Here is a 115,343-nt window from a genome sequence, read left to right as displayed (position 1 = left end):
GAAATTACGAAATTCATATTCGTAAAAGGTGAACTGAAAAATATTGAGAATATTAAAAGAAAACTTGAAGAGTTTGAAGATAATGAAAGAGTTACTTTCGTTTCAACATATAGAGTTTATTCAGATTTTCATAAAGCCCTAGAAAAAGAGAACATAAATTTTATTTCGATTTACTCTCTATCCACAGAATACTTAAATAACAATAATAGTATAATTCTTCATTGGTATATTCAGAATGAATTAAAACATTTTAAAATCAACAAATCTGATTCTAAAATTAAATCTGAATCATTAATTGAGAAATTAAGAAATTGTAAATTAGGCATAAAAGGTTGGGCTGAATATGAATCTATTTGTGAAGAAATTTTGAAATTTTTACTCGAGGATTATTTTAGAAAGTATACATCAAAATCACAATCATATAGCGAAAATGGAATATTTAGAAGAGATTTAATCATCAACAATAATTACAAAGACATTAATTCGTTTTGGGGAGATATTAAAAATGATTTTAATTCTAATATTGTATTAATCGACTTTAAAAATTATGCTGAAGAGTTGGAACAAAATGAATTGTTAATCCCAACTAAATATATGAATAATACTATAGGAAATGTTGTGATTGTTATTTCTCGTAAAGGTGTTAATAAAAATGCCGTAACTCTTCAAAAGAAATTTTTAAGAGAGGGTAAATTAATAATTTCTTTATCAGACGAAGATTTAATTGAAATGCTTAGAGAAAAAGGTATGAATAATGATGTGTTATATATGCTTGATAATAAGAAATTTTTACTTTACGAAAATGAATAAAAACTACCGCTAACATCGTATTGGCGAAATGGCGGGATAAGGCTAAAATTTGAAGTTTCGGCTTTCTATTCCGCAAAAAGCCAATTATATTGACTTTTTTCTTAAATTTATTCAATTAATTGGCTTTTCGCTTCAATTTCCGCCACTGACGCTAAGCCCCGAAACGTCATGCGTCATACAATTACAAAATAACCACAAATGCAAACTTTATACGGAAATCAACTTTCATCAGAATTGAAAAAACTATGTGAAAATTCAAAAAAAAGAATTTGGATTTGTTGTCCTTTTATTGGAAGTGAAAAATTTATTCTACAATTAATAGGACACAAGTTTATAGATGAAAAAATTGATTTAAGATTAATTACCGATATAGATGAACTGTCAAAAATTAATTATTCTTTCATTAGCAATTTTTTAGAAAATTCTAAATTGAAATCTCTTCCAGGAGTTCATGCGAAAATATATATTATTGATAATAATTGTTTAATCACTTCAGCAAATTTAACTGAAACAGCTTTCACAAAAAGACATGAAATTGGTGTATTTCTGTATGATAATGAAGCAAACGAAACAATCGAAATATTTGAAAATTGGTGGCGAAAATCTGAAACTATTAATGAAATTAAATTAGATGATATTCCAATCAAAAAACATAATAATGATGAAAAATTCGGATTCAATCTTCCAAGAATTTGGAATAAACCATCTACAATAAGTCAAAACAGATATTGGTTAAAACCAATTGGAGTTACAGAAAATCCAATTACTGAAAAGAACACTTTTGAAGAACAATTCTTCGATCTTCATTTTGCTGTCTACCCTAGTTCAATTAAAGAGAATGATATTTTCATTGCCTATGGGATTGGTGCAAAACGTATTTTAGGGGTTTACAAAGGCATGTCTAAAGTTCTAAAAATAGATGAGAATGAAAAAAATAAAGAAGATTGGAAAAAAAGATGGCCATATTATGTAAAAAGCGAAAATTTGACTCCTGAATTTGGAAGAATTTGGATGCAAAAAAATCTATATGCAAATAAGTTAGTTGTGGACTTTCTAAAAATTAATGCCAATAAAAATATTACACATGTTGGAGGAAAAACACTTGGTGCATTAAATTTTAAAAAAGATAAAATTTTACTATCCAATGAATTTGCAGAGTTTATTATATCTAAAATAACAAATGAAATGTAAACATGTACGAACGCATAACACGTTTTATGTTAAGTAGATAATTCTTTATTAGAAATTGCTGATATTTTGATATTAATTTACAATTAATATAATATTTTATATTTTTGTTTAAATTATATACTTATGAAAATAAAAATACTATTTCTATTATTAATCTCTATTAATCCTTTTGTTTTTTCCCAAAAAATTAAAGTTAAAAAAGAAGAAATATCTGTTGATGGAAAATTAATAGCTAAAATAAAAAAAGGAAAAGGGAACTATATAATTAGTAATCTTGAAGGGGAAGAATTATTTACGGCTTCTATAAATAATAAAACACCTAAAGGAAATATTGTTTATAATAACTGGTTAGAATTAACTAGTGTAAAAAATGGTAACATAAAGGAAGTTGAATTATTACCTGATAATTCATTTACATTTAGTTCTGAGAAATTAATATTAAAAAATTTATTACTTAATGATAAAAAACTTTTAACAGATACAGGTATTAATAAAGTTATTGTTGATGATTTTTTCAAAAATGAAGATAGGACAATTTCTACTAATGAAGATAATGTAGCTGAATATGATAAAAAAATTAATGCAATAGAAGATTCTATTGCAATAGCTAACAAATTAGATTATGATAAGTATGGTAATATATTTGTGAATGACAAAAAAATTGGATTCTTAGTGAGAAAAGAAATTGATCATGGACCAGCATTTTCGAATGAAATTGTATATTCTATTTTTGATCTTGATAAAACAGAAATTGCTAAAATTACTTTTTCAAGTAATAGTGATTTTAATTTGAATAAAGCTCTAATGTTAAATACATATGATGGTAAATCTTTTCAAATAAAAGGAGCAAATTATTCTTCTAATCTTATCAAAAATGATAGTCTAGCACCTAGAGTTATAAAAAAGCTTTATGCTAATGGATATACTTTAGGAGGGGTATCTATTGAGAAAGAACAATACAGAAACTATTTTAATGATAAATAAATTTAAATATATCAACTAAGTTAAAATTTATAGTAATAATATAATACCTTTTACGTTAAATAAAAACTGAAGTTTAATACAATATAAAATCCATGATCTAAGATCATGGATTTTGTATTTACAAGTTATAAAGCAATATTTATAAAAGAATCAAAAAAGGGATTGAAACTTTATTTTTTTAATTCTATGGTTAATTTATTATAACAACATTATCAAGATATTTTTTCTACTGTTTAATCTTTTTTTAGCCGATAAACAATCCGTATTTTTGTAAAACTTGAAATAAAGATTATGTCAGATATAAAAGTAACTATTATAGATAGAGACGGAGTTTCTCATGAAGTGGACGCTCCAACAGACATGAATATGAATATTATGGAATTAGTTCGTGCATACGAATTAGCTCCAGAAGGAACAATTGGTGTTTGTGGAGGAATGGCAATGTGTGCTTCTTGTCAGTGTTATATTTTAACTCCAGAAACTCCATTACCAGAAATGTTACCAGATGAAGATGCAATGCTTGCAGAAGCTTTCAACGTAAAAGAAAATTCTCGTTTGGGTTGTCAATTACATATTTCTGAAGAAATGGATGGATTGAAATTAGAACTAGCTCCGGAATATTAATATATAGTTTAACGTAGTAAGCTTTACGTTCTACGTTTATCAATTAAAAATTACGTTTAGCGTAAAATGTAATACTTTAAACTTACAAAATGAATCAATCAGAAGATAAAAGACTTTTTTTATTAGATGCATATGCATTAATTTTTAGAGGATATTATGCATTTATAAAAAATCCGAGAATCAATTCTAAAGGTTTTAATACATCTGCAATCATGGGATTTTCTAACTCACTTTTTGATGTGATTAGAAGAGAAAAACCAACTCATTTAGCAGTTGTTTTTGACGTTGGTCAAGCAACAGTGCGTACAGTAGATTTTCCTGAATACAAAGCAAACAGAGATGAAACACCAGAAGCAATTCGTCAAGGAGTTCCATTTATTCAAGATATATTAAGAGCTTTAAAAATTCCAGTACTTTTTGCAGAAGGTTACGAAGCCGATGATGTGATTGGAACGCTTGCAAAGAAAGCAGAGAAAGAAGGCTATACAACTTACATGGTTACTCCTGATAAGGATTTTGCACAATTGGTAACCGATAAAATAAAAATGTATCGTCCTGCAGCGAATGGTAAAGGTGTAGAAATTTGGGGAATTGAAGAGGTAAAAGAAAAGTTTGATATTGATGATCCTATTCAAGTTATAGATTATCTTGGAATGATGGGAGATGCTGTGGACAATATACCTGGATTACCAGGAGTTGGAGCAAAAACAGCAAGTAAATATTTGAAAGAATTTGGTTCGTTAGAAGGTTTATTAGAGAATACAGATAAACTAAAAGGTAAAGCAAAAGAAAAGATTGAAGAAAATAAAGAATTAGGTATTTTATCTAAAAAATTAGCTACAATTATTACTGATGCTCCTGTTGAATTTGATGAAGAAGATTTAACAGTTTGTCAACCAGATATACCAAAAGTAACTGAATTATTTACTGAATTAGAGTTTCGAAGAATGTTAGAAACTGTCTACAAAATATATGGTTTAGATACAACAGAAATTATAAAAGAAGCTCAAGAAGAAATATCTGCTGCAAGTCAAGCAACCAATTCTCAAACAGCTCAACAAAGTTTATTTGACTTTACTTCTGATGAAGAAATTGTTCCTCAGAATAGTGTATTTACAGATATTTCTACAACAGATCATTTTTATCAATTGATTGATACAAAAAAAGGAAGAGAAATAGTATTAAAAAATATTTTAAAACAAAAAGAAGTAACCTTTGATACAGAAACAACATCTTTAGATACTTTAGAAGCAGAATTGGTTGGTATTTCGTTTTCATGGGAAAAAGGAAAAGGATATTATATTCCATTTCCTGTAGATTTTTCTGAAGCGAAAGAAATCATAAGTGAATTTAAACCTTTTTTTGGAGATGAATCTATTACGAAAATAGGACAAAATTTAAAGTATGATATTAAAGTTTTAGCAAAATATGATATTGTATTAAAAGGAGAAAATTTTGATACAATGATTGCTCATTATTTGATTAATCCAGATATGCGTCATAATATGGATGTTTTATCTGAAACGTATTTGAATTATCAACCTGTTTCAATTGAAACTTTGATTGGTAAAAAAGGGAAAAACCAGAAAAACTTCCGAGATGTTCCTTTATTGGAGCAAACAGAATATGGTGTTGAAGATTCTGATATTACAAATCAATTAAAGAATCTTTTTGAACCAGAGTTAAAGAATGCTAATACCTATAAATTATTTGCAGATTTAGAAATGCCATTGATGCAAGTCTTAGCGGATATGGAATTAGAAGGTGTTCGACTTGATGTTGATTTCTTGAAAGAACTTTCTGTAAAACACGAAGCTAAATTAAAAGAGCTTGAGTTAAAAATTTATCAAGATGCAGGAGAAGAATTCAATTTGAATTCTCCAAAACAATTGGGTGATATTTTATTTGATAAATTGCAGTTAGATCCGAAAGCCAAAAAGACAAAAACTGGTCAATATGCTACAGGAGAAGAAATATTATCGAAATTAAAAGATAAACATCCAATAATTACAGATATTTTAGAATACAGACAATTACAAAAATTAAAATCTACCTATATTGATGCTCTTCCTAATTTGATTAATCCAAAAACAGGTCGAGTACATACAACTTATGCACAAACAGTTGCTGCTACAGGACGTTTATCTTCTGTGAATCCTAATTTACAGAATATTCCTATTCGTTCTGAGGCTGGGCAACAAATACGTAAAGCTTTTGTAGCAAGAGATGAAGATCATGTATTGATTTCTGCCGATTATTCTCAAATAGAGTTACGATTGATTGCACAAATGTCTAAAGACCCAGCAATGGTTGAGGCATTTAAGAAAGGAGAGGATATTCATGCTGCAACTGCTGCCAAAGTTTTTAATGTTGCTTTGGATGAGGTAACAAGAGAACAACGTAGTCAAGCAAAAACAGTAAACTTTGGAATTATTTATGGTGTTTCTGCATTTGGTTTAGCCGATCAAGCAAATATTTCTCGAAAAGAAGCAAAAATATTAATTGATGCTTATTACGAAACTTATCCAACATTGAAAGCCTATATAGAAAAACAAGTAGAGATTGCTAGAGAACAAGGTTTTGTGGAAACATTATTGGGACGTCGTCGTTATTTAAAAGATATTAATTCTCGTAATAATGTTGTTCGTTCTCATGCAGAAAGAAATGCAGTAAATGCACCAATACAAGGTACAGCTGCAGATATTGTAAAAATTGCAATGATTCAGATTCAAAAAGAATTGAAGAAGAATTACGAAACAAAAATGATTTTACAAGTGCATGATGAGTTAATTTTTGATTCACCTAAAAATGAGGTCGAAAAAGTATCTGAGTTAATAAAAACAACAATGGAAGCTGCAATGCAAATGGATGTTCCTTTGATAGCTGAAGTTGGAGTAGGAGATAATTGGTTAGAAGCTCATTAATTTTTTATGATTGATTGCAAAAACGATTGAAGTGGAAATCCTTTTATAAGTAAAGGCTGAAGTTTACGAAGTTTTTATTTATAAAAGATTGGGAACGTGAAAGCGTGGCCCGAAGGGTTTGCCTTAAAATAAAAAATATCATAGTTAAAATTAGCTATGATATTTTTTTATGATTTTGTGAATATTATTTTTTGTTAGGAGGAAATTTGTAAAATAATTTCATAACTCCTTTTTGTACAATAGCTTCTTTGGCTTCAGGAGAAGAATTTACTGACATTTGAATTTTTAATGTTCCTTGCCATACTAAATGTCCTTGATTTAGCATTGATACAGTATAATTTTGATTTAATTTTTCTGAAGTAATTGGAATTCCTACGGACATTCCTCCTCCAATTCGTCCAAATCCTCCAGTTCCCATTCCAAGTCCAACACTAGAATTTTGTTGTTTAGAAATATATTCTTCAGGATAAACAGAAATAACAAGGTTACTAGAATTATTTTTTTGAAACCCTTTGTAAAGTAGACCTTTTTCAATAGAATTAAATAATCTAGCAGAATCTAAATCGTTTAATTTTAAATGATCTGATTGTGAGAATGTATATGTTCTATTGGAATTGAAATCAAAGTCTCTGTCATAATCTACAGCAACTTTTTGTTGTGTACTACATGAAATGAAAGTAAAAAAAGCAATACTTAATAAAATTATTTTTTTCATTTTTTTATGAATTTAGATGAGATTTATAAATATTATTGTTGAGTTTTTATGTAGTTTTCAACAACACTTCTCAACGAATCAAAACCAATTTCGTCTAGTTTAATGTCTGATATTTTAATCCATTTTACATCAGCTATTTCTTCTTTTTCAATGATTATATCTTCGTTAGGAAAATCAGCAATATAGGCTAAATCACATGTTTTATATGGAATTCCTTTGTATTCGTAATTATTGGGTTTAGATATAAAGTACTTGAATTGATTTGTAGGAATTTTAATTCCAAGTTCTTCTTGTATTTCTCTTTGACAAGTTTCTTCTGCACTTTCATCTGGATCAGTAAAACCACCAGCCAAATCTAGCATTCCTTTTTTTGGATCTTTATTACGAACTGTGAATAGAATTTTATCATCTTTTTTTAGAATTACCGCAACTGCAGTAGCTACGTTTTGATAGTAAACTAAATCGCAATTTGAACAAGACATTCTTCTAAAATCAAATGTATCGATTGAGTGACCACAATTTGGGCAAAATTTGAATGATTTTATCATAGTATTTATTTTAGGTTTCTAAATTCTACTTATTTCTTGGATGAAATTTTATGATAGCATCTCTAATGAAAGCTTGATCTACATGCGTATAAATTTCCGTTGTTGTTATACTTTCATGTCCTAACATTAATTGAATTGCACGTAAATCGGCTCCATTTTTTAGTAAATGCGTTGCAAAAGAATGACGAAATGTATGAGGACTAATTGTTTTTTTTATTCCTGCAATGATTGATAACTCTTTTACAATTGTAAAAATCATAACACGCGTTAGATTTTTACCTCTTCTATTTAAAAAAACAAAATCTTCAAACCCTTCTTTAATAGGAATATGTGTACGTATGTTTTCTTTGTACAAGTTAATATATTTTATTGTATAATCACTAATAGGAACTAATCTTTGTTTGTTTCCTTTACCAATAACACGAATAAAACCATCGTTAAAAAATAAATCAGAAATTTTTAGGTTAATTAATTCAGAAACACGTAATCCACAACCATAAAGTGTTTCAATAATTGCTCTGTTTCTTTCGCCTTCTGGTTTAGATAAATCAATAACCTCTATCATTTTATCAATATCTTTTTCAGATAAAACGTCAGGTAATTTCATTCCTATTTTTGGAGTTTCTAATAAAGATGTAGGATTATCTTCTCTAAAATCTTCTAATTGTAAATAACCAAAAAAGCTTTTTAAGCCAGAAATAACTCGTGCTTGTGAACGAACGCTATATTCACTAGATGCAAAATTGTGAATAAATTCTTTGATGTCATCTTGTGAATAATCTAACGGTTTTTTATCTGAATAATCAATTAATTTCTGAATATCACGTAAGTAACCTTCAATTGTATTTACTGAAACTCTTTTTTCTAATTTCAGATACATTTGATAATCGTACAAAGCGTCTTTCCACTGCATTTATTTAGTATTTTTTTCTAGTTCAAAAATACGTTTTATCATTTCATCTTCTGGTATCCAAACTTGATAAAATGCTCTTGAACCATATAAATCTTCAGCTATACTAGCTTTTATATAGTTATCTATTGTCGATGAGTATTCTGGGTTAAATTCATTAGGTTTGATTCCTAAAACACCTAAAAATTCATTTCTATAAATTCCAGCTCCAAAATATTTTAAATAAATACTTTGATTATGGAACATAAAAAAGTCATGAATTGAATAAATTTTTTTGAATAAAAAACTATTGAAATAATTAGCATCTTGATTGTAATACAACCAATTTGCTAGAGAACTTGTATCAAGTGCGACAAATTCATCAGGAATAATTCCACCTCCGCCGTAAACTTTTTTACCAGAAGGAGCAGTGTACTCTAAATCTTTATTTATTTTTATTGAATCTTTACTGTATAATTCTCCAGATTTTAATCTTTGGTATAAATCGTCACTGTATTTAGCTGTTTTTTTGTCGAAAGGTTTTTGAATAGATCTACCAGAAGGAGTAAAGTAGTTGGCAACAGTTAATCTAACTTTTGTGTTATCTCCTAAATTAATTTCTCTTTGTACTAAACCTTTTCCGAAAGAACGGCGACCAACAATTATTCCTCGACCATAATCTTGTATTGCTCCTGTCACAATTTCACTTGAAGATGCAGAATTTTCATCAATTAAGACATATATTTTTCCCTTCTCAAATAAGCCTTTATTTGTTGCGTATATGTATTTTTTTCTTTTTTGCTTATCTTGTGTATAAACAATAAGCTCATTTTTAGATAAAAATTCATCAGCTATTTCTTCAGCAATATGCATTAAGCCTCCAGGATTACCTCTTAGATCAAAAACAAGAGTTTTCATTCCTTTGTCTAATAAATTTTCTAATGCTTGATGTACTTCTATAGCAGAATTCTCTGAAAAACGAACTAATTTAATATAGCCTATATCTTTTGTAAGCATATGCTCTCCTGTAACAGATTCTATTGGGACAATAGATCTTTCTACATTTATGGAAATAGGTTTTTGATCTCTAATGACAGATAAATTTACTTCAGAGCCTTTTTTACCTTTTAATAATTTTTCTATTTTAGCATTATCTGCTCCAATTAAAGATTCATTATTAGCAGCAATTAACTGATCGCCAAATTCTAATTTTCCATAATTTGGTGTACCAGGAATTGTTCTTTCAACAATAATGGTATCATTAAGTACTCTGAATTTTATTCCTATCCCAACAAATTCACCTTTTAATTGTTCATCAGCTTGTTGAATAGAAGATTTATCGATGTATTTGCTATGTGGGTCTAGCTTTCCTACCATATAATTTATGGCATCATCAACTAAACTATCTGAATTAACATCATTTACATATTCGTTATCTATTAAAGATACTAATCGTCTAATTTTTTGTTCATTATTAGAATATTGTAAACCTACAATATCTTTATTTTCGTCGAATGCAAAATCATATTTTTTACCGACTAAGAATCCTATTAAAAAAATGATAATAATTAATAGAATAACATTAATAATTTTGAACAAGTTTTTCATTTATTTATATAGCTCTTCTTCTGTTATTTGTTGAACATCAATTCCAGATTTCTCTAAAAACTCTAATCCAGATGTATCTTTATATTGTTTTATATAAACAATTCTTTTAATTCCTGCTTGTAGAATTAGTTTACTACAATCTTTACACGGAGAAAGAGTTATATAAAGAGTTGCACCTTCTGCTGATTGAGTAGAAGTTGCACATTTTAATATTGCATTAGCTTCAGCATGTAAAACATACCATTGAGTATTTCCTTCATCATCTTCACAGCTATTATCAAAACCACTTGGAGTACCATTATATCCATCAGAAATAATCATTCTGTTTTTAACGATAATTGCACCAACTTTTTTTCTTTGACAATATGAAAGGTTAGCCCATTCATAAGCCATTCGTAAATATGCTTTATCGTAACGTAGTTGTTTATCTTGTTTATTATTTTTCATTTAAACTATGTTCTTCTTCTTGAACTTTTTTTGTTAATAATGGTGGTAAGAAAAATGGAATTGGGTTTCTAAAAAAGGCTTTGACAGTGTGATAAATCATTGTAAATATTTTGTATAACGGAATATTATTAGATCTCATTGCCATTAATAAAGATAAAATAAAACTTACAAAAAAGTTACACCAACCAACTAAGAAAATAGAAATAAAAGCAATGACCATAGGAACTAGGTCAAAATGATATCCTAATCGACCTACACCAATGGCAAAATTTCCGGATACAAATGTAATGTGTCTTATATCAAATGGTAAACCGATAAAATCTCCGATAAGGAAAGCACTTCCCATCATAAAACCAAACGCAATATTACCAACAACACCACCCATGTTTTTTTCGAACCAATTAGAAATTTTTTTCCTTCTTTTTTCCGAGAAAAACTTTTTTAATACAGGATGATTATAAATACGATCTGGGATATTATGAAAACGTTGACTGTTAATAGTCATTCCAGATATTAAACCTGATAAAAATAAAAATATACCAGCAATTGCACCAAAATAGAAAATATGCCAATCCATCACTACAACTTCTTCCCAGTAATGATGGGCTTTTATTTCACTAAGAACTTCAATATTTAGAATATCACTCAATAGATAAAATATACCTAAAGAAACAGCAAAACCAGCTACAACATTACCAATAAATGCAATAATTTGACTACGGAATAATTGAGCAAATAAGTTTGTAAAATCATTTATTCTTAATTCTGTACCAGATGTTGGTACTAATGATTGTGCTAATCTAGCAGCCGTCATAGAAGGCTGTTTTGTAGCAAGTGTCATATGTGTTAAATAAATAACACTAAATCCTACAGCATAATTGATACTATAGAAAAAAGCTTTGAATAGGGGAGAAGTATCATGAATATTTCCAATTCCTGTTTTTATGAAACAAAGAAAAGAAACTATAAATCCACCACCACAAGCTGTCCAAAACATCTTATTGTATTCTTTTGCAGTTTGAGTAATGTATTTTTCTCCTGTTTTTCCATTATGATAGGTTACTAAAAATGTAATTAAATAAACTGTTGATTTTAATTGATTGCTCATAAAGTTTTTAGGAGCATAAAAATCTATCCATTTTTTAGTTGAAAACGATAAAAAAGGTATTAATCCATTAGTTTTTAATTCATTGTAACTTGTTAATATGTTTTGTAATCTCCTTAGCTGTTGCTGTAGCCTATTAATTTTAGCAGCAACTTTAAATGAGATACCTTTATAATCTTTCTGAGTAAGAATATCATTTAGTAAATTTCTACATACAGAAATACTTTCTCTTATTTTTAATAAGTCAAATCCTACTTGCGGATTTTCTATAATATTGCTAATCTGCATAGCAAGTTTAGAAAAAGGATTATCTAAATAATTTACTTCGTTACTGTAGCGGATCATTTCTTTATCAGAAAAGCCTCCAGTAATTCTAACTGTTAATATAGAAATAGCTTGAAGTATTTGACTTTGAATGTTGTTTGTATATTTTTTTGAATCTTCATCTGTTAAATCTTGATATAAAGTTTCATAAAGTTTTCTCCATCTATCTAAAGGGATAATTCTAATAGCTTCAAGATTTTTAGAATTATAAAATAATTCATTAATTATAGAAGTTAATTCATTATTATTTTCAATATCAGGTAATATAGAATCAATAATTTTTTTTCTAAATAAAGAAAACAAACTATCTTCTAGATGGATTCCACTATCAACTAAATAACCAACAATATTTGTATTACCAAAGTTACTTCTTAATTCTTCTTTGAATATTTCGCGGTAATTTGTATTATTTTGAAGTTTTGATATCAAATCATCTATGAAAGAAATTGAATCTGTATAATCTTTTCTTGCTGATTCGATTAAACGGATAAAGAAACTTTTTTCATATTTTTTGTTTTGGTAAAATATAGAATCTAATGACATATTATTATATATTCATTTTTAGTTATACAAAAGTATAAAACTTAAGTAATGTTATAATATAGTTTTTAATAAAATAAAAAGTGATTCTTGTTATTAGAATCACTTTTTATTTTATTAAAATTTGAAATTTTTCTTATCAATTGCGGGGTTTGTTTTCACTTCATTGAATTTGATAATATATTCTCCACCTTCTTTTGGTTTTCCAATGATTTTTGTAGCAAAAGACAATCCATTAAATCTTTTAAAGTTAGAGAAGTACAATGTTTCATTTTCATTCTTCTCCATAACTATTTCATAGGAATCTTTGTCGAAACAATATATTGTACTATTTGTATTTTTTTTAAGTTCTACTTTATAGCATTTATTGTTGTCTTGATTATATGTTTCAATTCCTAAATATGAAACTTTAAATCCTTTTTGATTATATTTTAATACGTCAGAATCAAATGAATCTGGTTTATAATCTGGTACAATAATATTTTTTTTGGTAGCTTCATTATATGTCCATCCATTTTTACCATCGTATCCTTCATTTAAAATTTCTTTTCCATTAATTAGAAAAGCTACTTTTTTATTGTAAGGTCTTTGATGATAAATAATAATAGGGTATGAAGTTCCTAAATTAATTATTGCATCACCTTTTAAAATAACACTATTCAAATTATTCCAACCTACTTCTCCTCCTGTTTTATTTATATGAGTTTCAATTATACTTTCTGCATTTTGTGCATAAGTATTAAAACAGAATAATAATGTAAAAATAATAATACTGAACTTTAATTTTAACATGTGAACTTTTTAAGTTATAAATTGAAAGAACAAGATATAAAAACTTAATTAAAGTTCAATAATTAAAATAGATATTAATCTTTTTTCACCTCAATGTGTGACCAGTTTTCACCTCTTAATATACGGTAAACTTGTCCTTGAGATATATTGAATTGTTTTGCTAAAGTAGCAATTTTAACTTTTCTATTAGGATCTAATAATTTCTTTTTTAATCGCATAACTTGTGATTCATTTAGTTTACTGTTTGGAATACTATCTAAACGAGAACGACCTTTCATCATTCGGAATAAATCTTTATTGTGCTCTTTCCATTCATCCAGAGTAGCCCATTCTAAATTACTTATTGTATTATTTAATTTATTATGATCTAAGTGAACTACGTATTCTTTATTTTCAGGATTTGGTAAAAATGTTTCAGCAATCATTTTATGAACATATTTAGCTGTTCTTTTACCATCAGCTTTTGTTACCCAAATTGCACGATAACCATTATTTATTGCTCCTTCTAAAATTTTATATTTATCTTGTCCTGTATATAATTTTTTAACAAGACCATCTTTTGACACTAAAAAAGATCTTTTTTCTATCAATCCTTTTGCTTCGTATTCTTTCCAAGATTCGCTCATAGTCATCATTTTACTTATTTTCATTGTACTAATAACAATATCCATACCGAAAAGGAATTTTTCGGTAAAAAAATATTATACTAACCTAATATTGAGGTTTTAAAAAATGTCAATTTTGATTAAGAAGGGGTACAAATATATAATAAATAATTATTACGCAATACTACTTAAGTAAATTTTTGCTTTTTCTAAATCTTCAGGTGTATCAATCCCAATCCCAATAGATTCCGTTTCGATTACTTTTATTTTCATTCCATATTCTAAATACCTTAATTGTTCTAGTTTTTCAGCAGTTTCATTTTGACGCATGCTTAATTTTGAAAAACGTAATAAAGCATCTTTTCTAAAAGCATATATACCAATATGACGAAAATATTTTGGGCTAAAATTAATTTCTCGAGAGAATGGAATAGGGGAACGAGAAAAATATAAAGCAAAATCATTATAATCTGTTACAACTTTTACAAAGTTAGAATTGTTAATATCTTCGTCTTTAATAATAGATTCTTTTAAGGTTGCAACATCTACAGTTTTTCCGATTTCACCATCAAATGAAGAAAGAATATCAGATAAAGCTTTATAGTTTACAAATGGTTCGTCTCCTTGTACATTCAAAATAATATCACAGTCAATATTTTCTATTGCTTCAGCAATTCTATCACTACCAGTTTCATGATTTTTAATACTCATAATTGCTTTTCCATTATTTGATACTATTTCGTTATAAATAATATCCGAATCAGTAACAACAAAAACATCATCAAATAGATTTGTAGCAACTACATTATCATAAGTCATTCGAATAACAGTTTTATCTCCTAATTGTTGCATTAACTTACCAGGGAATCGAGTAGCAGAATATCTTGCAGGAATAACAGCTATTTTTTTCACGTCTTTTTTATTTTCAAATTTCGGTAAAAATAGAATACATTGAACTTAAATGTGTTTTTAATCCATAAAATAAATGTATTATCTTTACCGAAATAAATTTTCTATATGAAGATTGCTTATAAATTTTTATTACTTTTGATATCATTAGGATTGATTTATATATTAATCAGTGAGTTAAAAATTCAAGGATAAAATACATGTATGTCTAAAACAACCATTAGTTCGTTAGCAATTTTATTATCGCATGACAAGCTTAGTTATATAACAAAGAAAACCGATGGAGAAAAAATCTCCTATTCGGATGTATTTGATTATTCGGTTGATTTTACAAACTTGAATAAAACGGAAGTTGAGATTGAGCATGAATTACGATCTAATTTAACCTTGTTACAAGAATATGATTTCGTACATTTTTGTTTTTTATCTACAGCAATAAATGTTGTACCAAATCAATTTTTTCATCATCCATTAGAAGATTTACTTTCAATGTCGATGTATCATCCTGTTCAACTTGCTATAGATTGTCCATTGCAAAGTATTGAAGCTTCAATAGTATATAATATTCATTACCCTTTGAAAGATGTTTTATTATCTTTAAAAAATTTGCAAAATGCTCGTTTATATCATTCAGGTAAATTTTTGATTGATTATGCTAAAATAAATTCAAAAGATGATGAAATATATGTGAATTTAGTTCATCAAAAATTAGAGATTTGTGTTTTAAGTAATGGAGAATTTATTTTTTATAATTTATTTGAAATTAAAACGAAAGAAGATTTTCTGTTTTATATTTTATACACATTAAATCAATTAAATATTAATCCAAATGCTGTATCATTATTTATTTTTGGAGATGTATTAGATATAGAGTTTAACGACTATATTGATATGTTAAAAAAATATATTAAAAATATTGAGTTCAATAAAGATGATAAGCAGCTTGGTAAATATTTCACATTATATAAATTATTCGAATGCGAATTATTTCAGGAACATTAAAAGGAAAAAGAATTACAGCACCTAACAATTTACCGGTGCGACCTACAACAGATTTTGCTAAAGAAGCATTATTTAATATTTTGAATAACGAATGGTATTTTGATGAAATTTCTGTACTAGATTTATTTTCAGGTATTGGAAGTATATCATTAGAATTTGCTTCACGTGGAGCAAAAAAAGTTACATCAGTTGATAATTTTTATGGTTGTGTAAGGTTTCTAGATGAAACATCTAAAGAATTAAAATTAGACAATGTTATTACAACTATAAAAAATGATGTATTAAAATATTTAGATAAAACACCAATTAGTAAATTTGATCTTATTTTTGCAGATCCACCTTATGATTTGGAAGTAGAATCTTATAATAAAATAGTAGATAGTGTTTTTGCAAATAATTGGTTAGAAGAAGGTGGGAATTTTGTTTTAGAACACTCAGCATCAATTTCGTTTGTAGATCATCCAAATTTTATTCAACATAAAAAATATGGAAATGTTCATTTTACCTTTTTTGAATAATTTGATGAATTCTATCTAAAATATATAAAAAAAAATCCAGCTAATTAGCTGGATTTTTTTATGGATAAAATTTAATTCATTATTCTGAGATAATTAAAGTTGTAGGTACATTAGAAATCCAAATACTTTTGCTTTCAATTAGGTTTTTCCAACTCTGTATACTTACAATCATTAAATCCATTTCATCTAAAAATTCTTTATCTAATTGTTGTTTATATGATAAACTAATATGATTAGGAGCTATGTTTTCTATACTTCGTATAATTTCTTTAACTTCAGAATGTCGTTTAGTGTAACCATTAATATCAACAATAATTATTTGAGCTTCATTATTAGAGATTAATCGTTGAGCATATTTCAATAAATCAGCATCATCATTACCAAATAGAGGTAAAAATATTTTATCAATTTTATCTAGATTTTTTTCTAAAACAATTCCGACAGGAATAGATGATTTATTTAATAATTGTTTTGTTCTTTCATCAAAAATGGAATGATCAAACATATTTTCTTTTCCTTTTACTTGTTCTATAAGAATATCCGGATCTATAATTTTTGTAGTAAAACCTAATATGTTACCAAGTAATGATCCTGAATAGATTGAGTTTCTAACACCCATCAACATTAAATCATAATCTCCTTTTTGTGCAACATCTACTGTCTCTTGGATAATATCTGTAGAAACTTTAAACATTGTAGTTACGTCTTGTTGTAAATTTTCAGCTTCTTCAATTAATGGTTCAAAAAATTCATCTTCTCTATCATTGAAAGAATGATGTTCAACTTCATTACTTTTTACAATATGCATTCCTGTAATTAGAGAATTTTCATTGTCCTTTTTTACAAATGCATTAGCTATTTTTAATAAACTTTTTCCTTTTTCTGGAATACTAAAGTTGATTAATATTTTATATTTTGATTGATCACTAATTTCAATAATATCATCTTCTTTTTTATGTTTAAAAATTCTTTCTACAATATCAAGTATAGGACCAGTCATAAAAGTTGTAACTAATGCCATAATTACCATCATAGCAAATATTTCTGCATCTAATACTCCAAGATCATATCCTATGTTAAGGACTATAAGTTCCATAAGTCCTCTAGTGTTCATCAATGCACCAATAATAGCACTATTTCTCCAACTTTGTCCAACAAATTTTGCAGCAAGAGCACTACCAACAAATTTACCTACAACAGCAACTAAAATAATTAATCCTGTTATTTTCCATAAATATGGATCGTTTAATAATCCTATTTCTGTTCGTAAACCAGTGTAAACAAAGAATAAAGGTAATAATACGACAACAGCAACATCTTCAACTTTTTCAATGAACACATTTCTGAATTTCATATTTTCAGGCATGATTGCTCCTGCCATAAATGCTCCAAACAAAGCATGAATACCAATCACTTCTGTTGCATAAGAAGATAGAATAAGTACTAGAAAGAATATTGCAATTATTGGTCTAGTTAATGTAGATTTAGTAGGATATATTGTTGAAATTCTAAATAAAAATGGACGAACTATTTTTATCATGAATAGAACATATAATACAGCTAAACCAATTACAAATAATGCACTACCAAAGTCACCAGCTTTTACAATTGCAATAACAACAGCAAGTATACACCAAGCAGTAATGTCATCTGCAGCTGCACAAGTAATAACAATAGTACCTAATTTTGTTTTATGTATTCCTCGTTCTTGTACAATTCTTGCTAATACTGGAAAAGCTGTTATACTCATAGCTATACCAATAAAAAGACCAAATGATAAAAATGGAGCTCCAACAGGCGCAAATTCACGATAAATAAAGTATGCTAGTCCCATTCCTAGAGCAAATGGAAGTATTATACTTGCATGACTTATAACGACAGCATCATGTGCTTTATTTTTTAAAATTTTTAAATCAAGTTCCATTCCAATAGTATACATAAACAATATTAGACCAATTTGACTTAAAAATTGAATGTTACCTAAAGATTCTACAGGAAATAGAGAGGCAGATATTTCAGGAAAATACATGCCAAGTAAGGATGGACCTAATACAATACCAGCTATCATTTCTCCAATAACTGCAGGTTGCCCAATTTTATTAGAAACCCAACCAAAAAGTCTAGCAGCTAATATAATAGTAACAATTTGAGCAAGAAGAATAGCTAGTGGATGTTTTAGATTATAAATCATAGAATTTAAAAATTCTACCCATCTACTGTTATTTGAAGTAGCGTGATGGACATCACGACCAATCTCTAGATTGACACCATGTTTAGCAATTAAGTAAATTAAAGCTGTAAAAAAACCAATTACTACAACATAAAATATGGAATTCTTATACTTCTTCATGTTTTTTAATTTTATGATACAAATTTTAAAAAAAATGAAATAAGAAAATAATCTCAAAAACAATAATGTAATGAACGGGTTTTATTTTGTAATCAAATAGAAATTTTTGAAATAAAATTGGGTTTATATACTTCACTTAATGTTAAAATTATTTCTTTTTCTTCTTTTGAATTGATATTAAGTGTAATATTTTCTGATTGATAATATTGTATATAATTTATATTTACAATTTCTCTTTTATTAATTCGTACAAAATATTTTTCTGGAAGTAAATCTCTTAAATTATCTAGGGTTATATTTTTTAAAGTTATTTCTGATAAATCTTTCATTAAAATAACTTTATCTCTACTTTCTAATGATGAGGTAGTGATATAAACAATTTGATCAAACTGTAGTATAATTTTTCCTTTATCAGAATTTAATTGAACAGTTTTATCTGCGAAAGTATTTTGTTGTAAATAATTTTTTATTTTATTAATAGCTTGTTGTAACCTTTCGATTTTAATAGGTTTTTGTATATAATCTATTGCGTCTAAATCAAAGGCATTTGTAGCATATTCTTTATAAGCTGTAGCGAATATAAAAGGTTTATTTTTTAAATATTCAGCAATTTGTAACCCATTTATTTTAGGCATTTCAATATCAAGAATACAAAAATCAAAATCAACTTTATTACTTTTTAAATCTTCAAGAAATAACTCTGGATCAACATAAGCTTTCTCTATTTCAATTCCTTCAATTCCTTCACAAAGTAATTTTAGATATTTTAAACCAAGAATTTCATCATCTATTAGGATGCATTTTAGTATAGAATTCATTTAAATTAATTTTTAATTTTGCAACAAAAATATTTTGTTCTGTAGTTTTAGTTAAAGAAAAATGATTTCCATAAATCATTTTTAAGCGATGTTCTAATGATTGATTACCATGTCCACCGGATTCTTTTTGTAAACTATTTTTTTTGAGATATTTTATTAGTTACTTGAATATAAAAAAAATTAGTATTCAATTCGATAGTTATTTTTATAAAAGAATTATCTTTCTGAAAATCTGTATGCTTAAAAGCGTTTTCTATTAGATCAATAGAAATTAATGGTGCAATTATTTTTTCATTATATAGGAAAGATTGTTCGTCAATTTTTGTTTTAATCTGTAAATCAAACAAAGGAGATACTTTTACTTTATTAATTTCTATATAATTTTTTATAAAATCTATTTCATCTTTTATTGTTACAAAGTTAGATTTACTTTCATATAAAATATAATCTAATACATTCGCTAATTTATCAATAGTATAGTAAGTTTGGTAAGCATTAGATTGTATAGAATTTAAAATATTTTTGAATAAATGTGGATTTAATTTTGCCTCATAGGTTTCTAATTTCAATTCATCTACCTTTATAGATAAGTTATCAAGTTGTTTTTTTTGTGATAAATTAATTTTTTTTTCTGATTTTAGAGCATAAACCAAATATGTAATCATTATAAATAAGAAGATAATGAAAAAAAATATTAAGTAAATTAATAGTGATGGAATTGAAATCATACAAGTGTAATCTATCTCAAAAGTAATATTTTTTGGTAACTGAATAACCTAATTTTTACATCTTTTATAATGTTTTTAAAAAAATATAAGGATATTACTATTGTTACAATCGTATAGATAGATTATATAAAATATTTTTATAATAAGTTTATTTATAGTAATTAACAAAACAGCCGTAAGATTAATCTTACGGCTGTTTTGTTACTATATTATTAAAAAAAGAATTAAGCATAATATTTAGCTTTTAATTCTTTTACTTTAGCATCATCTAAGAATTCGTCATAAGTCATGTAACGATCAATGATTCCATTAGGAGTCAATTCAATGATTCTATTACAAGTAGTATTGATCAATTCGTGGTCATGAGAAGCCATTAAAATAGTTCCTTTAAAATTAACTAACGAATTATTTAAAGCTGTAATAGATTCTAAATCTAAGTGTCCAGTAGGTTCATCTAATAATAATACGTTGGCACGTAATAACATCATACGAGAGAACATACAACGCATTTTTTCACCTCCAGAAAGTACAGATGACTTCTTAAGAGCTTCATCACCAGAGAATAACATTTTACCTAAGAATCCTCTCATAAATTCTTCATGACGTTCCTCATCAGAATCAGTGTATTGACGTAACCAATCTACTAAATTAATATCTTCTTTAAAGAAATCATTATTATCTAAAGGCAAATAAGCTTGTGTAGTAGTAATACCCCAATTATAATCACCAGTATCAGGCTCAGCTTTACCAGATAAAATTTCTAAGAATTGAGTAACTGCTTTAGAGTTTCTAGAGAAAATACCAATTTTATCACCTTTTTTAAGGTTTATATTAGCATCTTTAAATAAGATTTCTCCATCAACTGAAGCAGATAAATTATTAACTTCTAATATTTGATCACCAGCTTCACGAGATTGTTCCCAAATAATAGCTGGGTAACGGCGAGAAGAAGGTTTTATATCTTCAATATTTAACTTATCAATCATTTTTTTACGAGCTGTAGCTTGTTTTGCTTTAGCTACGTTAGATGAAAAACGAGCAATAAATTCTTGTAGTTCTTTTTTCTTTTCTTCTGCTTTTTTATTTTGTTGAGCTCTTTGTTTAGAAGCTAATTGAGAAGACTCGTACCAAAATGTATAATTACCAGAATAAAGATTTAATTTAGAGAAATCTAAATCACAAATATGTGTACATACAGAATCTAAAAAGTGACGATCGTGAGATACAACAATTACAGTATTTTCAAAGTTCGCTAAGAAATCTTCTAACCATGTAATAGTATTAACATCTAACTCATTGGTAGGCTCATCTAATATTAATACGTCAGGATTACCAAATAAAGCTTGTGCAATCAAAATACGAACTTTAGCTTTATTATCTAAATCCCCCATTAAAGTATAATGCATATCAGCATCTATACCAACGTTAGACAATAATGTACCAGCATCAGATTCAGCATTCCATCCATTCATTTCTTCGTATTCAACACCTAATTCACCAGCTTTAATACCATCTTCTTCAGAAAAATCTGGTTTAGCATAAAGAGCATCCATACGTTCTTTGATGTCATATAGGACTTTATTTCCTCGTAAAACTGTATCTAGAACTGTATATTCGTCATATTTGAAGTGATTTTGCTCTAAAACAGACATACGTTTCCCTTTTTCTAAGCTAACTTGTCCTGAAGTAGGATCAATTTCGCCAGATAAAATTTTTAAGAAAGTAGATTTTCCTGCTCCGTTTGCACCAATTATTCCATAACAGTTGCCATTTGTAAATTTTATATTAACTTCGTCGAAAAGTACACGCTTTCCAAATTGAAGCGATAAATTAGAAACATTTAACATAATTTTTGGTATGATGTTTGTTTGACCTTCCGGCAAAGTTACAAATTTTAATTGGAATAAAATAAAGTGCAGAAAGAAGTTACGATTAAGAATAAACGTGCAAGGTTTGAGTATGAATTATTAGATTCTTACGAAGCCGGCATCCAATTATTTGGGACTGAAATAAAATCTATCCGAATGGGAAAAGCTTCGATTACTGAAAGTTTTTGTCAAATGAAGGATGGAGAACTCTATATTGTTAATATGTTTATTGACGAATATGATTGGGGAACATACTTTAATCATAAAACGAGACGAGACAGAAAACTTTTATTACAAAAATCTGAGTTGCGAAAATTAGAACGCAAAACAAAAGAGACAGGATTGACAATTGTAGCAACCACGCTGTTTATAAACAACAGAGGGTTGGCAAAATTGAAGATATATTTGGCAAAAGGAAAGAAACTTTTTGACAAAAGAAATACAATAAAAGGAAAAGATTTGAAAAGAGATTTGGATAGAATGATAAAGAATTCTTAAATTTGTCTTATAATTGTATAAAAATAAATATATTTAAAACGCTAAATATTTGATAATGAAAAAGTTTAATCTATTATTATCTGCAGTCGTATTATTCTTAGCGGGTAATTCATTTGTAGATGCTCAGAATTCTAAGAATCCTTGGGCAATTTCGGTTGGTGCTCACGCAGTTGACTACAATTCAGTTACTGGTCCATTTAACCAGTATTTTAAAACAGATAATTGGGACATCGTTCCTCCTTTATCTAAACTTTCTGTTATTCGTAACTTAAATAGATCTTTTGATGTTGATTTAACAGCTTCTGTTGGTGAAATAGACAATAAAAGATTAAATATTAAAGATGAATTATTCATTAATGCAGGTTTAGGTTTACGTTATAAATTTGCTAACGGATACTTATTAAATGAAGATTCTTGGTTTGATCCATATATCCGTGGGGGTGCTAGCTACCACAGATATGATTACACTAATTTAACAAATCCTTTAACTGCTTACGATAACAATGGTAATGCATACCAATTCCAAAAAGAAGAGGATTTAGAAAAAAATCACTTAGCTTTAAATTTAGGAGTAGGTATTAACTTTTGGTTAACTAAAAACTTCGGTTTAAATGTAGCTTCTGATTATAACTGGTTACCAACTTATGGTGGAAAAGATTATTTTAACTTCTTCCAACATACAGTAGGAGTTACTTTCCGTTTCGGAAGACCAGATAGAGATAAAGATGGTATTCCAGATGACGTAGATGCTTGTCCAGATGTACCAGGTTTAGCTGAATTCAACGGATGTCCAGATACAGACGGTGATGGTATTCCTGATCCAGATGATGCTTGTCCAACTGTACCAGGTTTAGCTGAATTCCAAGGTTGTCCAGACACAGATGGTGATGGTATTCCAGATAATTTAGACGAATGTCCAGAAGTTGCAGGACCAGTAGAAAATAATGGTTGTCCTTGGCCAGATAGAGATGGTGATGGTATTCCAGATAAAGATGATGCTTGTCCAGATGTACCAGGTTTACCTCAATTCCAAGGTTGTCCAGATACAGATGGTGATGGTATTCCAGATCCAGATGATGCTTGTCCAACTGTACCAGGACCAAAAGAAAATAACGGATGTCCATGGACTGAAGTAGAAGTTTCTAAACGTTTATCAAACATTTTATTTGAGTATAACTCAGACAAAATCGTTCCAGCTTCTTACGAAGATGTACGTGTAGCAGCTCAAATTTTAAATTCAGATGATTTAAAAACTAATTCGTACTACATCGATGGTCATACAGATCAAAGAGGTTCTGCGGCTTACAATAAAAAATTATCTTTAAAACGTGCTCAAGCTGTAGTTAATATCTTAGCTGAAAGAGGAGGTGTTGATAAAGCTCGTTTAACTGCTCGTGGATTAGGAAAATCTAACTTGTTATGTACTGAAAACACAGAAGAGTGTTACCAAAGAAACAGACGTGTTGAGGTTTTACCAAAAAACGCTGCAATTACAGAAACTAAAGTTGTTAAACCAACTTCTAGAAAGAAATAATTAATTCTTTATAGTTATAAAGGTCACCCAAAGGGTGACCTTTTTTTATATATACTATTAATAATTATAAAAAAACTAGAAGACATTGTCTCCTAGCTTTTCAATTAAATTATTATAATAAATATTTTAATATGCTTTTGCATATAGTACTTTATACTTGGCTGGTTTTCCAGAAAATATATCTACACCTTCAGTAGGTAATTCAAAAGATTGAGGAATACAACGTATAGTTGCTTTTGTAGCATCTTTTATAGCGTTTTCAGTTTCTTCAGTTCCATCCCATAAAGCAGAAATAAAACCACCTTTATTTTCCAAAATAGTTTTAAATTCTTCGAAATTAGAAACTTCAGTAATATGTTCATTTCTAAAATTTAGAGCTTTAGTGAATAAATTTTGTTGAATATCTTCTAGTAATTTTTCAATTTCAGTTGTAACGGAATCTAAAGAAATGAATTGTTTTTCTAATGTGTCACGTCTAGCGACTTCAACTTGCCCTTTTTCTAAATCTTTAGGGCCAATAGCAACTCGAACAGGAACACCTTTTAATTCGTATTCTGCAAATTTCCATCCTGGTTTAGATTTTTCATCATCGTCAAATTTAATTGAAACACCTTTAGCTTTTAATTCATTTGAAAATTTATCAACAACTTGTCGAATTTCCTCTAATTGTTCAGCTGTTTTATAAATAGGAACAACAACTACTTGTATCGGAGCTAACTTTGGAGGTAAAACTAATCCTAAGTCATCAGAGTGTGTCATGATTAAAGCTCCCATTAAACGGGTTGAAACCCCCCATGATGTAGCCCAAACGTATTCTTGTTTACCTTCTTTGTTAGTAAATTTAACATCAAAAGCTTTAGCAAAATTTTGTCCAAGGAAATGAGATGTACCAGCTTGTAATGCTTTTCCATCTTGCATAAGTGCTTCTATTGTATATGTTTCATCTGCTCCGGCAAAACGTTCAGATTCTGTTTTATATCCTTTTACAACAGGTATTGCCATAAAATTTTCAACAACATCAGCATAAACATTTTGCATTTGTTGAGCCTCTTTTAAAGCTTCATCTTTTGTTTCATGAGCAGTGTGTCCTTCTTGCCATAAGAATTCTGCAGTTCTTAAAAATAAACGAGTTCGCATTTCCCAACGAACAACATTAGCCCATTGATTAATTAGAATTGGTAAATCACGATAAGATTGAATCCAATTTTTGTATGTACTCCAAATAATTGCTTCAGATGTAGGTCGAACTATTAATTCTTCTTCTAATTTTGCATCAGGATCAACAATTAATTTTCCTTTATTGTCAGGATCATTTTTTAATCTGTAGTGAGTTACAACTGCACATTCTTTAGCAAATCCTTCAGCATTTTTTTCCTCAGCTTCAAATAAACTTTTAGGCACAAATAAGGGGAAATAAGCATTTTGATGACCTGTTTCTTTAAATCTTTTGTCTAGCTCAGCTTGTAGTTTTTCCCAAATAGCATATCCGTATGGTTTTATAACCATACTACCTCTAACTTTCGAGTTTTCAGCTAGATTTGCTTTTACAACAAGCTCGTTGTACCATTTTGAGTAATCCTCAGTACGAGTTGTTAATTTTGCCATAATCTTATATATTTGTTGATAAGTTTCGTATCTTTACTTGGCATAAAAATTGCCTTAATATTTATGCAAATTTAAAGATTACAAACGACGTAAATTTACAATTATGAACAAAGTTTATCAAATTTCTAATAAAATTTCTGCAACTACACTAATTCTTGTAGCTGCATTAGGGATTTCTTCTTGTTCGACTTATCAGCCAAGCGGTTACGAAAGCGACGGTGTTTATTATAATCCTAAGACAGATAAAACTTATGATGAAGCTCGTCAACAATATAATCAAACTGAAGATAATCCAGGTGAAATAAAAATTGGTAGCCCATATTTTGATGCGGATGGTAATGGAGCTGAACAATTTTATTATCAAGATGACGCTGATAACTCTAATACTCAAGATAGTTCTTCAAATAATAATTCTACAACTGTTAAAGTTAATAGTTATGGGTTAGGAGGTTATAATTATTTTGGTAATAATAATTATACATTATCTTATAGTAACGATGCTCCTAGTTGGGGTAGAAATGATGGAGTAGAAGTTAATATATGGAATAATTATTCCCCTTTCTATTCTCCTTGGGGTTGGAATTCTTTCTATAGTCCTTGGTATGGTGGAGGTTTTGGCCTTTCTATGGGTTGGGGCTGGAATAATTGGTATGGCTCTGGATTCTATGGAGGTTGGAATAATTGGTATGGATATCCTGGATATTATGGTGGTTATGGTTGGAATAGACCAAGAGGAACTTACGCTCAACCTGGAAATAGATATGGAAATAATTTAAATTCTTCTATCAATTCTAATAGACCAGTTGCTGGAGGATTTAATGGTAGAAATAATCAAATTTCTAATGGAATTAGACCAACTAGAGGTGGTAATGGAATTATTAATAATAATTCAAGACCATCAGTGAATCAAGGTCAAATTAATAATAATATACGTCCAACACGTGAAGCGAGACCATCAGTAAATCAAGGTCAAATTAATAATAATATACGTCCAACACGTGAAGCGAGACCATCAGTAAATCAAGGTCAATTTAATAATAATACACGTCCAACGCGTGAAGTTAGACCATCAGTAAATCAAGGTCAATTTAACAACAATACACGCCCTGCACGTGAATCTAATTCAGGTTACAATACACGCCCAACTAGAGGTTTTCAACAAGGTCAACCAAGTAATTATAATAATAGTATGCCTAGTTCACGCCCTTCTTATTCTTCTCCATCTCCAAGTAGAGGAAGTAGTATGGGAACAGGAAGTTTTGGAAGTGGATCTCGTGGAGGAAGCATGGGAGGAGGAGCTATTCGTGGAGGTAGAAGGTAAATTTAGATTTTTTTAGAATAAACTATGAAAAAAATAATAACAGGAATATGTGCTTTAGCAGGAACATTATCTTTTGCACAGAATAAATATGATTATCAATATCCATCTAATGCAATAAATTTATATTCTCAGGATATAAATAGTGGTAATGCTAAATATATAGGTGTAGGAGGTGCTGTAGGAGCACTAGGTAGCGATATTAATGCTGTAGAACAAAACCCTGCAGGTTTGGGTGTTGCTATTACTTCTGATGTTCAGATTACCGCAGGAGTTTCTAGTTATAATAATAAATCGTCTTTTGGTACAAATTTTAAAGAATCAGATAGTAAATTTAATTTTCAACAGTTTGGAGGAAATTTTGTTTTTGAAAATCCCGGATCTGATTGGAATCGATTTTCAATCGGTGTAGCTTACTATAACCAAAGAATAGACAATACATCAACTATAGGAGATAATCGTAATATAAGTTCTGTTTCTCAACAATATGATGGAACATTTGCAGGTTATTATAAAAATATAGATGGTTATAAATCTAAATTTTCATTAAATTTTGGTTCTAGTTATGATGATAGATTATACTTAGGATTAGGATTAAATTTTCATGAGACTAACTATTCTTCTTATGAACAATATTATGAAAGAGATAGTAATGATGGTAATAATTATGGTTATAATTTAGATGGTTTTCCTTTTAATGAAAATGGACAAGGATTTTCATTCTCTTTAGGAGCTTTATATAAAATCGATCAGACTGTACGTTTAGGAGCTGCTTATCATTCACCTGTATGGTATAATATGAGTACAGAATATTTTGGAGCTAATAATTCATTTAATAATAATGGTACTGTGGGTTCTTATAATTTATACTATTCTGACTATGATATGACAAGAGGAGGTAGATTTGTAGGGAGTTTAGGGTTTGTTTTAGCAAAAAGCTTGTCTTTAGGAATTGATTATACTTATCATATGAACAATGACACTAAATTGAAACCAAATAGTTTATTTACACCATCTAATAATTTCATAAATGATTTTGTAAAAAATTCTAGTGAAGTAAGAGTAGGAGCTGAATATCGTATAGAAAAGTTTAAAGTAAGAGCAGGTTATAATTATGTAGCTTCTCCATTTAAAGATTTTTCAATTGATTTAGCAAATACAAATAATGTAGTTTCTACTTCTAATTTATCAAAAGCTTTTGTTGGAGATGTTAATAGAGCTAGTATTGGTGTAGGTTATGATTTTGGAGGTTTTTATTTAGACGCAGCTTACCAATATCAAACACAAAAATACAAACAGTTAATAGGTGGGGGTAATTATATAGATTCTAATAACTCTTATGTACAGTTACCAAATACTTATGCGGTAAATACAAAATTAAATAGTAATTTATTTTTATTGACATTAGGTTGGCAATTTTAATAGATAACTAATAATATAAAAAAAAAGTAAGAGAAATTTCTCTTACTTTTTTTTATGATTAAAATTATTTACTAATCTTTTTTATAGATGACATTCCAGAAACATCAACTTTTGTTTGTAAACCTTCTTCATCAATATACTTTATAGAACTAGCTCCAGAACTATCTGCAATTAACTTATTTACAGCCCACACTGTTATAGAGCTTGCACCAGAACAATCTACAGTTGCAGTTGCAGCTTTTAAATCTTTTGCAATAAGTGATGATGCACCTGAAACTGAAATAGCTAAATCTTGTACATTTCCAGAAATCTTCATACTTGATGCACCAGAATTATCTACTGCAATAGAATTAGAAATAACATCTAATTTTAGATTGCTAGCTCCTGATAAATCAATAGCTATTTTTTCGACTTTTTGTGTTGGAATTACATTTACATTTGATGCACCAGAAATTGAATAAGATCTTAGCTTTTTATGAGGAAATGTAACTTTTATAGATGAATTTTTTAAATTTATAGATCCTTTTATTTTTACATGTAAAATTCCTCCAGAAACTTCAGTAACAACTCTATCCATGATATTATCAGGTGCTTCCACAGAAATTTCACCATTATAATTTCCATCAGTAATGGTTATATTTATTGCATTACTAATATCTATCCCCTCAAAAGAACTTATAGTTCTATTTTGAGTAATAACATTATTACTTGCAGTAACTCTATCTAAGTAGCTAGATCCTAAAGAAGATGATTTAGAATTTAAATCGATTGAACAGCTAGCAAATCCTAATGAGCTGAAAACAAGTATTGGAATTAAAATATATTTCATAAAATGTTCTTTATTACTTAGATGTAATAATCATAAAAAAGTTACAAAAAAATAAGTTAATTTATTCAACAAAAATAAATCCATCATAAATATTTAGTAATTTCGCTTCTTATGAAAATCATTAGTTATAACGTAAACGGAATACGAGCAGCAATGACCAAAGGGTTAGTAGATTGGTTAAGTGCAGCAAATCCAGATGTTTTTTGTATTCAAGAAACGAAAGCAATGCAAGAACAAGTAGATACCAAACCTTTCGAAGAATTAGGTTATCATATCTATTGGCATGCAGCAGAGAAAAAAGGATACAGTGGTGTAGCTATATTTTCTAAACAAAAACCTAATCATGTACAAATAGGTACAGGGATAGATTATATAGATAGAGAAGGAAGAGTTATTCGATTGGATTTTGATAAAGTTTCAGTGATAAGTTTGTATTTACCTAGTGGAACAAATATAGATCGATTAGATTTTAAATTACAATTTTGTGAAGATTTTAAAAACTATATTAAAGAATTGAAAATTTCACATCCTAATTTAGTAATTTGCGGAGACTATAATATATGTCACGAAGCAATAGATATTCATGATCCTATTAGAAATGCAAAAGTTTCAGGATTTTTACCAATTGAAAGAGAATGGATATCATCATTTATGGATGAATGTAATATGATTGATTCTTTTCGTTACTTTGTAAAAGAACCAAATAATTATTCTTGGTGGTCATATCGTGCTAATGCACGTAATAATAATAAAGGATGGAGAATTGATTATAATATGGTAAGTGATTCTTTAGAAAATAAAATGAAAAGAGGTGCTATTTTGCCTGATGCAAAGCATTCTGATCATTGCCCTATATTAGTTGAATTAGATATTTAAGATTAAAAAAATGAAAAAAATTGTACTTAGTTGTTTAACTGTTTTTGCAATAACAAGTTGCGTGCCTCAAAAGCAATATCAAGATTTAGAAAATAATTATTACAAAGCATTAGATGATCAATCTAATACTTCTAAAGATTTAACTCTAGCTAATTTGAAAATAGAAAATCTTGAAAAAGATATGGAATTAGCAAAAAATGAATTATATAGAAAAGATACAGCGCTTTCAAATGCTCAAGCAATGATTAAGCAAGCTCAAAAAGAACACGATACTAATTTACAAGAATTATATTCTGCATTAAATAGTTCTGGTGAAAAGTCTAAACTTTTTTATAATCAACTAAGCGAAAAAGAAAAGTTAGCAAATGATTTATCTCAGAAAGTTAAAGATTTAGAAGAGCAAATAGATGCAAAAGATACTGAAATTTTTAATTTAAAAAGACAAATTTTAACATTAGAAATTAATCAAAAAGTTTCTGAAGCTACTGCAACTCCCGCTAAGAAAACAACAACTAAAAAATAATAAAAAAGTCTTATCATATTTAGATAAGACTTTTTTTTATTGATGAAAATCGAACTAAATTTGCGCTAAGTAAAAAGTTTTAATGAAAGTTATTTGTGAAACAAAAAGTTTAGTTTTGCGTGAATTTTTCGAAATTGACGCTTATGAACTATTTCAAATGAATTCTGATAAAGAGTTAATGAGAATAGTTAATGAAAAACCCTACAAATCTGAAGATGAAGCAGTTTTTTTTATAGAAAATATGATAAAACATTATCAAGATTATGGTTTTGGTTTATGGGGAGTTCATGAAAAGAAAAGTGGTCGTTTTGTAGGTTGGGGAGGGTTTAGAGAAACTAAATTTGGTCCTGTAATAAATATACGCTTAAAACGAAAATTTCAGAACAAAGGATATGGCTCGGAGGTTTTAAATGCTATTGTTGATTATGGAAAGGATGAGTTGAAACTTGAAAAAATTGCTGCAAAAGCAAATAAGAATCAACCAGAAACATTAAAACTTTTACAAAAAAGTAAACTTCAACAAAGTGATGAGAATGAATTTATTTTTAAACTTTAAATTACTCTGAAAAAGTACTTAAAACTTATTCTAAGTTTAAGAAAGCATTATAAATAGATAATTAGTGAATTTTTTTCGTAAATTCGATAGAATATTTACTATTACATGAAAAAAATAACATTTTTATTTAGCTTAATGTTAATAACATTAAGTTTTGCATTTGGTCAAGAAACAACTAAGGTTAAAATTTATAATGAAGATGCAAACCCTACTACAGATATTTCAAATGCAGTAAAAAAAGCTTCTTTAGAGAAAAAAAACGTTTTAATTCAAATTGGAGGTAATTGGTGTCCTTGGTGTATTTTATTTGATAAATTAACAAAAGAAAATGCCGAAATAAAAGATTATTTAAATGATAATTACGAAGTTGTCCATGTTAATTACTCTCCAAAAAATAAAAACGAAAAAACTTTGGCAGAATTAAAGCATCCAGAACGTTTTGGATTTCCTGTTTTTGTTGTCTTAGATTCTAAAGGAAACTTAGTACATACGCAAAATTCAGCATATTTAGAAAGCAAGGAAATAAAAGGTCATGATCCTAAACTTGTTTTAGAATTTTTACAAAATTGGTCTTACAAAGCATTGGATCCTACAACATATTCTAAAAATTAATTTTTTTATATAGGCGAATGTTTAACTTTGTAGGATGAATAATCTTTTGATAAAGCCATTTATTTTATTTGTACGTTTTTATCAGTTAGCTATTTCTCCTTGGATGGGTAGTAATTGTAGATATCATCCAACTTGTTCTAGTTACATGATAGAAGCTTTAAAAGAACATGGTTTAATTAAAGGTTTATATCTTGGAATAAAAAGAATTTTACGTTGTCATCCATGGGGAGGACACGGATATGATCCTGTACCTAAAAAGAAAAATTAATGATTAATTTACTCTCATTTATTGATTGGAATCCTCAACCTTATTTATTTGAATTGGGAGGATTCAAAGTGCATATTTATAGTCTTTGTTGGATAGTAGCTTTTGTAGTAGGCTGGTATTTAATGTCAAATATTTTCAAAAAAGAAAATCAAAAAAAGGAATTACTAGATCCTTTATTTCTTTATACATTTATTGGAGCTATAGCTGGAGCTAGATTAGGAGAATATTTGTTTTATGATCCATCAGCTTTTATAGAACGACCAATTGAGGTTTTTTTACCCGTACAAAGTGCACAAGGAAAATCAGCTTTTTTTGGACTTTTACAAAATTATGAATTTGTAGGATTTAGTGGATTAGCTAGTCATGGTGCTGCTTTAGGAGTTATCATTACATCTTATTTATTTAGTAGAAAATACCTTCATAGAAATGTTTTATGGTTATTAGATAGAATGGCTGTTGTAGTTCCTTTTGGAGGAGCTGCAGTAAGAATTGGTAATTTTTATAATTCTGAAATTGTAGGTAAACCTTCAGATTTGCCTTGGGCTGTTAAATTTTATGAACAAAGTTTAGGTTATGGAGAGATTGTTCCTCGTCACCCAGCTCAAATTTATGAAGCAATAGGATATGTTATTCTTGGAATAATAATGTTATATGCCTATAATAAAACAGATAAAAGAAAACAATTAGGAGCTTTATTTGGATTATTTTTATTTTTATTATTTTTAATAAGATTTATTGTAGAATTTTATAAAGAAAATCAAGGAGAAGAAGCTGTTGCTCAAGCTTTGAATATAGGATTAAATAATGGTCAAATTTTAAGTATTCCTTTTATGTTGATAGGTCTTTATTTATATATATCTTCAAAAAACAGAATAATTACGAACTAAAAAATAAAATTATTATTAACCTGAAATTAATTAAAACTTATGGGATTTTTAAAAGAATTTAAAGAATTTGCTGTTAAAGGAAATGTTATCGATCTTGCAGTCGGTGTTGTTATTGGAGGTGCATTTGGTAAAATTGTAACATCTTTAGTAGAAGATATTATAACTCCAGCATTACTAAATCCAGCATTGAAAGCTATAAATGCAGAGAATTTATCTGAATTAGTAGTTCCAGGAACGGCTATTAAATATGGTAGCTTTTTAGCAGCCCTAATTTCATTTATTATCATAGCTTTTGCTTTATTTGTAATGATAAAAGGAATTAATAAATTGAAAAAACAAGAGCCTGTGAAAGAGGAAGCTCCTGCTGGACCTACACAGGAAGAGTTATTAGCAGAAATTAGAGATTTATTAAAGAATCAATAATATTTAATTATAGAATAGTAACATAAAAAAAATCAGTACTAAATAAATAGTACTGATTTTTTTATGATATAATTTTATTTAAAATTATTTAGCTTGTTTTGATTGAGCTTCGAATTGTTTTTGTAATTCTTTTATTTGCTCTTCAGATAAACTTTGCTGTCCACCTTGTTGTTGACCTCCTGCAGGAGCATCTTTAAAGTCTACTAATTCTACTTCGAATTCTAATGCTTGATTTGGACCAATTTGTCCACCTGGAGCACCAGTTTCTCCGTAACCTAAATTAGCAGGAATATAGAATTTATATTTTCCTCCTTTAGACATTAATTGTAAACCTTCTGACCAACCAGGAATAACTTGGTTTAATGGAAATTCTACACCATCTTTTGCTTCAGCATTTTTATCAGTACTATCAAAAACTTTTCCAGTAGATAATAATTTACCTGTATATTTAACTTTTACAATACTGTTAGCATTTGGTTTAGCTCCTGTTCCTTCTTTTTCAACAACATAAACTAATCCAGAAGCAGTAGATTTAGCTCCAGAAGATTTTTTCTTTTCTTCTATTAATTTTTTAGATTCCTCTGAGTTTTTCTTAGTCAAGTTTTCTTGATGATTCTTAGCATAAGTATCTAAAATACCCATTCCAGCTTCTTGTGTAATCAACAATTTTTTATGACGAACAACATCCATGATTCCTTGAACAATAATATCTTTGTCCATTTGATCTAATTGTTGTTGTTTAATAACTGTTTCAACTTGTTGACCAACTTGTTGACCAATTGCATAAGATTCTCTACCTTCTTTTCCAGCTTTTAAATAATCACGGATACCTTTTTCAAGTTGGTCATAATTAATACTATCAGTTTCAACTAATCGACCTCCAAGACCTTTGATTTGCTCTCCAAGCCCAGTTCCAAAAGCATAAGAAGCTTTTTGATCATCATTCTCTAATTTATCTACAGATTTACCTTTGTTACATGCTGTTAAAGACGCAACAACAAAAATCCCTAAAAGAACTTTTTTCATTATTTATAATAATTTATTACAAGTTTAGTGATAAACTTTGATTAATCAAACAAATCAAGTCCAAATTCTTCTTTTAATTTTAATAAAACTGGATTTTGAGTTGATAATTTTTCAAATTTCTCTTTTTTCGATAAAATATGATTTTCAGCTTCTCTTTCAGAGAACTTAATTTCAATTGTAAAATAATGATTTTTTAGATGAGCTCTCATCGAATTTCGAATTCGATCTTTATATTCTTCAAATTCCTGTTTTGATGAATGAGAACTAAATTCAAAAATAATTTCATTTTCATTAATTATATCTAATTTAGTCGTCATCAAAGCATTATATGTAGGGATATTATGCTCAATTTTTAAGCGATCAAGAAATCTTTTCCAACTTTCATTAACTTGTTCTAAAGTAAATTTTTCTCTAGGAAGATCATTTCTTAGAATTTCTTCTTTCTGTTCTTCTAAAACTGATCCAGGTAAAGCCATTTTTAGACTAAAAGATGATCCTCCTGTTCTTTTTATTGGTTTAGAAGCTCTAGAAAGTTCATTATTTTCTATTCTTTCTGGTATTTTTCGTTCAGTTGGAATAGAATTATTCGAAATATTTGGGTTATTAACTTGTTGTGTTTGTTGTATAGATGTTTTATTTTCCGTTTTTAAATAAAAAGGCGGAGGAATTATTCTATATTTTTTTTTTTAAGACCACTATTATTAGTAGTTAATGAAGATAATTGCATCAAAGCAATTTCGACAGTTAATCTTGGATTTTTACTCGATTTATAATTTAAATCTGTTTGGTTACAAATTTCAATTGCATCAAATAAAAAAGGAGCAGAACATTTTTGAGCATGCTCTAAATATTTTCCTTTAGTTTTTTCTCCAACTTCTAATAGATTAACTGTATTTACTGTTTTAGCCATTAACAAATCTCTGAAATGAGCTCCAAACCCTGATATAAATAAATGTGCATCAAAACCTTTATTTAAAATTTCATTGAATTGTATCATTGCTTCAGGAATATTATTTTCTAAACAAGCATCTGTCATTTTAAAATAATAATCATAATCTAAAACATTTAGATTTTCTGCAACAGCTGAATAGGTAAGATTTTTATTTGTAAAAGTTACCATTCTATCAAATATAGAGAGAGAGTCACGTAATGCTCCATCAGCTTTTTGAGCAATTAAATGTAATGCATCATCTTCGAAAAGAACATTTTCTTTTTCTGCAACATTTTTTAAATGATTTTTGATGTCTTCTACATTAATTCTTTTAAAATCATAGATTTGACATCGAGATAAAATAGTAGGAATAATTTTATGTTTCTCTGTTGTTGCTAGTATAAATATAGCATGAGCTGGTGGTTCTTCTAATGTTTTTAAAAAAGCATTAAAAGCAGCAGTTGAAAGCATATGTACCTCGTCAATAATATATACACGATATTTACCGATTTGAGGAACTATTCTAACTTGATCGATTAAATTTCTTATATCATCAACAGAATTATTTGATGCAGCATCAAGTTCAAAAATATTAAAAGCAAAATCCTGATCACTTTCAATTCCATTTTCTTCATTGATTTTTCTTGCCAAAATTCTAGCACAAGTTGTTTTACCAACACCTCTAGGACCACAAAAAAGTAATGCTTGAGGTAATTGATTATTTTTAATAGCTTGCTCTAAAGTGTTTGTAATAGACGATTGTCCTACAACATCTTCGAAGTTATGAGGTCTATATTTTCTGGCTGAAACAACAAAATTTTCCATACTAATGCAAATATAATAGTTTTAAATTTCTAATAAAAATTCTTTCATTTCCGAATTAATGATTCTATTTTTTTTTTATAAATTTCACAAGTAATAAAAATCAATTAATCGTTTAAGTTATATTTCTTTTTAAATAAATTTTATAAATGAATAATTCTAATCAACAAGATTCAGTTCCCATTATAAGTATACAAAGTTTTAGAGATAAGAAGCTTGCTGGGCGAGAAGAATTATTATTTAATGAATTGTATGGAGAAAGACATATAGAAAAACCTCATAAGCATGATTTTTTTGTGATTATACTTTTTAATCAAGCTTCTGGAGTACATAATATCGATTCTAAAGATTATTTAATTGGGAATAAAGAAATTCATGTTTTATTTCCTGGACAAATGCATAAATGGAATATTAATAGTGACACCATTGCTTATCAATTAATGGCAGAACGTTCTTTTTTCGAACAATTTGCTCCTTTTTTTCGATTTTCTTTTACTAACTATCAAAACAATCCTGTGATAAAACTTTCTGATAAAGCATTTAATCAATTAATGTATGAATTTGAAGCAATAAAACAGGAATTAGAGTCAAATAATTCTTTAGTTCATTTAATAAATGCACGTGCTGCTGTTATTGCTGCAATTGTTAGTAAAGAAGCAGAAAATATTTTTACAGAATTTAAAGTTTATCAATCTAATCCTAGGTTAGCAAAGTTTAATATGTTGATAGATGAATTTTATAAGAGAGAAAAATCAGTAGTTTTTTATGCAAATCAACTTCATATTTCAGCTAATTATTTGAATATTCTATGTAAAAAACATTTAAAAGTTTCAGCAACTCAACTTATTCAACAAAGAATATCGATTGAAGCAAAAAGACTTTTGAAATTAGGTGATTTATCAATTAAAGAAATTGCCTTTGAACTAGGTTTTGCTGATCATGCATATTTTTCTAATTTTTTTAAAGCTCAAATAGGTATAAGCCCAACTCAATTTAGAGAGCGAAATTAAATAAGAATTATTTATAAATTTTACAAGTATATGCATATTTTATACTAGTTCGATGTTCATTCTATTAAGTACTTTGTACTTTAAAAATTGAACTATGAGTACTTCTAATATATCTCGAAAAGATTTTATTAAAAATTCAGCATTAGGTCTGGTAGGCTTTTCTTTATTACCAGATATTTTAAATGCTGCACCAAATTTTCTGTTTGAAGGAATAGATATAAAAAACACAAAAAACTTTATTTTAAAGAATGTTCGTTTAGAAACAGGATTTAAATATCAAGATGATGAAATTATAGGGACAGAGACAGAGCTTTTTACGATAGAAATTAATCATGGTAGAATAAAAAAAATTACTAAAAATCAGCCCAATTCAAATGCTATAGATGCTAAGGGAATGCTTATGTTACCTTCATTTAAAGATATGCATATTCATTTAGATAAAACTTTGTATGCTGATAAATGGCGCGCAGTTCGTAGAGCTGGAGGAATAAAAGGTATGATAGAATTAGAACAAAAAGTTTTACCTGATATGTTAAAAAATTCGACATATAAAGCAGAAAAATTAATAGAATTATTACAATCACATGGTACTGGTTTTGCACGAAGTCATGTAAATATTGAGCCAACATCTAAATTAGATTCTTTAAAAAATTTAGAAAAAGCTTTAGAGAATAAAAAAGCTTCTTTTGAGGCAGAGTTAGTAGCTTTTCCTCAACATGGATTGTATTATACAGATTCACTTCCATATATGAAAGAAGCTGCTAAAATGGATATAGATTTTATAGGTGGATTAGATCCTACAAATGTAGACGGTTCTATAGAAAAGACGATAGATACTACAGTTCAATTGGCATTAGATAATAATAAAGGGATTGATATTCATTTGCATGAATCAGGAAAATCTGGTCATGATACTATTGATTATTTAATTAAAAAAGTGAATGAAAATCCAGTATTAAAAGGAAAAACTTTTATAAGTCATTCATTTGCTTTAGCAACTTTAGATAAAAACAATCTAGAAGCTACAGCAGAGGAATTAAGTAATGCACAAATTGGTATCATTTCTACTATTCCTTTTGGTAAATTAATTATGCCAATTCCAACATTGTTAAAATATAATGTAAATGTAATGACTGGTAATGATAGTATTGTGGATTACTGGAATACAATGGGAACAGGAAGTGTTTTACAAAAGGTAAATTTAGCTGCACAATTATATGGTCAGACTTCTGAATTTGGTTTGTCAAGAATGTTAAGATTAGCCACAGCGGGACCAATTCCTTTAGCTGATAATGGAGTACAACAATGGCCTAATATTGGAGATGATGCAGATTTTATTTTAATTGATGCAAGTTGCTCAGCAGAGGCTGTTTCTAGAATATCTCATGTTAGTTCATTAGTTGTAAAAGGAAATATTATTTATTAACAGAAATATTTACTTAAAAAATCATCATGAAATAATGATGGAACATAATACAAATTTTATAAAAGAAAATTACATATTAAAAAATGTACGATTAGAAACTGGTTTTATTAAAGATGAAACAGGAATTATTGGAACAAAGACTGAATTGTTTTCTATCGAAATAAAGGAAGAGAAAATAGAAAATATTAATAAAAATGATGTTCAACTGACAGATGCTATAGATGCTAAAGGTTTACTTATGTTACCAACTTTTAAGGATATGCATATTCATTTAGATAAAACATTATATGGTTTACCTTGGTAAGCGTTTTCTCCAAAACGAAAATCTGTAGCAGATATTGTTTTAATAGATGCTAGTTGTTCAGCAGAAGCAGTAGCAAGAAAATCTATTGTTAAAGCCTTTGCATATAAAGGAAAACTTGTTTGGAAAGAAAATTAACAAAATTTCTACATATAGTTATTTAATTAAAGGTTGACTATGATTTTAGTAAAAATTAAATAGTTTTCGTTAGATTCGTGAACTAAAGATTTATTATTTTTGTCTTAATTATACTCGACCTTTAAAATGGCTATAAAAAACACAGAAGAAAAACCGAAAACACCAAGGAAATTAATTGCAAAAACAACTATAGGAATAGTGTTTCTTGTTATAGGATTAATATTATCATTATCCTTTGTTTCTTATTTTTTTAATGGAATAATGGATCAGAGTCAAATCTCAGATTTATTAGATAAAAATGTTAATGCCGAAAATATTTTTGGGAAATTTGGAGCTTTGCTTGCTGAGTTTTTTATTTTACAAGGAATAGGTATTGTAGCTTTTTTTGTACCAATATTTTTTATACTGTTAGGTTTGAAAGTTGCAACAAACTGGAAAAAAATAAAACCATTTACAACTTTATACCAAAGTATATTTTTTCTTATCTGGTTACCAGTTTTTTTTGGTAGTTTCTTCCCTAATCAACACTTACTTTGTGGTGTTATGGGGTTTGAAATCAATGATTTTTTAAATAGTTTTATAGGTAAATGGGGAGTGATACTTTTACTTTTAGTTAGTTTATTGATCTACTGTGTTATTCATTTTAAGATGACTTATGAATCTATCCAAGAGAAATTAGAGGAAAGAGCTCGATTAAATGAAGAGAAAAAAATACAAAAAGAAGAACAAAGAATTCGTAAAGAAGAAATTGAATTAAGAAAGCGTAAAGAAAAAGAAGAACAAGAAAAGATTAATAAATTCAATAAAGAGCAGGAACAAAACGAAAAAGATTTATTAGAAGATTTAGTTTTAGTAAATGAAGAAAATCCTGAATTGATTGATGAGCCAATTGGTATAACTCCAAATGAAGCTTTTCAACAAGAATTTACAATCAACCAACCTCAAGAAGAAGAAAGCATAGAGGAAACACCATTAAATATAACTCCTTTAGTAATTGATGATTTAGAAGAAGAAATAGTAGAAGAAGAATTATTATTATCTAAAAATTCTAATTCTGATAATTCAAATAATTTAGAATTAAAAGTTCAACATATAGATGAGGAGGAAGAATTTGAAGCTACTTCAAATAGATTAGTACAAGAACAAGGAGAGTATGATCAACGTTTAGATTTGCCTAATTATCAATTTCCTCCAATTTCATTATTAAAAAAATATGATAATGGAAATACGTTAATTGATCAAAAAGAATTAGAAACAAATAAAAATAGAATTATTGATACTTTAGGTAACTATGGTATTGGTATATCTCAAATTACTGCGACTATTGGTCCAACAGTAACTTTATATGAAATTGTTCCACAAGCAGGAGTAAGGATTTCTAAGATTAAAAATTTAGAAGATGACATAGCTCTTAGTTTATCTGCACTTGGTATTCGTATTATAGCTCCAATTCCTGGTAAAGGGACAATAGGTATAGAGGTTCCTAATAGTAATCCTTCTATGGTTTCTATGCATTCTGTTATTGCTTCTCAAAAATTTCAGAATTGTGATATGGAATTACCAATTGCATTTGGTAAAACAATTACAAATGAAACATTTGTTGCAGATTTAGCAAAAATGCCGCATTTATTGATGGCTGGAGCTACAGGACAGGGAAAATCTGTAGGTTTAAATGCTATAATTGCTTCATTGATTTATAAAAAACATCCATCAGAATTAAAATTTGTAATGGTGGATCCTAAAAAAGTTGAGTTAACATTATATTCTAAAATAGAACGTCATTATTTAGCAAAATTACCAGATGCTGAAGAAGCTATTATTACAGATAATGCTAAGGTTATTAATACATTGAATTCTCTTTGTATTGAAATGGATGATCGTTACGAATTACTTAAAAATGCTTTTGTTCGTAATATAAAGGAATATAATGCTAAATTTAAAGCTAGAAAATTAAACCCTGAACATGGTCATCGTTTTTTACCTTATATTGTTTTAATCGTTGATGAGTTTGCAGATTTAATAATGACAGCTGGAAAAGAAGTTGAATTACCAATTGCTCGTTTAGCTCAATTAGCTCGTGCTGTAGGTATTCATTTAATCGTTGCAACTCAGCGTCCATCAGTTAATGTAATTACAGGAACTATTAAAGCTAACTTCCCAGGACGTGTTGCATTTCGTGTTACATCAAAAATTGATTCTAGAACTATATTAGATTCTCAAGGAGCAGATCAATTGATAGGGAAGGGAGATATGTTGTATACAACAGGTAATGAATTGGTTCGTTTACAATGTGCTTTTGTTGATACACCTGAAGTTGATAAAATTACTGAATTTATTGGAGAACAAAGAGGATATCCAGATGCTTTACATTTACCTGAATATGTAGGAGAAGAAGGAAATTCTGCTCTTGATATTGATTTATCTGATCGAGATGTTCTTTTTGAAGATGCGGCTCGTTTAATAGTTATGAATCAACAAGGTTCAGCTTCTTTATTACAACGTAAATTAAAATTAGGTTATAACAGAGCTGGTAGATTGATTGATCAGTTAGAAGCTGCTGGCATTGTCGGTCCATTTGAAGGTAGTAAGGCGCGTCAAGTATTAGTACAAGATGACGTAAGTTTGGAACAGTTGTTGAGTAATTTGAATTAAATAATAAACCTCTCTAAAAAGTTAGTTGTATGAAAAAAATAGCTATCACATTTGTTATATTAATGTTTGGAGCAATTTCAATAAATGCTCAAACTGCAAAACAAATTTTGGATAATGTATATGCAAAATATACTAATGCGAATTCTTATTATATTAAGTTTGATTTAAAACATAGCTTAAATAATAAAACCAATACGAATATAGGAGAGGTATTTTCTATGAAGCAAAAATTTAATTTGAATGTTGGAGATATAAATCAAATTTATACAGGAACTAAATTGTATACAATTTCTAAAGATGATAAAGAAATTACTATTTCTGATACTTCTAATTCAGATGATTTTTTAACACCAACAAAAATTTTAAATAATTATAAAACTGGTTATACTTATACATTGTCTAATAAAAAGACTGTAGGTGGAAATACAATACAGTTTATAAAGTTGACGCCAATAAAATCTTCTACAGTAAAATACTCTGTTTTAGGAGTTAACGTGTCTAATAATCAAATTTATGACTATAATGAATATGGTAAAAATGGAGAAACTACTTCTGTTACTGTAAAAGATTATGTAGAAAATTTACTTATTCACAAAAGTTACTTTAACTTTGACCAAAAGAAATATAAGTCGCAAGGCTATGTTATCACTCAATTATAATCAATGTTAAAAAAGCTTGACTGGTATATTATAAAGACCTTTTTGGGTCCATTTTTTTTTATCTTTAGTGTATTATTTTTCATCTTTATTGTACAATTTGCTTGGCAACAGATGCAAAATTTAATTGGTAAAGGATTAGATTCCATAACTATAGCGGAGCTATTATTTTGGTTAGGTATAAATGTAGTTCAACTTGTTTTACCTTTAACTATTTTATTAGGTTCTATCATGACAATGGGAGGTTTTGGTGAACGTTATGAATTAGCTGCTATGAAAGCTTCTGGAATATCTTTAACAAGAATTCTTGCACCTTTGTTTGTGTTAATTATGCTTCTTTCTATTGGTCTTTATTTCTTTGGAGATAAAGTCATGCCTTTTTCTGCAAGAAAAGCTAGGTCTATTTACTTAAATATTATTCAGACAAAGCCTACAGCAAATATGAAGGAAGGAGTTTTTATTGAAACAGTACCTGGCTTCCAAATGAAAATTAATAAGGTGTCAGGTGAAAACTCTGAAAAATTAGAAGATGTATTTGTTCATCAAAATTCATCATCTTCTGATAATACAATGACTATCATTGCTAAAAAAGGTAATCTTGCTCCTGATAAAAATGATAATAACTATCTTAAAATGGAACTGTATGACGGAGTAGCATATACAGATAATATAAAGGATAAAAATATTAATCAGAGAAAAAATCAAGAAAATCAATATACTAAGTTTGATACGTTGAATTATTATATTGATATTTCTGAGATAATTAATAGTGGAAAAGAGGAAGATCCAGGAAATTCATATAAATTCTTAGATGGTGCTGGTTTAAGAAAACTAATCGACTCTTTAAATATTGATTATAAAAAGTATTATAAAACATATCAAACAAATGTTTTTAATCAAAATTATTTTTATACCAATAAAATAAAAACAATTGATTCCTTAAAGACTAAAACAGTTTTTGCTCTTAATAAAAAGAATAAAGATGATCAGGATAGAGTTTTAAATCAAGCTATACAAATGGTAAATCGTGATCAAGAAAATTTAGATTTTTCAAAGAACGAAATAATAAATCGTGAAAAATTATACTCTAAAATAGATATTCAGTACCAAAGAAATTTCTCATATGCAGTAACTTGTATTATATTCTTTTTAATTGGTTCATCTTTAGGAGCTATAGTAAAAAAAGGAGGTATTGGAATGCCAGTAATTATATCTATTATAATATTTGTTATCTATTTTATTATTAATTTTTCTGCAGAAAATATGGCAAAAAATGGAACATTAAATTCTGGTATTGCTGCATGGTTAGCTAATATAATATCTTTACCATTTTCTATTTTATTTTGTTTTAAAGCAAATCAAGATTCAGAACTGTTTAATATTAGTCTTTATTTAGATCCAATTATAAAATATTTTAATAAATTTAAGAAAACAAACAAAAACGAAGAGCATTCTCGTTATCAATAATATTATAACTAATGGAAAATAGATCATCTCAATTGAATTCAATTGAGGAAGCTTTAGAAGATTTAAAACAAGGAAAAGTAGTCATTGTGGTTGATGATGAAGATCGTGAAAACGAAGGAGATTTTCTTTGTTTAGCAGAATTTGCTACGCCAGAAATTATTAATTTTATGGTTACTCATGGTAGAGGACTTGTATGTACGCCACTAACTCAGCAAAGGTGTAAAGCTTTAGGTTTGGATCTTATGGTTGGTCATAATACTGCGATTTACGAAACTAATTTCACTGTTTCAGTTGATTTACAAGGACATGGGTGTACAACAGGAATTTCTGCATCAGATCGTTCAAAAACAATTCAAGCTTTAATTAATGATGATACGAATCCAGATGACTTAGGTAAACCTGGGCATATTTTTCCATTAATAGCAAAAGATGGAGGTGTTTTAGTAAGAACAGGACATACAGAAGCAGCTGTTGATTTGGCTCGTTTAGCAGGAAGTTACCCAGCAGGTTGTATTGTGGAAATATTGAAGGAAGATGGTGAAATGGCTCGCTTACCAGAACTTCTAGAAATAGCTAAAAAATTTGATTTAAAAATTATTTCTATAGAGGATTTAATTGCTTACAGATTAGAAAATGAATTTTTAGTTAAAAGAATTGAAGAGTTTACGGCCAAAACAAAATATGGTGAATATGATTTAATTGCTTATCAACAAACAACAAATAATCAAATACATTTTGCTTTAAAGAAAGGATCGTGGACTAAAGATGATGTTGTTCCTGTAAGAGTTAAATCTACTAATAGCTATTATGATTTATTTAGTGCGTTACAGGTCGGTGAAACTCCATTGTTAGAAAAAACAATGAATATTATTAATGAAGAAGAAAAAGGTGTTGTTATTTTTATTAATAATATTCAGAATTCTGAATTTGTAGAGCAGAAAATCGAAGTTTTTAAAAGTTATTCTGAAGGAAAATCAAAATCAGGTATTCTACCTCCAGACGATAAAGATCATGGAATAGGATCTCAAATTATTAAAGATTTGGGAATCGTTAAAATGAATCTTATCACAAGAACAGAGGAAGAACCGCATACAACACAATATGGTTTAGAAATTGTAAAGTGTACAATTTTATAGAAATTTAATTCAATATTATAAAAAAAGCAGTACAAATAATTGTACTGCTTTTTTAATTCAAATCAATCATAATATTTAATGAGCGCTAGTAATACGCTTATTATTTACATAGTTTAAAAGTTTCTGAATGACTTTTGTATTCTTATACAAGTTCCAATTCATTAGTAAAAGACTAAAGAGTATAACTATTAGTCCGTAAATTTGTAAACTTGTTACAATATCATCAGAAAAAAAGTAACTTAAAGCAACGGCTATTATAGGGTTTACATAGGCATAAGTAGAAACTTCTATAGAAGGACGTACTTGTAAAAGCCAAACATAAGAACCAAAAGCAAGTATAGAGCCAAATGTAGTTAAATATGCCATATAAAACCAGTCTTCAGTTTTTATATTAGCAAAACTAAATTGAGAATATTCTCCATTAAAAATAGCGACAGTGTTAAATAATACTCCAGCTGTAATCATTTGCCAAGCTGTTTTGACCATAATATTTAAATCTTCTTTTGGCTTCTCTATATCCTTTTTTCTTTGTGCTTCTACAATATATTTAGAATAAAGAGACCCAAATGTCCATGCTATAGAGCAAAAAATTAAAATAATAAGACCAATAATATTTAATGTTTGCTGTTCTGAACTAATATCAACTACAATTACTTGTTCGTAAAATAGCATTAAGACACCAATAAATCCTAACAGAACTCCTAGGATAGTAGATAAACTAGAAAAATTTTGTTTCCATTTAGGTTTATCTAAAATAATAAACCAGATAGCTGCAGAAGCTGCCATTATGGCTACAAGCCCACTAGGTAGAAATTGTTCTGTCCAGATAATTCCTGCCATATCAATAAATAATAGCATTATACCAATAAAAACAGATTGTTTTACAATTTGTTTATCCCACAACTTATACCCTTTTAATTTACAATAAGTCATCAAAATTAAACTTGCGCCTATAAAACGAAACGAGCCTAAAATAAATGGGCTAAAGCTATTTAAAGCTTTACCTATAAAGAAATAGGTAGAACCCCAAACTACGTAAACTACAAAATACGCAAAAATAATTAACCATTTACTTGGTTTGTTTCCTTCCATTCTATTTTTTAATTTTCTGGTATTACAATATTTTGTTCTTCTTTAATTGTTTGTAAAACAATTGTTGTTCTTGTAGAGGTTATTCCTCCAATTTTACTAAGAGATTTTCGCATTAATTCGACTAAGCCTTCGTTGTCACTGGTTCTTACTTTTATCAAGTATCCATCTTCTCCTGCAATATCATGAACTTCTAAGACTTCAGGAATTTCGGCAAGTTGCAAACCAACAGTTTCATCACCTATTATGTCAGTTGTTTTTATAAACATATAGGAAAGTAATTTTTGACCAACAGCATTAGGATTTATTTTAGCATGATATGCTAAAATTACTTGCTTGTTTTCAAGTTTTTTAACTCTCTCTAATATTCCAGATGGTGCCATTCCTAATTCTCTTGCGATGTCAGCATTGTTAATGCGTGCATTTTCTTGCATTAAGCGCATGATTTTAAGGTCTATAGCGTCTAAATTAAATTCTATTTTTTCCATTTGGAGGCAAAAGTACAAATAAATCGAATAATATTCAAAAATAAATAAAAAACAATGTATTTAATTCGTGAAGTGTGCGGATATTTTAATTATTATTCATAATTAAAAGCTATGTTTTCATATGTACTTTCATAAGTAATTAAATTTAGTACAAGCTTACTAATTTACGCATTATTAAAAGGTTTTTGCCTGTTTTTAATGAGAAATTTCGAGTTTAAAAACAAGATTTATATTATGTTTTTTTTAACTGTTTTGGTCTATAATTTGACCACATTAAATAGATATTAGATTATTTATTTTATGGTAAATCAATTAACACCAATAAAACCAATACCAGCAGTTATAGCGATAGCTTTAACTTTAATTATCTGGTTTGTAGTCCCTGTTCCAAAGGGAGTAGATCCAAACGCATGGCATTTATTAGCTTTGTTTGTAGGTACAATAGCATCAATTATAGGTAAAGCTTTACCTATTGGTGCAATTTCTATAGTTGCGATTGCTCTTGTAGCATTAACTGGAGTTACAAATCCAGAAAGTGCAAAAGATGCATTACAAGATTCTTTAAGCGGTTTCTCTAATGATTTAATTTGGTTGATAGGAGTTTCTGTAATGATTTCTATTAGTTTAATAAAAACAGGATTGGGATTAAGAATAGGATATTTTTTAGTTTCAATTTTTGGAAAAAGAACATTAGGTATAGCTTATGCTTTAGGTTTTTCAGAAACAATTCTAGCACCTGTAACTCCTAGTAATACAGCAAGAGGTGGAGGAATCATACATCCAATTATGCGTTCTATAGCAACTAGTTTTAATTCTAATCCAGAAGATGATTCTAGAAATAAAATTGGGAAATATTTATCGTTAGTTACTTACAATATAAATCCTGTAACATCAGCAATGTTTATTACAGCAACAGCTCCTAATCCTTTAATTGTTAATTTAATATTTGAGGACTCAGGATTTAAATTGACTTGGGGTATGTGGGCTATAGCAGCTTTAGTTCCTGCATTATTTTCTTTAATAATTGTTCCCTTGGTAGTATATTACTTATATCCACCAGAAATTAAAAAGACACCAGATGCTCCTAAATTTGCAAAAGAAAAATTGAAAGAATTGGGTAAAATTTCTTTGCCTGAATTAATTACAATGGCAACATTCGTTATATTACTATTTCTTTGGGCAGGTGTTCCTGCAATGATATTTGGAGAGCAATTTGCGGTACTTCCAACAACAGCTGCTTTTATAGGTCTTGCAATATTATTATTGACAGGTGTACTGTCTTGGGATGATATTTTGAAAAATAAAGGAGCTTGGGATACAATAGTATGGTTTGCAGCTTTAGTAATGATGGCTAGTTTTTTAGGAAAATTAGGTTTAGTGAAATGGTTGTCAGTTACAGTTGGAACAGGTATATCTAATTTAGGATTAAATTGGATTGTGTCTATAATAATATTATTATTAATATATGTTTATTCTCATTACTTTTTCGCAAGTACAACGGCGCATATTACAGCCATGTATGGAGCGTTTTTCTTAGCAGGAATAAGTCTTAACGCTCCACCTATGTTATGGGCTCTTATTTTAGGATTTTCATCATCATTAATGATGTCTATTACTCACTATGGAACAGGTACTGCCCCAATTATATTTGGTTCTGGATATACAACACTCGGAGAATGGTGGAAAACAGGATTTATAATAAGTATAATTAATTTAATAATTTGGATAGTTATTGGTGGTCTTTGGTGGAAGGTTCTAGGATACTGGTAATTATTGTGTAATAAAAGAAGATATATGAAAATTTCATATATCTTCTTTTATTTCTTTCTAAATATTAAAACAACAATACAAATAGCAGTAAATACAGACATTAAATAACCTATCCATGAAAGTAGAGGCATATCAAGAAAAATTGGTCTTACTTTTGTATTCGCTAGCATACTGGCTCCAAGTCCAAAAGTTAAAGTTAAAATAGCTAAAACAAGCTTATTAACACTATCTTTAGTTACTCTTTTTATATTTTCAATTTCATCAACTTTAAAATTAAGAGTCAATTTATCATTATTTATTTTTTCTAATAATTTTAAACCATCTTCTGGTAAATCATTCATTAAATCCTGAATATCTTTCATATTATTCAGCATTTTTTTTCTGATATTTTTTGGATAAAATTTTTCTTTAGATAGTTTTATTGCATATGGTCTTATCGATTGTTGAATATTTAAATCTGCATGTAATTCTTTTCCTATTCCTTCAATTAAAGCAATGCCTCTAAGTAGTAAATAAACATATTCAGGTAATAAAACATGATTACGTTGTAGTATGTCGTTAAATTTTTTAATAAGAATTTGTACTTCTATTGTATCAACAGTATTATATTCTAAGTAATCCAAAACATCCGCTATATCACGTTCCAATTGTTTTTCGTTCTCTATATATTGTTTTATAGCCATTCTTTTTAGGGAACGAACAATTCTTTTAGGGTTCTTTAGGCCAAAATCAATTACAACATTTTCTAAATCTTCTTTTTCATTTAATGTTATAATTCCCATAGAACCAAAATCGATAAAAACAATTTGACCATTTCTTAGAATAAAAATATTTCCAGGATGAGGATCTGCATGAAAAAAACCATCAGTTAAAATTTGTTTTAAATAAATTTCAAATCCTTTTTGCACTACATTTTTAGGATCAAGGTTTAAAATTTTCAAACTTTCTACATCATTTACCTTATATCCATTAATAAATTCCATACACAAAATATTGTTATTACAATAGTCAGAGTAGGTTTTAGGGACATAAACATCTTTACTTTTTTCAAAATTTTTTCTAAAACGTTCAATATTCAATAATTCATTTGTTAATGATAATTCTTTAATTATAGAGTTCTCGAATGATTTTTCAATTTCAGATATAAAAAGCTTTTGTAATTTAGTATATTTTTTTTCAAGAAAGTAAACGATATCACGAATTAAAGCTAAATCAGATTCTACAATATTCTGAATATTAGATCGTTTAATTTTTAGAATAACTTCTTCACCAGACAATAATTTAGCTTTATAAACTTGAGATATACTTGCAGAAGCAAAAGGTTTTTCATCTATATATATAAAGTGTTCAGTAGGATCTATTCCAAATTCGTCAACTAATTTTTGTTTAATATCAATATCTTCTACAAGAACGTCATCTTGTAATTTTTTTAGCTCATCTGCTAAATCTTCAGGAATTAAATCTTTTCGATTACTTAATAGTTGACCGAATTTTATATAAGTAGGACCTAATTCTTCTAACGCTAAACGTAAACGTTCATTAAAGCTAGAATTATAAAAATCAGAATCATCATCAGAACTAATTAAATTATTTCCTCGAGAAATTATTTCTTCAAATCCGTATTTTGTTAGAACACTTACAATTTTCGAAAAACGTTTTATCTTTTTTATATTATCCATAGTAACTCCAGCTTTTAAACAAGTTATCAATAAGTTTTATAACTAACTCAAACTTTAACTAATTTAATATTTTTTTAGAGCAATCCTTTCAGGTCGCGCTTTTGTTTCAATCTTTTTTTGAAGAAAAAAGGATTTCCACGACAATCGCTATTGCAAAGAAAATTCGTTACCATTTTTTAATTTATTTTTTTCAATTTATAAAAATCTAATAATTAAACAAGAATAAATTTTAACCTATATTATTAAAAGCTAAAAAGATGCCATATAATCAAAAAAATAATTATATATTTGCACTCGCTAAAATGAGCAAGGAATCTGGCAATTAACGAACAAGTTAAACATCTCTCTTTCATTTATTTCCATTTTTTTAAAAGATTCCAAAATAAAGTTGATTGAGATACAAATTTTTAGAATTATGTCTAAAGAAACACAAAACGAGGAGGTACAAGAAGTTGTAGTTAACACTCCTGCAATTGATACGACTGCAAATGCAAACGTAGCTCCAGAATCATTCGATTGGGAATCTTTCGAATCAGGATTAAACGAAGAAGATCGTAAAGAAAAAGCTGAATTAGAGCAAATGTACGATACAACTTTAGAAGACTTACATGAGAATGAAGTATTCAAAGGACAAGTTGTACGTATTACAGATAAAGAAGCTATCGTAGATATCAACTTCAAATCAGAAGGTGTTATTTCATTAAACGAATTCCGTTACAACTCAGACTTGAAAGTTGGGGATATTGTTGAAGTAATGGTTGATCAACGTGAAGATAAAAATGGTCAATTAATTTTATCTCACAAAAAAGCTCGTACATTAAATGCATGGGATGCTGTTAATAAAGCACACGATTCTCAAGAAATCGTTAACGGTTACATCAAAGCTCGTACTAAAGGTGGTATGATCGTTGACGTATTCGGAATTGAAGCTTTCTTACCAGGTTCTCAAATCGATGTTAAACCAATCCGTGATTACGAACAATTCGTAGGAAAAACTATGGAGTTCAAAGTTGTTAAAATCAACCCAGAATTCAAAAACGTAGTAGTTTCTCACAAAGCGTTAATCGAGGCTGATATCGAAGTTCAGAAAAAAGAAATCGTTGCTCAATTAGAGAAAGGACAAGTATTAGAAGGTGAAGTTAAAAACATCACATCTTACGGTGTATTCGTAGACTTAGGAGGTGTTGACGGTTTAATCCACATTACTGACTTATCTTGGTCTCGTATCAACCACCCATCTGAAATCTTAGAAGATGGACAAAAAATCAACGTTGTAATCTTAGATTTCGACGAAGATAAATCTCGTATCCAATTAGGTATTAAACAATTAGAAGCTCATCCATGGGATGCTTTAGATGCTGATATCAAAGTTGGTGATAAAGTTAAAGGAAAAGTAGTTGTTTTAGCTGACTACGGTGCATTCGTTGAGGTTGCTCCAGGTGTAGAAGGTTTAATCCACGTTTCTGAAATGTCATGGTCTACTCACTTACGTTCTGCTCAAGATTTCGTAAAAGTAGGTGATGAGGTTGAAGCAGTAGTTTTAACTTTAGATAGAGAAGAAAGAAAAATGTCTTTAGGTATCAAACAATTAACTCCAGATCCTTGGACAGATATTACAACTAAATACCCTGTAGGTTCTACTCACAAAGGTAAAGTTCGTAACTTCACTAACTTCGGTGTATTCGTAGAATTAGAAGAAGGTGTTGATGGATTAATTTACATCTCTGATTTATCTTGGACTAAGAAAATCAAACACCCATCTGAGTTTACTAACGTAGATGACATATTAGATGTAGTTGTTTTAGAATTAGACGTTGAAGCTCGTCGTTTATCTTTAGGACACAAACAATTAACTGAAAATCCTTGGGATAAATACGAAGCTAAATATGCAGTAGGTACAGTTCACACAGGTAAAGCAGTTGACGTATTTGACAAAGGTGCTACAGTACAATTCGAAGATGCTGACGTTGAAGCTTTCGCTCCAGCTCGTACATTAGAGAAAGAAGATGGTTCTCGTATCAAAAAAGGTGAAGAGACAACTTTCAATGTTATTGAATTCAACAAAGAATTCCGTCGTGTTGTAGTTTCTCATACAGCTACTTTCCGTGAAGAAGAAGTTAAAGCTGAGAAATCATCTAACAATAATAACAATAACAATTCTTCTAACTCTATCGAAACTTCTACTTTAGGAGATATAGATGAATTAGCAGCATTGAAAAAGAAAATGGAAGAAGGAGGTAACTAATCTTTAACTTACATTATAAAAGAAAAAAGCTGTCCTTTTAGGGCAGCTTTTTTCTTTTATAATGAAATTATTATCTTTAAGGCCTAATTTGTTGATAAATGAAGATTATATTAGTTGAAGATCATAAAGAATTAGCGAGTAATATTATTAATTTTCTTCAGCAAGAAAATTATATTTGTGAATGGGCTCCTAATTTATCACAAGCGAGAGATATGCTTTCGATGTTTGAGTATGATTGTGTTTTACTTGATATTACTCTTCCAGATGGTACAGGAATTACATTACTAAATGAAATAAAATCTTTATATACTTCAACAAAAGTGATTATTATTTCAGCTCAAAATTCATTGGATTATAAAATTCTAGGTTTAGATAGTGGTGCAGATGATTATATTACAAAACCTTTTCCTTTACCAGAACTTCATTCTCGTATAAAAGCTGTTATGCGTAGAGGAAATATAGATACAGCAGAAGAATTATTAGTATTTAATGAAATTATGATTAATATGCATTCTATGGAATGTAAAATAGGAGAAACAATAATTAATTTAACAAAAAAAGAAATTAATTTATTAATCTATTTTATTAATAATAAAAATCGAGTTCTTTCTAGACAAGCTATAGCAATACATTTATGGGGAGATTATACATATAATTTGGATAATGTTGATTTTATATATCAACATTTGAAAAATCTTCGAAGAAAAATATCTGAATCTGGAGGTAATGATTATGTGAAAACTATATATGGTTTAGGTTATAAATGGTCTGATAATTAGATGAGGTTAAGTAAAAAAATTACTCAATATTTTACACTTGTCGTTTTTTGTTCAATGGCATTTGGTTTTTTTATATTTTATTTTGCTGTAGAACGAGCTACAACCCAATCAGCAATAGGTAAATTAGAAAAGCTAAGTAATGTTGTTGAAAAAAAAATTGCTGAAGGAGTTCCAATAGAATTAATAGAAGATGAGCATCCAGACATTACAATCAAAATTTTAGGCGATTCTCAAAAAGAATTAACAAAGAAAGTAATAAAAGAAGATGTTTACGAATGGGATGCAAAGTTACAAACAATGGTGAATCACATTACTGTGACTACTTATCCTTATGTAAAAAATTCTCATTATCAAATTCAGGCACAGATAGGATTAATTATTATAGATAATAAATTTTTCATAGGTATTGTAATGGTTATTGCTTGGATATTTATTTTTGTAATTATATCAATTATATTTTTTGGAGAATTGATTGCTCGTAATTTATATACTCCATTTTATCATTTATTAAATGAAATGGAACATTTTGATGTTCGAGAAAATCAAGAATTAAAAACAGCCAAAACAGAAATTAGAGAACTTAATCAATTAAATGAATTTTTTATAAGGACTTCTAAGCAATCAATAGGACATTATAATGCATTAAAAGAATTTTCTCAGAATTTGTCACATGAATTGCAAACTCCAATTGCAAATATAAAAGCTAAAATAGAGTTGATGCTTAATGAAGATATTAGTGAGTTTCAAATGACATCTTTAAGTGAAATGTATGATAGTTTGAATAGAATTTCGGCTATTAATAGATCTCTTATTCTTTTAATGAGCTTGGAAGATCATCAAAATTCAGAAGATCTAATAAATTTTACAGAATTGATAGAAAATGTAATTTCTGAACAAGAAGATTTAATATTAATGAATGATGTAAAGGTTACATTAGATTTATCACAAGATATTTACATTAATATTAATCCTCTTTTAGCTCATATAGTTATATCAAATTTAGTTAGTAATGCGAATAGACATAATTATAAAAATGGAAGTATTTATATTGGTCTTACTTCTTCTAGATTTATTATAAGAAATACGGGGTACGAACAAGAATTTACAAATGATACTATTTTTAAAAGATTTAATAAAGGTAAACATAATACACAATCTATAGGGCTTGGTTTAGCTTTAGTAAAGAAAATATTAAATGTTTATGATCTTGAAATTAAGTATACTTTTTCTTCAAATTTGCATCAATTTACTATTAGAATTTAATCTTTTGAATGCTTAATTAATTTATATACAGATAAATATAAAATTCAGTATTTCTTTAGTAAAACTTCAAAATTACTTCAAAATTGATTTGTTATTTTGTAGTGTATATCATACACATCAAAACAAAACAACAAATGAGAAATTATTTTTTACTAACTACTTTTATTTTATCAGGAGCTCTTTCTGCTCAAGATTCAATAGAAAAAAAAATAAAAGTAGAGGAAAAAACAAACGAAGGTCCAAAATTCAAAAATTCATTAGGTGAAATTAAATTAAATCTAGATGAATCTGGAAGTAAAAATATCAAATTTGGATTATCTAGTCAGGTTTGGTTAAGAAGTATAGAGAATAATCCTGGAACATCAGTTAATGATGTACCTCAAAAAAATACTTATGATGCAGGATTAAGAAGAATGAGATTTTCTGTATCAGCACAATTATCTAATTATTATTCTATTGTTGTACAATTTGGGATCAATAATCAATCATTTATAAGTGGGGGAGGAACAGGAACAGGAGCGAATGGGCAAGGTAAAAAACCTCAGATATTTTTTATGGACGCTTACAATGAACTTGCTATAATTCCTAGAAAAAATGAAATTACTAAAAAAGATAATAAAAACCATTTATATATAGGTGCAGGTTTGCATGGTTGGTCAGGAGTTAGTAGAATGACAAACGCTAGTACAACAAAATTATTAACTGCAGATTTACCAGTATTTAATTTTCCTAATATAGAAGTTTCAGATCAATTTTCTAGACAATTCGGTGTATTTGTGCATGGTGAAGTTAATAAATTTAATTATCGTGTTGCTGTAAATAAACCTTTTGCAACAAATAATAAACCAGATGTAGGAAAAATAGTAGATAACAATAAATCAGGGAAATTATCTTATGCAGCTTATGGAATGTATCAATTTTTTGAAAAAGAAAATACAACAACTTCATTTTTTGCAGGTACTTATTTAGGTTCAAAAAAAGTATTTAATATAGGTGCAGGTTTTTATTCGACTAACGAGGCAACTCTAGCACAACCTGAAAAGGATGTGTATAAGTCTTATAATGAATTTATTTTTGGTGCCGATGCTTTTTTGGATATGCCAATTGGACCTAAAAATAAAGAAATGGCGATAAGTTTTTATTCGGTATTTTATCGATATAATTTTGGACCAAATTACTTAAGAACAACAGGTATAATGAATCCTGGAACAGCTGATGCTAGTTATACAGGGCAAACGGCTTTGGAGGGATTTGGTAATTCAAAATTCTTATTAGGAACTGGTAAAATATGGTATACTCAAGCAGGGTTTGTTTTACCTAAATTTAGTGATAAAATAAAAATTCAACCTTTTGCATCGTATTCATTAAAAGATTTTGAGGCATTAAATCAAGTAGGGAATTATTATGATATAGGAGCAAACTTATTTATTCTATCTCAAAATGCAAAAATAGCTTATCAATATTCATCACGTCCATTATATACGAAAGATACAAAAGAAGTTTTTACGAGAAGAGGAGAACATCTTTTGACTTTACAAATTGCTTTATAAAAATAAAAATAAATAAATATGTCACACAACACTCAGAAGTTAGATAGTGAATTAACTGTAAAAGATAGGGTAAAAGCTATTATTGGAGGATCTATTGGGAATCTTGTAGAATGGTATGATTGGTATGCTTATGCAGCTTTTGCAATTTACTTTTCTTCATCATTTTTCCCAACAGGAGATAGAACTGCGCAGTTGTTAAATACCGCAGGTATTTTTGCTGTAGGTTTCTTAATGCGTCCAATTGGAGGATGGTTATTTGGAACAATAGCAGATAAAATTGGTCGTAAAAGAGCTATGACATTATCTGTCTTATTAATGTCTTTTGGGTCATTACTTATAGCATTGACTCCTACTTACGAAACAATAGGAGTTTTAGCTCCTGCTTTATTATTAATTGCTCGTTTATTACAAGGTCTTAGTGTTGGTGGAGAGTATGGGGTTTCTGCAACTTATTTATCTGAAATGGCTACTGCTGATAGACGAGGTTTTTATTCTTCATTTCAATATGTAACTTTAATTGGAGGACAGTTAATTGCATTAGGAATTTTACTAATATTACAAAAATTACTTTTAACAGAAGAACAACTTTTGTCTTGGGGTTGGAGAATACCTTTTGTTATAGGTGCAATATTATCCATTATAGCATTATATTTAAGAAAGAATTTACATGAAACAGATGCTTTTGAGAAAAATAATGATAGTTCTGATAAAAAAGAAAATAATGGAACAATAAAACAGTTATTAAAATATCCTAAATCTATTTTAACTGTTGTAGGACTTACTATGGGAGGTACTTTAGCATTTAATACGTATACAACATATATGCAAAAATTTTTGGTAAATACAGTTAATCTTACAAAAGAAGAAGCAACTTTTATTTCATTTTTATCATTATTGATTTTTGCATGTTTACAACCTTTATTTGGTTTATTATCAGATAAAATAGGACGTCGTCCATTATTATTAGGATTTGGAATTTTAGGTACTTTATGTACAGTACCTTTATTAACAGGTTTAGCAAATGTAACAACAATGTGGGGGGCTTTTGCTTATTTAATGGTGGCTTTAATTATTGTTTCTGGTTATACATCTATTAATGCTGTAGTTAAGGCAGAATTATTTCCAGCTGAAATTCGTGCTTTAGGAGTTGGTTTACCATATGCTTTAACAGTGTGTATTTTTGGAGGTTCAGCAGAATATTTAGCTTTATTAGCTAAACAACATGATGTAGAATATTATTTTTATTGGTACATCACTGGTTGTATAGCTTTCTCTCTTATTGTATATTTATTTATGAAGGATACGAAAGAACATTCTATGTTGAATAAAGATTAATAAAAAAATAGTTTATAAAAAATAGTGTTAGATATTTCTAACACTATTTTTTTTTATTCAAAAAAATAATTTTTTATAGTCCTTATATTTCCACCAATTTTTTTTCATTGTAGGTCTTTCAACTAAAATAAAAAATATAGAGGAAATTACTAGTACAACAATGGCGGTAATTATAAACTTTATACTAAAATCTAAATAATAATTATTAAAAAATATTTTATTTGGGGGATAAAAAGCATTTAATAAATAAATCAATTTTTGATGAAGCATATATATACTATAACAAAGACCTCCAATAATATATAATAATTTTCTCTCTAATAGTTTTATAAAATATTTAGATTTATTTGAAAGAGTTAATAGAGCTATTATTGTTAAAAAAAAGATATTCTGATTAGGATTAATAAAAATAATAATAATTGCAGCAAAACATATAATATCAAAAATTATATGTTTTTTGATTTCTATTTTATTATCTAAATAAATATCTGCACAAAAGATTCCGAGTAAAAAATAGGGTAGATAATCTAAAAGATTTTTAAATCCTAGATTTGGAATGAAATTAAAGCTACTCCAGCCGAAAATAACTAATAGAAGAATAGTTCTTCTAATCAATTTATTTGTCTTAAAAATAAGTAATATTAAAGGTGCAATAATATAAAATTGTACTTCTATTTCTAATGTCCATAATACTGGATTTATTACTGGCATTTCATGATAAATTAAATTATGGGAATAAAATAATGAAGCTAAAAAATGAGGAAATAATTCACTAAAACTTTTAGAATGAAATACAAAAACTTGTAGTAAAAAAAATAAAATTAATAATAATATATAAGGGGGTTCTAAACGGGTTAATCTTCGTATAAAATAATTTTTTATACTAACTTTTTTCTCATTATAAACATATTGTTTTATAAATGGTAAGGATATAATGAATCCACTTATTGCAAAAAATAATAAAACACCAACTCCACTTGTGTATTTATATTTAGAAATATTAAATTTTTCGTCAAAAGCAGGATAATTATCACTGTAATAATCGAAGAAATGAGCAATGAATACACTTACAACAGCAAAAAATCTTAATCCATCAATATATAATATTTTATTTCCTGTGTAAGTAACTCTTTGAAGAAGTTTTAATAAATTCATTTTTAGTTAGATTGATATATAGTTATTATATCAACAAATATAATCTTTTAAGAAGTTTTTTAGAAAAAAATAAAAGCTCCTATATAGGAGCTTTTATTATATCTTTTTTAAATCAACTTCAAATTCGTCATCATTAAATTCAAAATCTTCAAAAGTACATTCAACTTCAAAAGGAATATCTTGATCAGAATCTTCTGTGAAATTTTGTACTTCACCTTTCCAATTTAAAGTTAAAACTCCTTTATCATTTACATCAAATGAAAGTTTATTATTTACAGTTTCATAATCTTCTTCAGAAATATTCAATGTAGTGTAATAAACTTCTACTAGTTCACCATCTTCATCTTCTTCCTCAGCAAATCCGTAAGGAATAGAAATGGTTTTACCATTTAAATCTTCAATAGATTCAGCATCTAAAGGAAAATCGTCTATAAACAGAGAAAGTTGAGGGAAATCATTTTGTAAAGAATCTCCTTCTACATGTTCTAGGTCATCATTGGAATGTATTTCTACCAACAAACATCTTTTATTTCCTTGAAAAACGACTTTGCATAAAGATTTTTCAATCTGATAATTAAATGTTTCATCCGGATGGAAGAACTTAATTGTTTTCATTTTGTTTTTAATGTATATAATTAATTATGAATACGAATATAATTAAGTTCAATTAATTATCATAAAAAAATAAATAAGATTTTATAAAAAAAAACCTCACATTCAAAAATGTGAGGTTTTAAAATATTAATTTATTTTGATTATTTAGCTGCTTCTGTAGTAGAAGGTTTAGCTGTAAGATCAACTTGTAATAAAACTTCGTCTTTTATTATAGATCCTCCTGCACCTGGGAAAGTAATTCCAAAATCTTTACGATTAATTCCAAATTCTTCAGATTTAATAGTCACATTATCAGCACCAACTGTTACGTTAGCTTTAAATGTTATATTCTTAGGAGTTCCACGGAAATCTAAATTACCTGAAATTTCAGTGTTGTAATCACCACCTTCTAAAGCTTTAACTCCTGTAATTTCAAATGTAGCTGTTGGATATTTTTCAACGTCTAAGAAATCAGCAGATTTTAAATGTCCTTCTAATTTACCTTTGCTGTCTTTATCACCATCTAAATCTTTAGACTCAAAAGAAGCGAAATCAGCAACAAATTTACCTGATTCTAAAACTCCATTATTAACTTTTACAGATCCTTCTTTTAATTTAACATCTCCGTAGTGACCTTCTTCTGGTTTTTTGATATCGTCAAAAGTTTTACCACCTTTCCAATTAACAACAGAAGTTGTAGTATCTACTGAATAATCTACTGCTCCTTCAGTTGCTGTAGCACCTTCTTTAGCTTCTGTAGTTTCTTTAGTTTCAGTTTTTCCTCCACAAGACGTTAATGTGATAGCAGAAACTACTGCTAATCCTAAAAATAATTTTTTCATATCGTTTTTTTAATTTTCAACAAAAATAGTTTATATATTGATTGTGGGTATTGACATAAATCAATTAATTAAATTGATTTTAAATTATTCTAAATACCTTTATCCAAAATTAAACAAAAATTTTTAAAAGTGCTAAGTATTCAAAATCTTGAGTATAATTATCCAGAGTTTAAAGAAAAAGTAGTAGAGTCTATTAATTTTTCGGTGCAAGAAGGAGAAGTTATAAGTATTATAGGAGAAAGTGGAAGTGGAAAATCAACTTTATTAAAGTTAATTTATGGATTATTAGATTTTAATCAAGGGGAAATTTTATACTATGATAAAAAATTGAGAGGTCCAGCTTATAATTTAATTCCTGGTCATGAAATGATGAAATATGTTGCTCAGGACTATGACTTATTGGATTTTGTTACTGTAGGGGAAAATGTTGGAAAATTTCTAAGTAATTTTGATTTAGATTTTAAACAAAAACAAATTGATGAAGCTTTAGATGTTGTTGAATTGTTGGATTTTAAACATATTTTTCCGAATAAATTAAGCGGTGGGCAAAGACAACGTGTTTCTATTGCAAGAGCCTTGGCACAACAACCTAAGATATTATTATTAGATGAACCTTTTTCAAATCTCGATCAAACACTTAAATTAACAATTCGAGAAAAAATAATGAAATGGTGTAAAAAGCATAATATAACAGTTATTTTTACTACTCACGATTTAAATGATGCTTTTTATACTTCAGATAAAATATTAGTTTTAGAAAAAGGAAAAATGATACAGTTTGATCATGTAGAAAAAGTTAGGAATTTTCCTAATTCGGAATATGTTTCTAAACTTTTTGGATATGTAAATGTTATATCAAAAGATACTTCTAAAGAATTAAATATTCAATCTCAAAATAAAATAATTATTTATCCTGAAGAAATTGTAATTTGTATAGAAGGTATTTTTGATGGTAAAGTGATAGAATCAAAATTCCAAGGTAGAGATTATTTAGTTCGTTTTTCATTTAAAGGAATAGAATTGGTTAGTTTTTCTGATAAAAAATTGAGTCAAGACGAATCGATAAATTTCAATATTGAAAAATTTCATCAATTATGAATTTAGAAGATTTAGAAAAAAAAGAATTATTAAGTGAAAGATTAATATTGATTCCTTTTACATTAAAGCTTTGTAAAAATATTTTAAATAATGATTTTTCAGATTTAGTAAAGTTAAATCTTGTGAGAGGAATTAATTGGCCAGATAAAGATGTTGTAGAAACTTTGCCAAAAATAATTAGAAATCTTACAAAAGTTGATTATCCAACAGGTTTTGAATCTTGGATGATTGTAAAAAGAGATACAAGAGAAATAATAGGAGATGTTGGTTTCAAAGGATTCAATTTTGTAGAAAAAAGTTGTGATATAGGTTATGGAATTGTAAAAGAAGAAAGAAAAAAAGGTTACGCAGAGGAGGCTTCTAGAATGTTAATTGATTGGGCTTTTTCAAATGATTTTCTAGATAAAATTACAGCTTGTTGTTTAATAGATAATATTGATTCGATTAATTTATTAAAAAAAATAAATTTTATAGAATATAGTAGAGATAAGACTACAATTTATTGGTCACTCGATAAACCTTAAAAAAATAAAAAGTAGCATTGTTATAAATTTAATGCTACTTTTTTTATTTTAATCTTTTTCAGTTTATTTATTTAATAAGAAATTTAAAATTTCATTCATGAAATCTTTTGGATTTTCTGCATGAATCCAATGTCCAGCATTTGCAATTTTCTTGATTTCTGCATTTGGAAAACGTTCTTTAATTATCATTTCATCCTCAGGTAAAATATAATTAGAATTTGCTCCTCCTAAAAACAAAGTTGGTCCATCAAATTCTCCTTTCAATAAATCATGACCAATCATTTTATCATAAAATTTATATAAAATAGGTAAGTTAAAACGAAAGGCATATTTACCATTTTCAGCATTATAAACGTTTTTTAATAAAAACTGACGAACTCCAATTTCAGGTATATATTCACTTAAAATATTTTCAACATCCTTTCTTGAATCAACTTTATCAAAATCAACAGAATTTAAAGCTTTAAAAATAGCATTATGATGAGGTTGGTATGCTTTCGGAGCCATATCTGCAACAATTAAATGGTCTAACCTTTCTTGATTAAGCATAGCAAAATTAATTACAATTCGTCCTCCTAAAGAATGTCCCAAAAGATGAGCTTTTTTAATAGAGTGAGCATTCATATAATTAATAATATCTTCTGTCATTGCTTCAATAGAAGAATCATCATCATGAAAACTCCTTCCGTGATTGCGTAAATCAATTAAATGAGTTGTAAAATATTCTCCGAACCCTTTTCCTAAAGTATTCCAATTATCTAATTGTCCAAATAGTCCATGAAAAACAAGTAGATGTTTATCTCCAGAACCAACAATTTTACTATGTAATATGTTCATGTTATAAATTAGCTAATTCTATTTTACGTAAATAAGCTTGTATTGTATTTTCTAAGCCTAAATATAAAGCTTCAGATATAAGTGCATGACCGATTGAAACTTCAGCAACTTGAGGAATTTCACGAATAAAAAATTCTATATTATCTAAACTTAAATCGTGTCCTGCATTTACAGCTAATCCATTTTCTATAGCTAATAAAGCTGTCTCTTTGTATGGATTTATAGCAGATTTATTTCCTTTTTCGTATTCGGAAGCAAACATTTCTGTGTACAATTCTATACGATCAGCACCTGTTTTCGCGGCACTTTCTACCAAAGAAGGATTTGGATCTAAGAAAATAGAAGTTCTAATACCTGCTTCTTTAAATGTTTTAATCACATCAGATAAATAATCAAAATGTTTTATTGTATCCCAACCAGCATTAGAAGTTATTGCATCTTCAGCATCAGGAACTAAAGTAACTTGTTCAGGGTTTGATTTTAGAACCAATTCTATAAAGCTATCAATAGGTTTTCCTTCGATATTAAATTCTGTAGTAACAACAGGTTTTAAATCATAAACATCTTGATAACGAATATGCCTTTCATCTGGACGAGGATGTATCGTTATTCCTTGTCCTCCAAATTCTTGTATTTTTATTGCAGCTTCTACTAAATTTGGAGTATTTCCTCCTCTTGCATTTCGTATTGTTGCAATCTTATTTATGTTAACACTTAATTTTGTCATTTCTAATGAATTATTATTTTGTTATATCAGTAATTGAAATATTTTGCATAATTTCTAAGTCAAATTTACGACAAGCAGTTAATAAATGATCAAAAATATCAGCTTGAATTCTTTCAAATTCAATATTACTCATCGTATTAATAAAGCAACCTATCTCTAGAGGCATTCCATTTGGAGTAACCGCGAGTTGTTTTATAATAATAGAATCTCTAGATGAAATTGTTTTTAAATTTTTTAAATAATTTTCAACATATATCCTAAAAACACCAATGTTTGTTAAATTCTCTCCATTAAGATCAATTTCAGGATGGTTTATATTTTGATTGAAATTATAAATATCTTCTCGTTTTTGTTTAATATATTCACTGATAATGGTAATGTTTTCGAAATGATTAAACATTTTTTCATTACAAAATTTAAAAGAATTAACATTGAATGTGATAGATCTTTTTATTTGTCTAGTTCCTGTTGCTAACATAGCCATATGATTAGTTACTTGAGAAGAAACTAAATCCACTGTAGGTACAGTTGTAACAGATTTATCAAAACGCTGAATTTTCACAAGATTAATATTTATTTCTTTCACTAATCCTTCTACATCTCCTTTTGAAATTGTAATCCAATCACCAACTTTTACAATTTTTGAATAAGATATTTGTAATCCAGAAACAAAACCGAAAATCGCATCTCTAAAAATTAATAAAACAGCAGCAGTTAGTGCTCCTAAAACAGTTATAATAGTATTTGGGTTAACTGTAAATAAGACCATTATTCCTGAAATGACAGAAAAAAATGTAATAATAAATTTTAGCATTTGACCAAAAGTTCTCACACCTACAGTTATGTAACTATTTTCTTTATTATAAACATCTATAATTGTATTTATTATTCTGAATAAAACTTGTGTGAATACAATTAAAAATAATAATTCTGTTATTTTTTGAATAGGAAAAAGAATATTTACACCTTGTTTAAATAAGATTGGATTAATGTTTATTGCTAAACTTATTGGAATAAGATGAATAACTGATTTAAAAACACGATTATTATATAAAAAATGAATCCAATCATTTTCTGTATAATTGGTAATCTTTTTTATAATTGGAATAATAATCGCTCTTAAAATAAAATCAACAACAAATAAAATTGCAATCCATGAAATGATTTCTAGAAATGTAAAAAGGTTTTCTGATAAATCTATTTTAAATTGTTGGTTAAAAAAGAATTTTACACCATCAGAAATTTCTTTGTAAAAAGATTTGTCTTGCATAAGTTGGAATTATTATTGTAAAGATAGAGATTATTTAAGTTTATTAAAAAATGGATCAAAATACGTTATTGAATATCTTAAGTGGGTTTTTACTGATTTTGGGTTTAATAGGAACAATTTTACCTGTTTTGCCAGGTTCGTTATTGTCATTTATAGGCTTAGTTGTCTTCAAGTTTAGTAATGATTCAAACTATAGTTGGATAGCATTGTTAGTAGCTTTATTTTTTGTAATATTAGGAATATTATTTGATTACTTATTACCTATTTATATGACCAAAAAATTGGGAGGAACTAAATACGGTATTTGGGGTTCTATTTTAGGATTGATTATTGGATTTTTTTTTCCACCGTTTGGCTTTATCGTAGCACCATTTTTAGGTGCTTTTATAGCAGAATTATTGTTCACAAAGATTAAATCTGTTTCAGCTTTAAAATCGGCATTAGGTTCTTTTCTAGGATTTATTTTAACAACAGGTTACGATGTTATTTTATCTTTAATATTTATTACTATTTTTATATATCAGTTATTGAATTAACAACCATGTATTTTAACAGATTATCTAATAGAAATTAGGTCGTTAAAAAAAAATGTTCTATATTTGCAAAGAATTTAAAAGAATAAATGGAGGAGGGCTGGTTATAGCTCTCTTTTTCGTTGTATATGGATTCAAATAAAGTAAAACAGCTCATAGAAGAAGCAATAGCGGAAAATCCAGCTTTGTTTCTTATCGAATGGAAAATCTCTCCAGATAATAAAATTTCTATTTTAGCAGATGGAGATGAAGGTTTATCAATCGAAGAAATTGTAAGAATTAGCCGCCACGTAGAACACAATCTTGATCGTGAAGAATGTGATTTTGCATTGGAAGTTTCCTCTCCTGGTGTAGGTAGTAATTTAACAATACCTCGTCAATATCAAAAAAATGTAGGCCGTATTTTAGAGGTTACATTAAATGATAAAGTAATGGAAGGAGAAATTGTAGAAGCAGATGAGGAGGGTGTAATTATCTTCTGGGAATCTCGCGAACCAAAACCAGTAGGGAAAGGTAAAATTACAGTTGAACACGAAGAAAAAATTAATTACGCTGACATTAAGAAAGCGATAATAAAAGTCACCTTTTAAAATATTAAAATGTAATGGACAATCTTGCATTAATCGAATCTTTTGGAGATTTTAAAGACGATAAAAATATCGACCGTATTACGCTTATGGCAATCTTAGAAGAAACATTGAAAAGTGTTTTGAAAAAGAAATATGGTACTGATGATAACTTTGATATTATTGTAAATCCTGATAAAGGAGACTTAGAAATATGGCATAACCGAATTGTTGTAGAAGACGGTTTTTCTGAAGATGATGCAACAGATATAGAATTATCTGAAGCTAGAAAAATAGAACCAGATTTCGAAGTAGGTGAGGAAGTTTCTGAAAAAATTCCAATCGAAGCATTGGGACGTCGTGCTATATTAACATTACGGCAAACATTGGTTTCTAAAGTAATGGAGCACGATAACTCAAATTTATATGAGAAATTTAAAGGGTTAATAGGTGAAGTAGTTTCTGGTGAAATTCATTATGTACGTCACAAACAGGTGATTATAATGGATGATGAACAAAATGAAATGATTTTACCTAAAGAGAATCAAATTCCTTCAGATTTCTTTAGAAAAGGGGATACATTACGTGCTGTTGTAGATGATGTAAAATTAAGAGGAGCAAAACCTCAAATTATTTTATCTAGAACTTCTCCTAAATTTTTAGAAAGATTATTTGAACAAGAAATACCAGAGATTTTAGATGGTTTAATAACAATTAAAAACGTTGTTAGAATCCCTGGAGATAAAGCTAAGGTAGCTGTAGAATCTTACGATGATCGTATAGATCCAGTTGGAGCTTGTGTAGGAATGAAAGGATCTCGTATCCATTCTATAGTTCGTGAGTTAAGAAATGAAAATATAGATGTAATTAACTATACAAACAATCAAAGTTTATATATTCAAAGAGCTTTAAATCCTGCAAAAATTTCTAAAATAGAAATTAATGAAGAACAGAATAAAGCTTTAGTTCATGTAGAACCAGAAGAAGTTTCTAAAGCAATTGGTAAAGGAGGTTATAACGTTCGTTTAGCTTCTAAATTAGTTGGAATGGAAATTGATATTTTTAGAGAAGGAGCACAAGACGAGGACGTAGAATTAAGAGAATTTTCTGACGAAATCGATGGTTGGGTAATTGACGCATTTAGCGCAATAGGATTAGATACTGCTAAAAGTATTTTAGAACAAGATGTTGATGATTTGATTAAGAGAACAGACCTAGAAGAGGAAACAATTTTAGACGTAATTCGTATCTTAAAAGAAGAGTTTGAAGATTAATTCATTCTCAATTCATAAACAATTTGTAAATTTGCAAACATTATAAAATAAGAGATAAGTTTCATATGCCGGAAATAAGATTAAGTAAAGTATTAAAAGAATTAAATATATCAATAGATAGAGCTGTTGATTTTTTAGAAGGGAAGGGTACAACAGTAGAAAAAAATCCGAACTCTAAAATCGACGTGCCAACTTACGATATTTTAGTTAATGAGTTCCGATCTGATGCTAAACAAAAGCAAGCTTCCGGTGAAGTAGTCATTAACAAAATTTCAGATATCAAAGCCGCTGAGAAAAAAGAAGCAGAGGCAAAAGCTGCAACTGAAAAACCAGTAGAAAAGAAACCTGAAATCATTGAAACGACGAAAGTTGAATTGGAAGGACCAAAGACTGTTGGAAAAATAGACTTAGATGCTTTGAAACCTAAAGCCAAAGTAGAAAAACCTGCGGCAAAAGAAGAGGTGAAGAAAGAAGAAATCAAGAAAGAGGAGGCACCAAAAGCTGAACCTAAAACTGAATCAAAAGAGGAACCGAAAGGACCGAAAGTGATAAAAGTTATTGATCTTGATAAAATAAATAATACAGGTAAACCTAAAAAGCAAGATTCTCCAGCTCCTAAAAAAGAGCAAGCAGAACCTAAAAAGGCGGAAGCACCGAAGGCGGAAGTTAAAAAAGAGGTGAAGAAAGAAGAACCTAAAAAGGTGGAAGAGGTTAAAAAGCCTGAAATAAAAACGGAAGCGAAGCCTGAAGTGAAGAAAGAAGAAATTGAAGAAGTAGCAGCAGTTGAACCTCAAAAAATTGAAACTGTCTACACAAAATTAGATGGACCTAATTTTACAGGTGCAAAGATTGACTTATCAAAATTTGATAAGAAAAAAACTGACGATAAAAAAGGGAATCAAAAAGGTGCTAATAACGCTGCTGACAAGAAAAAGCGCAAACGTATCCAGAAAAACGTTAAACCAGAAGATGTAGCAAAAGCTGGAGAAAACGGAGGAAACAATAATAATCGTCAAGGTGGTAATAACAACCACGGAGGAGGAAACAACAATAACCGTCAAGGTGGTAATAACAACCACGGAGGAGGAAATAATAACAACCGTCAAGGAGGTCAAGGACAAGGAGGAAATCGCCCAGGAGGTCAAGGTGGAAATCGTCAAGGTGGTGGAAACTTTAGAGGTGGAAACAACCGTGGACCAAGAGTTCCTCAAGTAGAACTTTCTGACGAAGATGTTAAAAAACAAATTAAAGACACTTTAGATAAACTTACTAATAAAGGAAAAGGATCTAAAGGGGCTAAACACAGAAGAGACAAACGTAAAGAACGTCGTGAGTTTGCTGAGCAAGAGCAAGAAGCAATGGACATGGACAAAACTTTACACGTAACAGAATTTGTAACGGTTAACGAATTAGCTTCGTTAATGGATGTTTCTGTTACAGAAGTTATCTCTGCATGTATGTCATTGGGAATCATGGTTACCATGAACCAACGTCTTGAAGCGGATACAATTCAATTAGTTGCAGATGATTTTGGATTCGAAGCAGTATTTGCTAATGCTGAAGAAGAAATCTCAACTGAAGAAGAAGAAATCGATAACGAAGAAGATTTAGTAACTCGTGCGCCAATTGTAACTGTAATGGGACACGTTGACCACGGTAAAACATCTTTATTAGATTATATTCGTAAAGCAAATGTAATTGCTGGTGAGTCTGGAGGTATTACACAACATATTGGTGCGTACAACGTAACATTGCCTAGTGGTAAACGTGTAGCATTCTTAGATACACCAGGTCACGAGGCTTTTACAGCGATGCGTGCTCGTGGTGCTCAGGTAACGGATATTGCAATTATTGTGATTGCAGCCGATGACCAAATCATGCCACAAACGCGTGAAGCAATTTCTCACGCTCAAGCAGCTGGAGTACCAATGGTATTCGCAATCAACAAAGTTGATAAACCAGCAGCTAATCCAGAAAAAGTAAAAGAGCAATTAGCTCAAATGAACTTATTAGTTGAAGACTGGGGTGGTACTTACCAATCTCAAGAAATCTCGGCTAAATCTGGTTTAGGAGTAGAAGATTTATTAGAAAAAGTATTATTAGAAGCTGAGGTATTAGACCTTAAAGCGAATCCAAAACGTAAAGCATCTGGTACAGTTGTAGAAGCTGCATTAGATAAAGGACGTGGATATGTTTCGACAATTATTGTACAAACAGGTACATTACACATCGGAGATTATGTATTAGCAGGATCTCACCATGGTAAAGTTCGTGCAATGTTAGATGAGCGTGGTAACAATGTAAAAGTTGCAGGTCCATCTACTCCAGTTACAATTTTAGGTTTAGCAGGAGCACCAACAGCAGGTGATAAATTTAAAGTTTATGAAGACGAGCGTGAAGCGAAACAAATTGCATCTCGTAGAGATCAATTACAACGTGAGCAAACAATCCGTACTCAAAAACATATTACACTTGATGAGATTGGACGTCGTATTGCATTAGGAGATTTCAAAGAGTTAAATATTATCTTGAAAGGAGATGTGGATGGTTCTGTTGAAGCATTAACAGATTCATTACAAAAATTATCTACAGAAGAGATTATTGTTAATATCTTACACAAAGGTGTTGGACAAATTACAGAATCTGACGTATTATTAGCTTCTGCTTCAGATGCTATTATTATCGGATTTAATGTTCGTCCAGGAGTTTCTGCTCGTGAGATTGCTGAGAGAGAAGAAGTAGAAATTAGAACTTATTCTATTATCTATGCTGCTATCGAAGAAATCAAAGAAGCAATGGAAGGTATGTTATCTCCAGAGTTGAAAGAGCAAGTAACTGGTAATATCGAAGTTCGTGAAACATTCAAAGTAACGAAAGTAGGAACGATTGCTGGATGTATGGTGATTGATGGTAAAGTTTACAGACAATCTAAAATCCGTATTATTCGTGATGGTGTTGTTATTCACGAAGGTGAATTAGCTTCATTAAAACGTTTTAAAGACGATGTTAAAGAAGTAAACAAAGGTTACGAATGTGGTCTTAACATTAAAAACTTTAACGACATTCAAGTAGGTGATATTATTGAAGCTTACGAAACTGTAGAAGTTAAAAAGAAATTGAAATAAAATTTCAAAAATTATAAAAATTAAAAGGTTGCTTATTATTTAAGCAACCTTTTTTTATTTGTGGTTTTACAGATTATATTCCAACTAAAAACGAATAATAAGTAAAACTAACTAGTTGTTTATTCTTTTATGTATAGTCGCTTAAAAGTTACTATGTAGATGATTTGGGCAATACCTTCGGTCCGCACTTTCCATTCCCAATCTTTGCTAGTAAGAAATGGGTAAATAATTATAAAATAAATTAACTAGCAAAGGATTTTCATTTCAATTGCTATTGCAGTTAAAAAATAATCAAAAGTATCATCAAAGAAATTGTACTAATCCTGAAAATAAGTGTTTTTCGAGGCAATGATTAGCTAGTAAATACATCTTGTATAAGATGTGTTTACTAGGTACTTTTACATAACAATTCGGGAAGAAAGTAACATTATATGTTGCGTTTTATTCAAAAAAAAACCGTTTCATAAAGAAACGGTTTTTATATTATATGTTATTTAATTAGTCGATTAAACTAACATTGTAACAGGGTTTTCGATGTATGTTTTTAACGTTTGTAAAAACTGAGCACCAGTAGCACCATCTACAGTTCTATGGTCACAAGCTAATGATAATTTCATTGTATTACCAACAACTATTTGTCCATTTTTAACAACTGGTTTTTCGATGATAGCACCTACAGATAAAATACAAGAATTTGGTTGATTGATAATTGATGTAAATGATTCAATTCCAAACATACCTAAATTAGAAACAGAAAAAGTAGATTTTTCCATTTCGTCTGCTTTTAATTTTCTATCTCTTGCACGACCTGCGTAATCTCTTACTTCAGCAGAAATTTGAGTGAATGATTTTTGATCTGTGTTTTTAACAACAGGAACTAATAAACCATCTTCTACAGCAACTGCAACACCAATATTGATGTCTCCGTGTTGAATAATTTCTGTATCTGTCCAAGTAGAGTTAACTGCTGGGTGCTTACGTAAAGCCATAGCAACTGCTTTTACAACGATATCATTGAATGATACTTTTGTGTTAGGAACAGCATTTAATTGTTTACGAGCTTCAATAGCGTTATCCATATCTAACTCTACATTTAAGTAATAATGTGGAGCTGTAAATTTAGATTCAGCTAAACGTTTAGCAATTACTTTTCTCATTTGAGAGTTAGGAATTACAACGTCTTCACCAGAAGCAAATACTTGAGCTGGTTTAGCAGCAGTTTTTGTTTCTACTGATTTAGCAGCTGGTTGATAATTTTCGATATCTTTTTTGATGATACGACCGTTATCTCCAGAACCTTTTACTTCAGCTAAGTTTATTCCTTTGTCTTTAGCGATTGTTTTAGCTAAAGGAGAAGCAAAAATACGTTCGTTAGAAGAAGTTTCTTCAGCTTTAGTTTCAGTAGCTTTTTCTGCACTTGCAGCTTTTTCTTCTTTTACTTCAGCTTTAGGAGCGCTAACTTTTCCTCCGTTAGAAACAATTCCAGAAACATCTGTACCTTCCTCACCAATAATAGCAAGAATAGAATCTACTGGAGCAGGCTCGTTAGCTTTAACACCTTGATATAATAAAACACCGTCAAATTCTGATTCGAATTCTTGTACAGCTTTATCAGTTTCAATTTCAGCAAGAATGTCACCTTCAGCAACTTTATCACCAACATTTTTGTGCCAAACAACAACTGTACCTTCTTCCATTGTATCAGAAAGACGAGGCATAGAAATAACTTCTACATTGTCAGGAATTTCTGCAGCTGGTTGTTCTTCAGTTTTTTTAGGTTCTTCAACAGAAGCTTCTTTAGTTTCTTGCTTAGAAGCTGGTTTTCCACCTCCGATTAAATCAGAAATATCTTCACCTTCTTTACCAATAATAGCTAAAATTTCATCAACTTTAGTTGAAACACCTTCTTGAACACCTTGGTATAATAAAACACCATCAATTTCAGATTCAAATTCTTGGATTGCTTTATCAGTTTCAATTTCAGCAAGGATATCACCTTCAGAAACTTTATCACCAACATTTTTATGCCATTTTACAACAGTACCTTCTTCCATTGTATCGCTTAAGCGAGGCATTGTAATAATTTCTGCCATTGTTCTAGTTATTTTCTATTTTATCTAAGAATGGATAATCAGGTTCTGAATAATTGTATTTGTATAATACGTCACTATCAGGGAAAGGAGAATTTTCAGCAAAATCAACGCATTCTTCAACACGATTTTTAGCTTCTTCAATAATTGTATCTAATTCTTCTTCTGTAGCCCATTTATTAGATAATATATGAGATTTTACATTTAAGATAGGATCTTCATTTTTGTACTCTTCAACTTCTTCTTTAGTACGGTAAGGTTCAGCATCAGACATAGAGTGTCCTCTATAGCGATAAGTACGAATATCTAAGAATGTAGGTCCATCTCCACGACGAGCACGCTCGATTGCTTCGTAAGCAGCTTCAGCTACTTTTACAGGATCCATTCCATCAACTGGCATACATGGCATTTCATAACCTAAACCTAATTTCCAAATATCCTCGTGATTTGCAGTACGAGAAACAGAAGTACCCATTGCGTATCCATTGTTTTCACAAACAAATACTACAGGTAATTTCCAGTTCATAGCCATGTTAAAAGTTTCGTGTAATGTTCCTTGGCGAGTTGCACCATCTCCCATTAAACAAATTGTAACATGATCTTTGTCGTTATATTTGTCTCCAAATGCCATACCAGCACCTAATGGAATTTGTCCACCAACGATACCGTGACCTCCATAGAAACCATGTTCTTTACTGAAAAAGTGCATAGATCCACCTAAACCATGAGATGTACCATCAGATTTTCCAGTAATTTCAGCCATTAATCTTTTTGGATCTTCACCCATTGCGATTGGCCAAACGTGACAACGGTAAGCAGTAATAACTTTATCACCAGATTTCATTGCATGTAAAAATCCTGCTGGTAAAGCTTCTTGACCATTGTAAAGGTGTAAGAAACCTCTAATTTTTTGTTTTAAATATAATGAACGACACTTGTCCTCAAAGCGACGCCAAAAGTTCATATCACGATACCATTGTAGGTACGTTTCTTGCGTTAATTTTTCCATAATTGCACAATTCCGTTGGAACAAATTTAAACTAATCTATTTAGTGTACAAAATTGCTAACCTAAAAATTCATCAGTAAAATGTAATGGAAGTAAATCTTTGGCAGAATTTAACACAAAAACTTCACTTTCATTCCCTGCTAACAATAGTTCAATAGAAGAATTTTGTTTTTTTTCCATTTCTAAAATGTATTGACGACACATTCCACATGGAGGTAATGGATAGTTAATATTTGGAGTAGAAACAGCTAGTTTAGTTATTTTAATATCTGGGAAATTAGCATTTACATAAGCTAATAAACCTCTTTCTGCACAAGAACCAACAGGGTAAGCTGCATTTTCTTGGTTAGAGCTAGAAAATATTTCACCATTTTCTAATTGTACAGCTGCACCAACTTTAAAATTAGAATAAGGAGCATAGGCATTTTGAGAAATTTTATCTGCTTGTTCTAATACTTGTCTTTGATTGTTTTCAAGTTCAGCTTTATTGTCGTAGCTAGTAAACTCGAATGAGAATTTTTCTTTTTTCATATAAAATCACACAATCTGTGTTATTTAATTAGTTATTAAACACTTAAGTTCCTTCGGCTATTTTATACAATAGAAAAAGGAAGTAAATTTACGAAAAATATAGTTATGTTGGTTAAAATTTTTGCAAGTGCTATTTTTGGAGTTTCTGCTCAAACAATAACAGTAGAAGTAAATATAGATCAAGGTGTAGGTTATCATTTAGTTGGCTTGCCTGATAGTGCGATAAAAGAAAGTAATTTTAGGATTAATGCAGCACTTAAAAATTCTAACTTAAAATTACCAGGTAAAAAAATAACTATAAATATGGCACCTGCTGATTTACAAAAAGAAGGTTCTGCTTATGATTTACCCATTGCTATTGGAATTTTAGCTGCATCTGAACAAGTTAATTTTGTTGATTTAGATAAGTATGTAATGATGGGTGAGTTATCATTGGATGGAAGTTTACGTCCAATAAAAGGTGCTTTACCAATTACTATTAAAGCAAAAGAAGAAGGTTTTAAAGGTGTTATTCTACCACAACAAAATGCAGATGAAGCATCTGTTGTACAAGGAATAAAAGTTTTTGGAATAGATAATATTAAAGAAATAATTGATTTTTTTAATGGAGATATCCTTTTAGAACCTCATCAAGTAAATCTTAATCAATCATTTTTTGATCAGATGGAAAATTATCCATTTGATTTTGCAGATGTAAAAGGACAAGAAAATGTAAAAAGAGCAATGGAAATTGCTGCTGCTGGTGGACATAATATTATCTTAATTGGTCCTCCTGGTAGTGGAAAAACAATGTTAGCTAAAAGAATAGCTTCTATTTTACCTCCATTAACAATTGATGAAGCTTTAGAAACTACAAAAATACATAGTGTAGCTGGCAAATTAGCAAATCAGTCATTAATAACAATTAGGCCATTTATAAATCCTCATTCGACTATTTCTGATGTCGCATTGGTTGGAGGAGGATCATATCCTCAACCAGGTGAAATTTCACTTTCCCATAACGGAGTTTTATTTCTTGATGAATTACCAGAGTTTAAACGTTCTGTTTTGGAAGTGATGAGACAACCTCTGGAGGATAGAGAAGTAACAATATCTCGAGCAAAATTTACGGTAAATTATCCTGCAAGTTTTATGTTGGTTGCTTCTATGAATCCTAGTCCAAGTGGTTATTTTATGGATGATCCTAATAATACTTCTACATCTTCGGAAATGCAAAGGTATTTGAATAAAATTTCTGGACCTTTATTAGATAGAATAGATTTACATATAGAAGTAAATCCTGTTCCCTTTGATGATTTATCACAAGAAAGAAGAGGAGAAAAAAGTAAAGTGATAAGAGATAGGGTTATAAAAGCAAGGGATATTCAAACTAAAAGATTTCAAGATTCTAAAGTTCATTATAATTCGCAAATGGGACCAAAAGAACTTGATGCCTATTGTTTTTTAGATGATTCTTCTAAGAATTTAATAAAAATTGTGATGGAAAAATTAAACCTTTCAGCTCGGGCTTATGATAGAATTATTCGTGTCGGTAGAACAATTGCTGATTTAGAAGGATCAGAAAAAATTCTATCTAAACATATAAGTGAAGCGATTCAATATAGAAGTTTAGATAGAAATCAATGGATGTAATTTTTTAATTTATTATAACTTTTAACCATTTAAAGTTTTTATGTTTTTTCATTTTAATAAGTACAATAGATATTAGTATACAACATATAAAACTGATGATAAACGAATCAAACCCGTAATGATCAGGTTTTTTAAGAATTATAATAGTATAAATTGAGTAAAATATCATATGAGTAAAATAAAAAATAGTGCTTGCTTCACGTAATTTTTTGAATATTAAACTTTCTTTAAAATTAATTGTTAAAGTAATTAAGAATATAATAATGGAAAAGATAGCTATATATGTATATGAAAATAGTTCATTAATTAAAAGATTTGCAATCAACAAGATTAATCCTATATAAATAAAAGTAAAATATTTTTTTTTATATTTAGATATTATAGCTCCTGTCATAATATAAAACATACCTATGAAAAGACGTCCATTGATAAAAATGAATTTGAAATATTCTAAAGGTTTTTGGATGAAAACTGGTGTTAAATCTATTTTTTGTGTATAAATTGTTATTATTTCTGCAATTATAAATAACAAAACTGATAGTATATAAATATTTTTTAAATTAAATTTATTTTTTAGTAAGATAATTATTAATACTAAACTATATATCATAGAAAGTAAATACCATAACATCCAAGAGTTATAATTTTCACCAATAATAAAAAAACCTCTTATAAATTCAAAAATATCACTGATAGATGAACGGTCATTATTAATTAAACCATAAATTGTTAATGGTAAATAAATAAGAGTCCAAATTATATAAAGTTTGATTATTTTTTTTAAATAAGTTGATAAATTTTTTATTTCTTCAGATTTATTTGTTTTTTCAAAAATTAAAAACCCTGAAGAAATAAAAAAGAAAGGAACAGCACATGAGACAACAGTATTATATATTGTCATAAAAACACCAGGTTTAATATTTTCAAATGGATGAGTATGAATAGCAATAACAAAAATTGCCATAATTAATTTTACTAAATCAATAGTAAAATATTGTTTTGGATTATTTTTTTTTGACATCTTTTAAAATTTACCCTTCAGAGCATTATATATTTTTAATGTTTCTTTTGCTTCTTTTACATCATGTACTCGAAGTATTTTAGCACCTTTTTGTAATGCAACCATATTGAGTACTGATGTTCCATTAAGCGCTTCTTGTGCTGTTGTATTAAAAAGTTTATAAATCATAGATTTTCTAGAAATACCAACTAACAGAGGAAATTGATTAAAACCTAGAGCTTCCATTTTACTGAATAGCTCATAATTTTGTTCTAAATTTTTTGCAAATCCAAAACCAGGATCTAAAATAATATCATTTACTTTAGCAGCTTTTAATTTTTCTATTTTCTGAGAAAAATATTCATTCACTTCTAATGTGATATCATTGTATGATGTTTTTTCCTGCATTGTTTCAGGATTTCCTTTCATATGCATTAATATATAAGGAACATTTAATTCTTTTATAACATCAAACATATTATCATCTAATTCCCAACCAGAAACATCATTTATAATTGATGCACCTGCATTTATTGCTTTTTTAGCTACGTTTCCTCTAAAAGTATCTATAGATAAAATAATATCAGGATGATTTTTTACAATTGCTTCTATAAAAGGAATAGTTCTATCTATTTCTTCTTGTTCAGATATAACTTTTGCATTTGGTTTTGTAGAATATCCACCGATATCTATAATATCTGCACCATCATTTAAATATTTATCAATTTTTTCTAAAACTAAATTGATCGATTCATTACTTCCTCCATCAAAAAAAGAATCGGGAGTAGTATTTAAAATCCCCATAATTTTTGGTTCGTTCAAATCAATTAAACGTCCATTACAATTAATTGTCATATCTTAGAAGTTCTTTAAGTAATTTCAATTATTTTTGAAATCGAAACGAAATTATGAAAAATACCTCAATTCAATTCAAAGAAATTATCTCTATTTGTAGAGAATTATATATTAAGAAGCTAAAAGATTATGGTCCTGCTTGGCGTGTATTAAGATTACCTTCTTTAACAGATCAAATTTATATCAAAATTAGTCGTATTCGTACATTGCAAGAAGCAACTGAAAGAATGGTTGACGAAGATGAGGAAGGAGAATTTATTGCAATTGTAAATTATGCAATAATGGGACTTATTCAACTTGAATTAGGTTTTGCAGATCAGCCAGATTTAACAGATGAACAAGCTATTGAGTATTACGATAAATATGCAACAATAGCTTACGATTTGATGTTAAAAAAGAATCATGATTATGGAGAAGCCTGGAGAGAAATGAGAATTAGTTCTATCACAGATTTAATTTATCAAAAAGTTTTAAGAACAAAGAGTATCGAAGACAATAAAGGGAAAACAATTGTTTCTGAAGGTTTAGATGCAAATTATTTAGATATGATTAATTATTCAATTTTCTCAATGATATTAATTAAAGAAAATAAATTAACATGAAATATATTGTACAATTAGCTAGAATAATAGTTGGAGTAATTTTTATTATTTCAGGATTTGTAAAAAATGTAGATCCAGTTGGATTAAGTTATAAATTAGAAGAGTACTTTTCTCCTAATGTTCTTAATATTCATTTTTTAGAAAGTTTAAGTTTACCATTAGCAACATTTTTCTCAATCTTCGAAATTGTATTAGGAGTATTTTTACTTTTAGGAGTTTGGAAAAGATTTACAACAATAGCCTTATTAGTAACAATTGTATTTTTTACTTTCTTAACTTTTTATTCTGCATATTATAATAAAGTAACAGATTGTGGGTGTTTTGGTGATGCACTGAAATTAGAACCTTGGACATCTTTCTATAAAGACCTTGTTTTATTGGTCTTAATTTTAATTTTAGTTTTAGGACAAAAATATATTCAACCAATACTATCTCAAAAAGTAAATTATGTAATTAATTTTATAGCAATTGTAGGTTCTTTATATATAGCTTATTTAGGAATTTATCATAATCCGATTATAGATTTCCGTGCTTATGCAGTTGGAAAAAATTTAATTGAAGGAATGAAAACTCCTGAGGAATTAGGATTGAAACCAACAACTTACAAAACGATTTATACTTTAAAGAATAAGCAAGATGGTAAAGTTGTTGAGATTGATGATACACAATACATTTCTGATGATAAGTGGTATAAAGAGGGAACTCCTTGGCAAATAGAAGAAGATAAAACCAAAACAGTTGTAGAACAAAAAGGTTATGAACCTCCAATTCATGATTTTGGATTTGATTTTGATGGAGAAGATAAAACTTCACAAATATTAAATGATCCAAAAGTGATTGTTTTAGTTATTCCTTTTGCAGATAAATTAGATAAAGAGAAGATAGCTAAAATGAATAAATTAATCAATGATGCAAAAACTACAGATTTTTTAGTTGTTGCTGTTGCAAATAATCCTGTAGAAGGTCTAGCTATAAAAAATGCATTTATGGATCAAACAACCATGAAAACAATTACTCGTTCTAATCCAGGAATTATTGTACTAAATAAAGGAACTGTAAAAGCAAAATATCATTACAATGATTTTCCTTCAATCAATCAAATAAAAGAATTATTTTAATCCGTGACGAGTTACATTTTAAATAAAATATTTTACGGTTTTTTAACTCTTTTTGGAGTTGTGACTGTCGTTTTTTTTCTTTTTTCAGTCTTACCAGGTGATCCAGCTCGAATGATGTTAGATCAAAAAGAAGATCCTGTACAATTGGCACAAATAAGAAAAAATTTAGGGTTAGATCAACCATTATGGAAGCAATATGCATATTATATAAATGATCTTTCTCCTATTTCTTTTCATAATATAGAAAATGAAACTACTTATACATCTTTAAGTTCAGGTAAGTACAATTATATAGGTTTATTGAAATTAGGAACAAATGAAATGGTCTTGAAAACACCTTATTTACGTCAGTCATTTCAAAAACAAGGGAAAACAGTTTCTTCTATTATTGCTGAAACTCTACCTAATACAATTGTATTAGCAGTTGCTTCTATAGTTATAGCATCTGTATTTGGTATTTTATTAGGGATTCTGTCTGCTTTATTAAAAGATACTTGGGTAGATCGTTTATTATTGGTGATAACAAGTTTCGGAATGAGTATTCCTTCGTTTTTTTCAGCAATAATAATAGCTTATATTTTTGCTTTCTTATTACATAATGTAACAGGTCTTACAATGATTGGTAGCTTGTATGAGGTTGATGATCTAGGTGAAGGAAAACATCTTATGCTGAAAAATTTGATTTTACCAGCAATAACACTTGGTTCTCGTCCACTTGCTGTTTTTACTCAATTAACAAGAAATTCTTTATTAGAAGTTTTAAATCAAGATTATATACGAACAGCTTTTGCTAAAGGTTTATCAAGAAAAACTGTTATAACAAAACATGCTCTTCGTAATGCATTAAATCCAGTTATTACTGCTATATCAGGTTGGTTTGCATCAATGTTAGCAGGTTCTGTATTTGTAGAATTTGTTTTTGGTTGGAATGGTTTAGGAAAAGAAATTGTAAATGCTTTAAATACCTTGGATTTACCAATTGTTATGGGGGCAGTTTTAGTAATCGCAGTAATGTTTATTGTAATTAATATTATAGTAGATATATTATATGGAGTATTGGATCCACGCGTTAGAATAAAATAAGAAGATAAATGTATTCTGAAAAATAATATTTATCTTAGACTTTTAAATAAAATATACAAAATCAAAAAGAATAGAATATGCGCAATAAAATAGTAGCAGGTAACTGGAAAATGAATTTGAATTATGAAGAAGCAATTCAATTAGGTACAAATCTTAATGCTTGGATTGCAGATAATCAGCCAACTGCAGAAGTTATTATAGCTCCTTCTTTTATTTATTTACAAACATTATTAGAAGCTGTTGATGAGCAATATTTAAAAATAGCATCTCAAGATGTGTCAGCTCATGAAAAAGGTGCATACACTGGAGATGTATCTGCAGAACAATTAGATAGTATAGGTTTAGATTTTGCTATTGTTGGTCACTCAGAACGTAGAGATTATCAAGGAGAATCAGATACAATTATAGCAGAAAAATTAAAACAAGCTTTCAAACACCAAATTAATCCAATTTTTTGTGTTGGTGAAAAATTAGAAGAACGTGAAGCTGGAGATCATTTTGCTGTAGTAAAATCTCAAGTTTTAAATGCTTTATCTTATCAAAATAAAGAAGATTTATCTCGATTAGTAATTGCTTATGAACCAGTTTGGGCAATTGGTACAGGAAAAACTGCTACACCAGAACAAGCACAAGAAATTCATGCATTCATTCGAAAAGTTTTAAATGATGAATTTGGTGTTGAAGTTGCTAATAATACTAGTATTTTATATGGAGGAAGTGTAAATGCAGCAAATGCTGATGAAATTTTTTCTCAACCAGATATTGACGGAGGTCTTGTTGGTGGAGCATCATTAAAATATGATGATTTCGTTCAAATAATCGCTGCATGTAAGTAATTACAATAATACTAAAAAGAAATAAAAAATCCAAGAATTTTAATTCTTGGATTTTTTTATTAAGATAATTATAACATTTATTAAGATTTATTAAGAAATTTCGGAACGGTGTCTGCAAAGTTTATAGTACAAAGAATATTTAATTAAACAAAACACAATTATTATGAAAAAATTAAAGCAGACATTAGGGGTTTTAGCAATAGGAGTGCTTTCTTTTTCTTTTACAACGAAAAATGAATTACCAGTAGAGACTTCTTATTCGGTTAGTTTAGATGCACCAAAAGTTGTAATTCTTGATATTGTTGATAATATTGGTTCTCAAGGAACAAATATTGCAACCGAATTAAAATCTAAGTTAGAAACTCTTAATAAAGAGAATGTAAATGTTCTTCTATGGAAAGACTTGACAAAAGGATTACAAGAAGAAGAAAAAAAATCAATTATTGATAGTTTGAAACCAGAATTAATTATGACTTTAAATTTTGATAGTTCTGATGATAACACAAATAAAGTTGCTGCTGTTGTATCTAAACAAAATGTAGCTTTTGAAGAAACTTATAAAGTAGCTAGTGAATTAGCAGAAAATTTAAATTCAACTGCTATTAAGAATGATGGAGTTTATCAAACAGATTCTAAGTATATCCAAGATAATGCTGCACCATCTATCTTTTTAAGTTTAAAAGTTAAAAATGATCCTACATCTAATGCAGAAATTATTGATAAAATTTCAAACTTTATTGAAGCAGCACAAGTAGACGCTCCAGCTCCTGTTGTTCAAGATACTGTACAGCCAGCTGCTAGTGTACAATAAATTTAAATCATTATTTATAATGGTAAGGGTAATATCTGATTTTAAGATATTACCCTTTTTTTTGTTTTATATTTACAAAAGTTTTTTTATACTTTATATAACAATGTCAAAACAGGGATATATAGCACGTTATTTTAATATAGTTCGAAAACTTTCTCAGCAGAAATATTGTTCTTATGAGGAATTAGAAAAGTTTTTGGAAAGAGAATTTGAAGTTTTACAATTGCAAGATGATACATTAGAATTTAATTTTTCTAAACGAACATTGCAAAGGGATTTAAAAGAAATACGTAATATTCTAGGGATTGATATTGTTTACAGTAGAAGTCAAAAAGGCTATTATATTATTCAAGATGATTATAGTTCTGATTTATTTCTTAAAACATTAGAAGAAATTAATAGTTTTTCTGCGCTTAAACTTACAAATTCATTAGAATCGATTGTTTATCTTGAAAAAAGAAAGTCAAAACGAGCTGAATTTTTACCTGATATTGTACAAGCAATTCAACGTAAAAAACAGATAGAATTTCATTATTTGAAATTCGGAGAAGACTTAGAAACTATAAGAAAAGTATCTCCTTTGGCTATAAGAGAGTTCAATAATAGGTGGTATTTAATTGCTGAAGACAAAGGAATTGTTAAAAATTTTGGCTTAGAAAGAATGAATCATGTGTTAATTATGAAAGAAAAAATTAACACTGAACTAGAATTTGATTATAATGATAAGTATAAATATTCATACGGAATCATAGTTCCTTCTGAAGGAAAACCAGAAAAAATTATTTTATCTGTTACTAAAACACAAGCAGCATATTTAGAATCTTTACCCTTGCATGAATCTCAAGAGATGACGAAAACAATTGATAATGAAATATTAATCTCATTAGAAGTTTTTTTAACAGATGATTTTATAAGTGAACTTTTGGCAATGAGCCGTTCTGTTACAGTTGTAAAACCTCAAAAGTTAAAAGATAAAATGAAATTTATACTTAATGATATTTTGAATAAATATTCATAAATTTTTATTTTTTTTGGTAATCCCTATCGGGGCACGCTATTCATTACAATCTTTTATAAAAAAATAATAATTTAAGTCCATAGATTTTTTTATAAAAGGATTTTCATTATTATCGTTATTGCTTTTTTTATGATATTTAGCGATAGAGGTTGAAGCGGCATCCTTTTATAACTTATTTTTTCAGTTATACAAATTGAATAAGTTGTAAAAGATACAGAGGAAAACTCGCTCGATTGCCCAAATTATTCTTCTAATTCTAATTCAAAATTTAAATCAAGAACTACTTTTCCAGATTTTTTAGTATTTGTTTCTGAATCAATAAAACCAGTCATTTTTCCAGTTTTTTGCTTTGTTAGTAAATCCAATAGTTGCTTATCCGTAAATTTTTTATTCATAAAATTAAAAGGAATTTTAAATCCACATTCCTTAAAGTTTGAACAACCATAAGCTGTTTTACCTTTCACTAATTTATGAACTTTACATTTAGGACAAGTAGCATCTTCAATATTAATATCTTCTTTTGGTTTACGTTCTTTCTTTGGTTTTTCTACTTCTAGTTGTTGATTATGAGAAGAAATTGGTCTGAAATAACTTGTTTTTACTTCATGTGTTAATTTACAAACCATCTCAATCAATTCTTGTTTAAATTGTTCTAGTTCGTACTCTCCTTTTTCTATCAAACGAAGTTTTCTTTCCCAAACACCAGTTAATTCAGGTGATTTTAATAACTCATTTTGAATAGTATCTATTAAATCTATACCAGTTTGAGTGGCAATTATATTTCGTTTTTTCTTTTCTATGTATTTTCGTCGAAATAAAGTTTCTATGATATTGGCACGCGTAGATGGTCTTCCGATACCATTTTCTTTCATTATTTCACGCATTTCTTCATCATCTACTTGTTTACCTGCAGTTTCCATTCCTCTTAGTAAAGTGGCTTCAGTGTAATGTTTGGGTGGAGTTGTTTTTCCTTTATGAATAAATGGTTCGTGAGGACCTTTTTCTCCAATTTCGAAAATTGGCATTATTTTTTCCTCACTTTTATCATCTTTTTTATCTTTTGCATAAACTTCTCTCCATCCCATTTCTAAGATTTGTTTTCCTGTAGCCTTAAAGTTGATAGCAGATAGAATACCATCTTTGTTTGTGTTTTCCACTTTACCTTCTACAGTTGTATTAGCAACTTTACATTCAGGATAGAATACAGCAATAAAACGACGAGCAATTAAGTCATAAACACGTTTTTCCTCGTTTGATAAACCTTGTGGGAATATTTCTGTCGGAATTATAGCATGGTGATCTGTTACTTTTGTATTATCAAAAACCGTTTTCGACATAGGAATTGGTTCTGCTAATAAAGGGCGAACTAACTCTTGATAAGCTGAAAGCTTATTTAAAATACCAATCACTTTGGGATATATATCCTCAGATAAATAAGTTGTATCTACTCTTGGATAAGTAACAAATTTTTTCTCATATAAACTCTGTACAAATTTTAATGTATTCTCAGCAGAGTAAGCATATTTTTTATTCGCCTCAACTTGTAGAGCTGTTAAATCAAATAACCTTGGATTTTTTTCTTTTCCTTCTTTTACTTCAAAATCAATAATTTCAAAATCTCTATCTTTTATAAAATCAAGACCTTGTTTTGCTTTTTCTTCTGTTTTTAAACGAGGAATTGTTGCATTAAATTCAACTTCTTTAAAAATTGTTTTTAATTCCCAATATTCATCAACCACAAAAGCATTTATTTCTTTTTGGCGTTGTACAATCATTGCTAGGGTTGGAGTTTGTACTCTTCCTATAGATAGAACAGTTTTTGGTGGAGCGAATTTTTTTGTAAAAAGTCGTGTAGCATTCATTCCTAATAACCAGTCACCAATTGCACGAGCTTGCCCTGCAGAAAAAAGATTAAAATATTTATCACCTTCTTTTAAGTTATCAAATCCTTCTTTTATAGCTTCTTCTGTAAGTGAAGAAATCCATAAACGTTTCATAGGAGCTTTAGTTCGAGCTTTAAGAAGTACCCAACGTTGTATTAATTCTCCTTCTTGGCCTGCATCACCACAATTTATAATTTCTTCTACATCTGTACCAGTAACTAATTTTTCAATAATTTTGAATTGTTTAGAAACTCCTTTATCCTCAATTAATTTAATTCCAAAACTGCTAGGGATCATAGGAAGATAGTTTAAATCCCAATTTTTCCATTCAGATGTATAATCTTGTGGCTCTTTCAAAGTACATAAATGTCCAAAAGTCCAAGTTACTTGAAATCCATTACCTTCGTAATAGCCATCATGTTTTTGATTGGCACCAATAACTTTTGCTATATCTTTTGCTACACTAGGCTTTTCGGCAATACAAACTTTCATAGATTTTGTTATAAAATGAAGTACAAAATTCAAAATAATAATTTAATTTTTTAAAAAAAATATGGATATGTATAAATATTGGATAAATTTGCATAGGTTAAAATTTTGTGAAGAGGCGGTTTTTGATAAAAATTAATTATTTTATTGTTAACTCTAGCGTTTTAGTAGATTTTTTTATTGTTAAATTCATAAAAAAGTAGACTGATTTTAAATAATCTAGAAAATTAACGCTATAACAACATAAAAAATTTAGAAGAATTAAAATTTTTTCACTTAATTTACACCCACATTAATAAAAATCATAATATTTAAAAGAATTAGTAAATGGAAAAGAATGTAACAGTACCAGCTAAAACTAAAAAGGGAGGTCTTAACCCTGTGATCACTATGATCATTTTAATTGCACTTGCAATGGGAATTTTCTATGGTTTATTTGGTCAATCAAGTAATTTTGAAGGAGGAGATGCAGCGAAAGGACATCCTTTAAATTTCTTAGGAATTGTTTATAAAGGAGGGGTGATTATTCCATTCTTAATGTCTTTCTTCTTTATGGTGTTAGTTTTCTCTATCGACCGTATTATTGCTTTAAACAAAGCTAAAGGAACAGGATCAGCAGAGAAATTTGTAAACGATGTTCGTGCTTTATTAAACAAAAATGAAATTAACAAAGCAATCGAATTATGTGACAAACAACAAGGAGCTATTGGAAATGTTGTAAAAGAAGGTTTAACAACTTTCAAAGCTTTAGAAAACGATACTTTATTAAATAAAGAACAAAAATTAGCTCAATTAGGTAAAACATTAGAAGAAGCTACAACTTTAGAGATGCCAACATTAGAGAAAAACATGACAATTGTTTCTACTATTGCATCTGTAGGTACTTTAATTGCCTTAATGGGTACAGTATTAGGTATGATTAAGTCTTTCTTCGCATTAGGAGAAGGTGGAGGATCTGTTGATTCTGCTGCATTATCAGTAGGTATTGCTGAGGCCTTAATTAATACAGGTATGGGTATTGGTGCTTCTGCATTCGCTATCATTATGTATTCTTTCTTAACTTCTAAAATTGATGATTTAACTTTCAAAATTGACGAAGTAGGAATGAGTATTCAACAATCTTTCTCTGCTCACAATTAATATTTTCTGAATAAAAAGCCTTAGAATTATAGTATAAGGATGCTTTATAAAAACAAATAATTTAGAATATTAATATAACACAGAGAAAATGGCAAGAGTAAAACCAAAAAGAAGAGGTCCATCGATGGACTTAACAGCTATGTCTGACATGGCTTGGCTTTTGTTATCTTTCTTTATCTTGACATCTAACTTTAGAGACCCTGAAGTAGTGCCAGTTGTTACACCAACATCAGTTTCTAACCAAAAAATGGCAGAAGAAAACATGATGATTATAAAAATCGATAATAAAGGACAATTCTTATTCGCTTTAGACGAAAAAGATCGTGTTCCTGCATTAGAGAGAATGGGTGATAAATATGGTGTTAAATTTACAGATGCTGAAAAGAATGCTTTCAAAAGCATTGTAGAATTTGGAGTTCCAATGAAGGATATGAGAAGCTTTTTGAATCAATCTCCGGATAATCAAAAAAAGTACAATCCTGGTATTCCATTAGATACAATACCTAACAAAAATCAAGAATTGATTGATTGGGTATTTGAAGCTCAAGAAGCGAACCCTAATCTTTTCTTAGCGATAAAAGGTGATCAAAAATCTGAATATAAACAATTCAAAACATTGATTGCTCAATTGCAAGAAAAGAATATGAATAAGTTCCAGTTAATTACATCTCAAGAATAATTATTAAGAAATTACAAAATGGCACAAATAGAAAGTCACGATGACGGTGGCGGGAAAAAAGTCCGCTCCAAAAAGAATTCGACGAAAGTCGACATGGCTCCTTTGGTTGATTTAGGTTTCTTATTAATTACATTCTTTATGTTTGCAGCGACTTCGATCAAACCAAACGTAATGAACTTGAATATGCCTCCAAAAATACCAAAAGATGTTGTACCTCCTACAGAGGTAAAAACTAAGAATTCGATTACAGTTATTGTTGCGAAGGATAACAAATTGTTTTGGTACCAAGAAGAGGCGAAAAATTTAAATGCTGGAAACTTAAATGAGACTGATTACTCAGCTTTACGTGAAATTATAACTAAAGCTGCAGCAGGAGCTCCTGATAAAGAGAAATTTACTGTAATTATCAAACCAATGGATGATGCAAGTTATGATAATTTAGTAAATGTGTTAGATGAAATGGAAATTACAAAGTCTACACGATACGGTATCGTTCAGATTGTACCTTTTGAACAAAAAGCGTACGACGAAAAAGTAGGTAAATAATTAGTTTAATTGTTAAATTTAAAAGAATAAAATGTCAGAAAATAACAAAAAACTAAAATCCTTAGACGAGATTGTATTTGAAGGTAGAAATAAAGCGTACGGAGCTTATGACTTGAGAATGTCTGAGAAAAGTACGTTATTGAAAGCTTTCATTCGTGGATTTGTAGTAATTGTAATATTAGCTTTCGTCGTTTTTGCATCAGGGACAGGATTGTTCTCTAGCAAAAAGAATAACGACGTTGTTGTTGATGTTCAGCTTGAAGATTTATCTTTACCAGAACCACCACCAGAAGAGGAGGAAGTGGTAGAGCCAGAACCAGAGCCAGAACCAGAACAACAAGAAAATCATTACCAAGAGGAAACGGCACAGGAGAAATTCGTAATGCCAGAACCTAAAGAACAACCTAAAAAAGAGGAAACTATTCCTCCAAAGGAAGAGTTGGTAGGTAAAGATTTATCTTTCGAAAAAAGAGAAGGTAAAGAGTCTACTGGTCAAACAGGAGGAGGACCAGTTAACTTAAATAAAGAAGCTCCTAAAAATACAACGCAAGCTCCAAAAACAGAAGATAAAGGAGATGCAGCACCTGCAACAGTTACTGCTCGTACTGCTGCTGTAATGGCTGTATATCCTGGTTGTGAAAAAGATGCTGCGAAAGGTAAACAACAAGCAACAGATTGTTTATCTAAAAAGTTAGGTGCTGATATCGGTGATGAGTTACAAGATTTTGCTAACGACGCAGCTGGTGAAGGATTATCAGGTGTTGTAGTTGCTAAATTAAGTTTCCAAATTGATACAAATGGACGTATTATTAGTATTTCTCCAATGGGTGATGCTAAATTAGGTCCAGAAGCAAAAAAAGCTTTACAACGTATTACAGATAGACAACAAAAAAGAGGAAAAACTATCAAGCCTGCACAAACAGAGGATGGTAGACCAGCTAAATTAAACTTTAGTATTCCTGTAAAAATGGCTATTGAGTAATCGATAAAAGTATATAAAAAAAAGAGGTTGAATTTTTCAACCTCTTTTTTTTATCTAAAATTCTAAATAATAAAAATCTCAGTAAATTTTTTACTGAGATTTTTGTTTTTTTATAATTGAATATTAAAATGAAAATCCATTTAATAAACTAATGTATCTTTCAATACCATGTTCTATTTCTGATAAATAAATATATTCATCAGGTGTATGAGAACGAGCAGAGTCTCCAGGTCCCATTTTTACAGTTTCAAAATTCATCATTGCTTGATCAGACATTGTAGGTGATCCATAAGTCATACAACCTAATTCAATTCCTTTCTGAACAATAGGATGATTTTCTGATATACGAGAAGAGTTTAATCGAAGAGATCTTGCTATAATATCTACTTTTGGTAAGTTATCTTTGATAATATCTACAACTTCTTGATTAGAATAAAGTTCGTTTACACGACAGTCAACAACTAAATTACATTCATCAGGTACTACATTATGTTGTTTACCTGCGTTTATTTGTGTAACAGTCATTTTTACTGGGCCTAACATATCAGAAATTTTTTGGAATTGATATGTATGAAACCAATTGATAACTTCTACGGCTTCACTAATTGCATTTATTCCTTCATTACGTGCAGCATGTCCTGTTTTTCCTTTTACAGTTACGTCCATTACAACTAATCCTCTTTCAGCAATAGCCATATCCATTTGTGTAGGTTCTCCAACAATTCCTAAATCTATTTTAGGTAGGTTAGGAAGAATACTTGCAACATTTAATTCTCCAGAACTTTCTTCTTCAGCTGTAATTGCTACAATTAAATTGAAAGGTAAATCTTCATTAAGAAAATTAATATAGGTAGCAAGTAAACTAACTGCAGATGCTCCTGCATCATTACTTCCTAGTCCAACTAATTTATCACCTTCAATAGTAGCCTTTAGAGCATCATAAGTCCATGAAGAGCCAAATTTTACTGTATCATGATGAGAATTTAGTAAAATAGTCTTTTTATTTTCATCAAAACCAGGATGAATACTCCATACATTGTTATTTTGACGATGAGCTGTAGCACCATGATCAGTTAAAAAATTGAAAATGATATCAGCAGTTTTATCTTCTTCTCCAGAAAAAGATTGTGTTTCGATTAATTGACATAATAAATCGACAGCTTTCTTTTTTAGAATAGCTAATTCTAACATAATATTGTTTTAATATCTGAATTAATGTTTTGGGCGTGTACTAAACATACATTTTTAACACCCGATTTAATAACATTGAATGAATTATCTAATTTGGGAATCATTCCTTCGAAAATTACACCTTCTTCTTTTAATTGCAAATATAAATTTTCGTTAATTTTAGGAATTAATGTAGAATCATCATTAATATCTTTTAAAACTCCAATTTTATCAAAAACAAAATTTAACTCAATTTCATTTTTAGTAGCTAATGCAACAGCGATTGTAGAAGTAATTGTATCAGCATTAGTGTTTAATAATAAACCATTTCCATCGTGCGTTATCGCACAAACAACAGGAGTTATACCTTGGTCAATCAATAATTGGAATAATTTTGTATTAATACTGTTTTCAGTTAAATCACCAACAAAACCATAATCAATTACTTTTACAGGCCTTTTAGATCCTCGTATTGCATTTCCATCTGCTCCAGATAAACCAAGTGCATTACAACCGAATTTTTGTAATGTAGAAACAATATTTTTATTAATGTTTCCAGCATATAAACCTGTAACAACTTCTAGAGTTGCTTTGTCAGTAATTCTTCTTCCATCAACCATTTTAGGTTCAATCCCAAGTTGATTTAACATTTTTGAAGCACCTTTTCCACCTCCATGAATAAGTACTTTTGGACCTTCTATTGTTGAAAACGTTTTTAAGAACTGTTCTAATTCTTGTTGGTTATCAATAATTCCTCCTCCTATTTTAAATATTTTCAGCATGTTAATAAATATAAAAAAATTGTTTGATTTTTTTGGTATGACAAAAATAAAGTATTTAACTTTGCATCTCAGTATAATAACTGAATATCTTATTGATTAATGGAAGAAATTACTGAAACTATTCTTCTCGATTATGAGAGTCGCTTTCTAAATGAAAGCAAAAAAGTCTTTTCTCATAAATTTTTTATGTGTGATGAAAAATTTTCATCTTTTTATATTTTTTCTCAATTAATCAATTTTCCCTTAAATTATGTATGTTAGAATAGCAAATGCAGATGATGCCATGTACACAGAATTGTTGTGCGAATGGTATGAAGAGTCCGCCCGTATGAGAAAGACGGGAATTGCTAAACGAAATCCTGTTTATCTTGAACGTAAAATGCGCAATGGAAATGCAGTGATTGCTTTTGATGATGAAGATCAAGTAGCAGGCTTTAGCTATATAGAAACTTACGAAGAAGAAAAATTCGTAGTCAATTCAGGTTTAATTGTTCGTACAGATTTGAGGAGTTCTGGAATTGGTAGAGAAATAAAACATGCAGTTTTTGAATTATCTCGTACAAAATTTCCTAAATCTAAAATCTTTAGTATTACAACATCTTTAGCTGTAATGCGAATGAATACTAAATTAGGATATAAACCAGTCACTTTTTCTGAACTAACACAATCAGATGAATTTTGGAATGGTTGTAAAAGTTGTAAAAACTATCATATCCTAATGGAAAACGATCGAGAGCGATGTATATGTACAGGTTTAGTATATGACAACCTTGATGATGATTATACAACTAAAACAACAGAAAGTAACGATAAAAAAAATATTGAATAAATATACGAACTAAGGTTTTTTTTTGTCTAAAATGAGTATATTTGCATAAAATATCGAATAAATATTCAAAATGAGTAATAAAAAATACAGATTTCAAATTATCAGAGATTTAATAACTGATCAGGAAATAAGCAATCAAGATGAATTATTAAAGAAATTAATTGATTTAGAAATCTCGGTTACTCAAGCAACTTTATCGAGAGATTTACGCGAATTGAAAGTTTCAAAAGTTCCTAATAGTTCGGGACAGTACATTTATCGCTTAACAGAGTCTAATGTTCCTTCAACAATTGTTACGCATAACGAAAAAGTATCTTTAGTTTTTTCTCAAAATATTGGAGTAATAAAAACTAAACCAGGTTATGCGAATCGAATTGCATTCGAAATAGATAATACATATTTTAAAACTATTTTAGGGACAATAGCTGGAGACGATACAGTACTGATAATAATGAAAGAAAACTGTACTAGAGAAGAAGTTACAGAAGAGTTAAGAAGAATTATTCCCAATATAAACAAATAGAACAAATGAGCAACAAAGCAGTTTTAGCTTACAGTGGAGGTCTGGATACATCATACTGTTTAGTTAATTTAACAAAAGAACAAGAAATGGAAGTACATACAGTAATTGTAAATACTGGTGGATTTTCTCAAGAAGAATTAAAAGATATAGAAACTAGAGCTTATGAATTAGGTTCTTCTAAACATGTAACAATAGATATTACAGATAAATATTATAATGATTGTGTACGTTATTTAATCTATGGTAATGTTTTAAAAAATAACACATATCCTTTATCTGTAAGTGCAGAGCGTATGTTTCAATCTATAGCAATCGCAGAATATGCTAAAGAAGTAGAAGCAGAATACATTGTTCATGGATCTACAGGAGCAGGAAATGATCAAATTCGTTTTGATGTTGCATTTGCAATTATTTCTCCAAATTCAAAAATTATTACTCCTATTCGTGATGAAAAATTATCTCGTCAGCAAGAAGTTGAATATTTACAGGCAAATGGAGTTAATTATAGTTGGGAAAAAGCAAAATATTCAATTAATAGAGGTATTTGGGGAACTTCTGTTGGAGGTGTAGAAACATTAACTTCTAATGAAGCTTTACCAGAAGAAGCTTATCCTACACAATTATCAAGAACTGAACCATCTGTAATTGAAGTAGAATTTGAGAAAGGAATTCCTGTAGCTTTAGATGGTGAAAAACTATCTCCAGTTGCTTTAATTCAAAAATTAAATGAAATAGGAGGTGAGTACGCAATTGGTCGTGATATTCATATCGGAGATACAATTTTGGGAATAAAAGGTAGAGTAGGTTTTGAAGCACCTGCTGCTTATCTTTTAATTAAAGCACATCATTTATTAGAGAAACATACCTTAACGAGATGGCAATTGTTACATAAAGATTCATTGTCAAACTGGTATGGTACATTATTACACGAAGCACAATATTTAGATCCAGTAATGAGAGATATAGAAGCCTTTTTAGAATCTTCTCAAAATCATGTTACTGGAAAAGTGAAAATACAATTAAATCCTTATCATTTTTCTATGATTGGAATTGAATCACCTTATGATATGATGCAGTCTAAAGTAGCTATTTATGGAGAAGAAAATGATGCATGGGATAGTAGAGACGCAAAAGGTTTCATTAAGATATTTGGTAATCAATTAAAGATTGTTCATAGTTTTGATTAATTGATTTAGTTAAAGTGGATTCATTAAATTGATTCCACTTTATTTTGGTTAAAAAAATAGATAAATAAGCACACAAAACATAAAATGGTAGACAAAATTAATATAAGTATTGTAGGAGGCGCAGGCTATACTGCTGGAGAGCTACTGAGGATATTGATTCATCATCCGAAAGTAAATGTCTCGTCAGTATACAGTACGTCGAATGCAGGTAACCCCGTTACTAAAGTACATGATGATTTATTAGGTGAAACAGACATCGTATTTTCGGATAAAATAGACGAAAATTCAGATGTCGTTTTTTTGTGCTTAGGTCACGGAAAATCTGCTGATTTTTTAAAGAATAATAAGTATGCTACTAAAACAAAGATTATTGATTTAAGCAATGATTTTCGTTTAAATGCAGATCATATCTTCGAAGATAGAACATTTACTTATGGGTTACCAGAAGTAAACAGAGAAGATATAAAGTCAGCAAAAAATATTGCTAATCCAGGATGTTTTGCAACAGCAATTCAATTAGCATTATTACCATTGGCTGAAAAAAATGAGATAAAAAATGATATACATATTAATGCTGTAACAGGTTCTACAGGAGCTGGACAAAGTTTATCTGCATCTACACATTTTAGTTGGAGAAATAATAATGTATCTTTTTATAAAGAATTTTCTCATCAACACGAAGGTGAAATTTATCAAACTCTTCATCAATTAGAAAAGGACTTTAACAATAAAGTTTATTTTTTACCAATGCGAGGAGATTTTGCTCGAGGAATTTTAGCTGGTGTTTATGTAAAGTCTGATTTATCTGAAGATGAGGCAAAACAAATCTTCAATGATTATTATAAAGATGAACCTTTTACTCACGTATCAGATACTCCAATTGCATTAAAGCAAGTTGTAAACACAAATAAATGTTTATTACATGTGCAGAAACAAGATGATGTTATATTAATTACATCTATTATTGATAATTTGACTAAAGGTGCTTCTGGACAAGCTGTAGAAAATATGAATTTAATGTTCGGTTGGGATGAAAAACTTGGACTTAGCTTGAAAACGGTAGCGTTTTAAGTTTAATGTTTAAAGTCTAACGGTAAACGATATGCAAGATTTTAGAAATATAAAAGTTTGGAGTGAGTCTCATCAATTAACATTAAAAGTTTATGAGATAACATCTGAATTTCCTAAATCTGAAATGTTTAATCTAACATCACAGTTAAGAAGAGCTTGTTTATCAATTCCAAACAATATAGCAGAAGGTTGTGGAAGAAATTCTGATAAAGATTTTTTACGTTTTCTTCATATCGCTTTAGGTTCTACAAATGAAACACTTTACTTATTAATCCTATCGAAAGATTTAAAATTAATAACAAACGAATCATTTTTAAAACTTGAAGATAAAGTTGAAAAAATAAAAGCAATGTTATTAGCTTTTATAAAAACAATTAATAATCGTTTAGCGTAAACCGTTAAACGTAAAACTAAAAAAAAAATGAAACTATTCGACGTATATCCATTAATGAATGTAACTCCGGTAAAAGCTAAAGATTGTATTCTTTGGGACGAAAACGGAAAAGAATATTTAGACCTTTATGGTGGTCATGCAGTGATATCAATTGGTCACTCACATCCATATTATGTAGAAAAAATTACAGAACAAATCAATAATATAGGATTTTACTCAAACTCAGTACAAATTCCAATTCAACAGGAATTGGCTGAGAAGTTAGGTAGAATTTCAGGTTATGAAGATTATACATTATTCTTATGTAACTCAGGTGCAGAAGCAAACGAAAATGCAGTAAAATTAGCTTCTTTTCATACAGGAAAAGACCGCGTAATTGCTTTTAATGGAGCTTTTCACGGGAGAACCTCAGGTTCAGTTGCATTAACAGATAATCCAAAAATTGTTGCACCATTTAATGCACATCATAAAGTATCTTTTGTAGATTATAACATTGATCAAATTAAAAAAATAATCGCAGGAGGAGATGTTGCAGCTATTATTTATGAGCCAATTCAAGGTGTAGGGGGAATCATTTTACCTACAGATGAATTTATTCAGGAATTGAGAAAGGTTTGTACAGATAACGGAGTAGTTCTTATTGCTGACGAAGTACAATGTGGTTATGGACGTTCAGGTAAATTCTTTGCACACCAACATTCTGATATTAAAGCTGATTTAATCACAATGGCAAAAGGAATGGGAAATGGATTTCCAATTGGAGGAGTTTTAATTTCTCCAGAATTCAAAGCTTCTTATGGGTTATTAGGAACAACTTTCGGAGGGAATCATTTAGCTTGTGCAGCTGCAGTAGCAGTTTTAGATGTTATTGACCAAGAAAACTTAATTCAAAATGCACAAGAAATAGGAGAATATATAGGTATACAACTTAATAAATTTCCTAAAATAAAAGAAGTTCGTGGAAGAGGATCTATGGTAGGAATTGAATTTGATTTTCCTATAGGGGAACTTAAAAACAACTTATTAACAAAACATAACATATTTGTAGGTTATGCAGGAACAAATGTTATCCGTTTGTTACCTCCTTTAACAATAACAAAAACATACGTAGATAAATTCATCAACGCATTACAAACAGAAATAAACATCATCATCAATGGATAAGAATGTAAAAATCGTCTTTCAGGACGGATTGGAAATTGAAGGTAAATCTTTTGGGGCTTATACTTCTGCTGCTGGAGAAATAGTTTTCAATACAGCAATGGTAGGTTACAATGAGAGTTTGACAGACCCTTCTTATAAAGGGCAAATAATGGTAATGACTTTTCCAATTGTAGGAAATTATGGAGTTCCAGATGATAACGCTTTAGTTGATGAAATTGAAGCATGGGTAGAATCAAATAAAATTCAAGTAACAGGATTAGTAGTATCTTATTATTCTGATGATTATTCACATTGGAATGCTATTCAAAAATTAGGAGATTGGTTAAAAGCTCATAATATTCCTGGTGTTTACGGAGTAGATACTCGTGCTATAACAAAAAAATTACGTGAAGAAGGTTCTACATTGGCAAAAATTGAAGCTGATGAGAAAATAGATTTTTATGATCCTAACGTTGTAAATTTAGTTGATGAGGTATCTATCAAAGAAGTAAAACGATACAATGAAGGAGCTGACATAAAAATCGTTTTAATTGATTGTGGAGTTAAAAATAACATTATTCGTTGTTTCGTTAAACGTGGAGTAGAAGTGATTCGAGTGCCTTGGAATTATGATTATTCAACATTAGAATATGATGGATTATTTATTTCAAACGGACCTGGTGATCCAGAAATGTGTGATGTAACAATAGAGAATCTTAAAAAATCTTTACAAGAAGATAAACCTATTTTCGGAATCTGTTTAGGAAATCAGTTAGTTAGTTTAGCAGCTGGTGCTTCAACATTCAAGTTAAAATATGGTCACCGTTCACACAACCAACCAGTACAATTAGTAGGTACAAAAAAATGTTTTATCACTTCTCAAAATCATGGTTTTGCAGTAGATGATTCTAAATTACCAGAAGGTTTCAAAACTTTCTTTACAAATTTAAATGATGGAACGTGTGAAGGAATTCGTCACGAGTCAAAACCTATATTTACTGTTCAATTTCACCCAGAAGCAATGGGAGGTCCAGTAGATACAGAGTATTTATTTGATGAATTTATATCAGAAGTAAAAAAATATAAAAACGCATAATCAGAATAACGATGTTAAAAGATATTAAAAAAGTATTAGTATTAGGATCAGGAGCTTTAAAAATTGGAGAAGCTGGAGAATTCGATTATTCTGGTTCACAAGCATTAAAAGCTTTAAAAGAGGAAGGAATACAAACTGTATTAATTAATCCAAATATTGCAACAGTACAAACATCAGAAGGAATTGCAGACGAAATTTATTTCTTACCTGTAACACCTTATTTTGTTGAAAAAGTAATTCAAAAAGAAAAACCAGACGGAATAATGGTTGCCTTTGGTGGGCAAACTGCATTAAACTGTGCGGTTGAATTAAATAAAAATAACATATTCGATAAATACAACGTTCGCGTTTTAGGAACACCAATTTCTGTAATTGAGTCGACTGAAGATCGTGATATTTTTATCGAAAAATTAGATGAAATAGGTGTTTTAACAGCTCGTTCAGAAGCTGTAGAAACAGTTGCAGATGCAATGGAAGCTGGTAAAAGAATTGGTTTTCCATTAATTATTCGTGCAGCTTATGCCTTAGGAGGTTTAGGTTCTGGTTTTGCTAATAATGATGAAGAATTATTAGAATTAGTAGAAAAAGCCTTCACTTACTCTAACCAAGTATTAGTAGAGGAATCATTAAAAGGTTGGAAAGAAGTAGAATACGAAGTAGTTCGTGATTCAGCAGATAACTGTATTACAGTTTGTAATATGGAAAACTTCGATCCAATTGGTGTACATACAGGAGAATCTATTGTAGTTGCTCCATCACAAACATTATCAAACTCAGAATATCATAAATTACGTGAAGTTGCTATTCGTACAATTCGCCACTTAGGAGTAATTGGAGAATGTAACATTCAGTACGCTTTTGATACAGTTTCAGAAGAATACCGTGTTATCGAAGTAAATGCTCGTTTATCTCGTTCATCTGCCTTAGCATCAAAAGCAACAGGTTATCCATTAGCTTTTGTAGCTGCTAAATTAGCATTAGGTTATACATTAGATGAATTAAAAAACAGCGTTACAAAAACAACTTCTGCAATGTTCGAACCAGCGTTAGATTATTGTGTGGTTAAATTACCTCGTTGGGATTTAAATAAATTTTACGGTGTACGTAGAAACATTGGTTCTGCGATGAAATCTGTGGGAGAAGTTATGGCAGTTGGACGTTCTTTCGAAGAAGCAATTCAGAAAGGTGTTCGTATGTTAGACATTGGTCACAGAGGGTTTGTAGCAAATGGATTTACAATTCCAGAAGGAGAATCATTAGACACTTGGTTAGCAGAACCAAATGACGAACGTTTATACGCAGTAACAGAAGCATTCAAAGCGGGATATTCTATCGAGAAAATTCATGATTTAACAAAAATTGATTTATGGTTCTTACAGCGTTTAGAGCGTATTTTTAATACTTCAAAAGAATTTGAAACTTTAGAAAGATTCGAACAGATTGATGCTGATTTAATTGGAAGAGCAAAGAAATTAGGTTTCTCTGATCAACAAATAGCTGTTTTAGTAAAAGGAGAAAGTGGAGTTCATAGAAATGAATTAACAGTTCGTGAATTACGTAAAAACTTCGGAATAAAACCAGTTATCAAACAAATTGATACATTAGCGGCAGAATTCCCAGCACAAACAAATTATTTATATACAACATATCACGGAACAGAAAACGATTTAACACCAGAAACAGAAAAAGCAGTTTGTATTTTAGGTTCTGGAGTTTACCGTATTGGTTCTTCTGTAGAGTTTGACTGGTGTGGAGTTAATGCAGCACAAACTGCTGGTAAAAATGGTTACAAAACAATCATCATCAATTACAACCCAGAAACAGTTTCTACAGATTATGATACTTCGGACAGATTATATTTCGAAGAATTATCTTTTGAGCGTGTTATGGATATCTTGGAATTCGAAAATCCTCACGGAACAATTATTTCTACAGGAGGACAAATTCCAAATAACTTAGCAATGAAATTGTATGACCAAAACATGCCAATTTTAGGAACTTCTCCTTTAAAAATTGATGATGCAGAAAACCGTCATAAATTCTCAGAGATATTAGATGAATTAGGAATCGATCAACCACGTTGGAAAGAGCTTTCTTCTTTAGAAGCAATTCACAAATTTGTTGACGAGGTAGGTTTCCCAGTTCTTATTCGTCCATCTTATGTACTTTCAGGAGCAGCGATGAATGTTGTTTCTAACACACATGAGTTAGATGCATTCTTGAAATTAGCAAAAGAAGTTTCACCAGATTATCCAGTTGTTGTTTCAGAATTTGTACAAGGAGCAAAAGAAATCGAATTAGATGCAGTTTGTCAAAATGGAGAAATTGTAGATTATGCAATTTCAGAACACGTAGAATTTGCAGGTGTACACTCAGGTGATGCTACAATGTATTATCCACCACAAAAAGTATATATCGAAACAATTCGTCAGATGCGTAAAGTAGCTGCTAAAATTGCAAAGAAATTCGAGATTAGTGGACCAATGAACATTCAGTTCTTATCAAAGAACAATACAGTTCGTGTAATCGAAACAAATATTCGTGCATCTCGTTCATTCCCATTTGTATCAAAAGTATCTGGAAACAACTTAATCGAAAAAGCAACAAAAGTTCTTTTAGGATTAGAAGTTGAAAAAGGAAACTCAGAAATCGTTTACGATTTAGATTATGTTGGGGTTAAAGCATCTCAATTCTCATTTACACGTTTACAAGGAGCAGATCCAGTATTATCAGTAGATATGTCATCTACAGGAGAAGTTGGTTGTATTGGAGATACAGCAGAAGAAGCATTGTTAAAATCAATGTTATCTGTAGGATACAAAATTCCAGAAAAAACAATATTAATTTCTGGAGGACCAATTGAATCTAAAGTTGCATTATTAGGATCAGCAAAACAATTAATCGCAAAAGGTTATAAAATTTATGCGACAGAAGGAACACACAAATTCTTTACAGAAAATGATGTTTATTCTACATTAGTTTATTGGCCAAGTGATAATAAAGAACCAAATGTAAAAACATATCTACACGACCATAAATTTGATATGGTTATTAACATTCCGAAAAACTTAACAAAAGCGGAATTAGATAACGATTATCAAATTCGTCGTACAGCGGTAGATTTCAATATTCCATTAATTACAAATGCACGTTTAGCTGCGGCTTTCATTAATGCATTTACTCAATTATCTATCGATGATTTGAAAATTAAAACATGGAATGAATACAGAAACAAGTAATACGTTTTAAGTTATAAGTTTTAAAGCCTCGCATTGCGAGGCTTTTTTTTGTTTTATAGAATATTGTAATTTAGTAGAAATACTTAGAGAAATTTATGTTCAAATCTTTACAATTAAAAACTGATATAACAAAAGAATACATTACGAATGAAGAAGATAATAATCTTGATAATTTATCTCGTATAAACATATTTATTGGACCGAATAATTCTGGTAAAAGTCGATTTCTGAGAGATTTGTTTATAACAAAAGAGCACTTATTTGATAAGGAATCTATAAATATGAATCAATATGATTTGAAGTTAGATTCTCTTTTTAATGAATTAAAAATATATGATTATGAAAGTGTTATAAATTTAGAAATCTTGTGTTCAGAAGAATTTAATGATTTAAAGACAATAAATGATTTAATAAATAATTGTAAGGATTTACAAGGAATTGGTGATAATAGTTTAAAAAACCATGTTAAAGTAAAGATAACAAATTCAAAAATAAACTCAAGAGAACTTGTTAATATAAAAGACACAATAGTTACAAAGACTAAAGAGTTAATAAATTTATTAGAAAATTCTAAAAAGAGAATGTATATACAAAATTCTATTTACATTCCAATTCTTCGTGGATTAAGAAGTATAAATTATCAAAATGGAGAGTTCACAAGAGAAGATTTTTATTATGAGAGGACTATCAGAGATTATTTTAAAGAGTCAAAAACAGAATTTAATAAAGAAGAATCTACTAAATCTATTTATACTGGATTATCATTGTATGATGATGTTCAGAAACTTTTATTAGGAAATCATGAACAGCGAAAATTAGTAAAAGATTTTGAAAGCTTCTTGAGTGAAACATTTTTTCAAAATAAAGAAATCACAATTATTCCAAGATTAGAAGAGAAAGATGTTTATATACATATTGAAGGAGATGATGAAGATAGACCAATTTATAATCTAGGTGAAGGCGTACAAGCAATTATTATTTTAACATATCCATTATTTTTTAATAAAGGAAAGAACTTAAAAGTTTATATAGAGGAGCCAGATGTTTATTTACATCCAGGATTTCAACGTATTTTGATCGAAACATTATTGAAAACTAAAGGATTTAAAGACTTCCAATATTTTTTTACCACACATTCCAATCATTTTTTAGATATGACATTGGATTATCAAAAAATATCTGTTTATAAGTTTTCTAAGGATGATGGACAATTTTATATTGATAATATAGATAATCCAGATATTACATTATTGGAACATTTAGGTGTTAAAAATTCTTCAGTTTTTCTCACAAATTGTACTATTTGGGTAGAAGGAATTACCGATAGAATTTATATTAGAAAATATTTAGAACTCTATCAAGAAAGTGATAAAGTTGAAAAATACTTTGAAGATGTGCATTATTCTTTTGTGGAATATGGAGGGAATAATATTACACATTGGAGTTTTTTAGACAAAGAAGAAAAATCGATTGATGTAAAAAAATTGTGTGGTAAATTATTTTTGATTTCAGATAATGATAATGCCAAAGCAGGTTCTGAAAAATATAAAAGAATACAACAATTAAAAGAAAATTTAGGTGATAGATACTATTGTTTAAATGTAAAAGAAATAGAAAACTTATTAACTAAAGAAAGTTTATTAAAAACCTTGAAATTTATTGATAAAGCAAAAGATAAAAACTTAATTAAAGTTAAAAATAATAAACAATTTAAAGGAAATTCTGCTGTAGGAACTTTTATAGATAAGAATATAGATGGCTTAAACAAAAATTATGCTAATAAGAGTGGCACAATTAAAGATAAGGTTCAATTTGCTCAAGGAGTTGTAAATGAAATTACTAGTTTTGAAGATGTTAGAGAGGAAGCAAAAATCTTAACTGAAAAACTTTATAATTTTATTTCAGCTAATAATAATTCTTAGAAATAAAATCCTTCATTTTGAGTGGAATTCTGTAAGAATTTTGTACCGAAAAATAAGTAAGGATTTAAACTTTTTTTCATCAATCAATTACGAATGTCAATCTGAGCTTGTCGAAGATTTTATCCTTTTTTATCTAGTTTTAGTTTACTGTAATTTTAAGAAAAACATTTCGACAAGCTCAATGTGACAATATGTTCTAAGATAAAAACTTGCAATAGCGATTGACGTGGAAATCCTTTTTACGAAACGATTTAGTGTAGTAAAAAGATTGCAATAAAAAGCGAGGTTCGTCAGGAATTGCCCAAATAATATATTTTCTAGTGAATAAAAAAAATCCATTCAATTGAATGGATTTTTTTAGAGTGTTATGTATTCTTATTAAAATTCAGCAAAAAAAGCTTCTACTTTTTCTACTCCATTTGCATCAAGAGAAGATAACAATTCAGTTTTGATTGTTGTAATATCTTTCTTCTTTGCTTTTTTCAGGATGTTTTTAGATGTTGATAAAAATGTATCAATGTTTTCTAATCCACGAGTTTTTAAGAAATTTTCTTCTGTATTTTTTAATTTAGTATAGACTTGGATTAGCATTTTGCATTGTTCCAAAGCCAAAGTATATTGCTCTACAGTTTCTAATGTAAGCATATAATGCAACATTAACTGTACAGAAGGCATGTTACGTTGGTGACCAAATTGCGTGTATTTTTCTAAAGCAATACCAAACGCTTCTTGGCTGCGTTCTACGTTATTATTTAGTGTAGATGATATAACTACATTGAACCAATCGTCGGAATTATTAGAATTTTCAGCCAATTCGAAAAATGATTTTTCAGCATTTTCGAAATCTTGTAAACTATAATACGATAATGCAATTAATTTTTTTGCATCGTATAATTGTTTAGGATCTTTGGCATCTAACAAACCTTCGCAAACTTTTATACACATTTCGAAATTATTGTTTCCAAATAAATCTCTGGCTGTATTTAGAAGCGAATTGGTAGCATTTTTTTCTAATGCTTGTTCGTACATATACTGACGAGCTCTTAAAACATCTTCGTATGTGATATAATCGTAATTGATTTTCATATTGTATTCTCTGAGTTAATTTTCAACTAAATTAATTAAATCTTTTTATTATTTATCATTTTTTAATAAATAACGTACAACGGTTTCAGCTGCATGTAATCCAAATAAACCAGGCATCCATGAATTAGTTCCATAAAAAGATTTTTTATAATTGGAACCATCGGTTAATTTTAAAGAAGATTCGTCGGCTTCTTCTGTAGAAAAAACAGCTTTTACACCTTTGTTTATTTTTTCTTTTTTCAGACGTTTTCTTATTTGTCTTGCTAATGGACAAACTTCTGTTTTCGAAATATCTTTTACAAAAACTTTAGAAGCAAGCATTTTTCCTCCAGCACCCATGTTACTGATAATTTTTACTTTTTTACGTTTTGCAGCAACAATAAGATTGATTTTTGGAGATACAGAATCAATACAATCCATGACATAATCATATTCATTGGTTACAATTTCGAAAGTACGTTCTGGGGATAAAAATTCGTTGATGCGAGTTAATTCTAATTCAGGATTAATATCCATTAATCGATCACCAACAACATCAACTTTATGCTGACCAATGGTAGAATGTAATGCAGGTAATTGTCTGTTGATATTAGAAATATCTACAGTATCTCCATCAACAATTGTCATTTTTCCTACACCAGCACGAGCAATAAATTCTGCTGCAAATGATCCTACACCGCCTAAACCAACGATAAGAACATTGGAATTTTTTAGTTTATCTAAACCTTCTTTTTTGAATAATAATTCAGCTCTTTCTTGCCAAACTGCCATTTAAATTATTTTTTATTGTGATTGAACTTCATAGCCTAAAACATTTTTCCAATTATCAGCTTGTTGAAGTTGTAATTCTTTGATTGATACCTTTCTTATATCTGATGCAAAAGTATAAATATCTTGAATAGAAATTTCACTTGCATCATTTTCTATGAAAAAATTATTTGGAAAAAGGTTTGCAAATATAGTTTGTAAGTTTTTGTTTTTAAGAAGATTTTTTCCAAAAGATACATAACAATTTTGTTGTAAAATTTGATGAAGAATCTGTTCGTTTTTATTAAATCCATGAAAAATAAATGGAATTGTTATTTTCATGCTTTTACGAATATGTAAAATTTCTTGATAAGAACGTACAGAATGTATGATTACAGGAATTTTATGTTCCTCTGCAATTTGTAATTGTTGTTTAAAAACAGTAATTTGTAAGTCGAAATCAATAGCACACAATTTATCTAAACCAATTTCTCCAATTGCTAAACAATTTTCTGTAGAAATTTTTTGTTTGATGATTTTTAGTTCTTCATCAATTAATTCTTCTTTAATATAGATTGGATGAATTCCAATAGAGAAGAGATTATTATTGTGATTCCAATGCAACGGATATTGGTTATATAACTCTATTGTATCATTAGAGCTAGATAAATGATGTGTATGAATATTTAAAAACATGTCTCTAATTTAATCTTTTTTACGAAATTTGATAAATATAAAAAAGGTCTAGAATATAGAGATCCGAAAAATTATGAGTAATACAATAGACGAAGCATCAAATGCAAAAATGTTAAAATATTTGCCATGGCTAGCTGCAATGGCTTTTTTTATGCAGGCATTGGATGGAACAATTCTTAATACATCATTACCAACAATAGCAAAAGATTTAGGTAAATCTCCTTTGGAAATACAATCTATAATTGTTGCTTATACATTAACTGTTGCATTATTAATTCCAGTTAGTGGTTGGTTATCTGATAAATATGGAACTAAAAAAATATTCCAAATTGCCATTTTTACTTTTACATTAGGTTCTGTTCTTTGTGCATTTGCAACTACATTACCTTTTTTAGTTATATCCCGAGTAATACAAGCAATAGGAGGATCTATGATGGTTCCTGTGGCTCGACTAGCAATATTGTATGCCTACCCTAAAAGAGAATTATTAAAAGTTATAAATTTTATTACAATACCAGGATTAATAGGTCCACTTTTAGGCCCTAGTTTAGGTGGTTTTCTTGTTGATGCACTTTCTTGGCATTGGATATTTTTGGTTAATATTCCTTTTGGAATTATAGCTCTATGGATGACAACATTTGCTATACCAGATTTTAAACACCCTGTTTTTAAATTTGATATTAGAGGAATGATATTATTTAGTGGAGGAGTTACTTTTCTTACATTATTAATGGAATTGGTATCTTCTAGAGTAATTGGCTACCAAATGGTAATTGCACTTGCTGTTATTTCAATTTTTCTTATAGCACTTTATATTTATCACGCTAGAAAAAAACAGCATCCATTAATTGATTTGAACTTATTTAAAATAAGAACTCTTAAAATAGGGATTATAGGGAATCTGATTACAAGATTGGGAATAGGAGGAATGCCTTTTCTTACACCATTATTATTACAAGTTGGTTATGGGCATTCTGCAGTTGTTGCTGGTTTGATGATGATTCCTGCTGCTATAAGTAATATGTTGGCAAAGTCTTTTGCTGTTCCTATAGTTAGTAAATTTGGTTACAGAAAAACTTTAATTTGGAATACAATTGTTCTAGGTTTAGTGATTTGTATGTTTTATTTGATGAGAGCAGATACTTCAATTTATTATATCATTCCATTGATGATATTAAATGGTTTCTTTAGTTCAATTCAATTTACTGCAATGAATACTTTATCTTTAGCAGATTTGGATGAAAGAACTTCTAGTGAAGGGAATAGTTTACTTTCTGTAACACAACAATTATCATTAACTTTTGGAATTTCTGTTGCTGCACTTATTTTAGGGGTATTTAGACAAATGGATAGTATAAATAATGGAGAGCAAATAGAAGCTTTTCGTTATGCTTTTTTAACAATGGGAATTTTGACTGTTTTATCCAGTTATATCTTTTTTCAATTAAATTCAACTGATGGGCAACAAATGTCTAGAAAAAGAGTACATGAAGAATAATATATTATAGTATAAAAAAGGTCGAAATTTATTTCGACCTTTTTTATAAAAATTATTTTAATTCTTCTAATTTACTTTCTGCATTCCAAAGTTGGAAATATTTTTCTTTTTTATTCAATAAATCTTGATGTTTTCCTTCTTCAATGATTTTTCCATTTTCCATCACACAAATTTTATCAGCACCTATAATTGTTGATAAACGATGGGCTATAACTAAAACAATTTTCTCCTTTACCAATTCATCAATTGCTTTTTGAATAGCCAATTCACTTAAAGAGTCTAATGATGAGGTTGGTTCATCTAAAATAATGATAGGACTATCTTTTAATAAAGCTCTAGCAATAGAGATACGTTGTTTTTCGCCGCCAGATAGACTATTACCCATTTCTCCTAAATGTGTATCATAACCTTTTGGTAATTGCATAATAAAATCATGACATTGAGCTCTTTTAGCAACTTCTATAATTTCTTCTTTTGTGGCATTAGTTTTAGCCATTCGAATGTTATTTTCGATAGTATCATCAAATAAGTAAACTTCTTGAAAAACAACCGAAATTTTATTCAATAAGTCTTTTGTTTTATACTCTTTAATGTTTTGTCCACCAATGGTTATATTACCTTGTGTGACATCTGCATAACGCATAACCATTCTAGTTATGGTAGTTTTTCCCGAGCCAGAAGGACCAACAAAAGCAACAATAGATTTTTCTGGAATATGAAGATTTATATTATTTAGAGCTAATTGCTCAGTTCCATTATAATTGAAATTTACATTAGAAAATGTAATATCATTATTATGACTTATAGTTGCTATTTCTGGTTCTGGTAAAGATTTTATAGCAAACATTTCATTCATTTTTTTTACTCCATCTTCAATTAGGCTAAAAAACATTGTCATAGGAACAAAACTAGAAATCAGTTCAGAAAAACGAATTACAATAATCATAATAGCAATCATAATCATAGCTTCGCTATTATCAAAAAGTACTAAACAAATTCCTATTCCTAATGTCAGTAAAATTCCTGTTTCTAGGATAGAAGCAATTAATAAGTTTGGTTTAGCTCCTTTTCCATGACCATAAGCTTGAACTTGTTCTACTTTATCAATTGTTTTACTTAATCGTTCAATAATTTTATCAGCCTCATTCGTTGCTTTCAAAATACCTAATCCTTGTATGTATTCTATCGATTCTGAATTTAATTCAGCATGAACTTCATTTAGATATTTCATTCCTCTGTCAAATGCAGGTTTTCTCCATCTGTAAAAAGGTATGATAGAAGGAAAAATGATTAACATAACTAATGCAATTTTCCAATCAAAAAATAAAGCAGTTATACTAACAGTTAATGGAGTTAAAACTCCGTACATTAGGACAGAACCAATGGTAAGAATAAAAAGAGTTAATTCGTCAACATTATTACTGATAATAGCTCCCCATTGACCTGAACGTTTTTTATTTAGTTCTTCTAATGGAATTTCTCTGAATTTATTCCCTAGTTTTTTTCTTAATTCATACTGAGCCAATGATGAATAACCATTGTAATCATAATTTTGACCAATCCATCTTAAAATAGAACTGATAATAACAAATATAAACGCAATGAAAACCCATTGCATCGCATTTTCGAAATCTTTTTTTCCTAATGAAATAAATAGAGGAAAAAAACATGTATAGGCGAATCCTTGAGTAATAGATGATAATGCAATGAATACTAACGATTTTTTAAGTCGTGTTTTTAATGGACCAATTGCGTTAAGTATTTGTATAAAAATTTTTATATCTGGAAGAATATTTAACATGATTTTTAATTTTTATGATGAATGAGAAGCTTTGATATGCCAATTTCTAGCTTGTTGATAAGATTCCCACATTGCAGTATATTTCCCGTTTATATCAATCAAATCTTGATGATTTCCTTTTTCTATAATTTTTCCTTTTTCTACTACAACAATTTGATCAGCATTTTTAATCGTTTCTAATCTATGAGCAATCATAATAACAGTTTTATCTTTCATTAAATTTTTGAAAGCTTTCATTAATTGATATTCATTTTCGGTATCAGAAAATGATGTTGCTTCATCTAAAACAAGAATAGGTTTATCTCTTAAAATAGCTCGAGCAATTGCTAATCGTTGTTTTTGACCACCTGAAAAATTATTTGCTCTTTCTTGTAAAAAAGTATCATATCCAAGAGGTAAACTCATTATTTCATCATGTATTTGAGCTGATTTTGCTGCTGCAATAACTTCATCCATTGTTGCAGTATTATTGCCCATTTTAATGTTATTTGCAATTGTATCAGAAAAAATGAAGCTATCTTGAAAAACAAATGAAAGATGATTAAGTAGTACATCAGATTTTAAATCACGAATATCTTTTTGTCCAATTTTTATTACGCCTTCTTGTATGTCCCAAAAACGGGGGATTAATCTAGCTATTGTTGATTTTCCTGCTCCAGAAGATCCTGTAATTGCAGTAAATGTTTTTGGAAGAACTGTAAAATTAATAGTATCTAAAGCTTTTTCTTCTCTTCCAGAATATGTAAAAGAAACATTTTCGAAAGTTATACTTGCATCTTGCGGTAAGATGTTTTCTTTTGTTGTTTCTGTTAATGGCTCCACGTTTAATAATTCATCAATTCTTTTTGCACTAATTTCAGAGCGAAGAATAATATTCATTAAAGTTCTATATGGAAGTATAGATTCCATCATTCCAGTTCCTAATAACAAAGTAGACACTAGTCCTAAAAAACTAATTTGATTATTTGTATACCAATATGTCCCAACAATAAGGAGAATAATAAATGTAGGTAAAGGGTTTAAGATAAGCATAGATAATTTAGCTCCTAAACCATTTTGCTTATACCATTTTGTAATAATACCTAAAAAGTTTTTTAATGCAGTATCAAATTTAGAAAAAGAAGTTTTTCCTCCATCAAATACTCTAACAACTGGCATTGCTTGTACATATTCTATAACAGAAGCATTAATAGCTTCTCGTCCTTTATTGAATTCTCTAGAAACTTCAGCACTATTTTTCATAATGAAAGTAAGTAAGCTAAGTCCTATAATTAAAATAGCTAGACATATTAAAGCAATACGATAATCGAACCAGAAAAGAGCAATTAAAGTAAAAACTGGAAATGCATAAGTTCTGGCATATAATGGTGTACTATCTGCAGCAAAGCCATGTAGTTGACGAACATCTTCGTTTAATACTTTTGTTAATGCTCCAGAACCATGCTCGGTAATATACCCCAAAGGTAGAATAGCTAAATGTTTTGCGATTTTTTTTCTTAAAAGAGCTTCTAATTTGAATGCAGCATAATGAGAAACATCAAATGCTTTTAATCGAAAGAAATACCCAAAAGTTGTACAAAGTAGCATACCTAAGAAATAATATAAAATATTTTCTCTGTTATTAGAAAAAAGAGCATCAATTAAATAGCTAAGAAAAACTAAATTAAGTACAATAGAAAAAGAAGAAACACTAGAAAGAAACATGGCCCAATTGATTTTATTTCTAATAGGTGAAATAATCAACCATAGCGTTTTTGTTTGTTTCATATTTTATAATTTTTAAAATAATAAAATCGGTGTACACTTTTGGTATACACCGATACAATTAATTAAGATAATTTTTTTGAATAAAAAATTAGTTTTGTTTTAGCTTAGCTAATCCCCAAACTATACCTCCAGATGTAATGTTGAAAGCTTGTTTAGCAGAATTAGTTCCGTCTAAAACATAGTATCCATTATTACCATTTCCATTAACTACTCTAAAATATACTTTGTTATCTATTGTAGTAATATTTTGAGCATTTTGGAATGAGTAAGTTGTAGAAGGGATATTTGCAATTTTTTGTGGTCCAGCTGCTATATTTTCTTTGTCAAATGAGTAATAATCATAAATAGCATCTCCTGTTAAACCAGTAAATGTAAGTGCTTTTGATCCCCAAGAAGTATAAAGTTTACCATCTTTTACAGCAACAGTACTTATAGAAGAATTTGTAGAATAATCACTTGCTTTAATAATCCAGTTTTTATCAAAATCTGTTTCGTCAGCTTTTATACGAACAATTGCAGATGTATTTGTACCTCCTGTTTTTCCAAACCCATGAGAACAAATGTATAATGCACCGTCATCACCCATTGCCCACATTTGATTAGCATTTCCTGGGTATCCTACGTAGTTGATTCTTGTGTCACGAATAGTTTTTTCGTATTTTAAAGTAGCGATATCAATTACAGCAATATCAACAAATCCTCTTGGATCATCGATAGAAAAACTTCCTTTTCCAGCTAGAGATCCATATACAATATCAGCATATAGTTTTCCATTTTTTGTAGCAATGAAATGAGTTCCTACAGCTTGGTATGGACCATATTCTGTTGTAGAAAGAGATGTTAAGTCAATTTCTCCTGTACGTTGCATTGTAGAAGGATTGAAAATTTGTAACTTCATTAATCCTCTATCTGTATCAGCATAGAATCCTGTTGTTTCATTATGAACATAGAAATTAGAAGACATTCCTTTAATTTCTCCATCTTGAATTAAATTTCCATTAGCATCTAAAGAATAACGTAAAATACCATCATCAGTAGATTGAACTCTACCTAATTGTAAACGTTGAAAAATCCATTTACCGTAATATTTAATTCCGTTTGCTTTTACAGAAAGAGAACCTTCTTTTATATTCGAAAAATCGCCTTCTGGTAAAGCTGAAAATGCAGAAAGATATCCAACATAAGGACTAACACTTAAATCTCCAGTAAGAATTACATAGTCGTTCGTTTTTGTTTCAGGAACTGTTGTAGAACCACCATCATCATCAGAACTTGAACATGATGAAAGTGTTAATAATCCAGCTAAAACGAAAGCTGAAATTTTACCTAATTTCAGAAATTTATTTGTTTTCATATTTATAGTTTATATTATTTTATAATGATACATTTATTTTAAAATGGATATTAAATCCTTCATTTTGTATACGATAGTTGTCATATATTTTTGAATTAAAAATATTTCGAGCTTCTACCCCAAATCCTAATGTTTTTGATGGTTTCCAAGTAAAACCAGCAGAGTGTAAGTTTTGACTAGGAATAGTGTAAGCATCAACATTTATTTTTGGAGAACCAGTTAATCCTAAAAAACCTTTTGGTTCATACGCTTTAGGAATGTAGTCTAAGTAGTATTCTCTTACGAATCCATAATTCCAATAAAAACTAAATTGATCTCCCTTTTTGATAACATTTTTAAAGTGAGTATATGCGCTTAAATTAGCAAAGAAATAAGGGGTGTTTCTTAAGCGAGAACCTTCGTAAGTAGGATCTTTTTGATCTACTAACCTGAAATCTTGGTAAGTGAAATTTCCTTTAATTTCTAACCAAGGTAAAAAATGGTATGAAGCATCCATTTCAACTCCTAGCCCTTGTACTTTACTTACATTTAGATAGTTTCCATAAATTCCAGTACTTACTAATAAAATCATATCTTGTGTTCTTCTAAAAAATAAGTTAGCTTCATAAGAAAACTTATTTTTTTTGCTGTAGTTAACGCCAAGATTTACATTATAACTTTTTTCTGGATTTAAAGAAAAATTACTATTGATGAAATTTCCATCTCCAAAAAATTCTTCTTGTTCAGGTAATCTTACAGCAACTTCTCCAGAAAGACGAGCAAATAAATTTTGGTTGAATTGATATTTTAAAGCTTCAGAAGCTCCCCATTTATTGATGCTTTTTTTACGACGACCTTCAGTATCAGAAACTCTAGAAGCTTCAACTCCTTCAGTATTCAGTGTATAATATTTAGCGGCTAAATCATTTACTAATTTTCCGTCAAGAAGATTTATTCTATATCCTAATCCTAAAACCCATTTTCTATATTTATTTTTTGCAGATAATAAGTCTAAGCCAGAAACAGGAAATTTATCTCCATAAGGATCAGATCCAGTACGATTGGTTGACGAATAAGTTGAATTTAACTCTAAAGATGAATAATCATTTAATGCATAATTAAGATTTGTTCTAGAAACAAAATTTGAAAATTTTAATTTCTGTAAACTACCATTCATTGTTGATTCTCCGTTTCTCGCAGCTACTTCATGAAATTGACCATACCAATCATAATACCCTTTTGCAACGTCAGTAAATTTTGTATGTAAATTATTGTAAACGAAAAATTGATCAAATTTTAATCGGTCGTTCAAAAATTTCTTTTGATAGCGTAAAGTAGGAATAATAGAATACATTTCTGTTGTTACAGCTCCGAAAGGATAATTCATTGTTAATCCATAATTACGATCCTTGCTTAATGTAAATGCAGTTACAGTAAAACGAATATCATCTGCCCAAGTTTTATTTCTTAAACCTGTGTATACTTCACCAAATGCATTATTAAATTTATTATGAAATAAGCGATGCGTTTCTATTTTAGAATTTGCGGTTTCAGAATCATTTACAGGAACATCAACTTTGTAGTCATTATCTGAATAATTATAGAAAAAATTAAGACCATTGTACCAACCATTTTTATCATTCCTATTATATAAATTAGCCGTAAATCTATGCGTGTTAAATGAACCAATTTGATAAGATAAATCTGCTGAATTAGATTTTTCGGGAACTCTTGTTACAATATTTACAGCTCCTCCTAGTGCATCTGCTCCTAATTCTACAGGGACAATACCTTTATATATTTCTATTCTATCAATACTATTTGGAGGAACAATAGAAAAGTTGAAAGCATTTCCTAAATAATCCATAGGAATACCATCTCTAAAATATTTAATAGAATTTCCTTGAAATCCATTTAGAATAATATTTGCTCGTGTGCCTAAACCTCCATCCTGTTTTACTCTTACTCCAGTTGTACGATTCATAAGATCGATAACAGAAGAAGATTGATCTCTTAGATTTTTCATGTCTAAGACATTAGCTCTTATTGGTTGCTTGCTAACTTTTTCACTAAGATTAGTTTTTTCTAAAATGACTTCTCCTAATTGATATAATTTAAGAGAGTCTTCTTGACTATAAAGTGGGGAAGAAGCAAAAACAACAGCAAGTAAAAAAAACTTGTTCATTACTTTTATCTGTGTTAATTAGATTAATAATCGTAAAATTTTATATTGAATTTCACTCAGCAAAAGTAGACACATTGTAAATCCATCACTGACGTTAAAAGGATTATAAGTGACGTTAAAAGGATTATTATTTAGGCCAAATAAAAATAAGTGAATTGGATTAATACCTTTGCTTGCAAGTTGTAAAAGTGAAATATTTAAATGTAAATTTTACTTTGTAGAAGATAGAAAAAATGTTTTTGAAAAGATTGAAATTTCCTATTTGGTGTGCTATTTTAGGAATAATTTTATTGTTGGTTTTCGGTTTTTCAGTCAGTTTGGGGGCTGTAAAAATTCCTTATGAAAAAGTATATGAGTTGCTTTGGTTAAAGTTAATAAACAATGAACAAACAATAAGTGATGTACAAATGAATATTCTTTGGCAACTGCGATTTCCTAGAATATTTATGGCAATGATTGTTGGAGTGGGGTTGTCTTTATGTGGAGTAGTAATGCAAGCTATGGTGCAAAATCCTTTGGCAGATCCTTTTATAATAGGAGTTTCATCTGGAGGATATTTAGGAGCTGTTGTATTTATAATGGTTGGAACTTGGATTCCTTTTTTTAATAATAATTTAGCAATAGAATTATCAGCATTTTTAGGTGCTTTAATAGCTTCATTATCTGTATTATTTCTATCATCTTATAAATCCAAAATATCAACTACAAAATTAATTTTATCTGGTATGATTGTTAATGCAGCATTCCAAGCAATTGCAAATTTTTTAGTTGCACTTTTAGGAAATCAAGATACAATTACTCGTATATCTTTTTGGACAATGGGATCATTAAGCTCTATACAATGGAATGATCTTACAATGCCATTGGTTTTGGTTTTCTTAAGTTTTATATTTTTTTGGTCACAATACAGACAGTTAAATGCTTTTTTACAAGGAGATGAAATTGCAATAACATTAGGGTTGAATGTACATTTATTAAGAACAATTTATATTATTATTGTTTCCTTAATTGTAGGTTTTCTTGTTTCTAAAACTGGTATTATTGGTTTTGTAGGATTAATTGTTCCACATATAGGAAGAGCTATTTTTGGATCAAATCATAAATACTTAATACCTATTTCATGTTTATTAGGTGCAATATTTATGATGATAGCTGATACTGTTTCTCGTTCATTAATGGGATTCAAAGAATTCCCTATAGGAATATTTACATCATTAATAGGAGCAATATTTTTTGCATACATTATGATTAAGAAAAATTATTCATATTCTAATTAATTTCAGATGGAAATACAAATTGATCAATTAAAAGTTGATTTAGCTGGAATTAATATTCTTCAATCAATTGATCTTCATGTAAAATCTAAACAATTTGTTGCTTTACTTGGTCCAAACGGAAGTGGTAAATCAACATTATTAAAATCGGTTTATCGTGTTTTGAAACCGATTAAAGGAGAAATTAGTATTGATAATCAACCAATAAAATCATTTTCTTCAAAAGAGCTTGCAAAACAATTATCTGTTGTTAGTCAATTTCAATTATTTGCATTTGATTTTACTGTAGAAGAAGTTGTACAAACAGCAAGAATTCCTCATAAAAAGTATTTACAAAAAGATACTGATTATGATAAAGAAATTGTTCTTAATGCATTAGAAAAAACAGGTTTAATTTCTTTAAAAGATAAAAAAATTACAGCTTTATCTGGAGGAGAAAAACAACGATTAGCTTTAGCTAGAGCTATCGCTCAGGAGGCTGATGTTATGATATTGGATGAACCAAGTAATCATTTAGATATAAAATATCAAATGGAAGTTCTTTCAACAATAAAAAATATGAATGTTACAGTACTTACAGCATTACATGATTTGTCTTTAGCAGCTAAATATTGTGATTATATTTATTTTATAAAGAAAGGTAGAATAGTTTATCATGGTTCAATTGATGAGGTTTTAACAAAAGAAATTATTCAAGATGTGTACGAAGTAGACTGTGAAGTTTTTCGTCATCCTACGACACAAAATATATGTATTAGTTATTATTAAAATAGTAAAAAATGAAAAAAATAAGTTATATAATTACTTTCTCTTTAGGAGTTATATTGTTTTCTGCATGTAACAAAAAAGAAAAAATTGAAACGCCTACAACTCAAACTAATTTTCATCAAGAGTTTGATTCATATGATATGGATGGAAAAGTATTTCCTCAAAAACTAGATAAAGTTCCAGAACGTATTGTCGTAAATAATCTTTCTTGTACAGAAATCTTATTAGAATTAGGTTTGAAAGATAAAATTGTAGGAATACTACAATTGGATAATAAACCAAATGGAAAGTGGAAAAATGAACTGAGTCAATTGAAGGTTATTGGTGATAAAATGAAAACCAATAAAGAAGTTATAGCAAGTTATCAACCAGATATTTTTATTGGATCAGGTAGAGGACTTAATGAAGCTTTTCAAGGAACTATAGATAGTTACAATCAATTAGGAATTCCTGTTTATTCTCAAAGAGCAAGTATTAATCATAATTCACCTACTTTATTAACAATTATAGAGGATGTGAAAAATTTAGGGAAAATTCTTAATGTTGAAGATAAAGCAAATACTTATGCTGA

At 28.8% G+C, this 115,343-nt stretch carries 103 protein-coding genes (2 of these 103 cut by a window edge); 61 read left to right on the top strand and 42 right to left on the bottom strand.

Features of this window, described 5'->3' with window-relative positions:
* From RT575_RS06900 to polA, 5 genes are all read left to right on the top strand, one after another.
* On the top strand, positions 1–810 hold the final stretch of the coding sequence (locus RT575_RS06900) for a hypothetical protein (RefSeq protein ID WP_313579765.1). 1,041 nt of this gene lie to the left of the window's left edge; only the last 810 of its 1,851 coding nucleotides appear in the window; its start codon lies off the left edge, out of view; it ends in the stop codon at positions 808–810.
* 198 nt (positions 811–1,008) lie between these two features.
* Entirely contained in the window at positions 1,009–2,001 is a 993-nt protein-coding gene (locus RT575_RS06895; RefSeq protein WP_313579763.1) for a phospholipase D family protein, read from the top strand.
* 123 nt (positions 2,002–2,124) lie between these two features.
* Positions 2,125–2,985 (top strand): hypothetical protein, encoded by an 861-nt coding sequence (locus tag RT575_RS06890; protein ID WP_313579761.1) that lies wholly within the window; start codon positions 2,125–2,127, stop codon positions 2,983–2,985.
* A gap of 291 nt (positions 2,986–3,276) precedes the next feature.
* Positions 3,277–3,609, top strand: a complete 333-nt coding sequence (locus RT575_RS06885; protein ID WP_313383683.1) for a 2Fe-2S iron-sulfur cluster-binding protein — start codon at positions 3,277–3,279, stop codon at positions 3,607–3,609.
* Between the two features lie 89 nt (positions 3,610–3,698).
* Positions 3,699–6,533, top strand: coding sequence for a DNA polymerase I (gene polA, locus RT575_RS06880; protein WP_313579759.1), 2,835 nt, complete (start codon positions 3,699–3,701; stop codon positions 6,531–6,533).
* Between the two features lie 184 nt (positions 6,534–6,717).
* Here the strand turns inward: polA and RT575_RS06875 are convergent, their stop codons facing one another.
* The 9 genes from RT575_RS06875 to kdsB form a co-directional block, all read right to left on the bottom strand.
* Positions 6,718–7,248, bottom strand: a complete 531-nt coding sequence (locus RT575_RS06875; protein WP_313374078.1) for a DUF4136 domain-containing protein — start codon at positions 7,246–7,248, stop codon at positions 6,718–6,720.
* A gap of 32 nt (positions 7,249–7,280) precedes the next feature.
* On the bottom strand, positions 7,281–7,796 hold the full coding sequence (locus RT575_RS06870; RefSeq protein WP_313383687.1) for an NUDIX domain-containing protein: 516 nt from the start codon (positions 7,794–7,796) through the stop codon (positions 7,281–7,283).
* A gap of 25 nt (positions 7,797–7,821) precedes the next feature.
* Positions 7,822–8,709 (bottom strand): site-specific tyrosine recombinase XerD, encoded by an 888-nt coding sequence (gene xerD, locus RT575_RS06865; protein WP_313383689.1) that lies wholly within the window; start codon positions 8,707–8,709, stop codon positions 7,822–7,824.
* Positions 8,710–10,293, bottom strand: a complete 1,584-nt coding sequence (locus tag RT575_RS06860) for a S41 family peptidase (protein ID WP_313579756.1) — start codon at positions 10,291–10,293, stop codon at positions 8,710–8,712.
* A complete protein-coding gene (locus RT575_RS06855; protein WP_313383693.1) occupies positions 10,294–10,740 on the bottom strand; it encodes a dCMP deaminase family protein in 447 nt (148 codons plus the stop codon).
* Positions 10,730–12,712 (bottom strand): site-specific recombinase Gcr, encoded by a 1,983-nt coding sequence (locus tag RT575_RS06850; protein WP_313383695.1) that lies wholly within the window; start codon positions 12,710–12,712, stop codon positions 10,730–10,732. Before RT575_RS06850 ends, RT575_RS06855 begins: the two co-directional genes overlap by 11 nt.
* A 114-nt stretch (positions 12,713–12,826) precedes the next feature.
* Positions 12,827–13,501, bottom strand: coding sequence for a hypothetical protein (locus RT575_RS06845; protein ID WP_313383696.1), 675 nt, complete (start codon positions 13,499–13,501; stop codon positions 12,827–12,829).
* Between the two features lie 74 nt (positions 13,502–13,575).
* Complete coding sequence (locus RT575_RS06840; RefSeq protein ID WP_313383697.1) at positions 13,576–14,151, bottom strand: HNH endonuclease; 576 nt, start codon at positions 14,149–14,151, stop codon at positions 13,576–13,578.
* A 129-nt stretch (positions 14,152–14,280) separates the two neighbouring features.
* Positions 14,281–15,018 (bottom strand): 3-deoxy-manno-octulosonate cytidylyltransferase, encoded by a 738-nt coding sequence (kdsB, locus tag RT575_RS06835; RefSeq protein WP_313383699.1) that lies wholly within the window; start codon positions 15,016–15,018, stop codon positions 14,281–14,283.
* Between the two features lie 201 nt (positions 15,019–15,219).
* Here kdsB and RT575_RS06830 point away from each other — a divergent pair, with 201 nt between their 5' ends.
* Positions 15,220–16,017 (top strand): DUF3822 family protein, encoded by a 798-nt coding sequence (locus tag RT575_RS06830; RefSeq protein ID WP_313579753.1) that lies wholly within the window; start codon positions 15,220–15,222, stop codon positions 16,015–16,017.
* Positions 15,993–16,535, top strand: coding sequence for an RsmD family RNA methyltransferase (locus RT575_RS06825; RefSeq protein ID WP_313383702.1), 543 nt, complete (start codon positions 15,993–15,995; stop codon positions 16,533–16,535). The genes RT575_RS06830 and RT575_RS06825 overlap by 25 nt, the downstream gene beginning before the upstream one ends.
* A gap of 79 nt (positions 16,536–16,614) precedes the next feature.
* Here RT575_RS06825 and RT575_RS06820 read toward each other — a convergent pair whose 3' ends face one another.
* The 4 genes from RT575_RS06820 to RT575_RS06805 form a co-directional block, all read right to left on the bottom strand.
* Positions 16,615–18,885 (bottom strand): cation:proton antiporter, encoded by a 2,271-nt coding sequence (locus RT575_RS06820; RefSeq protein WP_313383703.1) that lies wholly within the window; start codon positions 18,883–18,885, stop codon positions 16,615–16,617.
* Positions 18,886–18,977: 92 nt separating this feature from the next.
* Entirely contained in the window at positions 18,978–19,703 is a 726-nt protein-coding gene (locus RT575_RS06815) for a response regulator transcription factor (RefSeq protein WP_313383705.1), read from the bottom strand.
* 134 nt (positions 19,704–19,837) lie between these two features.
* Positions 19,838–20,368, bottom strand: a complete 531-nt coding sequence (locus RT575_RS06810) for a histidine kinase (RefSeq protein ID WP_313579750.1) — start codon at positions 20,366–20,368, stop codon at positions 19,838–19,840.
* Positions 20,369–20,655: 287 nt separating this feature from the next.
* Positions 20,656–22,278: an ATP-binding cassette domain-containing protein gene (locus RT575_RS06805; protein WP_313579748.1), complete on the bottom strand. Its 1,623-nt coding sequence runs from the start codon at positions 22,276–22,278 to the stop codon at positions 20,656–20,658.
* 66 nt (positions 22,279–22,344) lie between these two features.
* On the opposite strand from RT575_RS06805, the gene smpB reads away from it, so the two are divergent.
* A complete protein-coding gene (gene smpB, locus RT575_RS06800) occupies positions 22,345–22,797 on the top strand; it encodes an SsrA-binding protein SmpB (RefSeq protein ID WP_313566209.1) in 453 nt (150 codons plus the stop codon).
* 55 nt (positions 22,798–22,852) lie between these two features.
* Entirely contained in the window at positions 22,853–24,331 is a 1,479-nt protein-coding gene (locus RT575_RS06795) for an OmpA family protein (protein ID WP_313579746.1), read from the top strand.
* Positions 24,332–24,457: 126 nt separating this feature from the next.
* Here RT575_RS06795 and proS read toward each other — a convergent pair whose 3' ends face one another.
* Positions 24,458–25,936 carry a proline--tRNA ligase gene (gene proS / locus RT575_RS06790; protein WP_313579744.1) on the bottom strand — a complete coding sequence of 493 codons (1,479 nt, stop codon included), beginning with the start codon at positions 25,934–25,936 and terminating at the stop codon, positions 24,458–24,460.
* A 103-nt stretch (positions 25,937–26,039) separates the two neighbouring features.
* Here proS and RT575_RS06785 point away from each other — a divergent pair, with 103 nt between their 5' ends.
* On the top strand, positions 26,040–27,257 hold the full coding sequence (locus RT575_RS06785) for a hypothetical protein (RefSeq protein ID WP_313579742.1): 1,218 nt from the start codon (positions 26,040–26,042) through the stop codon (positions 27,255–27,257).
* A gap of 24 nt (positions 27,258–27,281) precedes the next feature.
* Complete coding sequence (locus RT575_RS06780) at positions 27,282–28,676, top strand: hypothetical protein (protein ID WP_313579740.1); 1,395 nt, start codon at positions 27,282–27,284, stop codon at positions 28,674–28,676.
* Between the two features lie 64 nt (positions 28,677–28,740).
* Here the strand turns inward: RT575_RS06780 and RT575_RS06775 are convergent, their stop codons facing one another.
* Positions 28,741–29,505 carry a head GIN domain-containing protein gene (locus tag RT575_RS06775; RefSeq protein ID WP_313579738.1) on the bottom strand — a complete coding sequence of 255 codons (765 nt, stop codon included), beginning with the start codon at positions 29,503–29,505 and terminating at the stop codon, positions 28,741–28,743.
* 111 nt (positions 29,506–29,616) lie between these two features.
* Between RT575_RS06775 and RT575_RS06770 the strand changes: the two genes are divergently transcribed.
* The 7 genes from RT575_RS06770 (at position 29,617) to mscL (ending at position 33,650) form a co-directional block, all read left to right on the top strand.
* A complete protein-coding gene (locus tag RT575_RS06770; protein WP_313579736.1) occupies positions 29,617–30,381 on the top strand; it encodes an exodeoxyribonuclease III in 765 nt (254 codons plus the stop codon).
* A gap of 10 nt (positions 30,382–30,391) precedes the next feature.
* Positions 30,392–30,904 (top strand): hypothetical protein, encoded by a 513-nt coding sequence (locus RT575_RS06765; RefSeq protein WP_313383721.1) that lies wholly within the window; start codon positions 30,392–30,394, stop codon positions 30,902–30,904.
* Between the two features lie 82 nt (positions 30,905–30,986).
* Positions 30,987–31,460 carry a GNAT family N-acetyltransferase gene (locus tag RT575_RS06760; RefSeq protein WP_313579734.1) on the top strand — a complete coding sequence of 158 codons (474 nt, stop codon included), beginning with the start codon at positions 30,987–30,989 and terminating at the stop codon, positions 31,458–31,460.
* Between the two features lie 105 nt (positions 31,461–31,565).
* Complete coding sequence (locus tag RT575_RS06755) at positions 31,566–32,072, top strand: thioredoxin family protein (RefSeq protein ID WP_313383725.1); 507 nt, start codon at positions 31,566–31,568, stop codon at positions 32,070–32,072.
* 34 nt (positions 32,073–32,106) lie between these two features.
* A complete protein-coding gene (gene yidD / locus RT575_RS06750) occupies positions 32,107–32,340 on the top strand; it encodes a membrane protein insertion efficiency factor YidD (protein WP_313383726.1) in 234 nt (77 codons plus the stop codon).
* The gene (gene lgt / locus RT575_RS06745) at positions 32,340–33,227 is read left to right on the top strand and encodes a prolipoprotein diacylglyceryl transferase (protein WP_313383728.1); all 888 of its coding nucleotides are present in this window, start codon (positions 32,340–32,342) and stop codon (positions 33,225–33,227) included. The genes yidD and lgt overlap by 1 nt, the downstream gene beginning before the upstream one ends.
* A gap of 39 nt (positions 33,228–33,266) precedes the next feature.
* Positions 33,267–33,650 (top strand): large-conductance mechanosensitive channel protein MscL, encoded by a 384-nt coding sequence (gene mscL, locus RT575_RS06740; protein WP_313579732.1) that lies wholly within the window; start codon positions 33,267–33,269, stop codon positions 33,648–33,650.
* Between the two features lie 84 nt (positions 33,651–33,734).
* Here mscL and RT575_RS06735 read toward each other — a convergent pair whose 3' ends face one another.
* The 3 genes from RT575_RS06735 to dnaX all read right to left on the bottom strand — a co-directional run bounded on the left by RT575_RS06735 (position 33,735) and on the right by dnaX (position 36,432).
* Positions 33,735–34,676, bottom strand: a complete 942-nt coding sequence (locus RT575_RS06735) for an FKBP-type peptidyl-prolyl cis-trans isomerase (RefSeq protein ID WP_313383731.1) — start codon at positions 34,674–34,676, stop codon at positions 33,735–33,737.
* A gap of 41 nt (positions 34,677–34,717) precedes the next feature.
* Positions 34,718–35,152, bottom strand: a complete 435-nt coding sequence (locus tag RT575_RS06730) for a hypothetical protein (protein WP_313579731.1) — start codon at positions 35,150–35,152, stop codon at positions 34,718–34,720.
* Positions 35,153–35,343: 191 nt separating this feature from the next.
* A complete protein-coding gene (dnaX, locus tag RT575_RS06725; protein WP_313579730.1) occupies positions 35,344–36,432 on the bottom strand; it encodes a DNA polymerase III subunit gamma/tau in 1,089 nt (362 codons plus the stop codon).
* 146 nt (positions 36,433–36,578) lie between these two features.
* Here dnaX and RT575_RS06720 point away from each other — a divergent pair, with 146 nt between their 5' ends.
* The 7 genes from RT575_RS06720 (at position 36,579) to ribB (ending at position 45,215) form a co-directional block, all read left to right on the top strand.
* Positions 36,579–37,439 carry a helix-turn-helix transcriptional regulator gene (locus tag RT575_RS06720; RefSeq protein ID WP_313579728.1) on the top strand — a complete coding sequence of 287 codons (861 nt, stop codon included), beginning with the start codon at positions 36,579–36,581 and terminating at the stop codon, positions 37,437–37,439.
* A 94-nt stretch (positions 37,440–37,533) separates the two neighbouring features.
* Complete coding sequence (locus RT575_RS06715) at positions 37,534–38,865, top strand: amidohydrolase (RefSeq protein WP_313579726.1); 1,332 nt, start codon at positions 37,534–37,536, stop codon at positions 38,863–38,865.
* A gap of 34 nt (positions 38,866–38,899) precedes the next feature.
* Entirely contained in the window at positions 38,900–39,169 is a 270-nt protein-coding gene (locus tag RT575_RS06710) for a hypothetical protein (protein ID WP_313579724.1), read from the top strand.
* 261 nt (positions 39,170–39,430) lie between these two features.
* Positions 39,431–41,956, top strand: a complete 2,526-nt coding sequence (locus tag RT575_RS06705; protein WP_313579722.1) for a DNA translocase FtsK 4TM domain-containing protein — start codon at positions 39,431–39,433, stop codon at positions 41,954–41,956.
* A gap of 29 nt (positions 41,957–41,985) precedes the next feature.
* Positions 41,986–42,615: an outer membrane lipoprotein carrier protein LolA gene (locus RT575_RS06700; protein ID WP_313579720.1), complete on the top strand. Its 630-nt coding sequence runs from the start codon at positions 41,986–41,988 to the stop codon at positions 42,613–42,615.
* 3 nt (positions 42,616–42,618) lie between these two features.
* Positions 42,619–44,079 carry an LptF/LptG family permease gene (locus RT575_RS06695; protein WP_313579719.1) on the top strand — a complete coding sequence of 487 codons (1,461 nt, stop codon included), beginning with the start codon at positions 42,619–42,621 and terminating at the stop codon, positions 44,077–44,079.
* A gap of 11 nt (positions 44,080–44,090) precedes the next feature.
* Positions 44,091–45,215: a 3,4-dihydroxy-2-butanone-4-phosphate synthase gene (ribB, locus tag RT575_RS06690; protein WP_313383747.1), complete on the top strand. Its 1,125-nt coding sequence runs from the start codon at positions 44,091–44,093 to the stop codon at positions 45,213–45,215.
* A gap of 75 nt (positions 45,216–45,290) precedes the next feature.
* Here the strand turns inward: ribB and RT575_RS06685 are convergent, their stop codons facing one another.
* Both RT575_RS06685 and RT575_RS06680 read right to left on the bottom strand, forming a co-directional pair.
* The gene (locus RT575_RS06685) at positions 45,291–46,307 is read right to left on the bottom strand and encodes an EamA family transporter (RefSeq protein ID WP_313579717.1); all 1,017 of its coding nucleotides are present in this window, start codon (positions 46,305–46,307) and stop codon (positions 45,291–45,293) included.
* Between the two features lie 8 nt (positions 46,308–46,315).
* Positions 46,316–46,783 carry an Lrp/AsnC family transcriptional regulator gene (locus RT575_RS06680; RefSeq protein ID WP_313384000.1) on the bottom strand — a complete coding sequence of 156 codons (468 nt, stop codon included), beginning with the start codon at positions 46,781–46,783 and terminating at the stop codon, positions 46,316–46,318.
* Positions 46,784–47,092: 309 nt separating this feature from the next.
* On the opposite strand from RT575_RS06680, the gene RT575_RS06675 reads away from it, so the two are divergent.
* Complete coding sequence (locus RT575_RS06675; protein ID WP_313383751.1) at positions 47,093–48,562, top strand: anion permease; 1,470 nt, start codon at positions 47,093–47,095, stop codon at positions 48,560–48,562.
* Between the two features lie 47 nt (positions 48,563–48,609).
* On the opposite strand, the gene RT575_RS06670 is transcribed toward RT575_RS06675, so the two are convergent.
* The gene (locus RT575_RS06670) at positions 48,610–50,241 is read right to left on the bottom strand and encodes an AarF/UbiB family protein (protein ID WP_313579715.1); all 1,632 of its coding nucleotides are present in this window, start codon (positions 50,239–50,241) and stop codon (positions 48,610–48,612) included.
* 415 nt (positions 50,242–50,656) lie between these two features.
* Between RT575_RS06670 and rpsA the strand changes: the two genes are divergently transcribed.
* The 5 genes from rpsA to RT575_RS06645 all read left to right on the top strand — a co-directional run bounded on the left by rpsA (position 50,657) and on the right by RT575_RS06645 (position 57,413).
* Positions 50,657–52,486 carry a 30S ribosomal protein S1 gene (gene rpsA / locus RT575_RS06665; protein ID WP_313579713.1) on the top strand — a complete coding sequence of 610 codons (1,830 nt, stop codon included), beginning with the start codon at positions 50,657–50,659 and terminating at the stop codon, positions 52,484–52,486.
* A 98-nt stretch (positions 52,487–52,584) separates the two neighbouring features.
* Complete coding sequence (locus RT575_RS06660; protein ID WP_313383755.1) at positions 52,585–53,265, top strand: response regulator transcription factor; 681 nt, start codon at positions 52,585–52,587, stop codon at positions 53,263–53,265.
* The gene (locus tag RT575_RS06655; RefSeq protein WP_313579711.1) at positions 53,266–54,528 is read left to right on the top strand and encodes a HAMP domain-containing sensor histidine kinase; all 1,263 of its coding nucleotides are present in this window, start codon (positions 53,266–53,268) and stop codon (positions 54,526–54,528) included.
* Positions 54,529–54,662: 134 nt separating this feature from the next.
* Complete coding sequence (locus tag RT575_RS06650; RefSeq protein ID WP_313579709.1) at positions 54,663–56,078, top strand: porin; 1,416 nt, start codon at positions 54,663–54,665, stop codon at positions 56,076–56,078.
* Positions 56,079–56,096: 18 nt separating this feature from the next.
* Positions 56,097–57,413: an MFS transporter gene (locus RT575_RS06645; protein ID WP_313383760.1), complete on the top strand. Its 1,317-nt coding sequence runs from the start codon at positions 56,097–56,099 to the stop codon at positions 57,411–57,413.
* A gap of 57 nt (positions 57,414–57,470) precedes the next feature.
* Here RT575_RS06645 and RT575_RS06640 read toward each other — a convergent pair whose 3' ends face one another.
* The 3 genes from RT575_RS06640 to RT575_RS06630 form a co-directional block, all read right to left on the bottom strand.
* Positions 57,471–58,568, bottom strand: a complete 1,098-nt coding sequence (locus RT575_RS06640) for an acyltransferase (RefSeq protein WP_313579707.1) — start codon at positions 58,566–58,568, stop codon at positions 57,471–57,473.
* A gap of 96 nt (positions 58,569–58,664) precedes the next feature.
* Positions 58,665–59,183, bottom strand: a complete 519-nt coding sequence (locus tag RT575_RS06635; RefSeq protein ID WP_313374147.1) for a hypothetical protein — start codon at positions 59,181–59,183, stop codon at positions 58,665–58,667.
* Between the two features lie 140 nt (positions 59,184–59,323).
* The gene (locus RT575_RS06630; RefSeq protein ID WP_313383762.1) at positions 59,324–60,004 is read right to left on the bottom strand and encodes a YceI family protein; all 681 of its coding nucleotides are present in this window, start codon (positions 60,002–60,004) and stop codon (positions 59,324–59,326) included.
* A 129-nt stretch (positions 60,005–60,133) separates the two neighbouring features.
* Between RT575_RS06630 and RT575_RS06625 the strand changes: the two genes are divergently transcribed.
* Both RT575_RS06625 and RT575_RS06620 read left to right on the top strand, forming a co-directional pair.
* On the top strand, positions 60,134–61,102 hold the full coding sequence (locus RT575_RS06625; protein WP_313383764.1) for an ABC transporter ATP-binding protein: 969 nt from the start codon (positions 60,134–60,136) through the stop codon (positions 61,100–61,102).
* The gene (locus RT575_RS06620; protein WP_313579704.1) at positions 61,099–61,626 is read left to right on the top strand and encodes a GNAT family N-acetyltransferase; all 528 of its coding nucleotides are present in this window, start codon (positions 61,099–61,101) and stop codon (positions 61,624–61,626) included. The genes RT575_RS06625 and RT575_RS06620 overlap by 4 nt, the downstream gene beginning before the upstream one ends.
* 63 nt (positions 61,627–61,689) lie before the next feature.
* On the opposite strand, the gene RT575_RS06615 is transcribed toward RT575_RS06620, so the two are convergent.
* The 3 genes from RT575_RS06615 to RT575_RS06605 are packed head-to-tail and all read right to left on the bottom strand — an operon-like array spanning position 61,690 to position 64,460.
* Positions 61,690–62,463 (bottom strand): alpha/beta fold hydrolase, encoded by a 774-nt coding sequence (locus RT575_RS06615; protein ID WP_313579702.1) that lies wholly within the window; start codon positions 62,461–62,463, stop codon positions 61,690–61,692.
* Position 62,464: 1 nt separating this feature from the next.
* Positions 62,465–63,190, bottom strand: coding sequence for a pyridoxine 5'-phosphate synthase (locus tag RT575_RS06610; protein WP_313383767.1), 726 nt, complete (start codon positions 63,188–63,190; stop codon positions 62,465–62,467).
* Positions 63,191–63,203: 13 nt separating this feature from the next.
* Positions 63,204–64,460, bottom strand: coding sequence for a mechanosensitive ion channel family protein (locus RT575_RS06605; RefSeq protein WP_313579700.1), 1,257 nt, complete (start codon positions 64,458–64,460; stop codon positions 63,204–63,206).
* A 50-nt stretch (positions 64,461–64,510) separates the two neighbouring features.
* Here RT575_RS06605 and RT575_RS06600 point away from each other — a divergent pair, with 50 nt between their 5' ends.
* The 4 genes from RT575_RS06600 to infB all read left to right on the top strand — a co-directional run bounded on the left by RT575_RS06600 (position 64,511) and on the right by infB (position 69,958).
* On the top strand, positions 64,511–64,996 hold the full coding sequence (locus RT575_RS06600; RefSeq protein ID WP_313383770.1) for a DUF456 domain-containing protein: 486 nt from the start codon (positions 64,511–64,513) through the stop codon (positions 64,994–64,996).
* A gap of 125 nt (positions 64,997–65,121) precedes the next feature.
* Positions 65,122–65,583 (top strand): ribosome assembly cofactor RimP, encoded by a 462-nt coding sequence (gene rimP / locus RT575_RS06595; protein WP_313579697.1) that lies wholly within the window; start codon positions 65,122–65,124, stop codon positions 65,581–65,583.
* A 14-nt stretch (positions 65,584–65,597) separates the two neighbouring features.
* A complete protein-coding gene (gene nusA / locus RT575_RS06590) occupies positions 65,598–66,833 on the top strand; it encodes a transcription termination factor NusA (protein WP_313383773.1) in 1,236 nt (411 codons plus the stop codon).
* Between the two features lie 65 nt (positions 66,834–66,898).
* Entirely contained in the window at positions 66,899–69,958 is a 3,060-nt protein-coding gene (infB, locus tag RT575_RS06585) for a translation initiation factor IF-2 (RefSeq protein ID WP_313579695.1), read from the top strand.
* Positions 69,959–70,464: 506 nt separating this feature from the next.
* On the opposite strand, the gene RT575_RS06580 is transcribed toward infB, so the two are convergent.
* The 3 genes from RT575_RS06580 to RT575_RS06570 are packed head-to-tail and all read right to left on the bottom strand — an operon-like array spanning position 70,465 to position 73,587.
* On the bottom strand, positions 70,465–72,051 hold the full coding sequence (locus RT575_RS06580; protein ID WP_313579693.1) for a 2-oxo acid dehydrogenase subunit E2: 1,587 nt from the start codon (positions 72,049–72,051) through the stop codon (positions 70,465–70,467).
* Positions 72,052–72,055: 4 nt separating this feature from the next.
* Positions 72,056–73,057 (bottom strand): pyruvate dehydrogenase (acetyl-transferring) E1 component subunit alpha, encoded by a 1,002-nt coding sequence (pdhA, locus tag RT575_RS06575; protein WP_313383777.1) that lies wholly within the window; start codon positions 73,055–73,057, stop codon positions 72,056–72,058.
* A gap of 56 nt (positions 73,058–73,113) precedes the next feature.
* Positions 73,114–73,587: a cytidine deaminase gene (locus RT575_RS06570; RefSeq protein ID WP_313579691.1), complete on the bottom strand. Its 474-nt coding sequence runs from the start codon at positions 73,585–73,587 to the stop codon at positions 73,114–73,116.
* Between the two features lie 105 nt (positions 73,588–73,692).
* Here RT575_RS06570 and RT575_RS06565 point away from each other — a divergent pair, with 105 nt between their 5' ends.
* Positions 73,693–75,219, top strand: a complete 1,527-nt coding sequence (locus RT575_RS06565) for a YifB family Mg chelatase-like AAA ATPase (protein WP_313579689.1) — start codon at positions 73,693–73,695, stop codon at positions 75,217–75,219.
* Between the two features lie 4 nt (positions 75,220–75,223).
* On the opposite strand, the gene RT575_RS06560 is transcribed toward RT575_RS06565, so the two are convergent.
* Together RT575_RS06560 and folP are read right to left on the bottom strand one after the other, a co-directional pair.
* Positions 75,224–76,240, bottom strand: a complete 1,017-nt coding sequence (locus RT575_RS06560) for an acyltransferase family protein (RefSeq protein WP_313579687.1) — start codon at positions 76,238–76,240, stop codon at positions 75,224–75,226.
* A gap of 3 nt (positions 76,241–76,243) precedes the next feature.
* Positions 76,244–77,074 (bottom strand): dihydropteroate synthase, encoded by an 831-nt coding sequence (gene folP / locus RT575_RS06555; RefSeq protein ID WP_313579685.1) that lies wholly within the window; start codon positions 77,072–77,074, stop codon positions 76,244–76,246.
* Between the two features lie 53 nt (positions 77,075–77,127).
* On the opposite strand from folP, the gene RT575_RS06550 reads away from it, so the two are divergent.
* The 6 genes from RT575_RS06550 to RT575_RS06525 all read left to right on the top strand — a co-directional run bounded on the left by RT575_RS06550 (position 77,128) and on the right by RT575_RS06525 (position 82,542).
* On the top strand, positions 77,128–77,676 hold the full coding sequence (locus tag RT575_RS06550; RefSeq protein ID WP_313579683.1) for a DUF1599 domain-containing protein: 549 nt from the start codon (positions 77,128–77,130) through the stop codon (positions 77,674–77,676).
* The gene (locus RT575_RS06545; RefSeq protein WP_313579681.1) at positions 77,673–78,794 is read left to right on the top strand and encodes a BT_3928 family protein; all 1,122 of its coding nucleotides are present in this window, start codon (positions 77,673–77,675) and stop codon (positions 78,792–78,794) included. Before RT575_RS06550 ends, RT575_RS06545 begins: the two co-directional genes overlap by 4 nt.
* 3 nt (positions 78,795–78,797) lie before the next feature.
* Entirely contained in the window at positions 78,798–79,877 is a 1,080-nt protein-coding gene (locus RT575_RS06540; RefSeq protein ID WP_313579679.1) for an ABC transporter permease, read from the top strand.
* A 77-nt stretch (positions 79,878–79,954) separates the two neighbouring features.
* On the top strand, positions 79,955–80,713 hold the full coding sequence (gene tpiA, locus RT575_RS06535) for a triose-phosphate isomerase (RefSeq protein WP_313383789.1): 759 nt from the start codon (positions 79,955–79,957) through the stop codon (positions 80,711–80,713).
* A 163-nt stretch (positions 80,714–80,876) separates the two neighbouring features.
* Positions 80,877–81,524 (top strand): hypothetical protein, encoded by a 648-nt coding sequence (locus RT575_RS06530; protein ID WP_313579677.1) that lies wholly within the window; start codon positions 80,877–80,879, stop codon positions 81,522–81,524.
* A 103-nt stretch (positions 81,525–81,627) separates the two neighbouring features.
* Positions 81,628–82,542 carry a WYL domain-containing protein gene (locus tag RT575_RS06525; protein ID WP_313579675.1) on the top strand — a complete coding sequence of 305 codons (915 nt, stop codon included), beginning with the start codon at positions 81,628–81,630 and terminating at the stop codon, positions 82,540–82,542.
* Positions 82,543–82,784: 242 nt separating this feature from the next.
* Here RT575_RS06525 and RT575_RS06520 read toward each other — a convergent pair whose 3' ends face one another.
* Positions 82,785–84,917, bottom strand: coding sequence for a DNA topoisomerase 3 (locus tag RT575_RS06520; RefSeq protein WP_313579673.1), 2,133 nt, complete (start codon positions 84,915–84,917; stop codon positions 82,785–82,787).
* Positions 84,918–85,241: 324 nt separating this feature from the next.
* On the opposite strand from RT575_RS06520, the gene RT575_RS06515 reads away from it, so the two are divergent.
* From RT575_RS06515 to RT575_RS06500, 4 genes are all read left to right on the top strand, one after another.
* On the top strand, positions 85,242–86,054 hold the full coding sequence (locus RT575_RS06515; protein ID WP_313383796.1) for a MotA/TolQ/ExbB proton channel family protein: 813 nt from the start codon (positions 85,242–85,244) through the stop codon (positions 86,052–86,054).
* A gap of 88 nt (positions 86,055–86,142) precedes the next feature.
* A complete protein-coding gene (locus tag RT575_RS06510; protein ID WP_313383798.1) occupies positions 86,143–86,733 on the top strand; it encodes a biopolymer transporter ExbD in 591 nt (196 codons plus the stop codon).
* An 18-nt stretch (positions 86,734–86,751) separates the two neighbouring features.
* On the top strand, positions 86,752–87,279 hold the full coding sequence (locus RT575_RS06505; RefSeq protein WP_313383799.1) for a biopolymer transporter ExbD: 528 nt from the start codon (positions 86,752–86,754) through the stop codon (positions 87,277–87,279).
* Positions 87,280–87,310: 31 nt separating this feature from the next.
* Positions 87,311–88,261 carry a hypothetical protein gene (locus tag RT575_RS06500; RefSeq protein WP_313383801.1) on the top strand — a complete coding sequence of 317 codons (951 nt, stop codon included), beginning with the start codon at positions 87,311–87,313 and terminating at the stop codon, positions 88,259–88,261.
* A gap of 123 nt (positions 88,262–88,384) precedes the next feature.
* On the opposite strand, the gene RT575_RS06495 is transcribed toward RT575_RS06500, so the two are convergent.
* Together RT575_RS06495 and argB are read right to left on the bottom strand one after the other, a co-directional pair.
* The gene (locus tag RT575_RS06495; protein WP_313383803.1) at positions 88,385–89,452 is read right to left on the bottom strand and encodes a M20 family metallo-hydrolase; all 1,068 of its coding nucleotides are present in this window, start codon (positions 89,450–89,452) and stop codon (positions 88,385–88,387) included.
* On the bottom strand, positions 89,446–90,213 hold the full coding sequence (argB, locus tag RT575_RS06490; protein WP_313579670.1) for an acetylglutamate kinase: 768 nt from the start codon (positions 90,211–90,213) through the stop codon (positions 89,446–89,448). The genes RT575_RS06495 and argB overlap by 7 nt, the downstream gene beginning before the upstream one ends.
* A gap of 250 nt (positions 90,214–90,463) precedes the next feature.
* On the opposite strand from argB, the gene RT575_RS06485 reads away from it, so the two are divergent.
* From RT575_RS06485 to RT575_RS06445, 9 genes are all read left to right on the top strand, one after another.
* Positions 90,464–91,042 carry a GNAT family N-acetyltransferase gene (locus RT575_RS06485; RefSeq protein ID WP_313383806.1) on the top strand — a complete coding sequence of 193 codons (579 nt, stop codon included), beginning with the start codon at positions 90,464–90,466 and terminating at the stop codon, positions 91,040–91,042.
* Positions 91,043–91,112: 70 nt separating this feature from the next.
* Positions 91,113–91,565 (top strand): ArgR family transcriptional regulator, encoded by a 453-nt coding sequence (locus RT575_RS06480; protein ID WP_313383808.1) that lies wholly within the window; start codon positions 91,113–91,115, stop codon positions 91,563–91,565.
* 5 nt (positions 91,566–91,570) lie between these two features.
* Positions 91,571–92,752: an argininosuccinate synthase gene (gene argG, locus RT575_RS06475; RefSeq protein ID WP_313579668.1), complete on the top strand. Its 1,182-nt coding sequence runs from the start codon at positions 91,571–91,573 to the stop codon at positions 92,750–92,752.
* Positions 92,753–92,836: 84 nt separating this feature from the next.
* Positions 92,837–93,823: an N-acetyl-gamma-glutamyl-phosphate reductase gene (gene argC, locus RT575_RS06470; RefSeq protein ID WP_313579666.1), complete on the top strand. Its 987-nt coding sequence runs from the start codon at positions 92,837–92,839 to the stop codon at positions 93,821–93,823.
* 31 nt (positions 93,824–93,854) lie between these two features.
* Complete coding sequence (locus RT575_RS06465) at positions 93,855–94,217, top strand: four helix bundle protein (RefSeq protein ID WP_313579664.1); 363 nt, start codon at positions 93,855–93,857, stop codon at positions 94,215–94,217.
* 27 nt (positions 94,218–94,244) lie between these two features.
* Positions 94,245–95,381 carry an aminotransferase class III-fold pyridoxal phosphate-dependent enzyme gene (locus RT575_RS06460; RefSeq protein ID WP_313579662.1) on the top strand — a complete coding sequence of 379 codons (1,137 nt, stop codon included), beginning with the start codon at positions 94,245–94,247 and terminating at the stop codon, positions 95,379–95,381.
* Complete coding sequence (carA, locus tag RT575_RS06455) at positions 95,374–96,456, top strand: glutamine-hydrolyzing carbamoyl-phosphate synthase small subunit (protein WP_313383814.1); 1,083 nt, start codon at positions 95,374–95,376, stop codon at positions 96,454–96,456. Before RT575_RS06460 ends, carA begins: the two co-directional genes overlap by 8 nt.
* Positions 96,457–96,467: 11 nt before the next feature.
* A complete protein-coding gene (gene carB, locus RT575_RS06450; protein ID WP_313579660.1) occupies positions 96,468–99,695 on the top strand; it encodes a carbamoyl-phosphate synthase (glutamine-hydrolyzing) large subunit in 3,228 nt (1,075 codons plus the stop codon).
* Between the two features lie 95 nt (positions 99,696–99,790).
* A complete protein-coding gene (locus RT575_RS06445; RefSeq protein ID WP_313579658.1) occupies positions 99,791–101,617 on the top strand; it encodes an ATP-binding protein in 1,827 nt (608 codons plus the stop codon).
* Between the two features lie 378 nt (positions 101,618–101,995).
* Here the strand turns inward: RT575_RS06445 and RT575_RS06440 are convergent, their stop codons facing one another.
* Genes RT575_RS06440 through RT575_RS06430 form a run of 3 tightly spaced genes read right to left on the bottom strand, consistent with a single transcriptional unit; the run spans position 101,996 to position 104,146 of the window.
* The gene (locus RT575_RS06440; protein ID WP_313377248.1) at positions 101,996–102,703 is read right to left on the bottom strand and encodes a hypothetical protein; all 708 of its coding nucleotides are present in this window, start codon (positions 102,701–102,703) and stop codon (positions 101,996–101,998) included.
* A 48-nt stretch (positions 102,704–102,751) separates the two neighbouring features.
* Positions 102,752–103,474 (bottom strand): tRNA threonylcarbamoyladenosine dehydratase, encoded by a 723-nt coding sequence (locus tag RT575_RS06435; RefSeq protein ID WP_313377250.1) that lies wholly within the window; start codon positions 103,472–103,474, stop codon positions 102,752–102,754.
* Positions 103,475–103,486: 12 nt separating this feature from the next.
* Positions 103,487–104,146, bottom strand: a complete 660-nt coding sequence (locus tag RT575_RS06430) for a TatD family hydrolase (protein WP_313383818.1) — start codon at positions 104,144–104,146, stop codon at positions 103,487–103,489.
* A 73-nt stretch (positions 104,147–104,219) separates the two neighbouring features.
* Between RT575_RS06430 and mdtD the strand changes: the two genes are divergently transcribed.
* A complete protein-coding gene (mdtD, locus tag RT575_RS06425; RefSeq protein WP_313383820.1) occupies positions 104,220–105,644 on the top strand; it encodes a multidrug transporter subunit MdtD in 1,425 nt (474 codons plus the stop codon).
* A 52-nt stretch (positions 105,645–105,696) separates the two neighbouring features.
* Here mdtD and RT575_RS06420 read toward each other — a convergent pair whose 3' ends face one another.
* The 4 genes from RT575_RS06420 to RT575_RS06405 form a co-directional block, all read right to left on the bottom strand.
* The gene (locus tag RT575_RS06420) at positions 105,697–107,445 is read right to left on the bottom strand and encodes an ABC transporter ATP-binding protein (protein ID WP_313579655.1); all 1,749 of its coding nucleotides are present in this window, start codon (positions 107,443–107,445) and stop codon (positions 105,697–105,699) included.
* A gap of 12 nt (positions 107,446–107,457) precedes the next feature.
* On the bottom strand, positions 107,458–109,212 hold the full coding sequence (locus RT575_RS06415; protein WP_313579653.1) for an ABC transporter ATP-binding protein: 1,755 nt from the start codon (positions 109,210–109,212) through the stop codon (positions 107,458–107,460).
* Between the two features lie 88 nt (positions 109,213–109,300).
* Positions 109,301–110,566 (bottom strand): DUF4374 domain-containing protein, encoded by a 1,266-nt coding sequence (locus RT575_RS06410; RefSeq protein WP_313579651.1) that lies wholly within the window; start codon positions 110,564–110,566, stop codon positions 109,301–109,303.
* Positions 110,567–110,585: 19 nt separating this feature from the next.
* Positions 110,586–112,730 carry a TonB-dependent receptor plug domain-containing protein gene (locus tag RT575_RS06405; RefSeq protein ID WP_313383826.1) on the bottom strand — a complete coding sequence of 715 codons (2,145 nt, stop codon included), beginning with the start codon at positions 112,728–112,730 and terminating at the stop codon, positions 110,586–110,588.
* 248 nt (positions 112,731–112,978) lie between these two features.
* Between RT575_RS06405 and RT575_RS06400 the strand changes: the two genes are divergently transcribed.
* The 3 genes in view from RT575_RS06400 to RT575_RS06390 are tightly spaced (at most 11 nt apart) and all read left to right on the top strand, a layout consistent with a single transcriptional unit that may run on beyond the window.
* On the top strand, positions 112,979–114,007 hold the full coding sequence (locus RT575_RS06400; RefSeq protein ID WP_313579649.1) for an iron ABC transporter permease: 1,029 nt from the start codon (positions 112,979–112,981) through the stop codon (positions 114,005–114,007).
* 6 nt (positions 114,008–114,013) lie between these two features.
* A complete protein-coding gene (locus RT575_RS06395) occupies positions 114,014–114,772 on the top strand; it encodes an ABC transporter ATP-binding protein (RefSeq protein WP_313579647.1) in 759 nt (252 codons plus the stop codon).
* A gap of 11 nt (positions 114,773–114,783) precedes the next feature.
* On the top strand, positions 114,784–115,343 hold the 5' portion of the coding sequence (locus tag RT575_RS06390; protein WP_313579645.1) for an ABC transporter substrate-binding protein. 445 nt of this gene lie beyond the right edge of the window; 560 of the gene's 1,005 nt are visible here — the first part of the coding sequence; it begins with the start codon at positions 114,784–114,786; its stop codon lies off the right edge, out of view.

It is taken from the genome of Chishuiella sp. (assembly GCF_032109125.1).
GTDB lineage: Bacteria > Bacteroidota > Bacteroidia > Flavobacteriales > Weeksellaceae > Empedobacter.
Note: the sequence above shows the minus strand (reverse complement) of the source record. Positions and strands in the feature narration are given on the sequence as shown.

What these genes read in the sequence shown, in the direction of transcription:
- RT575_RS06870 (WP_313383687.1), bottom strand. Translation starts at nt 7,796, where the DNA reads ATGATAAAATCATTCAAATTTTGCCCAAATTGTGGTCACTCAATCGAT.
- RT575_RS06405 (WP_313383826.1), bottom strand. Translation starts at nt 112,730, where the DNA reads ATGAACAAGTTTTTTTTACTTGCTGTTGTTTTTGCTTCTTCCCCACTT.
- RT575_RS06505 (WP_313383799.1), top strand. Translation starts at nt 86,752, where the DNA reads ATGGCACAAATAGAAAGTCACGATGACGGTGGCGGGAAAAAAGTCCGC.
- RT575_RS06510 (WP_313383798.1), top strand. Translation starts at nt 86,143, where the DNA reads ATGGCAAGAGTAAAACCAAAAAGAAGAGGTCCATCGATGGACTTAACA.
- tpiA (WP_313383789.1), top strand. Translation starts at nt 79,955, where the DNA reads ATGCGCAATAAAATAGTAGCAGGTAACTGGAAAATGAATTTGAATTAT.
- RT575_RS06565 (WP_313579689.1), top strand. Translation starts at nt 73,693, where the DNA reads ATGTTGGTTAAAATTTTTGCAAGTGCTATTTTTGGAGTTTCTGCTCAA.
- RT575_RS06735 (WP_313383731.1), bottom strand. Translation starts at nt 34,676, where the DNA reads ATGAAAAAAGTTCTTTTAGGGATTTTTGTTGTTGCGTCTTTAACAGCA.
- RT575_RS06415 (WP_313579653.1), bottom strand. Translation starts at nt 109,212, where the DNA reads ATGAAACAAACAAAAACGCTATGGTTGATTATTTCACCTATTAGAAAT.
- RT575_RS06650 (WP_313579709.1), top strand. Translation starts at nt 54,663, where the DNA reads ATGAGAAATTATTTTTTACTAACTACTTTTATTTTATCAGGAGCTCTT.
- RT575_RS06820 (WP_313383703.1), bottom strand. Translation starts at nt 18,885, where the DNA reads ATGAAGAAGTATAAGAATTCCATATTTTATGTTGTAGTAATTGGTTTT.
- RT575_RS06815 (WP_313383705.1), bottom strand. Translation starts at nt 19,703, where the DNA reads ATGAATTCTATACTAAAATGCATCCTAATAGATGATGAAATTCTTGGT.
- rimP (WP_313579697.1), top strand. Translation starts at nt 65,122, where the DNA reads ATGGATTCAAATAAAGTAAAACAGCTCATAGAAGAAGCAATAGCGGAA.
- RT575_RS06695 (WP_313579719.1), top strand. Translation starts at nt 42,619, where the DNA reads ATGTTAAAAAAGCTTGACTGGTATATTATAAAGACCTTTTTGGGTCCA.
- RT575_RS06620 (WP_313579704.1), top strand. Translation starts at nt 61,099, where the DNA reads ATGAATTTAGAAGATTTAGAAAAAAAAGAATTATTAAGTGAAAGATTA.
- RT575_RS06770 (WP_313579736.1), top strand. Translation starts at nt 29,617, where the DNA reads ATGAAAATCATTAGTTATAACGTAAACGGAATACGAGCAGCAATGACC.
- ribB (WP_313383747.1), top strand. Translation starts at nt 44,091, where the DNA reads ATGGAAAATAGATCATCTCAATTGAATTCAATTGAGGAAGCTTTAGAA.
- rpsA (WP_313579713.1), top strand. Translation starts at nt 50,657, where the DNA reads ATGTCTAAAGAAACACAAAACGAGGAGGTACAAGAAGTTGTAGTTAAC.
- RT575_RS06775 (WP_313579738.1), bottom strand. Translation starts at nt 29,505, where the DNA reads ATGAAATATATTTTAATTCCAATACTTGTTTTCAGCTCATTAGGATTT.
- RT575_RS06845 (WP_313383696.1), bottom strand. Translation starts at nt 13,501, where the DNA reads ATGTTAAAATTAAAGTTCAGTATTATTATTTTTACATTATTATTCTGT.
- RT575_RS06720 (WP_313579728.1), top strand. Translation starts at nt 36,579, where the DNA reads ATGAATAATTCTAATCAACAAGATTCAGTTCCCATTATAAGTATACAA.
- RT575_RS06710 (WP_313579724.1), top strand. Translation starts at nt 38,900, where the DNA reads ATGATGGAACATAATACAAATTTTATAAAAGAAAATTACATATTAAAA.
- RT575_RS06550 (WP_313579683.1), top strand. Translation starts at nt 77,128, where the DNA reads ATGAAAAATACCTCAATTCAATTCAAAGAAATTATCTCTATTTGTAGA.
- RT575_RS06560 (WP_313579687.1), bottom strand. Translation starts at nt 76,240, where the DNA reads ATGTCAAAAAAAAATAATCCAAAACAATATTTTACTATTGATTTAGTA.
- RT575_RS06500 (WP_313383801.1), top strand. Translation starts at nt 87,311, where the DNA reads ATGTCAGAAAATAACAAAAAACTAAAATCCTTAGACGAGATTGTATTT.
- RT575_RS06755 (WP_313383725.1), top strand. Translation starts at nt 31,566, where the DNA reads ATGAAAAAAATAACATTTTTATTTAGCTTAATGTTAATAACATTAAGT.
- proS (WP_313579744.1), bottom strand. Translation starts at nt 25,936, where the DNA reads ATGGCAAAATTAACAACTCGTACTGAGGATTACTCAAAATGGTACAAC.
- argB (WP_313579670.1), bottom strand. Translation starts at nt 90,213, where the DNA reads ATGCTGAAAATATTTAAAATAGGAGGAGGAATTATTGATAACCAACAA.
- carB (WP_313579660.1), top strand. Translation starts at nt 96,468, where the DNA reads ATGTTAAAAGATATTAAAAAAGTATTAGTATTAGGATCAGGAGCTTTA.
- RT575_RS06670 (WP_313579715.1), bottom strand. Translation starts at nt 50,241, where the DNA reads ATGGATAATATAAAAAAGATAAAACGTTTTTCGAAAATTGTAAGTGTT.
- RT575_RS06630 (WP_313383762.1), bottom strand. Translation starts at nt 60,004, where the DNA reads ATGAAAAAATTATTTTTAGGATTAGCAGTAGTTTCTGCTATCACATTA.
- RT575_RS06760 (WP_313579734.1), top strand. Translation starts at nt 30,987, where the DNA reads ATGAAAGTTATTTGTGAAACAAAAAGTTTAGTTTTGCGTGAATTTTTC.
- xerD (WP_313383689.1), bottom strand. Translation starts at nt 8,709, where the DNA reads ATGCAGTGGAAAGACGCTTTGTACGATTATCAAATGTATCTGAAATTA.
- RT575_RS06485 (WP_313383806.1), top strand. Translation starts at nt 90,464, where the DNA reads ATGTATGTTAGAATAGCAAATGCAGATGATGCCATGTACACAGAATTG.
- RT575_RS06525 (WP_313579675.1), top strand. Translation starts at nt 81,628, where the DNA reads ATGTCAAAACAGGGATATATAGCACGTTATTTTAATATAGTTCGAAAA.
- RT575_RS06440 (WP_313377248.1), bottom strand. Translation starts at nt 102,703, where the DNA reads ATGAAAATCAATTACGATTATATCACATACGAAGATGTTTTAAGAGCT.
- RT575_RS06660 (WP_313383755.1), top strand. Translation starts at nt 52,585, where the DNA reads ATGAAGATTATATTAGTTGAAGATCATAAAGAATTAGCGAGTAATATT.
- RT575_RS06495 (WP_313383803.1), bottom strand. Translation starts at nt 89,452, where the DNA reads ATGTTAGAATTAGCTATTCTAAAAAAGAAAGCTGTCGATTTATTATGT.
- RT575_RS06420 (WP_313579655.1), bottom strand. Translation starts at nt 107,445, where the DNA reads ATGTTAAATATTCTTCCAGATATAAAAATTTTTATACAAATACTTAAC.
- RT575_RS06465 (WP_313579664.1), top strand. Translation starts at nt 93,855, where the DNA reads ATGCAAGATTTTAGAAATATAAAAGTTTGGAGTGAGTCTCATCAATTA.
- RT575_RS06610 (WP_313383767.1), bottom strand. Translation starts at nt 63,190, where the DNA reads ATGACAAAATTAAGTGTTAACATAAATAAGATTGCAACAATACGAAAT.
- RT575_RS06480 (WP_313383808.1), top strand. Translation starts at nt 91,113, where the DNA reads ATGAGTAATAAAAAATACAGATTTCAAATTATCAGAGATTTAATAACT.
- RT575_RS06685 (WP_313579717.1), bottom strand. Translation starts at nt 46,307, where the DNA reads ATGGAAGGAAACAAACCAAGTAAATGGTTAATTATTTTTGCGTATTTT.
- RT575_RS06855 (WP_313383693.1), bottom strand. Translation starts at nt 10,740, where the DNA reads ATGAAAAATAATAAACAAGATAAACAACTACGTTACGATAAAGCATAT.
- infB (WP_313579695.1), top strand. Translation starts at nt 66,899, where the DNA reads ATGCCGGAAATAAGATTAAGTAAAGTATTAAAAGAATTAAATATATCA.
- RT575_RS06860 (WP_313579756.1), bottom strand. Translation starts at nt 10,293, where the DNA reads ATGAAAAACTTGTTCAAAATTATTAATGTTATTCTATTAATTATTATC.
- pdhA (WP_313383777.1), bottom strand. Translation starts at nt 73,057, where the DNA reads ATGGAAAAATTAACGCAAGAAACGTACCTACAATGGTATCGTGATATG.
- RT575_RS06530 (WP_313579677.1), top strand. Translation starts at nt 80,877, where the DNA reads ATGAAAAAATTAAAGCAGACATTAGGGGTTTTAGCAATAGGAGTGCTT.
- RT575_RS06895 (WP_313579763.1), top strand. Translation starts at nt 1,009, where the DNA reads ATGCAAACTTTATACGGAAATCAACTTTCATCAGAATTGAAAAAACTA.
- RT575_RS06885 (WP_313383683.1), top strand. Translation starts at nt 3,277, where the DNA reads ATGTCAGATATAAAAGTAACTATTATAGATAGAGACGGAGTTTCTCAT.
- yidD (WP_313383726.1), top strand. Translation starts at nt 32,107, where the DNA reads ATGAATAATCTTTTGATAAAGCCATTTATTTTATTTGTACGTTTTTAT.
- carA (WP_313383814.1), top strand. Translation starts at nt 95,374, where the DNA reads ATGGATAAGAATGTAAAAATCGTCTTTCAGGACGGATTGGAAATTGAA.
- RT575_RS06445 (WP_313579658.1), top strand. Translation starts at nt 99,791, where the DNA reads ATGTTCAAATCTTTACAATTAAAAACTGATATAACAAAAGAATACATT.
- dnaX (WP_313579730.1), bottom strand. Translation starts at nt 36,432, where the DNA reads ATGGAAAATTTTGTTGTTTCAGCCAGAAAATATAGACCTCATAACTTC.
- nusA (WP_313383773.1), top strand. Translation starts at nt 65,598, where the DNA reads ATGGACAATCTTGCATTAATCGAATCTTTTGGAGATTTTAAAGACGAT.
- RT575_RS06570 (WP_313579691.1), bottom strand. Translation starts at nt 73,587, where the DNA reads ATGAAAAAAGAAAAATTCTCATTCGAGTTTACTAGCTACGACAATAAA.
- RT575_RS06830 (WP_313579753.1), top strand. Translation starts at nt 15,220, where the DNA reads ATGTCTAAAACAACCATTAGTTCGTTAGCAATTTTATTATCGCATGAC.
- RT575_RS06730 (WP_313579731.1), bottom strand. Translation starts at nt 35,152, where the DNA reads ATGGCTTTACCTGGATCAGTTTTAGAAGAACAGAAAGAAGAAATTCTA.
- RT575_RS06825 (WP_313383702.1), top strand. Translation starts at nt 15,993, where the DNA reads ATGCGAATTATTTCAGGAACATTAAAAGGAAAAAGAATTACAGCACCT.
- mscL (WP_313579732.1), top strand. Translation starts at nt 33,267, where the DNA reads ATGGGATTTTTAAAAGAATTTAAAGAATTTGCTGTTAAAGGAAATGTT.
- RT575_RS06705 (WP_313579722.1), top strand. Translation starts at nt 39,431, where the DNA reads ATGGCTATAAAAAACACAGAAGAAAAACCGAAAACACCAAGGAAATTA.
- argG (WP_313579668.1), top strand. Translation starts at nt 91,571, where the DNA reads ATGAGCAACAAAGCAGTTTTAGCTTACAGTGGAGGTCTGGATACATCA.
- RT575_RS06435 (WP_313377250.1), bottom strand. Translation starts at nt 103,474, where the DNA reads ATGGCAGTTTGGCAAGAAAGAGCTGAATTATTATTCAAAAAAGAAGGT.
- RT575_RS06850 (WP_313383695.1), bottom strand. Translation starts at nt 12,712, where the DNA reads ATGTCATTAGATTCTATATTTTACCAAAACAAAAAATATGAAAAAAGT.
- RT575_RS06645 (WP_313383760.1), top strand. Translation starts at nt 56,097, where the DNA reads ATGTCACACAACACTCAGAAGTTAGATAGTGAATTAACTGTAAAAGAT.
- RT575_RS06605 (WP_313579700.1), bottom strand. Translation starts at nt 64,460, where the DNA reads ATGCAAGACAAATCTTTTTACAAAGAAATTTCTGATGGTGTAAAATTC.
- RT575_RS06780 (WP_313579740.1), top strand. Translation starts at nt 27,282, where the DNA reads ATGAAAAAAATAATAACAGGAATATGTGCTTTAGCAGGAACATTATCT.
- RT575_RS06515 (WP_313383796.1), top strand. Translation starts at nt 85,242, where the DNA reads ATGGAAAAGAATGTAACAGTACCAGCTAAAACTAAAAAGGGAGGTCTT.
- RT575_RS06785 (WP_313579742.1), top strand. Translation starts at nt 26,040, where the DNA reads ATGAACAAAGTTTATCAAATTTCTAATAAAATTTCTGCAACTACACTA.
- mdtD (WP_313383820.1), top strand. Translation starts at nt 104,220, where the DNA reads ATGAGTAATACAATAGACGAAGCATCAAATGCAAAAATGTTAAAATAT.
- polA (WP_313579759.1), top strand. Translation starts at nt 3,699, where the DNA reads ATGAATCAATCAGAAGATAAAAGACTTTTTTTATTAGATGCATATGCA.
- RT575_RS06700 (WP_313579720.1), top strand. Translation starts at nt 41,986, where the DNA reads ATGAAAAAAATAGCTATCACATTTGTTATATTAATGTTTGGAGCAATT.
- RT575_RS06410 (WP_313579651.1), bottom strand. Translation starts at nt 110,566, where the DNA reads ATGAAAACAAATAAATTTCTGAAATTAGGTAAAATTTCAGCTTTCGTT.
- argC (WP_313579666.1), top strand. Translation starts at nt 92,837, where the DNA reads ATGGTAGACAAAATTAATATAAGTATTGTAGGAGGCGCAGGCTATACT.
- RT575_RS06460 (WP_313579662.1), top strand. Translation starts at nt 94,245, where the DNA reads ATGAAACTATTCGACGTATATCCATTAATGAATGTAACTCCGGTAAAA.
- RT575_RS06615 (WP_313579702.1), bottom strand. Translation starts at nt 62,463, where the DNA reads ATGAACATATTACATAGTAAAATTGTTGGTTCTGGAGATAAACATCTA.
- RT575_RS06840 (WP_313383697.1), bottom strand. Translation starts at nt 14,151, where the DNA reads ATGAAAATAAGTAAAATGATGACTATGAGCGAATCTTGGAAAGAATAC.
- RT575_RS06675 (WP_313383751.1), top strand. Translation starts at nt 47,093, where the DNA reads ATGGTAAATCAATTAACACCAATAAAACCAATACCAGCAGTTATAGCG.
- RT575_RS06890 (WP_313579761.1), top strand. Translation starts at nt 2,125, where the DNA reads ATGAAAATAAAAATACTATTTCTATTATTAATCTCTATTAATCCTTTT.
- RT575_RS06640 (WP_313579707.1), bottom strand. Translation starts at nt 58,568, where the DNA reads ATGAATTTATTAAAACTTCTTCAAAGAGTTACTTACACAGGAAATAAA.
- RT575_RS06875 (WP_313374078.1), bottom strand. Translation starts at nt 7,248, where the DNA reads ATGAAAAAAATAATTTTATTAAGTATTGCTTTTTTTACTTTCATTTCA.
- RT575_RS06580 (WP_313579693.1), bottom strand. Translation starts at nt 72,051, where the DNA reads ATGGCAGAAATTATTACAATGCCTCGCTTAAGCGATACAATGGAAGAA.
- RT575_RS06795 (WP_313579746.1), top strand. Translation starts at nt 22,853, where the DNA reads ATGAAAAAGTTTAATCTATTATTATCTGCAGTCGTATTATTCTTAGCG.
- RT575_RS06430 (WP_313383818.1), bottom strand. Translation starts at nt 104,146, where the DNA reads ATGTTTTTAAATATTCATACACATCATTTATCTAGCTCTAATGATACA.
- RT575_RS06545 (WP_313579681.1), top strand. Translation starts at nt 77,673, where the DNA reads ATGAAATATATTGTACAATTAGCTAGAATAATAGTTGGAGTAATTTTT.
- lgt (WP_313383728.1), top strand. Translation starts at nt 32,340, where the DNA reads ATGATTAATTTACTCTCATTTATTGATTGGAATCCTCAACCTTATTTA.
- RT575_RS06715 (WP_313579726.1), top strand. Translation starts at nt 37,534, where the DNA reads ATGAGTACTTCTAATATATCTCGAAAAGATTTTATTAAAAATTCAGCA.
- RT575_RS06810 (WP_313579750.1), bottom strand. Translation starts at nt 20,368, where the DNA reads ATGATTACATATTTGGTTTATGCTCTAAAATCAGAAAAAAAAATTAAT.
- RT575_RS06395 (WP_313579647.1), top strand. Translation starts at nt 114,014, where the DNA reads ATGGAAATACAAATTGATCAATTAAAAGTTGATTTAGCTGGAATTAAT.
- RT575_RS06805 (WP_313579748.1), bottom strand. Translation starts at nt 22,278, where the DNA reads ATGTTAAATGTTTCTAATTTATCGCTTCAATTTGGAAAGCGTGTACTT.
- RT575_RS06655 (WP_313579711.1), top strand. Translation starts at nt 53,266, where the DNA reads ATGAGGTTAAGTAAAAAAATTACTCAATATTTTACACTTGTCGTTTTT.
- folP (WP_313579685.1), bottom strand. Translation starts at nt 77,074, where the DNA reads ATGACAATTAATTGTAATGGACGTTTAATTGATTTGAACGAACCAAAA.
- RT575_RS06765 (WP_313383721.1), top strand. Translation starts at nt 30,392, where the DNA reads ATGAAAAAAATTGTACTTAGTTGTTTAACTGTTTTTGCAATAACAAGT.
- RT575_RS06520 (WP_313579673.1), bottom strand. Translation starts at nt 84,917, where the DNA reads ATGAAAGTTTGTATTGCCGAAAAGCCTAGTGTAGCAAAAGATATAGCA.
- RT575_RS06635 (WP_313374147.1), bottom strand. Translation starts at nt 59,183, where the DNA reads ATGAAAACAATTAAGTTCTTCCATCCGGATGAAACATTTAATTATCAG.
- RT575_RS06600 (WP_313383770.1), top strand. Translation starts at nt 64,511, where the DNA reads ATGGATCAAAATACGTTATTGAATATCTTAAGTGGGTTTTTACTGATT.